This is a genomic window from Microvirga guangxiensis (assembly GCF_900102135.1).
GTDB classification, from domain to species: Bacteria; Pseudomonadota; Alphaproteobacteria; order Rhizobiales; family Beijerinckiaceae; genus Microvirga; species Microvirga guangxiensis.
The window spans coordinates 1-113,739 of sequence record NZ_FMVJ01000012.1 but is presented as its reverse complement, the minus strand read 5'-3'; the positions used below and the strand labels follow the sequence as shown (position 1 = coordinate 113,739).

The following is a 113,739-nucleotide window of genomic DNA, read 5'->3' as shown; positions in this document are numbered from 1 at the left end:
GCTCATCGAACTTCACGGCTTCGTTTATTCCGAAGAAGAGGCCGACGAGTTCAAGCAGAGCCGTCCCGGCTACGCGGAGCAGCACGTGGAAGCCGAGCGCAGCGAGACCGAAAAGACCAAGGTCGAAGTTACGGCTGACGGCAATGTAGAGGATGATCTGAAGCAGAAGATCAAGAAGGCGAAAACCATCAACGCCGTAACCGATCTCATGCTCCATGCCGATACGCAAAAGGTTCTCGCTGCGTTGCCTGAGGGCATCCGTGACGAGATACGCGACTTCGCCAAGGCCCGCCTCGTGGAGCTCGGCTGGCCCACCAAGAAGGCGGCGGCAGCCTAAAATCTCTCCCTCCAGCGAGGCGGTTCCGGCCGCCTCGTTTTTTATGCCGACTTGGCTTATGATGCGCTGCCTGCCCAGACCTAAGCGGAGCCACGATGAGCATCGGTACAGAACAATCCATCGGCGAGAGACGTACCGGGTTGATCCTCGTCGGCGCCGCCGTTCTATGCCTCGTAGGCGCCGGGGGGCTGCTCTGGTGGCATCAGGGCGGTGCTATCTTTAATGATTTGGTTTTGACCACATTGGCATGGTGCTTCTGAAGCATTCCTAAGCGGGATGTGCGCGCCAAGCCGTGGCTGGTCTTGTTCCAGCGATGAGCGTCATTGACAAGCTCCCACAAGCCGCGCCAGGCGGCGAGGCTCACGAGTCCATAATAAAGAGGAAGCAAAGCTGTCCAGGGCAGGAGCTTCCATAGCCGTCGGCGATGCAGACCGATCCAGGCTGGAATAAAGAGTGACCCCACACCAAAAGCAAACAGGCTCAGGCTCTGCGCATACCAGAGCGCATACAAGGGCTTGTCCGGCCATGATGCTCCAGTAAACCACAGGATGATGACGAGGCCTGTGCAGAACGGATAGATGAGGGCGCTCAACACCGTACCAGCCATCAGGGCCGCGGCCGCATAGAATCGCCAGAAGCCCAACTGCGCCAAAGTGGAGGTCGGTTTGTGGGCATGAGCGATGCTGGTCTGCATGAAACCTTTCATCCATCGCGTCCGCTGACCCATCCATGCCTTGAACGTACTGGGGGCCTCCTCAAAGGTTGACGAGGCAAGATCCGCCACATCGTATCCGAAGCGTGCGAGACGAATACCGAGATCCGCATCCTCAGTGACGTTCCAGGCATCCCAGCCATGAATCTTCTTGAGGATTGCGGTGCGGAAATGATTGGACGTTCCGCCGAGGGGAACGGGACTGCCGATTGTAGCAAGCCCCGGATTGAACACGTCGAACAGCGCCGCGTACTCAATGGTGAAAAGGCGTGTGATCCACGAGTCGTTTGTGTTGTCGATGGTGAGACGCGCCTGCAGGCAGGCCACATTCCGGTGCGCTTGCATGAAGGCGGCGTGCGCTAGGCGCAGCTGCGACGGTTCCGGCATGTCCTCGGCATCGTAAACCACTGTGTACCGCCCACGTGCAAGCGGCAGGGCGACGTTCAGAGCGCGCGGCTTCGTGCGGGGTTCGCCTGTTGGAGCAATGATAATCTCCATGTTGCCTGGCAGGTGCAGAGACCTGAGCGCTGCCATGGTCTCTTCATCGTCCAGTTCCAGCACGAGCTTGATGTCGAGTTTGACGGCGGGGTAGTCGAGCCGCTTGAGGGCGGCGATCAGTCGTGAGGCGATGCGGCGTTCATGATAGAGCGGCACGATGATCGTATAGGTCGGTAAGGCTGCGTCGGGGATGCGGGGAGGGGGCTCGACAGGCTGCACAGGATTGCTCAGGACGGAGGAGGCCAGTCGCAGCACGATGATGCCCAGAAACAGCAGGCCTATGAACACCGAGATCACGGTGATCCCTATGTGCGGAGCTGCGACGGTGCAGATGGACGAGCCCAGCGCGAGGATAATGGATCCCAAAATCTGGGTAATGCTGGCGCCATCGCAACTGGACAAAGCGGGAATCGCTTGATGCAGGTCGTAAGCAGCCCGATGTGCGATCATGCGGCCTTCAATGCGAAAGACCGCGTTTCTCAAAGAGGAAGGCGTGGTGATGGCAAGGGGAGTTGTGTAAGGCGGCCCTTGGAGGAGGCGGGCGAGTGTCCCGCCTCTGGGAGCCACGACAAAGCCGCCATGTCGGCCTGCAAGGGGCGCAAGACCGGCCAGAATGCTCTCAGGATGGCAGGCCGTACGCGACAGCTGAGGGTTAGAGACAAAGGGAAGGTTCAGCTCGGCGGCAAGGGCCCGGTAGAAGTCAGCTTCTTTAATCCACCCCTGTTTGAGCAGAACAGCATCCCCCGAGACGCCAGTCAGTTCAGCAATCATCGACGCATCGTGTAGCATCCTGGGCGGGTAGCCGTGACGGGCAAGAAAGCCGATCTCAACCGGAAGCACGGTTGACTGTGAGGCTTGCTCCGCTAGACCCTGCCTCATGCGCGATCGCCGTTCTTGAGGCATGGGCGTGGTTGATGCAGAGCAGCAAGCAAGAGAGTATCGTCTTCAAGATGGGTTACATCATATCATTGGTTGCCTGCTTTGCGCGCAAGATCAAGATTTCCCAAAGGGCATGGGGAGTTTTCGCCTTATTAGCGATGAGCGGGGCCGTTCAGGCCCAAACGGTTATGGTCCCCAATTTTTGGGACCCAAAGGCGCAGCTTGAGCGCCCCGAAATTCCGGCTACCCGCTCAATCCGCTTCCTCGTCGACGACGATTTTCCGCCTCTGCATTTCCCGGGTCTTGATGGCACACCCACTGGGCTGTCGGTCGAACTCGCGCGGGCGGCCTGCGAAAGGCTGGGCCTGACCTGCACTGTACAGGTCCGCCGGTTCGATACCCTTCTCGACGCCTTGGCTGAAAAGCAGGGCGATGTGATTGCTGCCGCCATTCCGGTGAACGCGGATCTGCGCCGGCGCTTTGCCGTGACAGCCCCTTATTTCAAGATCCCGGCACGGCTCGCCACAAAGCTCGACCAGACGAACAAGGACATTCCGGCTTTTTCGCCCAAAGCTCTCCAGAGTAAGACCATCGGTGTCGTCGAAGGGTCCGCCCATGAAGCTTTTGCCAAAGCCTTCATGCAGTCCTCGACCCTCAAGCCGTATCCGGATCTGGCGGCCGCCGAGGCGGAGCTCAAGGCTGGTGGGGTCGACTATGTCTTCGCCGATGGGCTCAGCCTTGCGCTGTGGATCGGCGGAGAGGATGCGAATGGGTGCTGCGCCTTTGCGGGCGGCCCCTATCTTGAGAGCCGGTTTTTCGGAGAGGGGATCGGCTTCGTGCTGCGCCGTGAGGACGAGGCCCTGCGCCGCGCCCTGGATTATGCGCTGCAACAGCTCTGGAAAGAGGGCAAATACGCCGAGCTTTATCTGCGCTTCTTCCCTGTCAGCCCCTTCTGAAGGACCAAACGCGTCAAGCCGCATTGACCCTTCCGGGTCTCATCCCTAGTGTGCCGCGCTTCAGGAAGCATTTTCCCTCAAAGCAAGGCCCATGTCCCGACCCATTTCCCTCGATCCCGCTCTTGTTGAAGCCGCTCAGACCGCGAATGCCTGGCCTTTCGAAGAGGCCCGCAAGCTCGTGGAGCGCCTCAAACGGACCGGCAAGAAGGAAGCATTGTTCGAGACCGGCTATGGCCCCTCGGGTCTGCCGCATATCGGCACCTTCGGCGAGGTAGCCCGCACCAGCATGGTGCGCCATGCCTTCCGCGTGCTGACGGGCGATGCCATTCCAACCCGCCTCGTTGCCTTCTCGGACGACATGGACGGCCTCCGCAAGGTGCCGGACAACATCCCGAACAAGGAAGTGGTGGCTTCAGCCCTTGGAAAGCCTCTGACCCAGGTGCCGGACCCGTTCGGCACCCATGAGAGCTTCGCACACCACAACAATGCCCGGCTGCGCGAGTTCCTCGACGCGTTCGGCTTCGATTACGAGTTCAAGTCCGCGACGGAATGCTACAAGGCGGGCCTCTTCGACAAGACGTTGCTGACGGTGTTGGAGCGCTACGATGCGGTGATGGCGATCATGCTGCCCTCGCTTCGCGAGGAGCGTCAGCAATCCTATTCACCCTTCCTTCCGATCCATCCGAAGACAGGCATCGTGATGCAGGTGGCCATCGACGAGCGCAAGCTCGATGCCGGCACCATTGTCTGGCGCGATCCGGATACCGGCGAGCGCTTCGAGACGCCGGTGACGGGCGGCCATGCCAAGCTGCAATGGAAACCTGACTGGGCCATGCGCTGGGTGGCGCTCGGCGTCGATTATGAAATGGCGGGCAAGGACCTCATCGACAGCGTGAAGCTCTCGGGCGAGATCGCCAAGGCTCTGGGCGGCCTGCCGCCGGAGGGTTTCAACTACGAGCTCTTCCTCGACGAAAAGGGTCAGAAGATTTCGAAGTCGAAGGGCAATGGGCTCACTATCGACGAGTGGCTGACCTATGGCACTCCGGACAGCCTCGCGCTCTTCATGTTCAACAAGCCACGCGAGGCGAAGAAGCTCTACTTCGATGTGATTCCGCGTCAGGTGGACGATTACCTGACCTTCCTGGAGAAGTATTCGGCGCAGGATGCGAAGGCGCGCCTGATGAACCCGGTCTGGCATCTCCATGCAGGCGAGCCTCCGGCGCCGGAGCTGGTTTCGTCCGCGGGCTCAAGCCAGCCCGGTACCACGATCTCCTTCTCCATGCTGCTCAACCTCGTGGCCGTGGCGAACTCGGAAGATCCGGCGGTTCTCTGGGGCTTCATCCGCCGCTATGCGCCGGGCGTTTCGCCCGAAACGCATCCGCGTCTCGACAGCCTCGTGAAGCATGCCGTGCGCTACTTCGAGGATTTCGTGAAGCCGCAGAAGACCTATCGTCTGGCAGACGAAGTGGAGGCTGCTTCCCTGCAACGCCTGAGCGATGTCCTGGCGTCGTTCGAGTCAGGTGATCGCCCTGCGACCGCCGAGGCGATTCAAGATGAGATCTACAATGTCGGCCGCGCCGAGCCACGGTACCAGGACTTCAAGGCCAAGGGCGCTACGCCCGAGCGTCCGGGTGTATCCATCGAGTGGTTCAACACGATCTATCAGGTGCTGCTCGGTGAGCCGCGCGGTCCGCGCTTCGGCTCCTTCACCGCGCTCTATGGTGTCAAGGAAACGCGTGCCCTCATCGCGAAAGCTCTCGCCGGAGATCTGGTGCGCGAGCATGAGGCGTTTCTGAAGTCGCGAGCTGCCTAAAAGAAAAGATCCCAGAAGTGAGGCTCACTTCTGGGATCCCCTTTGCTGCATCTGTCAAATGGTCTTCACTGCCGTGCCCACATGATGCGAGCGATCCAGGCCACCTCTTCTGCAGGGACCACACGGTCTTCGCTGTCCTTCGTGAGGGAGGACAGCTCCAGGGTTTTGGCAGAGCGGCGCTTGAGCTCCTGTGCGAAGATCTCGCCTGCCGTGGTGCATACGACCACGCGATCGCCCTTGCGCGGGCTTGCAGTCGGCGAAACGATGAGAACGTCGCCGTCACGATAGAGAGGCGCCATGGCATCGCCAGTCACCTCGAGCGCAAACACCTTCTCCTGCCCGAAATCAGGAAACTCGATCTCGTCCCAGCCTGGGCCGCCGACAGGCAATCCTTCATCCGTGAGGATCTTGCCGGCACCGGCTTGCGTCATGCCGATCATCGGGATCATGGAGCGCCGCAGCGAGCCCGAGGGCTCGACGAGGCGGAGAAAATCCTCCAACGTCGCGCCTGTGGCACGCAGGATTTTGGAGATGGATTCCGTCGAGGGCCAACGCTCCCGACCTTCAGGGCTGATGCGCTTCGATTTATTAAAACTGGTAGCATCGAGGCCGGCTTTGCGCGCCAGCCCGGATGCGGTCATACCGTGGCGGGCAGCGAGTGCATCGATGGCAGCCCAAACGCGCTCGTGGGATAACATTGTATGAACCTTCGGGCAGAAGCGAAATATAATTGAAAGCGAACTTATGCCTAGGAATTAAGGTTGTTCTATGGCTCGCGCAACAGGCAAGAAGTTGTTGAGACAAAATGTCTAATCAGGGTTGCTCCGGAAGCAGCGTTGTGCAGGGATAATTCATGCGCATCATCTACAAAATATGCCCACAAAGCCTTTGGAAAGAGGCCGAAAAGACCAATTTCTTTACGGGAGCGCCCATCGATATACAGGATGGATACCTCCATTTTTCCACAGCAGAACAAGTGAAGGAAACTGCGAGTAAGCACTTTGCAGGGCAAAGCGATCTTCTGCTGATTGCCATCGATGCTGACAAACTCGGCCCAGCCTTGCGCTACGAATCTTCTCGCGGAGGCGATCTCTTTCCGCATCTCTACGCGCCGCTTGCCTTGTCCGCGGTCCTGTGGGTAAAGCCGCTGCCACTCGGCTCTGACGGCCTCCACGTTTTTCCGGATCTCGACTCATGATTGGCGCGCTCTTCTCCCTCGCAAAGCCCGCATTGCACGCGCTCGATGCGGAAACGGCGCATCAGTTGACGATCCGCAGCCTGTCACTGATGCCGATCAAGCCTCCCCCGGAGGATGACACCAGGTTATCCGTCAACATCTTCGGCCGGCACTTTCCCAATCCCGTTGGGCTTGCTGCAGGCTTCGACAAGCAATGCGAGGTGCCCGACCAGCTCCTGTCTCTCGGTTTCGGTTTTGTGGAGCTTGGTGGCGTGGTGCCCAAGCCGCAGACCGGCAATCCGCGGCCACGCGTATTCCGGCTCGCACAGGATGAGGCCGTTATCAATCGCTTCGGGCTCAACAGCGATGGATTGGAAGTCGCGCGTCAGCGCCTCTCCGGTCGTCTCGGGCGCCCTGGGGTGGTAGGCGTGAATATCGGCGCGAACAAGGATTCCGCGGATCGCATCGCTGATTACGTCTCCTGCGTTCAGGCACTCTGCGGGCTCGTGGATTTTCTCACTATCAACGTGTCCTCGCCCAATACGCCGGGGCTTCGCGATCTGCAGGGTGAGGCATTCCTCGACGATCTCCTCGCTCGATCCATCGAGGTGCGCAATAAGACCGATGAAGGGCGCAAGAAAACCACCATCCTGCTGAAGATCGCGCCAGACATCTCACTGGAAACGCTCGATGGCATCGTGGCAACGGCGCTCAAGCGCGGCATCGACGGGCTTACTGTTTCCAACACGACCGTCGCACGCCCCGAGTCTTTGAGAGAGAAGGCGCTTGCGGCCGAGACCGGTGGCCTTTCGGGCAAGCCTCTCTTCGTACCCTCAACCAGGATTCTCGCAGAAACCTATCTTCGGCTAGAGAACAGGATTCCCCTCATCGGTGTGGGAGGCGTGGATTCGGCTGAGGCTGCCTGGGCCAAGATCCGCGCAGGTGCGAGCCTTGTGCAACTCTATTCGGCAATGGTCTACAAAGGCCCAGGCCTGATCGGCGATATCAAGCGTGGGCTTCTGCGGAAGATCGAGCAGGAGAAAACCTCGCTTGCGCAGGCGATAGGGCGAGATGCCGCTGCGATTGCGCGAGGGCAGTTCTGATCAAAGCTTGGCGAAGGTCTTCTTCGCCAGCCTTGGATAGAGCAGCACCTGACCGATGCCACGGGCGCTCAGGAAGATGAGCAGTGCAATCCAGAGGGTCGTGTTGCCGAAGCTGCTGGCTGTCAGCAGAATGGCTCCATAGATGGCAAAGGCGATGACCATCAGATTGCGCATGGACTTTGTCCATGTAGCACCGGTGTAGATGCCGTCGAAGGCAAAGGCCATCGCACCGACGAAGGGCGTCAGAGCTGCAAAGACCAGATACTCGCGAGCATAGGCGCGCACTTCGGGATTTGTTGATACGAAGTCGATGAACATCCCGCCGCCAATGAGAAAGATCATGGATACGGCGAGGCCAAATCCTAAGCTCCAGCCGAGGCTCAGATGAATGGCGCGGCGAAAGCCGCGCTCGTCTCGGGCACCAAGGCTTTGACCGCAAAGAGTCTCCGCAGCGGTGGCGAAGCCGTCGAGGAAATAGCCGCCGATCAGGAACATGTTGTAGAGCACCGCATTCGCCGCGAGCGTCACGTCGCCGGAGCGAGCCCCGAGCGCGCTGAAGATCCAGAATGCAAGGATTAGCGCGACGTTGCGGATCATGATGTCCCGGTTCATGGCCAGCGTCTGCACGATCGCGGTGCGGTCCAGGACCTCGGCCCAGGTGACGGCGAGCGGGTTCGATCCGAGACGTCGCAGCACGAAGATGCCAAGTGCTGCGCCGAAAATCTCCGCGATGGCTGTTCCGATAGCCGCCCCTGCGATGCCTAGCTCGAAGATTAGCACCAGACCAGCGGTCAGAATGATGTTGGCGATGTTGATCGCCACCTGCAGCAGCAGGCCCAGATCCGTGCGGCCGCGCCCCAGGGTCGATCCGAGAATGACATAATTCGCCAGCGTGAACGGAGCAGCCCAAATGCGGATGAAGAAATAGGTGGAAAGAGCTTCGGTCACGGCCTCGCTTGCGCCAGCCGCACGAAACGAGAGGGTTCCGATCGGCCATTGCAGCAGGATCAACAGAAGGCCCGTGATACCGGCCACCAGGAAGGCGCGGGCGAGTGTGAGATCCACCTCATGCCTGTTGCCGGCGCCTGTCGCCTGCGCGGTCAGTCCGGCGGTCGCCATGCGCAGGGAGCCGAAGCTCCAGAACACGAAGTCAAAGATGACGGCACCCAGCGCCACGGCACCGAGCAGATGCGCCTCGCCAAGTCGCCCGATGACCGTCGCATCGACGAGGCCCAGGAGAGGCGTCGTCACATGCGACAGGGTCATCGGCAGGGCAAGGGCCAGCATCCGCCGGTGAGAAACCTCCGGGCGATAGGAGCTGAGTGTGCCGTCCATGGATGCGTTACCCGATCAGCGTTGGCCGAAAACTCGGGACAGGAGCCAGAGCGGCACCACGATCACAGCGCCATAGACGATCCAGAGGCCCACCTCCTTCACGGTGTCCAGGCTGAGGTCCAGAACGGAGCTGATCCAGTTGAACAGGCCCTCGATCAGCCCCAGGGGCGTGATGTCGAGGAAGGCCATGAAGGCGCCGACGAGGAGCGACAGGAAGATGAGCTTGGCAAGCACCGAGCCGGGGGAGCCGCCAAGAAACCGGGAGAGGCTGGACATATCGTCAATCTCGTCAGAAAGCGTAACTGGACGTGTGTAGCTGCGTGTGCTTCATCGCAAGGGCTGATGATGAACGCAACCCACTTGAGCCTCCGATGATCGATCCCGCTCTCTTCGCCTCTTCCGCAATCAGTGAAGAGATACGCGCCCAGAACGCGGATATCGTGGCCAAGCTCGCAGCCCTTCCCGATCCCATGTCGGTGCCGCCGTCTCTTGTCCGCGAGCGCCGCCGCCAGGGTCTCGGCCCGTTCCCCTTGATGCCTCTGAGCCCGAAGGCAGAGATCATCGAGATCGACGGGCCTGCGTGGCCGATTCCATTACGAATCATCGCGCCCGAGAAGCCTCGCGGGGTCTATTTCCACATCCATGGCGGCGGCTGGACCTGGGGCACCTCGGACGAGCAAGACCCATGGCTCGATCGCCTGGCGGATCGCTGCGGCCTTGCCGTAGTATCCGTGGAATATCGGCTCGCCCCCGAAAACCCCTATCCGGCGGCCCCGGACGATTGCGAGGCAGCGGCTTTGTGGCTTCTCCGGGAGACAGAGAGCCGCTTCGGCACCTCCCGCCTGTTCATTGGTGGCGAATCGGCAGGCGCGCATCTCTCGGCCGTGACTATCCTGCGCCTGCGCGACAAACATGGACTGCAGCCCTTCCGGGGCGCAAACCTGTTCGCCGGCTGCTATGACCTGAACCTCACACCGAGCGTCCGGCAATGGGGGCCTGAGCGGCTCATCCTCAACACCAACGATGTGCGGGTCTTCGCCGATAACTTCGTCGGCCACATGGACGACCGGACCAATCCGGACATCTCGCCCCTTTATGCTGATCTCAAGGGGCTGCCACCGGCTCTGTTCTCGGTGGGCACACAAGACATTCTCCTCGACGATACCCTCTTCATGGCTTCCCGCTATGTTGCTGCTGGCAACAACACCGATCTAGCCGTCTGGCCGGGCGGCTGCCATGTCTTCATCCGCTTCGACAGCGCCATGAGCGAGCGCGCGCTCTCGCGGATCGATGCCTTCGTCGAGGCTCTCTGAAGTTTCCTTAAAAGAAAAACCCTCGCCCTGAGCATCAGGGCGAGGGTTTTGAATGAGGGGCGAGGGTTATCTCAGTCCGCGCCGGCCGGAGAGGGGCGCTGGGTCACGCCGATCTTGGAGGCCGCAATGACGGCCTGGGTGCGGCTGTCGACGCCGAGCTTATCGAGAATGGCGGAAACGTGGGCTTTTACGGTGGCCTCCGACACGCCGAGCTCATAGGCGATCTGCTTGTTGAGCAGGCCCTCCGAGAGCATGGTCAGCACGCGGACCTGCTGAGGGGTAAGGGTGCCCAGACGCCGGACGAGATCAGCAGTTTCCACATCTTCGGCGGCGGAGAGGTCCACATCCGGCGGGGTCCAGGTGTCGCCCGCCAGCACCGCCTGGATGGCACCGCCGATACTGTCAATATTGATCGATTTCGGGATGAAGCCCGAAGCGCCGAAATCCATGGCCCGGCGGATCACATTGGGCTCTTCGGTCGCGGAGACGATCACGACCGGCAGCTCCGGATATTGGGCCCTGAGGGACATAAGACCTGAAAAGCCCTGCACGCCCGGCATTGTCAGGTCGAGGAGGATCAGGTCGACGTCCCGTTCCTGAGTGAGCGACGCATTGAGATCGTCCATGCCACTCGCCTCGATGACTCGGGCCTGGGGCATGATGGAAGCCACCGACTGCCGCAAGGCGCCGCGAAACAGCGGATGGTCATCGGCGATGATGATCGTGGTGTTTTGACCCTGCACTACTGCCTTCTCCCACGAGAGCTTTTGTGAGCCTTAGCCGCTTCTCCCATGAAATAGCAAGGCGGCAATCAAAGACTACATCTATTCTAGGGTATAGTTGGCCGGATGGTATATGGTAACGCAGATCGGTGTGGATTATGCCCCGATCAGATGAAGGATGAGGTCCCGGCTGTGCGGCTGGTCGCGATGCTCCGCCAAGTACAGCCCCTGCCAAGTACCAAGGGCCATCTGCCCCTCCAGTACGGGAATGCTCAAGGAAACACCCGAAAGGACGGTGCGGATATGGGCTGGCATGTCGTCCGGACCTTCCACGGAGTGGATATAGGCCACATCTCGCGGGGCCAATCGGTCGAAGGCCGCCATCAGGTCGAGGCGAACGTCCGGATCAGCATTTTCCTGGATGAGCAGGGAGGCGGAGGTATGACGGCAAAAGACCGTCAGCAGGCCATGAAGGATGCCGGTGCCGAACACCCAGCGGGATACGGCATCCGTAATTTCCACCAGCCCCTGGCCCTGAGTATCGACCAGAAGCCTTCCGTTGACCTGTTGGGTCACGCTGCCCTCGGAGAGAGTTTCCACATTCAGCATCGTCAGGCCTCCTGGCTTTTGAGAGGGTGAATTTCCTTTTCGCCCCGCTCCAGGATCTTTTCCAGTGTCTCGATGCGGTCCGCCTCGGCCGCGGGCTTGTCCCAGCGGATGCGGTTGATGCGGGGAAAGCGCATCGCAACCCCCGATTTGTGGCGCGTGGAACGTTGCAGGCCCTCGAAAGCGACCTCCAGCACGAGGCCGCGATCCTTGCCATACTCCACTTCCCGCACCGGGCCGAAGCGATTGACGGTGTGATTGCGGACATAACGATCGAGCTTCACCAACTCCTCGTCGGTGAACCCGTGATAGGCCTTGCCGACCGGCACAAGCTCCTCGCCATTCTCGCCATCGCGCCAGACGCCGAAGGTGTAGTCGGAATAGAAGGACGAGCGCTTTCCGTGTCCGCGCTGGCCGTACATCATCACCGCATCGACGAGATAAGGATCACGCTTCCACTTGTACCAATAGCCTTTGGGGCGGCCCGGCAGATAGGGACTGTTCGCCCGCTTCAACATGCAGCCTTCAATCGCATCCGCATCCGGACCTGCGCCGACGGATGCCGGGTTAGCGCGGGCGGCTGCCAGATCCTCCCAGGTTCCGAACGGAACCATGGGCGAGAGATCGATGCGTGGATCGTCGATGCGTGCAACGAGTGCCTCGAGACGCTTGCGCCTCTCGCTAAACGGAAGATCGCGGAGGTCTTCATCGCCTTCGGTGAGAATGTCGTAGACGCGCAGATGGGCGGGAAACTCCGCGATGAGTTTCGGCGTCACGGCTTTTCGGTTGAGGCGCTGCTGCAGAATGTTGAAGCTCTGCACCAACTCCTCGCGCACGATGAGCAGCTCGCCGTCGATGGACCCTTGGAAATTTAGAGCTTCGACGAGATCGGGGAATGCGCGGGAGACATCCTCACCTGTGCGGGAATAAATCCGCCGCACGGAGCGCCCATGACTATCATGGCCTGCGACAGCCTGCAGACGGATGCCATCCCATTTCCATTCCGCGAGGAAATCCGATGCATCGAGCTTCTCGAAATCCTCATCCTCGAGGGGATGCGAGAGCATGGGAGGACGAAATGGCGCAGGATTGCTGGATTCAGGCTTGGGGCCGCGGCCTTCGACCCACGCAAAGAGTTCTTCATAAGGCGCATCCAGCCCATGCCAGATGAGTTCGACTTCATCCGCCTCGAAGCCGCCGAGCTGCGCTACAGCCGTTTTAGCCAATCGCGCGGAAACACCCACACGCAGCTCACGTGTAATCAGCTTCAGCAAAGCCCAACGCCCGGTCTCGTCGAGCGCGTCGAGCCAACCTGCCACCTTCGCGGGCAGATCGCTCTTGCTCGTGGTGGCAAGCGTCTCGACCACCTCCGTCAGGGTCGGCACATGAGGCGGCGGGTTGTTGTGTCCGATGCTGGGCGTGTCGTCTGAAACCGGTGCAACGCTCTCATGTCCGGGTGCAGGCCAGATCAATGCCACCGTTTCCGCGAGATCGCCCACATAATGGTAGGACATCCGGAACAACTCCGGATCCGTGCGCTCCTCTACGAGTCCGCGGATCAGGCCGGGCTTCGCCTCCTTGAACATGAGCGCATTCGTCATCGCGGCCAGCGCATAGCCGCGCTCGGGATCAGGCGTATGCTGGAAGTAATCCATGAGGAGTCGCAGTTTCGCGTTGCGGCGCGGCTCGTATGAGAGGCGGTCCAGGAGTGCTGCGAAACGGTTCATGCCTCGCCTCCAGCCTGCGGTGCTTCCTCTACCTCACCTTCATCACCGTATCCCAGCATGTGCAGCGGCCGCGCCTTGATGCCGTGCGTGGTGCACCAATGAACGAGAGCGTCTTCCTGACCGTGTGTCACCCAGACTTCGCCCGCGCCGGTATCACCAATCGTGCGGCAAAGATCATCCCAATCTGAATGGTCGGAAATCACGAGCGGCAATTCCACGCCCTTTTGCCGTGCTCTCGCCCGCACACGCATCCAGCCGGAGGCAAAGCATGTGACAGGATCGGGAAAGCGGCGAGACCAGAGATCCTGAATGGAGGGGGGCGGGCAGATGACGATTGCCCCTCCCAGTTTCGAGCGTTCGGAGGCGACAACCTTCGGCGTCTCGCCCAATGGGATGCCTTCGGATTTGTAGAATTCCGTCAGTCGTTCCATGGCGCCATGCAGGTAGATCGGCTTGTCGTATCCCTCTTCCCGCAGAAGGGCCATGACGCGTTGAGCCTTGCCAAGGGCATAAGCGCCAACGATGTGGGTTCTCTCGGGAAATAGTGCGGCGGAATCGAGGAGCTTGCGCACCTCGTCGCGCGTATCGGGATGACGAAAGACAGGAAGACCGAAGGTGGCTTCCGTGATGAAGACATCGCAGGGCACCACTTCATAAGGGAGGCAGGTGGGGTCCTCGGCACGCTTGTAATCGCCCGAAACCACGACCCGGGTTCCCCCTGCTTCGATGGTAATTTGCGCCGATCCCAGAACATGACCCGCCGGCGTGAAGCACACTGTCACATCGCCGAGCGTCATGCTCTCGCCGAGAGAGGCCTCCTGGGTACTTTCCGCAAAGTCTTCGCCGTAACGGACGGCCATGATGCGCAGAGTCTCCCGAGTGGCGAGTACCGCCCTATGCCCGGAGCGGGCATGATCGGAATGGCCATGGGTAATGAGCGCCCGTTTGACGGGTCGGACCGGATCGATGTGGAAGTCGCCCAAGGGGCAATAGAGCCCTTGCGGGGTCTGGGTGAGAATATCGGTGGAGCGCAACGCCATGGATGGGGATATAGGGTGTGCTTCGGCGATGTCAGCGTAGGGGGAAGCTCCGAAAGTCCGGCGGCTTAAGCCGAGCTTCTCTTGATGGAAGCCCTTCATGCGCCCACATGGCAGGCTGTATTCAAGGGAATGACAGCATGCGCGCGATGGTAATCACACGGTTTGGCGGCCCCGATGTCTTTGAGCTTCAGGAGCGGGAGCGTCCCAAGCCGGGGCCCGGCGAGGTGCTCGTGCGGGTTGTCGCTTCTGGAACCAATCCTGTCGACGCCAAGATCCGGCAAGCAGGAACCTGGGCACAGATCCCTTTTCCGGCCGTGCTGGGCTATGACGTTTCAGGTGTCATCGAGGAGGTCGGTCCAGGTGTGACCGGTTTCAACGCTGGCGACGAGGTGTTCTACACACCGGAGATCTTCGGCAATCCACTTGGCAGCTATGCGGAATACACCATTGCCTCTGCCGACATCGTGGCGCTCAAGCCTGCAAACCTGAGCCATGTGGAGGCGGCAGGCATCCCGCTTGCGGGCGGCACGGCCTGGGAGGCTATCGTGCGGCGCCTGAATGTCAGGCCTGGCGAGACAGTGCTCATTCATGGCGGCGCCGGTGGCGTCGGTTCCTTTGCCATCCAGTTTGCCAAGGCCGCTGGCGCCCGCGTGATTGCAACGGCCAGCAAAGCCAACCATGAAGCCCTGCGCGAACTGGGGGTCGACGCTTTCATCGATTATCGCGATGCCGACGCGGCCGATCAGATCCTGAAGGAGACAGGCGGTCATGGGGTCGATGCTTCCTTCGACACGGCAGGCGGCAACGTTCCTATGAGCACTCTTGTCACTCGGCCCTTCGGACGGATCGCCACCATCCTCCCGCCCGATGGCGACCTGAGCGCGCTCTATACCAAGAACCAGACCCTGTTCGGTACCTTCCTGACCCGTGAGGGCAAGCGGCTGCGCGAGATAACGCCGCTCTTCGAACGAGGTCAGGCCAAGGTCGTCGTCGATACTGTGCTTCCGCTCGAAGAGGTGGGCAAGGCCCATGAACGGCTCGACACTGGCCATGGGCGCGGCAAGATCATCCTCCAGGTCGGGTGATGGGTTTGGAAAAGAGGACTCCTGAAGCGTAGGCGTTGACAGCTTCTGGTCTCTGCCTCATGGCAAAGCCATGCTGTTGACTTTTTCCTTCCGATCCTCCGGCGATGTCCTCGCCGACCGCCGCTATGAATATGCCAGCGCTGCCTTCGAGGAGAACGATTTCGAGACTGCCGCCGATCTCGCGCGACAGGTGCTGGAACTCGCGCCCCGCTTCGCCCCGGCCCACGCTCTTCTGGGGCGCTCGGCGGCTGAACTCGGCATGCGGAACGAGGCCGTGGGAGCGCTGCGCCGGGCTTTGGAACTCGAACCTGAAGACGCGCTAGGCGTACGCCTCGATCTCGCCCGTCTGGGCGCGTTGCCGACCGAGAAAGCCATGACTGGCACTTATGTGCGCGCGCTGTTCGACGGGTACGCGCCCAAGTTCGATAAGCACCTCACCAAGAGCTTGGCGTATCGCGGGCCCGAACTCATTGCCGATGCCCTACGCCGCGCCTGCGTGAAGCAGGCGCGAGATTACAGGTTTGGCCTTACTCTCGATCTCGGCTGCGGCACGGGACTCATGGGGCTGGCGCTTGAAGGCCTGTGCACACCCCTTGTTGGCGTCGATCTCTCCCCACGCATGCTGGACAAGGCTGCGAAGACGCAGCTCTACGACCATCTTCATGAAGGAGAACTCGCTTCCTTCCTCACAGCACGCGGAGAGGCGGAGGCCGATCTCGTCCTCGCCGCCGATGTGTTCGTTTACATGGCGGCACTGGATGAAGTCTTTCGCGAGGTGAAGCGCGTGTTGAAGCGCCAGGGGCTCTTCGCCTTCACGGTGCAGGCACATGAAGGTGAAGGCTTCGTTCTCGGAAACGATGCGCGCTATGCGCACAGCGAGAGTTATCTGCGAAAACTCACGGAAGAAAACGGTTTTACAGCGGTCATCTTCGAGAGAGTATCGGCGCGGGAAGATCGGGGTGTGCCGGTCGCCGGATTTCTCATGGTGGTGCAGGGCTGATCCTGCACCACCATGAGGGCAGGATCAGCCCTGTACCTCAGGATGAAGCGGGGTTTGCTGGAACTCTCACTCGGCAGGCATGGATGGGTGCGGCGCGCTTTCGTAGCATCCGACAACCGACTGATCGAAGTCGATGATAGAGCCGGTCATCATGCCGGACTCGGAGCTGGTCAGGAATGCAACCGCGCGGGCAACTTCCGCTGGATCGAGCAGGCGGCCGAAGGGTTGCTCCTTCTCAGCCTTTTCAAGCCATCCATCCTGCGCACCATGGTAGAGCCGCACGATCTTGTCCTCGCCCGGAGTGTTCATCCAGCCGATGTTCAGACCGTTTACGCGAATGCGCCAAGGCATCAGGCTGAAGGCTGCATTCTTGGTAAGTGTCGCGAGCGCGCCTTTCGACCCGCAATAGGCTGAGATAAAAGGCTGCCCGCCATGAGCCGACATGGAGAGGATGTTGACCATCGCGCCTTCGATCTTTTCGCGGCGCATGATCTTGGCTGCATCCTGCATGAGGAAGAACGGCGCACGGACGTTCACCGCAAACATGCGGTCGAAAAGTTCCGGGCTCGTATCGAAGATCGTGCCGCGATCCGTGATGCCGGCGGCGTTCACGAGCACATCCACACGTCCGAACGTGCTGTCTGCCCTGGCGGCGACCTGGCGTGTGTCGTCCATGCTGACGAGATCGGCTCGGACGAACTCCGTACGGCATCCCTGGGCTGTGATGTCCCGCGCAACGGCCTCGCCTTTCTCCGCGTTTCGGCCGCAGATGACGAGACCGGCAGCGCCCCGTTTCGCAAGCGTGCGGGCAATGGTTTCCCCGAGGCCCTGGGTTCCACCGGTCACGACGGCAATGGCGTTCCTGAACTGGGTCGACTGGGGCATGGCGCTTCCTTTTATGATTGTTCAGATGGCGCAAGCTGAAGGCATCCCGGGAAGAATGGCAAGCCGGCAAAGAATTGAGTTCACACCAGAAATCCGCCTGTGGTGGTGAAACTCTTCTTCGCCTCCTATCTTAGGATAGCATGTCCAAAGCGTCCGCATCCCTTCTCCCCAAAGCCTTCCGGGACTGGTTCAAAAGCCGAGGCTGGAAACCTCGCGAGCATCAGCTGGAGCTTCTCGCCAAAGCAAAAGCCGGGCGCTCCGTCCTGCTCGTGGCTCCCACAGGAGCGGGCAAGACGCTTGCGGGTTTTCTGCCAAGTCTGGTGGAGCTGGCCGAACGGGGGCCAGGTCGGGGTACGACCAAGGACAAGCGCGGGATTCATACCCTTTACATTTCTCCGTTGAAGGCGCTGGCGACGGACATCGCGAGAAACCTCGAGGCCCCGGTTCAGGAGATGGGCCTGCCGATCCGTATCGAGACGCGCACGGGTGACACGCCGTCGCACAAGCGCGCCCGGCAGATCGAGCGGCCCCCGGATATTCTGCTGACCACGCCTGAGCAACTGGCGCTGCTGCTTGCCCATCGCGAGGCGCGGGAGTTCTTTAAGGACCTGCGCCGCGTCGTTCTGGACGAGCTGCATTCGCTGGTGACGTCGAAGCGTGGAGATTTGTTGTCGCTCGGGCTTTCACGTCTGATGAGCCTTGCTCCACAGGCGACGGCCGTTGGGTTGTCGGCGACCGTGCGCAAGCCGGATGATCTGCAGCGGTATCTCGTTCCGCAGCGCCCATCCTCGCCTAGAGGGGTAGGGTCGGAGCGTGTGAGCGCTCCAGAGCGGGGCGGCGGTATTGATGAGGTCGCGGATCTCGTCCCCTCCCGCGCCCCCAGCACGGCTTCTTCTTTCAAGGAGGAGGTAACGCACGCTGCGCTCGCCGATCTCGTCGTGGTGAAAGGCGGCGCTCAACCCGACATCCGCATGCTCGAACTCGACGAGCGTCTTCCTCTCGCCGGTCACACGGCATCGCTCTCGATGCCGACGATCTATGAATTGATCAAAGATCACAAGACGACGCTTGTTTTTGTCAATACCCGGCTACAGGCGGAATACACCTTCCAGGAATTGTGGAAGCTCAACGACGATGGTCTCGCCATCGCGCTCCACCACGGCTCCCTCGACGTCACGCAGAGGCGACGTGTGGAAGAGGCCATGGCAGCGGGAAAGCTGAAAGCTGTGGTGTGTACCGCGACCCTCGACCTTGGCATCGATTGGGGGGACGTGGACCTTGTGGTGAACGTTGGCGCGCCGAAGGGCGCTTCCCGTATCATGCAGCGTATCGGCCGGTCGAACCATCGCATGGACGAGCCGTCTCAGGCTTATCTCGTCCCCGCCAACCGCTTCGAGATTTTGGAATGTCGTGCGGCTCTCGATGCCGTTCACGAAGCGGCGCAGGATACACCCGATGCCCGCATCGGTGCGCTCGACGTGCTCTGCCAGCATATCCTCGGCATGGCCTGCGCCGATCCATTCAAGCTCGAAGACCTGTATGAAGAGATACGCTCGGCTGCGCCTTATGCATCGCTTACCTGGGAGGAGTATGAGGCCTGCGTGGCTTTCGTGGCCACCGGTGGTTACGCTCTTCGTGCCTACGAACGCTTCGCCAAGATCGTGAAGGGCAACGATGGCCTTTGGCGCGTGCGGGACGGTAAGGTGGCGCAGCAATATCGTCTCAATGTCGGCACCATTGTTGAATCCACCATGATCAAGGTGCGCCTCGGCAAGTCATCGCGCTCACGCCCCGGATCGGTACTGCCGCGTGGGCGCTTGCTCGGCGAGATCGAGGAATACTTTGCCGAGACGCTCACACCCGGAGACACCTTTCTATTTGCGGGCGAGGTGCTCAGGTTCGAGGGCATTGCGGAGGACGAAGTGCTGGTCACGCGCGCGGCCTCCGGCACGGATCCCATGATTCCGTCCTACGAGGGCGGCAAGTTTCCGCTGTCTACCTTTCTCGCCGCTCGCGTGCGCGAGATCCTCGCCGATCCCTTCGAGTGGGATCGCCTCCCTCTTCAGATGACCGAGTGGCTGGTCCAGCAGCGCCGTCGTTCGATTGTGCCTGGGCCCCGCGATCTTCTCGTTGAGACATTCCCCCGCGCCAATCGGTTCTACATGACGTGCTTTCCCTTCGAGGGGCGGCTCGCACACCAGACGCTCGGCATGCTGCTCACGCGCCGCTTGGAGCGTGCGAGGTTGAAACCACTGGGCTTCGTCGCCAATGATTACGGGATCGCCGTCTATGCCTCGGGCGATATCGCTGCACGGGCGGCGCGCGAGCCCAGCTTCATGTATGAGCTTTTCTCGGAGGACATGCTGGGCGATGACCTGGAGGACTGGCTTGCCGAATCCGCTCTCATGAAGCGCACCTTCCGCCAATGCGCGGTCATCGCGGGGCTCATCGAGCGTAAGTTTCCGGGAGAGAAGAAGACGGGGCGGCAGGTCACGATCTCCACCGATCTCGTCTATGACGTGCTGCGTAAGCACGAACCGGACCATGTTCTCCTGCGCGCCGCGCGGGCGGATGCGGCAACTGGACTCCTGGACGTGAAGCGCCTCGGCGTGATGCTACAGCGCATCCGGGGGCGAATCATTCACAAGCCGCTCGACCGGGTTTCTCCCTTAAGCGTGTCCGTCATGCTGGAGATCGGCCGTGAGCGCGTCTATAGCGACAATGCGGACGAGATTCTGGCCGAGGCGGAAGCGGCGCTTCTCGACGAGGCTTTGGCGTGACGGCATTGCGAAAGAACAAAGAGACAACGCATGAAATCGAGCTGGCTGGGCAGCTCGCCCTCCTGGATCTCTCCGGAGGGTTGTATCTGCCGGCGCACGATGCTCTGCTTGTAGCCGACCTGCATTTCGAGAAGGGCTCCTCCTTCGCGCGCCGGGGCATGATGCTGCCGCCCTATGACACACGCGAGACCCTGAGTGCGTTATCCGATGTAGTGTCGCGTTTCGACCCTCGTGTCGTTATCGCACTCGGCGACAGCTTTCACGATATCGGTGGGCCGGATCGCCTTGGCGATGAGGAACGCGCCACCTTGTCCGGCATCCAGGCAGGGCGTGAATGGATCTGGGTAACGGGCAATCACGACCGCATCCTGCCGGACAGCATCGGCGGTCAGGTCGTTGAGGAGATGAATCTCGGCTCGCTTACCCTGCGCCACGAGCCGGAGGCGGGAGAGCAGGCGGAAATTGCAGGTCATCTGCATCCGGTCGGCAAGGTGGTGATGCGGGGCCGCGCCACGCGCCGCCGCTGCTTCCTGACAGATGGCAAGCGTTGCGTGATGCCTGCGCTAGGCGCCTATGCCGGCGGTCTGAATGCCTGCGACGCAGCCTTTAAACCACTTTTCCCGAAGGGCTTCACGGCGCATCTCATCGGAACGGAACGGATCTTCGCCATCGCGAAGTCCATGCTCTGCCGGGATTGATCCTTCAGTCCCTTCGGAAAATCATGTTGGCGAGCCAGCCGAAGAAGATCGCGATCAGGGCGGTGGCGAGGCCGTAGAGCAGGGACCAGTCGCGCGCCACCGCGCCGACCTGTTCCTCGAAACCGGTTTTGACCAGCTCGAAATGGGTGATCGTGCTCGCCAGGATCACCGTATCGGCGAAGAGGGTCACTTCCACATTGTATTCGCCGGGTGGAGCTGTAGCGGGGAGGGGGATGCTGGCGCGGAAAATGTCTGGCGTCAGGAAGGTCACCCCGCGCTCGTCCTCGAGATAAAGCCCCTCCTGCGCCTTCAGGCGATAGAGCGCCTCGCGAAAATCCCGATCGGCGCCTGCGCCGCGCTCATTGGTGAAGACGGGGGAGTTAATGATCGCCCTCAGGCCGATCTGTTGGCGCTGGCGCAGCTGAACGCTCGTGATCTCGTCGATGGACCGTGAGGTCAGAACGCTCAGATAGGCAGGCGCTTGCGGAAATTTCTGCTGTTCCTGATTGATCCAGACCGGGCCGAGACGCTCCCGCTCGCGTACGACCAGGAATTGGCGCGGGCCGCGAACGGTGACGACCACGTCGTAGCCCGTAGCGCGGGCGACGGTCTGCGCGTCGCGCTCGATGGCCCCGAACACGGCAATCGATGTACCGGTATAGTTCGAGTTGATGAGAACCCGGTGGTTCGACAGGGACGTGATCAGGGTTTCCGCTGGGGCGGAGCTGATGGATGCCAATGTGATCAGCAGAAGCCACAGCGTTCTCACTCGCGCAGCTCCTGCACAGTGATCGAGAACGGCTCCTGCGGCTCGATGACGAGCTCAAGAGCAAAGCGCAGGCCGACCGCTAGCAGCAGGATCGCCAGGAGGAAGCGGAACAGCTCCGCTCTCAGGTTCCGGCCCATGCGTGCGCCGAACTGTGCGCCGAACACGCCCCCGATGATGAGCAGGATGGCCAGCACCATGTCTACTGCCTGGTTCGTAACGGCGTGAAGAACAAGGGCGACGAGGGTAGTGCAGACGATCTGAAACTGCGAGGTTCCGACCACCACGGTGGTTGGAACCCGGAAGATATAGAGCAGCGCCGGCACCACGATGAAGCCGCCGCCGATGCCGAGGAGGGCGCCGGCAAAGCCGATGAACAGAGAGAGCAGCAGGATCGGGATCACGCTCACATAGAGCTTGGAACGGTAGAACCGCATCCGCAGCGGCCAGCCGAGGTAGGACGCATGCTCGCCTGCCTGTCGCCGCAGGCGCACGGTGCCGCCTTTCCGCTTTGTCCAGAACTCCCGGATGCTCTCCTTGAGCATCAGGCTTCCAACCACCGTGAATAGCGTGACGTAGGAGACGACGATCACGAGGTCGAGCTGGCCTGCCCTTCGGGCTGCGGCGAAGAACCAGACGCCGAGCGCCGAGCCGACAAAGCCTCCTGCCACGAGAATTGCGCCGAGCTTGTGATCGAGCGCATCGCGCCGGATCGCGCCGAGAACGCTGGTGGTGGAGGAGGCGACGATCTGGGCGGACTGGGTCGCGACCGCCACGGCTGGCGGGATGCCCAGAAAAATCAGGAGCGGGGTCATCAGGAAGCCGCCGCCGATGCCGAACAGACCCGAGATGAAACCGACCGCCGCACCCATCCCGAGGATGAGCAGAACGCTCACAGGCATTTCAGCGATCGGCAGGTAAATTTGCAATCCGGGTCCCCCTGGCCGGTGCAGCCACGGTTGGGTTACAGAGATGTGCGGAGCGATGTAAAGGACAAGCGATGAACGTAAGCTGACCGCTTTGGTTCAATCGTCAGCTTCTGCTCCCCTGTGCTTGCTCCAAGGTTGCCGTCTGACCGCCCGCGGGTGTGGGAACCTCGTTGGCGATGGAATCGACGGGGCGGGGCCGCCATTGCTCAAGGGCAGCCTGCACCGTCTTCAGATCGGCCGCGCTGAGGCGGCCGGCAAGCTCGTCGCGTTTCTTGGAAGCGTCCGCGTCACCCTGCGCGGCGGCGAGGGCGAACCACTTATAAGCCTTCGGCAGGTCGGCTTTGGTCCCGATGCCCCGGGTGAGCAGGACGCCCATGTTGAACTGGCTGTCCTTGAGTCCCGCCTCGGCGGCCTCGCTGTACCAGCGCAAGGCTGCCACGTAGTCGGGCTTGCCGTTCCAGCCCGAAGCCAGCAGCGTGGCGAGGTTGTGCATGGCGCGGATATTGCCGCCCTGCGCCGCCCTCTCGTACCACATGCTCGCCTGCTTCGGATCGCGCGGCGTGCCGATGCCCTTCTCCATGATCATGGCGAGCCGCTCCTGTGCCGGGGGCAATCCGGCCTGGGCGGCGCGCTCATAGAGATGAATGGCCAGGATCATATCCTGCGGAATCCCGCGCCCTTCGGCGGCCCGGGAGGCGATGTCGTAGAGTGCTGTCGCATCGCCGGCTTGAGCGGCCTGACGGAGCGCGGCCGGAACCAGGGCCGGAATATCGCCCACCGTTGCCGGATCGATGAGGAATTTCGGGGCGACGCTCGTCACGGGCGCAGCGGGTGCGGAAGAGACGGGAGCTGCGGTTGTCGTCAGGCTCGAAGGCTGGAAGAGATCCGTCTTGTCGGAAGATGCGGGGATGCTTCCTGTCTGCGCCGCTTCGTCATGGGGCGTAGCCTTGACGAGGGGAACCGGGTTTGCCTCCGATATCTTACCGGCGTCGAACAGCGCCAGCGGAGAAGGGACCATGCCGCTGGAAATCACCTGCGCCGTTCCCGCTGCCAGAATGACGAAGCCGAGGCCGATCAGCAGCGACCGGCGATGGGCATCAAGCCTTTGGCGGATCCGCTCCATGAGAGAGGCCGAAGCCTCGGTCGAAACGCCGTCCGCATCGATTGCCTCAACGGGGTCGACCGCTTCTTCTTCTGCGCTTTGAGATGGGACGACGGCATGGTCTGCCTGTGCCGCACGGCGTGCGGCTGCGATGAAGCCGGCCCGCACATTGCCGAGTTCCGCTTCATCGATGGCGGGCGTGTTCACGACGATTTCGGATGACGTTGCCGCATCCTCCGGGCGTGTCGTGGAAACTTCCTCGATCTGCGAGAGAGTCACCGCATGCAGGCGGCGGACGGCGGCCTCGAGCCTGTCTTCCGGCGGCATCTGCTCGGGCGATGCGCTGGCCATGGCGTGGGAGATCGGGCCCGCGTGCTGCGGCGCCGCGCCTTGCTCGGGGAAGCGGGAGACGAGGGTTTCGAGGGCGCTGTGAACCGCGCGCAGGGTTTCCTGCGTTTTCTTGTCGGCGCGGCTTTGCAGAGCTTTGAGCTCGACGAAGCCTTGCTTCAAGGCGTCGAGATCGCCCGCGTCTGGCAGGCTCGGCTGCAGGTCCTTCAGCGCCGCCTTCGCCGCGCGCTCCGCGATGCCGGCTGCGTCGTTCTGAAGATTGCGGAGATGGCTCGTGGTTTCTTCGAGCACTTTCTGCAAAGGCTCGTCGGATTTCTGTGCCAGCCGTTCCGCGAGCGATGCGATCTGCTGTTCGAGCGCGTCGAGGCTCAGGGGCTTGAGCGGAACGCGATCGAGCTTCTCGTCGATATTGCGCAGCATGTGCTCCATCGACGAGGTGTCCGCATGCTGGCCGAGTTGCTCGCCGACTTGGCGCAGCTCTTCGTCGATCCTGTCGAAACGCTTCATCAGCGGCTCCTGCGAGGGAGCCTCCTTGTCGGCGACGGCCTGGACCTGTGCGGAGAGACGCTCGATCATGACGTTGAGCGCGTCGTTCTGCTGAAAGCGGCTTTCCGATAGGGTTGCCATGCGCTCGGTCAGAAGCGCCAGCTGGTCGGTGATCGGATCGAGGTTCACGGATTCCGGCGCGGGGCGGCTGGTCAAGGCCGCGAGATCCCGGCTCATGCTGTCGAGCTGCGCCGGCACGTCGCTTGCTTCCTGCGCCGCGACGGATTTGTTCAAGGCTGCGCAGACGGTCTCGAGCGAGGTTTTGAGCGCGGAGAGGTCGTTGCGCCCGACCTGATGGATGCGCAGATCTGCGATCTGGCGGCCGAGAGTCGTCACTTCCTCCGTCAGCCGCTCGATCTGGCGCGGCTCCGCGCGATTGGACAGATCATGGCGCATGTCCACGATCTGACTGCTCAGAAAATCGATCACCGTGCGGTCGACGCCGGATTCAGCCATCCGCTCGATCCGGGTCTTCAGCCGGTCGATCTCGCCGCCGATGCGCCCATGCAGCCCTTCGTTCAGGTCTTCCGACAGGGTCTGGATCTGGCGGTAAACCGCTGCCGTGGACTGGGCGAGGATCAGAAGGTCCTTGCTGGCCGCGCCTTGGCCCATGTCCTTGGCAATGTCCTTGAGGGCATTGTCGAGAGAGGAGATCTCTTCGTGCGTTGCGAGATTAGCCATGCCCGCGCGAAGCTGCTCGATCTCGGCGCTGATCGCATTGATGGCCGGCATCCAGGTCTGGTCGGGCTGGCGCTCGGCCGCGGCCAGATTCTCCACGGAGTCGAGGCGGCCTTTCAGGGTGGTCAGAGCCTGGGAGAGGGCGGTCGCCATGCGGTCCTGATGATCGGCCGAAACGCGCGCCGTCTCGTTCAGGCGCTCCTCGGTCTGCTCGATCCAGCTCGCCATGGATTCCAGGGCAATCGCGGTACGGGAGGCGTGGTCCTGCGTCTGCCGCTCCGTCTCGGCCGAAACCGCTGCCATGAGAGCCTCGAAGGTCCGCTCAAGCTCGGAGCGGGACGCCTTGGAAGGGCTTGGCATGGGAGAGCCCGGATGGTGGTTCTCAGGCCTGCGCTCTTGGGAAGTCATGCGGGGAAGGGGGGCCCGCTTCTCGTCCTTCGCGGCCAGGACGGCGGCGGCCCATTCCTCGAGGCTCATTCCGGCCTGACGGGCGGCGGCTTTCGCCATCTCCCGGACGTCGAGGTCAAGCTCGTCGAGGTTCGAAGGGACAGGTCGTCTCATGGCCGCGCTCACGGGGGATACACCGAACTCCCGGCCAGCCGAAGGCCCCCTGCCTTGCCCGCCGTGGCAGCCATGGAACCCAGGATTGAGGCGAATCACTTGGCCTCTAGGTCACCCAGCCGACGGCGCAGCTTTCGGCGAGCGTGGTAAAAAACCCGTTAAGCGAGGGGAACTTAGCAGGGGTGGCCCTCTCCGAATGGGCAGTTTTCCTTTAGGCAAAGCGCAAGAAAAAGCCCTCATGTTGCTCAACTGGACCTCACTGCTTTCAAACACTTGCAACCAACATGTCGTATGTTCTATCATAACATTACGGTTAATGATGCTGATGCATCTCAGCAAAACGGAAAACAGACGGGGCATACGATGGACCACAACGCAGTTGGTTCCGATTCCAGCGATATGGGAGAGGGCACGAAGTTCTATACGATCGGAGATCTGGCTCGGGAGTTCGGCGTAACTCTACGTACGCTCCGGTTCTACGAGGATCGTGGGCTTCTGTCTCCCCGCCGCGATGGCACCGCCCGCATCTACGATGCCCGCGACCGTGAGCGCCTGTCGGTGATCCTGAAGGGGAAGCAGCTCGGCTTCACCCTGACCGAGATCCGCGCCATGCTGGCCGAGGAGCGCTCGCCGAATGGCGCGGCCATGAACCTCAAGCTGTCTCTCGACCAGGTCGAAGACCAGATCCGCCACCTCGAGCAGCAGAAGATCGAGATCGAAGAGGCGCTTCAGGAACTGAAGTCCCGCCGCTCCAGCCTTGCCGCTGCAGCCTAAATCCATCTGACGAATTCTACGGAGCGCCTGAGCGGCTTAGGGAAATTCCCGACGCAACTCAGGCGCTTTCTCTTTTCAGGATGCGGCCTTTTGAGGCCCGCGGCTTGCGAGTTCGCGATGCTCAGTCTCGGAGAGCTGCCAGCACTTCCGGCTCCATCGCGAAGAAGGCCGGGCGTGTTGGAGAAGAATTCGCCCCGGATAGGGCAGGGCGGCAAAGAGTTATTCGAGCGCGCAGCCGTGAACGGCAGGTTGCGCACGCAGTTGATGATATCAAAGAGCAAGCGGGAATGGCCTCGCGAGCTTGTTGCTCCGAGGTTTGGGGTCGAGGGAGGGCGCGAGGAGGCGTCCGGCTCGTGTGTCTAGTGTGTGAAGAACCTGACGGCTCCTCGCGCACGGTTTGTTTAGGCGGACACCGCATCTTGCAGCGATGGGCCTCCCGTCACAGGATTGCGAGGCCTGCGCAGGACCGTTCCGGCTCCCATCATTCACGACGCCTCGCGAGCGCGCCCCTCCTGGAGCCGGATGCCCATAGCTATAGCCCAGGTTAGGACAACAGTCAAGAACAAAGCAAGAACATATCATCCGCTGCCGTGCTTGGATGAGGCGCGTGTTCCCTCCCCCTTGCGGGGAGGGGCAGGGGTGGGGGTCGATCGACCGGGTGAGACCTCAAACCAGTGAGACACTGGAAGACCTCTCCCGATTGGGAGAGGTCGGAGCGCAGCTCCGGGTGAGGGACTGCCTGATCCGGACAGGGCACTCCCTCACCCCTGCCCCTCTCCCACCCGGGAGAGGGGACGTGCTGTAGAGTTGTCGTGTTCACTGGAGCAGATGCTGCGCTCCGACTTTACGACCCCAGCCTTGATCCCCTCACACTCGCCCTCATCCTGAGGAGGCCTGAAGGGCCGTCTCGAAGGAGGATCCAGAGTGCACGGGAGGCCTCCTTCGAGACGCAGCTGCGCTGCTCCTCAGGATGAGGGCAGAACGAAAGAGTTCGGGATGGCCGGGGCAAGCCCGGCTATGACAAGGTAGGGCTGCCGTGCGTTCTGGATGATGCGTAGCGCTCTGACTGTCCGACCCCCACCCCTAGCCCTCCCCACAAGGGGGAGGGAGGCGCCCCATCCTCGTCTTCCCCTTCTGCCGACCACTCCGGTTCTGATCTCGACTTTCGTCCCTGACGCCGGAGATTTTGCGCCCTACCTCTTCCCAAAAGGAATAGATAGTTTATATGTGAACTATCTATTGTGCTGGCGGCTCCGGGAGTCGGCTGGCTGCTGATTGGAGAGGATGCGCGAATGCCGGTTTACAAGGCCCCTGTCGAAGACGTCATGTTCCTTCTGAACGATGTCTTCCCCATCGAGCGTCACAACAATCTGCCGGGCTTCGCCGATGCGACGCCCGATGTGGTCGAGGCCATTCTCGCCGAGGGCGCAAAGCTCTGCGAGGAGGTGTTCACGCCCCTCAACCTCTCCGGCGACCAGGAGGGCTGCACCCGCAACGCCGATGGTTCGGTGACCACGCCGAAGGGCTTCAAGGACGCGTATGAGGCCTATGCCTCCGGCGGCTGGATGGGGCTGTCCGTGCCGGAGGAATTCGGCGGGCAGGGGCTGCCGTCCGTGCTCAACACCATCATGCAGGAATTCCTCTCCTCGTCGAACCTGGCGCTTGCCATGTATCCGGGCCTGACCCAGGGCGCGATCGCGGCGCTGCTGGTGCACGGCACGGAAGAGCAGAAGCGCACCTATCTGCCGAAGATGGTCGAGGGGGCCTGGACCGGCACCATGAACCTCACCGAGCCTCATTGCGGCACGGATCTCGGCCTGCTCAAGACGAAAGCCGTTCCCAACGGCGACGGCTCCTATGCCATTTCCGGCACCAAGATCTTCATCTCCGCCGGCGAGCACGACATGGCGGAGAACATCGTTCATCTCGTTCTCGCGCGCATCGAAGGCGCGCCTCAGGGCACCAAGGGCATCTCGCTTTTCGTGGTGCCGAAATTCATCGTGAACGACGATGGCTCGCTGGGCGATCAGAACGGCGTGTCCTGCGGCTCGATCGAGCACAAGATGGGCATTCACGGCAACGCCACCTGCGTCATGAACTATGACGGCGCGAAGGGCTGGCTCGTGGGGCAGGAAAATCGCGGGCTCAACGCCATGTTCGTGATGATGAACGAGGCGCGTCTCGCGGTCGGCGTTCAGGGCCTCGCGCAATCCGAGGTCGCCTATCAGAACGCGGTCGCTTACGCGAAGGACCGGTTGCAGGGCCGCTCGCTCACCGGCCCGAAGTTCCCGGACAAAGTCGCCGATCCGATCATCGTCCATCCGGATGTGCGCCGCACGCTGCTGTCCATCAAGTCCTTCAACGAGGCGGCGCGCGCGCTCGTCGTGTGGACCGGCCTCAACAGCGACATCGCGCATCGCTCGTCGGATGACGCGCAGCGCCAGACCGCCGAAGATTACATGGGCCTCATGACGCCGGTGGTGAAAGGCGTTCTCACCGATCTGGGCTTCGACAATGCGGTGAAGGCACAGCAGATGTTCGGCGGCCACGGCTATATCGAGGAATGGGGCATGTCGCAGTTCGTGCGCGATGCCCGCATCGCCATGATCTACGAGGGCGCCAACGGCATTCAGGCCATGGACCTCGTCGGCCGCAAGCTCGGCAAGGATGGTGGCCGCGCCATCATGACCTTCTTCAACGAGGTCGGCGCCTTCTGTCAGGAGAATGCGGACGACGAGAACCTGAAGGGCTTCGTCGCACCGCTCCAGCAGGGCCTCGGTCATCTGCAGCAGGCCACCATGTGGTTCATGCAGAACGCCATGGCAAAGCCCGACAATGCGGGCGCGGGCGCCACGGACTACATGCACCTCTTCGGCACGGTCGCTCTGGGCTACATGTGGGCCAAGATCGCGAAAGCCGCCCATGCGAAGAAATCGCAAGGCAACGGCGTCGCCGAGAAGATGGACGCGAAGTTGCTGACGGGCCGCTTCTTCATGGAGCGCATGATGCCGGAAACGAGCGTGCGCCTGGCGCGCATCTCGTCCGGTGCGGACGTGACGATGGCAATGCCGATGGAAGCCTTTTGATCGACAAGCGTCATCCCGGCCGAAACGCCGGGATCGCGCGACGAGTGAAGTGCAGGTTCTGATAACGATCCCGGGTCGCGCTCCGCTGGCCCGGGATGACGCCAAATAAATCTGGGAGGCCCTGATGGCCGATGCATTCATCTACGACGCCGTTCGCACCCCGCGCGGGCGCGGCAAGCCGGACGGCTCGCTTCACGAGGTGCCCACGGTCGATCTCGCCGTGACCGCGCTCGATGCGATCCGCCGCCGCAACGACCTCGACCCGATGCTGGTGGAGGACGTGGTGCTCGGTTGCGTCGATCCTGTCGGCGAGGCAGGCGGAGACATCGCGCGCGCCGCGGCGTTGAAGGCAGGCTTCGGCAAGGAAGTGCCGGGCGTGCAGATCAACCGCTTCTGCGCCTCGGGCCTCGATGCGGTGAACCTCGCGGCAGCGCAGGTGATGTCCGGCATGAAGGATGTCGCCATCGGCGGCGGCGTCGAGTCCATGAGCCGCGTGGGCATGGGCGCATCCGGCGGCGCATGGCCCGTCGATCCTGGCATCGCCATTCCCGGCTATTTCCTGCCCCAGGGCATCTCGGCGGATCTGATCGCCACCAAGTACGGCTTCACCCGCGATGATGTGGATGCCTATGCGGTGGAGTCGCAGAAGCGCGCGGCGAAAGCCTGGGAGGAGGGACGTTTCGCGAAGTCCGTCGTGCCGGTGAAGGATGTGAACGGCCTCACCATCCTCGGGCATGACGAGCACATGCGTCCGCAGACCGACATGCAGTCGCTCGGCCAGCTGAAGGCCGCTTTCGTCCAGATGGGCGAGATGGGCGGCTTCGACGCGGTGGCGATCGCCGCGCATCCGGATGTGGAATTCATCGACCACGTGCATCACGCAGGCAACTCGTCCGGCATCGTGGACGGGGCTGCTGCGGTTCTCATCGGCTCGCAGGAAGGCGGCGCGAAGATGGGGCTGAAGCCGCGCGCCCGCCTGAAGGGTTTCGCCTCCATCGGCTCCGATCTCGCCCTCATGCTCACCGGCCCCATCGACGTATCGGAGCTCGCTCTGAAGAAGGCCGGCATGACGAAGGACGACATCGATCTCTTCGAGATCAACGAGGCCTTCTCGTCCGTGGTGCTGCGCTACATGCAGGCGCTCGATCTCGATCCCGCGAAGGTGAACGTGAACGGCGGCGCGATTGCTATGGGCCATCCGCTCGGCGCGACCGGCGCGATGATCCTCGGCACGGTGCTCGACGAGTTGGAGCGCACCAACAAGCAGACGGCGCTGATCACGCTCTGCGTCGCTGCCGGCATGGGCACGGCAGCGATCATCGAGCGCGTTTGACGTTGAGCGGAACAGGAGAGAATCCATGACGAACTTCACCAATTTCCGCTTCGAGGCCGATAGCGACGGCATCGCGCTCGCCACCTGGGACATGCCGGATCGTTCCATGAACGTCATCACTCCGCAGGTGATGGACGAGCTGTCCCAGCTCATCGAGAAGGTCGCCGCCGACGAGGCCATCAAGGGCTGCGTGATCACCTCGGGCAAGGAATCCTTCTCCGGCGGCGCCGACCTCACCATGCTGCAATCCTCCAACGCAGAATTCATGCGCGTGGCGAAGGAGAAGGGCGAGGAAGCGGCCAACACGTTCCTCTTCGAAGAGTCGCGAAAGCTCTCGCTGCTCTATCGTCGTCTCGAGACCTGCGGCAAGCCGTTCGCGGTTGCCATTCATGGCGTGTGCCTCGGCGGCGCGTTCGAGCTGGCGCTCGCCTGTCACTTCCGTGTGCTGTCGGATGTGGATTCCACCCGCGTCGGCCTGCCCGAGGTGAAGGTGGGGCTCTTTCCGGGTGCGGGCGGCACGCAGCGCGTGGCGCGTCTCATGCAGACGGGCGACGCCTTGCAGATGCTGTTCAAGGGCGAGCAGCTTCGTCCGCTCATGGCGCGCAACATGGGTCTGGCGCACGCGGTCGCGCCGCGCGATCAGATCGTGCAGACGGCCAAGGATTGGATCAAGAACGGCGGCTCCGCCGTCGCGCCGTGGGACCAGAAGGGCTATAAGCTGCCTTCCAACAAGGTCTATTCCGCCGCCGGCATGCAGATCTGGCCTCCGGCCAACGCCATTTACCGCCGCGAGACGCAGGACAATTACCCGGCGATCCGCGCGATACTGGAGACGGTCTATCAGGGACTGCAACTGCCGATGGACCTGGCGCTGAAGGTGGAGTCCCGCTGGTTCGCCAAGATTCTGCGCTCGAAGGAAGCGGCGGCGATGATCCGCACCCTGTTCCTTTCCATGCAGGATCTGAACAAGGGCGCACGCCGCCCGAAGGATGTGCCGCCGACGAGCATCAAGAAAGTGGGTGTGGTCGGCGCGGGCTTCATGGGCGCGAGCGTCGCTTACGTCACCGCCAATGCCGGCCTTCAGGTCGTGCTGATCGACCGCGACGTGGAGGCTGCGGAGAAGGGCAAGGCGCATTCACACAAGCTCATGTCCGACCAGATCATGAAGGGCCGCGCCAAGACGGCGGATCGCGATGCGCTTCTCGAGCGCATCACGGCATCCGCCGATTACAGCGACCTTACCGATTGCGATCTCGTGATCGAGGCCGTCTTCGAGGATCCCAAGGTGAAGGCCGAGGTGATCCAGAAGGTCGAGGCCGCGATCCGTCCGGATTGCATTTTCGCCTCGAACACCTCGACCCTGCCGATCTCGGGCCTTGCCAAGAACGCGAAGAATGCTGGCCAGTTCATCGGCATCCACTTCTTCTCACCGGTCGAGAAGATGATGCTGGTGGAGATCATCTTGGGAAAAGAGACGGGCGACAAGGCGCTCGCCACCGCCCTCGATTACGTGCGCCTCATCAAGAAGACGCCGATCGTCGTCAACGATTCCCGCGGCTTCTTCGCGAACCGCTGCGTGCTCGGCTACATCCTCGAAGGCCACCTGATGCTGATCGAAGGCGTGCCTGCGGCGATGATCGAGCAGGCGGGCAAGCAGGCGGGCATGCCCGTCGGGCCGCTGTCGCTGAACGACGAGGTGGGCGTGGACCTCGGCCTCAAGATCCTTCGCGCCACGAAGGCGCAGCTGGGCGATGCTGCCATCGTGCCGGAACAGGAAGAACTGCTGACGGCGCTCGTGGAGAAAGAAGGCCGCTTCGGACGCAAGAACCGCAAGGGCTTCTACGATTATCCGGAGGGCGGCCAGAAGCGCCTGTGGCCGGGCCTCAAGGAACTGCAGGTGAACCCGGTCGAGGCCGAGCTCATCGACATGCAGGAGTTGAAGCAGCGTCTTCTCGTGGCGCAGGCGCTGGAAGCGGCGCGCACTTTCGAAGAAGGTGTGATCACCGATCCGCGCGAGGCGGATGTGGGCTCCATCCTCGGCTTCGGCTTCGCGCCCTATACGGGCGGCGCCTTGTCCTACATCGACTTCATGGGTGCGAAGACCTTCGTGGAATTGTGCCAGAAGCTCCAGGCCAGGCACGGCGAGCGCTTCGCTCCGCCGAAGCTGCTCCTCGACATGGCGGCAAGCGGTGAGACCTTCTATGGCCGCGCCGCGGCGAAGAAGGCGGCTTAGGCTGCTCCTCGTCATCCCCGGACTCGTTCCGGGGATGCGCCCTGTGCGCATCTCACGGAAAAACGCCCTTACAAATCCCTGGTTATGCGGAGATGATCCTGAGCTGGACTGGTGACGTGATCCTGGATCTCCGCTACGCACCGTCTGAAATCATGATATGGTGTTGCTGATGAGAAACGGGAGCGACAGGGGAAGCCCTCCATGAAGCAGCACTTCGTCATGATGGCGGCTTACAATGCGTGGTGCAACGAGCGCATCTATGGAGTTGCCGCGCAATTGTCCGAAGCGGAGTACAACGCGGATCGCGGTGCTTTCTTCAAATCGGTTAACGGCACCCTCAACCATGTTCTCGTTGCCGATCGCATCTGGTTGAAACGGTTCACGGGGGAGGGCGAGGCCCCCAACCGGCTCGATGCAGTCCTCTTCGGCAACCTTCCTGAACTCAAACAGGCCCGCCGGAAAGAGGACGCAAGGATCATCGATTATATCGAGGGCCTCTCCGATGCCGACATCATGGGCTCGATCCGGTATCGCACGATCACGAATCCTGCGGATATCGAGCAGCCGCTTGCTCCCATGCTGGCGCACTTCTTCAATCATCAGACGCATCATCGCGGTCAGGTACACGGCCTTCTCACGGGCTTTGGCCTTGACGCTCCCACACTCGATCTTCTTGCGTTCCAACGCCAGACCGGAATAGGCATGTCATGAATCTCTGGCTGCGCGTCCTTCATCTCATCATCGCGTCGTTCCTCAGGCCTAGGATCAACCCGGTCGCCGATGTCTCGCGCTTGCGGTTCCGCGTATGGCCGCACGATCTCGACGTGTCGCTCCACATGAACAACGGACGTTACTGGGCGCTCATGGATCTTGGCCGCGCCGACATCATGATACGGTCCGGGCTGTGGCGACCCATCCTCAAACATGGCTGGGTGCCGGTGGTGAGCGCAGGCCAGATCCGGTTTCGGCGTGAGATGCGGCTGTTCCAGTCCTTCGTCCTCGAAACGCGCATTCTGACATGGTCCGAAAGCCATGTAGTGATGGAGCAGCGCCTGGTCTCGCAGGCCAAGGATGGACGACTGATCCTCAATGCCATCGCCCTGGTCAGGGCTGGCCTCTATGATCGGAACGTCAAGGGATTCATGTCCGTGGCCCATCTGCTGAGCGAGATCGGCGTGAAAGCGGATCCGCCGGACGTGGCTCCCGAGGTCCAGGCTTTCCTGGATGCGGAAGAGACGTTGAAGAAGGCGGCGTGATGGTTCAAGGTTAGGCCCCTTTTCCTGCAGCCTTAACCGTGAGGCTTGAACTCCATGCCCCGTGTCATCGACTATTACTTCTCGCTTGTGAGTCCCTGGGCCTATATCGGCCATGCTCCTTTCATGGAGATCGCGCGACGGCATGGGATCGAGGTGAACTTCAAGCCGGTATTCCTCGGCAGGGTGTTCTCCGAAACCGGCGGCGTGCCGCTCCAGCAGCGCCACCCCGCGCGCCAGCGTTACCGCATGGTCGAATTGCAGCGCTGGCGCGAGAAGCGCGGCCTGTCCTTCAATCTCAATCCGAAGCACTGGCCTTTCGACGTGAACCTCGCAGACCGCACGGTGATCGCGATCACGACAACAGGAAAGAGCCCGGATGCATTCCTGCGCCGCGCGTTCTCGGCAGTTTGGGAGGAGGAGCGCAATCTCGGAGATCCGCTTGTGCTGGCCGAACTGGCCGAGCAATCGGGCCTCGATTCATCGTCTCTCATGGACATCGCAACGGGCAGCACGACGGAAGCGATCTATGCGCTGAATCTCGAAAACGCGGTGGCGGCGGACGTATTCGGCTCTCCGGCTTATGTGCTCGATGGCGAGGTCTTCTGGGGGCAGGACAGGCTCGAGCTTCTCGACGATGCCTTGAGCAGCGCACGCAGCCCCTACAAGCCGGTTGTCTGAGGCTCCCGTGACGCAGAAGACCATCGGGCTCATTGGCGGAATGAGCTGGGAGAGTTCCGCCGAGTATTACCGCATCATCAATCAGGAAACGCTGAAACGGCTCGGCGGCGTGCATTCGGCGCGCAGCCTCATGCTCTCCGTCGATTTCGACGAGATCGAACAGCTCCAGCATGCGGGCGAGTGGGACAGGCTTGCCGACCTGATGAGGGATGCGGCCCTGCACCTGGAGCGGGGAGGGGCGGACTTCATCGTTCTCTGCACCAACACGATGCATCGGCTGGCGGATGCGATCACCTCGTCGGTCCGCATTCCCTTGCTGCACATCGCGGATCCAACAGCGGAGGGGATCAAGACGGCTGGTTTCACGCGCGTGGGCCTGCTCGGCACGGCCTTCACCATGGAGCAGGATTTCTACAAGGGGCGCCTGCAATCCCGCCACGGCCTGGAGGTGATCGTGCCGGAGGCCGATGATCGGAAGATCGTGCATGAGGTGATCTACAGGGAGCTTATCCTCGGCAGGATCGACCCGGCGTCACGGCAGGCTTATCGCACCATCATCGCGCGCCTGATCGATCAGGGTGCGCAGGCTGTCATTCTCGGCTGCACGGAAATCATGCTGCTGGTGTCCCAGGAAGACAGCGCCGTGCCGCTCTTCGACACCACGACGATCCATGCGATTGCTGCGGTCGATCACGCGCTGATGCCCGATTGATGTACGCGCATGCTCCCATCCTCTTCAGAGACTAGCTCGCTGAAGAATATGGCGCATGTTTCCCTCCCCCTTGCGGGGAGGGGCAGGGGTGGGGGGCGATCGACCGGGTGAGACCTCACACCAGTGAGACGCTGGAAAACCTCTCCCGAGTGGGAGAGGTCGGAGCGCAGCTCCGGGTGAGGGACTGCCTGATCCGGAGAGGCCACACCCCTCACCCCTGCCCCTCTCCCATCCGGGAGAGGGGATGTTGTAGGGCTGTCGTGTGTTCTGGATGCCTGCTGCGCTTCGACATTCCGCCCCCACCCTTCATTCCTCCCCGCAAGGGGGAGGGAACATGCGCCAGATCTTTCTGAGACAGCCTCACTGCGCGAGGGCAGAAAGCGTTGAATGAGCATCGCGGGCGCCAAGGCCGGCAATGCGTCGCGCTGGTGGCTATTCCGCAGCGACGCGCGTCGCGCGCCACTGGGTCAGCAATGCGCGCAGCGCCGCGGGCTTCAACGGCTTGTTGAGCACATGCACGTGCATGGCGGCGGCAGCGTCACGCACGGCGGGCGTGCGGTCAGCGGTGACGAGAACGGCAGGCGTGTTGGCCTGGGTTTTCCAGCGCAGGGCCTTGATGAGCTCGAGGCCGTCCGTGTCGTCCAGATGGTAATCGGCGATGATCACCTCCGGCAGGGTCTTGTGCGCCCGCAAGACCGTGTGGGCGGTGTCCAGATCGGATGCGGTCCACACATCGCAGCCCCAGCCGGTGAGGAGAAGGCGCATGCCTTCCAGAATGGCAGGCTCGTTGTCGATGACGAGCACGCGCAGGCCGGAGAGGACGGTCGTCGGCGCCTTCGGCGGCTCGGGCGCCGCAGCACTCTCAGGCAAGGCTGCAACGACCGGAACCTCGACGCGGAACACCGAGCCACGCCCGACCTCCGACTTCAAGCTGATCGGATGTTTGAGCACCCGCCCGATGCGCTCCACGATGGAGAGCCCGAGGCCGAGGCCCCGCGCCGCCTTCGCGCCTTGATCGAGCCGCTGGAACTCGCGGAACACGATGCGCTGCTTGGAGGGCGGAATGCCGAGGCCCGTGTCCCACACCTCCAGAACGAGGTGGGTGCCATGCCGGCGCGCGCCGATGAGCACGCGGCCTGTGGGCGTGTATTTGATCGCGTTGGAGATGAGGTTCTGCAGCAGACGGCGCAGCAGGCGGCGGTCGGAACGCACGGTGAGGGAAGGGGGCATGAACGTGAGATCCAGGCCCTTCGCCTTTGCGATGGGATCGAACTCGCGCTGCAACTGGCGGAACAGCTCGTCCATGCGGAAGCTCGACCATTGCGGCTTCATGGCGCCCGTATCGAGGCGCGAGATGTCGAGAATGGCGGTGAGAATCTCCTCGACCGCGTCGAGAGAGGCGTCGATGTTCTCGGCGAGCGTCGCGTCGCCGGCATCCCGGTCGCGCTCCACGAGTGAGGTGGCGTAGAGACGCGCCGCGTTGAGCGGTTGCAGAATGTCGTGCGAGGCGGCGGCGAGGAAGCGTGTCTTGGAGATGTTCGCCTCATCCGCTTCCGCCTTGGCGCTGCGCAAGGCTTCGTTGAGGCGGGTCAGTTCTTCCGTACGTTCGCGTACGCGCTGCTCGAGCGTCTCGTTGGCGCGGCGGCTCTCCTCTTCCGTCAGAACGGCATCGGTGACATCCGTATAGGTGGTGACGTGACCGCCATCGGGAAGCGGGTTCGAGCGGATCTCGATGACCTTGCCGGATGGATAGAGCTTGAGGCGCACCGGCTCCACATCGTGCTGGAACGAGTGCAGGCGGGCTGCAACCTGCTCGTCGATCTTGCCCGGTCCATAGGACCCGCGCGCCGCGTTGTAGCGAACGATGCGCTCCATGCCGATGCCCACCTGCACGAAGTTGGGCGGCATGTCGTAGAGATCGATGAAAGCCTGGTTCCAGGCCAGCAGGCGTAGATCGCGGTCGATCACCGTGATGCCCTGCTTGGCATAGTTGAGCGCATGCTGGAGAAGATCGCGGCTGTGCTGAATCGCGGCGGACGCATCGTCGAGCAGCTTGAGGGCCGCTTCCGTCGAGACGGTGCGGCGGCGCAGAAGCAGCGAGAGCGCCAGGCGCGAGGATGCCGTGCCGATAGCGGAGGCGAGCAGGTGCTCCGCGTAACGAAGAAGATGGATGTCGGCTTCCGCGCGAGGTTCGAGAATCTGGCCCCGGCTGTGGCTGAAGCCTTCGAAAGAGCGCGTCGTGCGCTCCTCGCCGAGATAGCGCGAGACGGTGGCGCGCAGCTCGTCCACGGTCACGCTGGCGCGGAACAGGCGGAAGCTCGGGGCGACGGATGTGTGAGGCTCGCCGACGAAGACATTCGCCTGGATCTGCTCCATCGCCGTCACCGGACGCCACAGCGAGAAGCCTACATAGCAGATAATGTTGAGCGAGAGGCTCCAGACGACGCCGTGGGTAAGCTGTGGCAGGTCCACGCCGAAGAGAGCGGTGGGCTTGAAGATCTCGATGCCGAAGGGGCCGGAGACCACCACGTCGGACCAGAACACGCCGTCCCACACGAGGCTCGGCAGGAGAAGCGTGTAGAGCCAGGTGATGAAGCCGACGATGAGACCCACCGTGGCGCCGAGCGCCGTGCCGCGCGACCAGATGAGGCCGCCGATGAAAGCCGGGGCCACCTGCGCGACGGCGGCGAAGGACAGAAGGCCGATGGCCGCAAGCGCCGCCTGGCCGGATGCCCGGTAATAGGCATAGCCCAGCATGATCACGAGGACGATGGAGATGCGCCGGACCGCGATGACGAAGTTCCCGGGATCCACGCCGGCGAAAGCGCGTCGGCGCAGCACGATGGGCATGACGAGGTGGTTGGAGATCATCACCGCCACCGCCACAGAATCGACGATCACCATGGCCGTCGCCGCGGAGAACCCGCCGAGGAAGGTCAGGACCGCAATCGTGCCGGCCTGGTTGGCAAGCGGCAGCGCGAGCACGGTCATGTCCCGGTCGATCCCGTTGCTGGGGAACGTCGCCATGCCCGCAAGCGCGATGGGAATGACGAACAGGTTGATCAGGATGAGATAGAGCGGGAACATCCAGGATGCCCGCTTCAGGTCCCGGATGGAATGGTTTTCCACCACGGTCACATGAAACTGGCGCGGCAGTAGCAGGGTGGCGCAGCTCGACAGCAGGATGAGGGTGATAAAGCTGCCGAAGCCCGAGGTCCGCTCAAGCAGGCTGTTGGTGATGCCTTGGTTGTTGAGGCGCTCGACGATGTCGTCATAGCCGCCGAACATCACGAAGGTCACATAGCCGCCCACCACGAGGAAGGCGACGAGCTTCACGATGGATTCGACCGAGATCGCCATGATGAGGCCATCCTGATGCTCGGTGGCATCTGGATGCCGCGTGCCGAAGGCGACGGCGAACCCCGCCAGCACCAGGGCGACGATCAGCGCGAGATCGCCGATGAAAGGCATGGTCGCCGGCGGCACCCCGTTGGCCTTGGTGATGAACACGTCGAGGGATGACGAAACCGCCTTGAGCTGAAGGGCGATGTAGGGAACGGAGCCGATGAGCGCGATCAGGCTGACGATCGCGGCGACGCGTTCGCTCTTGCCGTAACGGGCCGCCACGAAATCGGCGATGGAGGAGATGTTCTGTGTCTTGGCAACGCGGATCACGCGCGCGACAAGGGCGTGGCCCAGGGTGATGACGAGGATGGGGCCGATATAGATGGCCAGGAAGTCGAGGCCCGACCGGCTGGCGAGTCCAACGGAGCCGAAGAAGGTCCACGAGGTGCAATAGACGGCCAGGGCCAGCGCGGCGATGGTGGAGCGCCAGGGGCCCTGAACGAAACGCCTGCCTGCATTGTCGCCCCAATAGGCAACCGTGAAGAGAAAGCAGAGATAGACCAGCGCCGATAAGACAACCGCCCAGGTGGCGACCATTTCTTCAAGACCCTTAACGAAAAGCTGGAACCAGCTTTACTCTCTGACAGAGCTTAGCGCCACTGGCAGGTCAGCGCAGGGAGGAAGGATTTCTCTCCAAGGGCGTGAATTGGCCCGCTATCCTGGAGGATTGCTGCTTCCTGAGGTGAGGCGAGTGTTGGGCGCGAACTTCGGAAATCGCTTGGAAACGCAGGATTTCCTCCCTTCCAGAAAGGCTTGACGGCGTCTCTCCGAGGAGCACCTTTAACTTGGCGGCAAGCTCAAGGAGGGTCCGGCCATGTGGAATGAGTTCAAGCAATTCGCCTTAAGGGGCAACGTGGTGGATCTTGCCATCGGCATCATCATCGGTGCCGCCTTTGGCCGGATCGTGGACTCCCTCGTCGGGGACGTCTTCATGCCGATCATCGGGGCGATCACGGGCGGCCTCGATTTCTCGAACTATTTCACGGCTCTTTCAGGCAATGTCACCGCAGGGTCCCTGGAAGAGGCGAAGAAGCAGGGCGCGGTTCTCGGCTGGGGCAACTTCATTACGGTCGCCATCAACTTCATCATCATCGCGTGGATCCTGTTCCTTCTCGTCAAGGGGATGAACCGTCTCCGCAGGGCGGAGGATGCCAAGACGGGCACTGCCGACAAGCCGGCGGAAATTCCCGCAGACGTGAAGCTTCTCACCGAGATCCGCGATCTTCTGAAAACCGGCCGGACCACCTGATCCATCACCGGTTTCGATCGGACTCTTCGCTTCTTGTCATGAGTGCTGCTCAAAGGCTTGCCTTCGGCGGGTGGACAGGTCATCCCTGTTCGCCTGCTTCCAAAGGACTTGGCCCCAGATGAACGCATCCGTCTCGATTCCCTCGACATTCTCCTTGCGCCCGGAAGCGGAGCAGGCGCCCACCAGCGGCATCGTGGATGTGTTCTCCTATGGCAGGGATAAGCCCGGCATTATTCCGCTCTGGGTCGGCGAGGGCGATCTGCCGACGCCGGCTTTCATCAGCGATGCGGCAGCGCGCTCGCTGAAGGACGGCGAGACCTTCTACACCTATCAGCGCGGCATTCCGGAGCTGCGCCAGGCCATCGCGCGCTATCACGAGAACGTCTATCGCAAGCCCTTCGATTCCGAGCGCTTCTTCGTCACGTCGGGCGGCATGCCCGCGATGCAGCTCGCATTCCGCATGCTGTGCGGCAATGGCGATGAGGTGCTGATCCCGACACCCGCATGGCCGAACTTCGCCGGGGCCATCACTATCTCCGGTGCGCGACCCGTCGCCGTCCCCATGAATATCGACAAGAGAGGCTGGCATCTCGATTTCGAACGCCTCGAAAAATCCATCACGCCGCGCACCCGCGTCGTCGTCCTGAACTCGCCCTCCAATCCCACTGGCTGGACTGCGAGCCACGACGATCTTCGCGCCGTTCTCGACATGGCCCGCAGGCACGGCCTCTGGATCGTGGCAGACGAGATCTACAGCCGCTTCGTTCACGATCCGGCGCTTACCGATGAAGGCCGCGCGCCCTCGTTCCGCGATGTGATGGAGCCGGAGGACCGCATCCTCTTCATCCAGACATTCTCGAAGAACTGGGCGATGACCGGCTGGCGTCTCGGCTGGCTCGAGGCGCCGACCGAGCTGGGGCAGGTCATCGAAAACCTCGTTCAGTATCAGACCTCCGGCACGCCCACGTTCATCCAGCGCGCGGGCGTTGCGGCGCTGGAGCAGGGCGAGGAGTTCCTCGCGACGCAGATCGCCAAGGCCAAGCGCGGCCGCGAGATCGTCGGGCAGCTTGCGGAAACCGGCCTCGTGGAACTGCCGCCGCCGAGCGGAGCATTCTACGCCTTCCTGAAGATCAAGGGCGCGACGAGTTCCAAGGACATCGCCTTCCGCCTCATCGACGAGGCGAATGTGGGGCTTGCTCCCGGCAATGCCTTCGGCGACGCAGGCGAGGGGTATCTGCGGCTCTGCTACCTGCGCAAGGAACAGGATCTGGAAGAAGCGGTGCAGCGCATCGGCGCGGCATTGCCGAAGCTCGTGGCGTGATGCTGGCCCGGATGCAGCGTCCTTCCCGCTGCATACCCTCCCGGCAATTCCGTCGGTTGACCGTCATCCCCACGGCGTCCATTGAGTGAGCAGGGCCCATGAAGGGCTCTGTTTCATATCCCACGATGCATCTTGTTGTTGCCAACCTCGCCCAGATCCTGATTGCCGCTCTCGGAGGCCTGCTGTTCTACTGGCTGGGCGTTCCGGCCGCCTGGCTGTCCGGTTCCGCCATCGCAGCCACCGTGTGGGGGCTGTCGGGGCATGCCGTTCACATGCCGCGCGCCCTCTCCGACGCTGCGATGCTGATCTCCGGCGCAGCCATGGGCGCGGCCATGACGCCTGCGGCCATCGCGGCCATCGCCCGGTATCCCGGAAGCCTCATGCTGCTGGTGATCGGCGTCATTGTCATCTCGCTGGCGTCGACGCTCTGGCTCACGCGTATTTCAGGCTGGCGCAAAGCCGATGCGGTGCTGGCCTCCGTTCCCGGTGCGCTCTCCACGGTGCTCGCGGTTGCCGCCGACCGCAAGGCGGACGTGCCTTCTGTCGCCATCGTGCAGAATCTGCGCCTCTTCGTGCTCATCGCGCTGCTGCCGAGCATCGTTGTCGCAACCGGCGGAGGCGAGGGCGATCCGAATGCGCTGATCGGCCAGGGGATGCCGATCGAGAGCCCCGGCAGCATGGCCTTGGTCCTCTTCGGCGGTCTCGCGCTGGGTCTCGTGTTCAAGCGGCTGAGGGTGGCCGCGCCCATTCTGCTCGGTGCAACCATCGTCAGCGCCGTCAGCCACGGCACCGAACTCGTCACCGGCGTCATCCCGCCTGTGATCGCCACCGGAGGCCTCGTGCTGATCGGCCTTTTCATCGCCGAGCGCTTCCGCGACATTCAGCGTTCCACCTTGCGGCGCGCGCTCGTGGCCGCCCTCGGTTCCTTCACCATCGGCATGGGAATTGCGGTCATCTTCGCAATTCTTGCGGCATGGGTCGCCGATGTGAGCTTCGCCAACAGCCTCGTCGCCTTCGCGCCCGGAGGCCTGGAGGCCATGACCGTGCTCGCGCTCGTTCTCGGTCTCGACCCGCTCTATGTCGGCATCCACCACCTCGTGCGTTTCCTGGGGATCGGACTCGTGCTGCCGTTCCTGATCGGCTGGCTGCAGAGATCGCGGGCGTGATCCGTGGCTTCCTTGATTGACCCGTTCCTGATCGGCCTTGCGGTCAAAATGCTCGCGACTGCGGCTGTCGTCGTGACGGCCTCTCTCATCGTCGAACGCATGGGGCCTTTTATCGGGGCGATGGTTGCCACGCTGCCCATCTCCGCAGGGCCGGCCTACATTTTCCTGGCGATGGAGCACGGCTCCGACTTCATCGAAAAAGCCAGCATCGTCAGCCTCGCGATGAATGCCGCGCTCGCCGTTTTCATTCTGGTTTATGCCTTGGTGGCGCAAAAGCAGGGCGTTCTTCTCAGTCTTGCCTGCGCTTTGCTGATCTGGTTCTCCATTGCTTGGCTACTGACCAATCTTCAATGGGGACTGCGCGAAGCCGTTGCCCTGAATGTGGTGAGCTATTCCGCATGCATTGTCATCGCGCGCAAATTCCTGATGCAGCAGGGTCTCAAGGGAAAAGTTTTTACCGTGCGATGGTGGGACATTCCCTTGAGAGCGATTGGCGTCATGAGCCTGGTCGGAATCGTCGTTCTTCTCGGGCGCACCCTCGGGCCGACAGCAGCGGGCATCAGTGCTACGGCTCCAGTCGTCATGACGAGCCTCGCTCTCATTCTGCATCCGCGCATCGGCGGACCGGCGGCGGCTCTGGTGCTTGCAAATGGTCTGATCGGATTGGTAGGGATGGGATTCGCCTTGCTCGCCCTCTATGCCGCCGTTCCCACTTTGGGCACTGCGCTCGCACTCCTCTTGGCGCTTGTGATCTGCGTGCTGTGGAACGCAAGCCTTGTTCTGCTACGCCATAGAGCAGGCTGATCGTCACGGCTTCTCGTTGCGCAGCCGCTCCACCGCCTCCATGCGCGGCTTTGCGGTTTCCCACAGACGCTTCGTCACGGCGGCGACGAGGGATTCGGTGATGAGCAGGAGGCCGGTGGAGGAATCCCAGTTCGACGGCGCCACGATATGCGCGGGCAGCACGTGGCGGGCAACGCGGGCGATCGGCGACAGCCAGGGATCGGTGAGCAGAACGATGGTCGCGCCCTGTTTCGCGGCCGTTTCGCACAGCGCCGTCACATCCTGCTGATAACGGCGGATGTCGAAGGCGACGATCACGTCCTTCTTGCCGATCTCGATCATCCGGTCGCGCCAGAGAGCAGGCTGGCCTTCGATGAAATCCACCCCGCTGCGCACGATGCGGAAATGGCTCTCCGCATAGCGCGCCAGCGCGCCCGTGAAGCGTCCGCCGGTGAAATGGATGTTGCGGCGCGGATCGCTCAGCAGCGCCACCACCGCATCGAATTCGGCGGGCGCGATGTTCTCCACCGTCGCCCTCAAATTTCCGATCACGGCTTCCGCGAAGGAGGCGAGAGCCGGGGCGCCCTGGCCCTTGTCCATTGGGCTGGCCTTGGCGAGAGGAGGGAGGAGCTGCGCCTCCAGCTCCCCGCGCAGGTGTCTCTGGAAATCCGGAAAGCCGCTGAAGCCCAGACGGGTCACGAAGCGCAGGACCGAGGGGGCGGAAATCCCCGCGCGGGATGCGAATTCCGCCACCGTATCGAGCCCCGCAAACGGATAATGGCTCAGGAGCAGGTGGGCGGCCCGCTTCTCGCTGGGGGTGAAGGAATCCATCTCCAGGCGGATTCTCTCGGCCAAGCTCGGCGGATCGACAGGGGGAACGGCCTTCGTCTTTTTCATGATGGAATGTTTCATCCCCCCTCCTTGACGACGTCACCAAGGTGTACCAAAAATTTCACATAAGAAAAATCTGTAAGAAACGTACCAACCGTTCAAAACCGAGGGCGACAGTCTGCAGCCGCAGGCGAACGGAGGACCGCATGGTGCATGCGAGTCGGATGGCGACCGGTCAGAACCCTGCTGCGCAGGCGGCAGAGCCGGTTGCTCTCGTGGAAAATCCCCAGGGGCGCTCGCCCATCCTTCTCATTTGCGAACATGCCTCCCGCTACCTGCCGGACCGTTACGGCACGCTCGGCCTCAACCCTGAGCAGCTCGAAAGCCATATCGCATGGGACCCCGGAGCGCTCGGCGTCGCCAAGGAGCTTTCGCGGCTCCTCGACGCGCCGCTGGTACATGCGACGGTTTCGCGTCTCGTTCTCGATCTCAACCGAGACCCTTCCGCGCCCGATTCCATCTGGACCCTGAGCGAGCGCACCAGCATTCCCGGCAATCTCAACCTCGATCGGGACGAGCGCGCCCATCGCGTGCGCGAGGTCTACGAGGCGTTTCATGGCGCCGTCGACGCCCTCATCGAGCCTCGCGTGCGAGCAGGGCAGACGCGCAGTGTCGTCTCCATTCATTCGTTCACGCCGGTTTACCGGGATGAGGCCCGTCCCTGGCATATCGGCCTCATCCATGACCAGGACGCGCGCTTCGCGCTGAGCGTCGAAGCGGGATTGCGCAAGGACCCGGAACTCGTCGTGGGCATGAACGAACCCTATTCGCCAGCGGACCGGGTGTTCCACACCCTCGAGCGCCACGCCGTACAGCGGGGACTTGCGCCGCTGATGATCGAAATCCGCAATGACTTGATCCGCACACAAGACGGACAGGCATCGTGGGCACAACGTCTCGCGCCGCTTTTGAGGGAGGGGGCGCAGGGGTTGTAACGAATGCCATGACGCATGACGCGCCGTGGTTCGCGTATCGTACGGAAAAGTGGCTACGGTTTTCCGATCCGAACGATGCGCTTCTGATGGATGAGCATCGGATCATTCCTGAAAGTGGTGTCCACTTTTGGGGCCGATGCTTGAGGACAGACTATTCGTGGAGGAAGAGTCGATGTCAGTCGGACAAGGAAATCCCGGGGTTCATGCCCCGCCGGCCGAGGTGCAGGGTCACTCCGGCGTCACCTACACCACCGTGGATGAAAGCTATTTCGAAGCCCGTCGCCTCAAGCGCCATGCGCGCGTGTGGTCGCTCTGGGCGCTCGGCGTAGGCGCGGTGATCTCGGGCCATTACTCGGGCTGGAACTTAGGGCTGGCCAACGGCTTCGGCTCCATGTTCTTCGCCGCGATCATCATCGCCGTGATGTATCTGGGCCTCACCTTCTCCATCGCGGAGATGTCGCCGGCCCTGCCGCATACGGGCGGCGCCTATTCCTTCGCGCGCACCTCCATGGGGCCGTGGGCGGGATACATCACCGGCATCGCGGAGAACATCGAGTTCGTTCTCACTCCAGCGGTGATCGTGTTCTTCATCAGCTCCTATCTGTCGGCGATCTTCGGCACCGCGCCGGAATTCCAGCCGGTCTATTGGGTGCTCTGTTACGCATTGTTCGTGGGGCTCAACATCGTCGGCGTGGAACTCTCGTTCAAGGTCACCGTCACCGTGACGGTGCTGGCGCTGGCCTGCCTCGCGGTATTCTACGTCTCGGTTCTGCTCTCAGGCCAGTTCGACTTCAATCGCTGGGCGCTGAATATCGGGCCTGACGGCGCGGAATTGCCGAATGGCGGCGGTCCGTTCCTGCCCATGGGCATTTCAGGCATCTTCGCCACCATGCCCTTCGCCGTGTGGCTCTTCCTCGCCATCGAGCAATTGCCCCTGGCCGCCGAGGAAACGCACGATCCCCAGCAGGACATGCCGAAGGGCATCATCGCCGGCATTCTCACCCTGATCGTCTCGGCCTTCTGCGTGGTGTTCCTGAATTCAGGCATCGCGCCGGGCGCGTTCGGCATCGCGAAATCCGGTGAACCGCTTCTCGACGGGTTCCGCACCCTTTTCGGTTCGGACATCGCGAAGATCCTCGCCGCGGTCGCCGTGATCGGCCTCATCGCTTCGTTCCACACGATCATCTTCGCGTTCGGACGGCAGATCTACTCGCTCTCGCGAGCAGGCTACTTCCCGTCCTTCCTGTCGGTGACGCATGGCACGCGCAAGTCGCCGCACATCGCGCTCATCACCGGCGCGCTGATCGGCCTCACCGTCATGCTGATCATCTGGTTCGTTCGCGGATCGGAGGCGGGCGCCACCGTCATCGGCGGCACGCTGCTCAACATGGCGGTTGCAGGCGCGATGCTGGCCTACTTCATGCAGGGCATGTCCTACATCATGCTCAAGAAGAAGTTCCCGCATCTGGCGCGGCCCTACAAGAGCCCCTTCGGCAGCGCGGGCGCGGCGATCTGCATGATCATCGCAGCGATCACCCTGTACTTCCAGTTCACGGATCCCGTGTTCCGGACGGCGGTGTTCGGCGTGGCGATCTACTATGCCGTCATGATGGCCTACTTCCTGCTCATCGGCCGCCACAAGCTGATCCTCTCGCCGGAGGAGGAGTTCGCCGTGTCGAAGGGCGAGTCCGAATACAAGTCCTACTGACGATCATCGGGGAGCGCGCATCCGGCGCGCTCCCTTTCCATTCCTCGTTGGGGTTTCGAGCATGACCGCTCCCACAATCAAGAACGCTGCCGACGCTATCGAATATGTACGCAGCCGCGACCTGCCTTTCGTGAAGATCGGCCTGACCGATGTCGACGGCATCATGCGCGGCAAGTACATGGCCCGCGACAAGTTCGAGTCCGCTCTCGAGAAGGGCTTCGGCTTCTGCGACGTGGTGCTGGGCTGGGATTCCAACGATCAGCTTTACGACAACACCACGCTCACCGGCTGGCACACGGCTTATCCCGATGCGACGGCGCGCGTGATTCCCGAGAGCATGCGTCTCGTTCCCTTTGAGAACGACTTGCCCTTCTTCCTTGCCGAATTCGAGGGCTATGCGGAAGCCGCCTGTCCGCGCGGCGTGCTGCGGCGTGTGCTGAAGAAGGCGGAGGACATGGGCTTTGCCGTGTCTGCTGCGGCAGAGTTCGAGTTCTTCGTCTTCGAGGAGACGCCGCATTCCGTGCGCGAGAAGGATTACAAGAACCTCAAGAACCTCACGCCGGGTTTCTTCGGCTATTCGGTGCTGCGCTCCGGCGTGCATGCGGATTTCTATCACGAGCTGCTCGACCTCGCGAACAAGATGGATTTCGAGATCGAGGGCCTTCATACGGAAACCGGCCCCGGCGTTCTGGAAGCCGCGATCCGTGTGGACGATGCGTTGAGGGCCGCCGACAAGGCCGCTCTCTTCAAGACCTACACCAAGATCCTCGCGCAGAAGCGCGGCTGGATGGCGACCTTCATGGCCAAATGGTCTCAGGACTGGCCGGGCCAGTCCGGCCACCTGCATACATCGCTGCGCCATCTCAACACCGGTCAGGGCGCCTTCTACGACGCACAGGCCAAGCACACCATGTCGGACATCATGCGGTGGTTCGTGGGCGGCCAGCAGCAGCTGATGCCCGAGATCCTCGCCATGGTGGCCTGCACGGTGAACAGCTACACGCGCCTCATCCCGGGCTTCTGGGCGCCTACCGATTCCGCGTGGGGTGTCGAGAACCGCACCACGGCGCTTCGCGTCATTCCGGGTTCGGAGAGGTCGCAGCGCGTGGAATATCGCGTGGCCGCCGCCGACATCAATCCGTATATCGCGCTCGCCGCCGCCATCGGCTCCGGCCTCTGGGGCATCGAGAACCGGATCGATCCGGGCGAGCCCATTCAGGGCAATGCCTATGCGGTGGAGCACCCGAAGGAACGCGCCCTGCCGCGCTCATTGGGTGAAGCCGCCGAGCGGCTCAAAGGGTCCAAGGCGGCGCGCCAGCTCTTCGGCGACACCTTCATCGAGCATTACGCGGCAACCCGCGAATGGGAGGAGCGGGAGGCCCGCAAGGCCATCACCGACTGGCAGCTCGCCCGCTACTTCGAAATCATCTAAAAGATTCGTAGGACCTGAAGGTTACAGCGCTCTCTTCCCTCCCCCTTGCGGGGAGGGATTGAGGGTGGGGGTCGTAAAGTCAGAGCGCTTCGTTTCGTGATGAATGCACGAGACTTTTACAGCACTTTGCTCGTTTGACCTCTCACCCAGCTGCACCACCCCCACCCCTAACCCCTCCCCGCAAGGGGGAGGGGACATTGCTGAAGGAGACGGCCTTATGGCCGATACCGATATCGTCCTTATTTCCCCCATCGACGGGCGCGAGCTCGTTCGTCGTCCCATCATGTCCGAGACCGCCATCGACGCGGCGGTGAAGGCGGCGCGCGAGGCGCAAGTTGCATGGCGCAACGTGCCGATTCAGGAGCGTGCCGCGAAGGTCTCGGCCTTCCTCGATGCCCTGCTCGCCATGAACCAGGAAGTGGTGCCCGAGATCGCCCAGATGATGGGCCGCCCCGTGCGCTATGGCGGCGAGTTCCGCGGCGTGGAGGAACGCGCGCGCTACATGATCGGCATTGCCGAAAAGAGCCTGCAGAACATTCCCGCCGACGACGAGAAGCCGGGCTTCCGCCGCATGATCAAGCGCGAGCCGGTGGGGCTCGTTCTCGTCATCGCGCCATGGAATTATCCCTATCTCACGGCGATCAACACCATCGTGCCCGCGCTTATGGCAGGCAATGCGGTGCTGCTGAAGCACGCTTCGCAGACGCTGCTCGCGGGCGAACGTTTTCAGATGGCGATGGATCGCGCGGGCATGCCGAAGGGCCTGTTCCAGAACATGCATCTCTCGCACGATCAGACGAGCCGCATCCTCGGCGCGGGTCTCGTCGATCACTGCAACTTCACCGGCTCCGTCGGCGGAGGCCGCGCCATCGAGCGCGCTGCTGCCGGCTCCTTCACCTCGCTCGGCCTCGAACTCGGCGGCAAGGATCCGGCCTATGTGCGGGAAGACGCCAATATCGACCACGCCATCGAGAACCTGGTGGACGGCGCGTTCTTCAACTCGGGCCAGTGCTGCTGCGGCATCGAGCGCATTTATGTGCACGAGAAGCACTATGACCGTTTCGTGGAAGGCGCGGCCGATCTCGTGAACCAATATGTGCTCGGAAACCCGCTCGAAGAGATGACCACCCTCGGGCCCATGGCGCATAAGCGTTTCGCCGATCTCGTCCGCCAGCAGAATGCGGAAGCTGTCGCGAAGGGCGCGAAGGCGCATATCGACGCGAAGAACTTCGCGGCGGACGTGGGCAACACCGCCTATCTCGCGCCGCAGGTGCTCACCAACGTGGATCACTCCATGAGCGTGATGCGCGAGGAGAGCTTCGGCCCCACCGTCGGCATCATGAAGGTGAAGGGCGACGAGGAAGCAATCCGCCTCATGAACGACTCGCCCTACGGCCTATCTGCCGCCATCTGGACCTCCGATATCGACGCGGCGGAAGCCATCGGAGAAAAACTGGAAACAGGCACCGTCTTCATGAACCGGTGCGATTATCTCGATCCCGCGCTCGCCTGGACCGGCGTGAAGGATACGGGCCGCGGCGCGAGCCTGTCGCGTCTCGCCTACGAGTCGCTCACCCGTCCGAAATCCTACCACCTCCGTCAGATCTGATAGAAACCATCATGACCACGTCTCCCCGCTCCAACTGGAACTATCCTACCGCCGTGCGCTTCGGTGCTGGTCGCATCTCCGAACTCGCCGAGGCCTGCAAGTCCGTTGGCATGCAGGCTCCGCTCATCGTGACGGATCCGTTCCTTGCGACTCAAGCCATGACGAAGGCGGCGCTCGACCAGCTGATCTCCGCTGGGTTGAAGGCTGCGATCTTCTCCGACATCAAGCCGAACCCGGTCGAGACGAACGTCTACAAGGGCCTCGAAGTCTTACGCGCCGGAAAGCACGACGGCGTCGTCGCCTTCGGCGGCGGTTCTGCCCTCGATGCGGGCAAGGTCATCGCCTTCATGGCGGGCCAGACGCGCCCCATGTGGGATTTCGAGGATATCGGCGATTGGTGGACCCGCGCGGATCCCAAGGGCATCCAGCCGATCGTCGCTGTGCCGACCACGGCGGGAACGGGCTCCGAAGTGGGGCGCGCAGGCGTCATCACGCAGGAAGCCACGCACACCAAGAAGGTGATCTTCCACCCGCTCATGATGCCGAAGATCGTGATCTGCGATCCGGAGCTGACGGTGGGCATGCCGCCGCACATCACGGCGGGAACGGGCCTCGATGCGCTCGCTCACTGCATCGAAGCCTATTGCGCGCCGGGCTATCACCCGATGGCCGACGGCATCGCGGTGGAAGGCATCCGCCTCGTGAAGGAATACCTGCCGCGCGCTTATAAGGACGGCAAGGACATCGAAGCGCGCGCGCAGCTGATGTCGGCCGCCGCCATGGGCGCCACCGCGTTCCAGAAAGGTCTTGGTGCGATCCACGCGCTCTCGCATCCGACCGGCGCACTCTACGACACCCATCATGGTCTGACCAATGCGGTCTTCATGCCGTATGTGCTGGTCTATAACCGCAAGGCCATCGAGCAGCGGATCGAGCGGCTCGCCGCCTATATCGGCCTCGAGCCGTCTTTCCAGGCTTTCCTCGATTGGGTGCTGCAGCTCCGCAAGGATCTCGGCGTGCCGCATACGCTGGAAGGTCTGAAGGTGGATGCCGCCCGCTTCGACGAGATGTCCGAGATGGCGCCGAACGATCCTACTGCCGGCGGCAATCCGGTTCCGATCACCAAGGAGAGCGCCCGCAAGCTCTTCGAGGATGCGCTGGCCGGGCGGCTTTGATATATTTCCCAGGCATGTGCCTGAGGATTTCGGAATGGCGGCGCATCAGCACATGATGCGCCGTTTTCCATGGGCCTGCATGGAGAAAACACGATGGCGGCAGATTCAAGGAGCGATATTCAGGTAGCGCTCGCTCAGGCGGCAGCGCGCCTTTCCGCTGACAATCCGTTCAATGTAGTCTTCGATCGTGGAGATGAAATCTCGATTGAACTCTATGCGCCCGTTGGAACAGACAAGCAGCAGCCGCACGAGCGCGACGAGCTCTACATCATCGCCTCCGGCCATGGCACGTTCAGCCGCGGCAAGGAGCTTGTGACCTTCGAGGCCGGCGATCTTCTCTATGTTCCGGCCTATGTCCCGCATCGCTTCGAAACCTTCTCGGAAGACTTCAAGACGTGGGTGATTTTTTACGGGCCTAAGCGGGAGCGGATTGCCACATAAAGCAAAAGGCATCGCCGCTCGTCGCAGCGATGCCTTTTGAATGGAATGTGTCCAGGTCTTAAGCAGCCTCGGCCTTGCGCTCCAGCGAGGCCTTGTGCTTGGCGCGGGTGCTCTTCAGCGCCTCGGCCCACACGTGCAGCTCGTCCAGCATGGCCGCGGCAGAGGTCTTGTAGATGTCGGGAGCATTGAGCTTTCCGTTCTCCAGGTGCTGGAACACCATCGGCATCGGCACGCCTTCCGTAATCGGCATGACTTTGAAGGTGGTGAGGATCTGCTTCGTCACCTGTACGGCCCGCAAGCCGCCCGAGACGCCGCCATAGCTCACGAAGCCGGCAGGCGTATATTGCCACTCGGACACAAGATAGTTGAGCGCATTCAGCAGGGACGGGGGCGGACCGAAATTGTATTCGGGCGTCACGAACACGAAGGCATCGGCCTCGGCGACGCTCTCGCTCCAAGCCTTGGTGTGAGCATGATGGTAGTTGCGCAGGCGCGGATGCTCAGGCTCATTGAAGATAGGCAGGTTGAAATCGGCCAGGTCCACAAGGACGGGGTCGAACTTGCCATGCTTGGCGGCAAAGTCGTTGAACCAGTGCGCGATGCCGGGGCCGATGCGGCCCGGGCGGGTGCTGGCAACGATCGTGTGAAGCTTGAGCGTCATGAAGACTCCTGAATTTGCAAAGCAAGGGAGCTATCCTTAAGTTCCCTTTTGTAACCGAGGCTCATTAAGTAACTTCTCGAGGATCGCGCAAGGAGGCACTTTCATGTCACCCAGTCACATTCATGTGCCTACCAATTGTCACACGGTTACGGAAATCCTTTCCCGCGTCGGTGACAAGTGGAGTGTGCAAGTCGTCGTGCGGCTTGGCGAAGGTCCCAAGAGATTCAACGAGTTGCGCCGCACGGTCGAGGGCGTTTCGCAGCGCATGCTGACCCTGACCCTGCGCGGTTTGGAGCGTGACGGCCTCGTTACGCGCACCGTCTATCCCACTATTCCGCCAAGGGTGGAGTACCAGCTCACAGAGCTGGGTTGCAGCCTGCTCAAGACTGTCAGGGCCCTGGGCGCCTGGGCCATCGAGAATCGGGATGAGATCCTGGAAGCGCGGCGGCGCTTCGACAATGCGGCTGAAACTGCCGATTCCCTTCAGAGCCGATCCGACGCGGCTTAAGGATCTGCGTTGCGCTCCATCCAACCGACGGCAAAGGCGCATATGGAGGCGGCATCGACCAGTACCGAAGGAGCCGAGCCCACGAGATCCTGACTTCCCTGACCGCTTGTGAGGAATTCGCCGACGATGACGGCGAAATAGTCATCCGCGAAACCCGACACCACCGGATCGGAGGTGTTGAATTCCTCTACCATCCGCCAATGCACACCACCGGGCGCTGCAAAGGGCACTTCGTAGCGGCGAATGCGCTTGTTCGGGATCCGGGTGAGATGTTCGGCATGGTGAAGCAGCGTCATCGTATCGAGCGGCGCACCGACCATCAGTACCTTGCCACCGGCCTTGACCAGCTTGGCAAAAGGCGAGCCTTCGCCATAGCCGTAATCGAGCGGATGGTTCGCGGTCAGCCAATCCGCCTGCGCACCGATCGCTGCGACTGAAGCACCCGGATTGCCGCTGCGCCGGGCGCCGGGGGTGGTGCGAATGAATTCGGCGAGGATGCCATGGTCACGAATGGCGCGGGATGAAGCCGCGTCGAAGGGCGGAATGTGATCGCGCCATTCCGGAGGAACACGCCCCTCCTCATCGAGCAACTCATCATAGCGAGCGTCCCAATCCACATAGGCCATCAGGGTCCCGTTCGGACCGACGGCATCCAGAAGCGCGCCAATCAGGGCATCGGGGCCGTTGAGCAGAGGGCCGACACGACGCATGGCCGCATGCACCATCACCATGTCGCCGGGCCGGACGCCAAGGCGCTTCAGGTCATCGTACAGGGATGCCCGCGAGTGGAACGGGCGTTCGGTCGCCTTCATTCCGTCAGGGTCGTCGGTGTAAGCCGGAGTGTCAACGATCCGCCGGTTCGGGTCCGGCGGATCGAAGCCGCGTCAGGCGGCGCTTTTCTGCTTCAGCAGGTTCCACAGGCCGCTATCGCGGAAGTCGGCGAGCGTGGCATCGGCGCCTACGGCCAGCATTTCCTCGGCTTTGAGGCCTGTCAGCACGCCGAAGGAGTAAATCCCCGCACCCTTGGCCGCCTTCATGCCGGAAGGAGAATCCTCGAAGGCGATGGCTTCCTCTGCCCGCACGCCGAGGCGCTCCAGGGCCGTGAGATAGGGCAGGGGATCCGGCTTGCCGCGGGCTACCTGATCAATGGTGATCTGCACCGGAAAACGCTCCGTGATGCCCAGCACATCCAGCATATGCTCTGCATTGAGACGGGGCGCATTGGTGACGAGCGCGATCTTGATGCCCTGTGCTTCCGCCCAATCGAGCAGGTCGATCAGGCCGTCCAGAGGATTCAGGTCGAGCGCCAGACGGCGGAAAGCAGCCTCCTTCTCGTCGGCAAAAGCCACATGCTCGTCCACGCTGCGATGGGGCAGGAGGCTGGCGAAGATGGTCTCGTTGGTGCGGCCGATGATCGTGGACCGATAGACCTCATCGTCGATCGTCACCCCTTCAGGGCTCAGCACTTCGATGAAGGCCTTCATGTGGACGGGGTCGCTGTGCACCAGGGTGCCGTCCATGTCGAAAATCAAAGCCTTGAGCATTCGTCCGTCTCTTCAAGTATAGGGCTGCCATGGGGTAAGCGATTTTTGGGCAAAAAGCACCCTGTTGGAATTGCAGGGCTGCCTTCTAGATATTGGAGGGGATCCTACTTCAGAAAGCACCGCTTTACTCATGCTAGACGCCTCTTCCCGCCAAGCTGGGGGCTTCTCCCGCTGGCCCATGGTCGAGAAGCTCCGGTTTCTCTATGAGAGCGATGCTCCCGAGGCCCATCGTTTCCGTTACGGCCTTCTTCTTTTCGATATCGCCACGATCCTCTTCATCGTGGTTACGTCGTTCCTGCCGCGCTACGGGGCTCTTGAATGGGTCGACGTGGTGATCGGCCTCGCGGTTCTGGCGGATTTTCTGGCCCGCATCGCCATCAGCCGGAACCGGTTGCGGGACCTCGCGCATCCGGTCACGTTCGCCGATATCGCCGCCATCGTGTCGTTTCTCGCGCCCGTGGTCGGCGAGGGTATCGGCTTCCTGCGCATCCTGCGCACGGTGCGGCTCCTGCGAACCTATCAGCTCCTGGCGCGGCTGCGGGCAGACAGCGTGTTCTTCCGTCGCAACGAAGAGCTGATCATCGCGACCGTCAATCTCGGCGTCTTCATCTTCATCATGACCGGCTTCGTTTATGAGACGCAGCGTTGGACCAATGAGAAAATCGGCAATTACGTGGACGCGCTCTACTTCACGATTGCGGCGCTCACTACGACAGGGTTTGGCGACATCACGCTCACAGGCACCTTGGGGCACCTGATTTCCGTCATCATCATGATTTTCGGCGTGACCCTCTTCTTGCGCCTCGTGCAGGTTCTGCTGCGGCCCAACAAGGTGCGTTATCCCTGTCCTGTCTGCGGGTTGCAGAGGCATGACAGGGACGCAATCCATTGCAAGGCATGCGGAACGATCCTCAACATTCCAGATGAGGGCGCAGTCTAGGGATCAAGCTCCCGGAATGATCGCGATGCCGCGCTGGGTGGCGAAAGAAACCGAGATCGGCGTGCCCGGAGCAATCGGATCCTTACGGCCATATTGGACCACGAACAGCTCCCCGATAGGGCTCTCGACCTCGTACTCCACTTGTGTGCCTAGGTAGGACGCCTTCTTCACCGTGCCCATGAGCTTGCCAGAGGCCGCCGAGCCCTCATCCAGCGCAATCGCATCGGGCCTCACAGCGAGCTTCACGGGGCCTCGGCCCACGCCGCGACGGGGAAGTTGAATGTCTACGCCCCCGATACGAACATTCGCCACCGCTCCCCCTTCATCCAGCACTTCGCCGGAGATGATGTTGGCATCGCCGATGAAGTCGGCGACGAACAGGTCCGCCGGTTCCTCATAAAGCTCGCGCGGGGTTCCGGTCTGGGCGATGCGCGCGTTGGACATCACGATGATGTGGTCGGAAACGGCGAGCGCCTCCTCCTGATCGTGCGTCACGTAGGCCACGGTGAGATTGAGGCTCTGCTGCAGCTCGCGGATGTCCTCGCGCACGCGGCGGCGCAGCTTGGCGTCGAGGTTGGAGAGGGGCTCGTCGAATAGCAGCACCTGCGGTTCCAGAACGAGTGCGCGGGCCACGGCAACGCGTTGCTGCTGGCCGCCGGAAAGCTCGGACGGGGAGCGCTTCTCGAGACCCTTGAGGCCGATGATCTCGAGCTTCTCCATCGCCATCTCGTTGGCGTCCTTCTTCGAGATGCCCTGCACGGTCGGCCCGTATGCCACGTTCTCCAGAACCGACATGTGCGGGAACAGCGCGTAGGACTGGAAGACCATGCTCACATCGCGGTCGGCGGCGGAGAGGTTGGTCACGTCGCGGCCGCCGATCAGGATCTGGCCTTCGCTTGCCATTTCGAGGCCGGCGATCATGCGAAGCGTCGTGGTCTTGCCGCAGCCCGAGGGGCCCAGCAGCGTCACGAGCTGGCCGGGCTCGATGGTGAAGGACACGCTGTCCACGGCCGTGACGTTGCCGTACCGCTTCGTCACGTTGCGAAATTCGACCGATGCCGCCTGCTTCTTGGACACCGGGGAGCGGGACAGGGAGCTGAGTGAAGTCATCTGGTTCATGGAATGGCTGGAGCGGCAACGGGGTTGGCTGAAGTGCTGGCGGAGCGGCGCCCGAGGCGCCGCTCGCCGACGGCAAGCTGGATCGCGAGGATCGCAATCAGCATGACGACGATGAGCACGGTGGAATAGGCGATCGCGAGGCCGAACTCGCCGGCTTCGACGCGGCCGACGATGTAGGTCGTCGCCATGTTGTATTCGGCAGTGACCAGGAAGATCACGGCGCTGACGGCGGTCATGGCACGCACGAAGGAATAGACGAGCGAGGCGACGATGGCCGGGCGCAGCAGGGGGAGCACCACGCGGCGCATGGTGGTGGCCGAGCGGGCGCCGAGGGTGAGCGAGGCTTCGTCGAGGCTCTTGTCGATCTGGCTCAGGGTTGCGATGCCGGAGCGCACGCCCACGGGCATGTTGCGGAACACGAAGCACATCACGAGCACGAAGCCCGTGCCGGTGATTTCGATCGGCGGCACGTTGAAGGCGAGGATGTAGGACACGCCCACGACGGTTCCGGGGATCGCGAAGCTCAGAAGCGTGCCGAACTCGAACGAGCGCTGGCCGGAGAACCGCTGGCGGGTGAGAAGATAGGCCGTCAGCAGGCCGATGGCCGCGGTCAGCGGTGCGGAAATGCCCGCGACTTTGATCGTCGCGAAGAAGGAGTCCCATGCCGAACCGGAGAAGAAGAAACCGCGCTCGGTCGCTTCGACGCGGAAGGCGGTGAGGAAGTGTTCCAGCGTCGGCGTGTAGTCACGGCCCATGGAGCGCACGAAGGCGCCGACCAGAATGATCGCGTAAACGCCAACCGTGAACAATGCCCACGGAATGGCGGTGAAATACGAGGCCAGCGCCACACGGCGGGGCAGGGGCAGCGGAATGCCCGCATCGCCCTTGCCCGTCACCGTCGTGTACACCTTCTTGCCGAGCCACGCATGCTGCAGCCAGAACGCACCAAGCGTGAAGGCGAGCAGGATGATCGAGAGTACCGCCGCTCGTCCCTGATCCTGCTGCGCCCCGACGACGGCGAAGAAGATCTTGGTGGAGAGCACCTCGAAATTGCCGCCGAGAACGAGCGGGTTGCCGAAATCCGCGAGGCTCTCGACGAAGCCGAGGAGGAAGGCGTTCGCGAGACCCGGACGCATCAGCGGCAGTGTCACGGTGAGAAAGGTCGTCCAGCTCTTGGCGCGGAGGGTTTGGGAGGCTTCCTCCAGCGTCGGGCTGATGCCCTGCACCACACCGATGAGCACGAGGAAGGCGATGGGCGTGAAGGCGAGAAGCTGCGCGATGAAGATGCCGGGCAGGCCATAGATCCAGCGCGAACGCGGAATGCCGAACCACTCCCACAACACTGAGGAGAGGGCGCCGGAGCGACCGAAGATCAGGATCAGTGCCAGGCCGATCACGAACGGAGGCGTGATGATGGGCAGAACGCTCATCACGCGAAGCAGCTTTTTGTAACGGAACGCCGTGCGGGTTGCGATGAGCGCGAAGGCGAGGCCGAGCGCGGTCGTGCCGAAGGCGACGAGCACGCCGAGGAACAGGGTGTTCCAGGCCACGCCGCAACGCAGGTCGCTCGTCAGGCAGTCGAGGCCCCAGATCGACCGGTCCATGAACTTGGTCACGAACTCGAGGGGAGCGAAATCGCCGTTGTTGTCGGCGAAGGCGCTCGCGAGGATAGTCGAAACGGGGAAGAAGACGAAAACGATGATGAGGGCGACGACGATGCCGATCGAGGATGTCACGAAGGCATCGCCTCGGCACCAGCCGCGCGCGGCCAGCCCATGGCACAGGACGATGAGGAAGGCGATGGAGGTCAGTGCCGCGCCATAACCCATGCCGCCCTGGCTTGGCCCATTGTCGCCGCTGATCACCTTCAGAATATCGAGGTTCCAGCCGTTCAACCCGATGGTGAAGCCCTGGAGGACGATGAGCGCAAGTCCCGTAAGGCCGGAGGCGATCAGCCAAGTGCTGTTGTCCGGGCGCGACGGAAGGGCCGCAGGCCGCAGGCTCATCAGGAGAGGCACGAGAACGGGCAGAAGCCACCAGGCGCCTTTCAGGCCATGAACGAGAGCCGATCCGCCGATGATGTAGTCGGTGAGGGTCGGAACGGCTGTGCGGTCGAAACCGTACCAGGGCAGGAGGGCAAAGCCGACCCAGCCCAGAACGATCCAGCCAAGGGTTGCCCGTGACATGTCTGTTCTCGCGTAAACGTCGATGCGGGACGCCAGAAGATCCCGCTTTCAAACCAGATTTTCAGAAAAATACAGACCGGCGGAAGCCGCAGCCTCCGCCGGTCCGGTTCAGTCAAACCTATTTCGGCAGGTTCTTGACCTCGTTGTCCCACTTGGACAGGAGGCGCTTGCGCTCTTCCGACGAGCCGTACTTGGCGAAATCGAAGTTGATCAGCTTGATGTCCGTCATCTTCGGAGCCTGTGGCGGGATCGGCGTGCTCTTGTTGGACGGCACCTGATAGGACTTGGCCTCGGCGCCGAGTTTCTGGGCATCGGCCGACAGAGCCCAATCATAGAACTTCTGCGCGCTTTCCATGTTCTTCGCGCCCTTGATAATCGACATGGAACCGATCTCGTAGCCCGTGCCTTCGCAAGGCGCGACAACCTTCACAGGCGCCTTGTCCACGACCATCGTGACGATGTCGTGCATGAAGGCGATGCCGGCGGTGGTCTCACCCTGGGCCATGGCCTTGGCGGGAGCAGCGCCCGACTTGGTGTACTGGTTGACGTTCTTGTGGAGCGCCTTGAGATATTCGAAGCCCTTGTCCTCGCCCATGATCTGGACGATGGAGGCGAGCAGCGTATAGGCCGTGCCGGAAGAGTTCGGATCGGCGACCTGCACTTCGTCCTTCAACTCGGGCTTGAGCAGGTCGGCCCAGCACTTCAGCTCGCCGGCATTGTTCGATTTGGCGAGCTCCGTGTTGTAGCCGAAGCCGAGCGCGCCGGAATAGATGCCGACGGTGCGCTTCTTGGACTGCTCCCACTGGCGCACGGCCCAATCCTGCAATTCGCTCATCCTCGGCGAGGTGTATTCCACCGTCAGGCCTTCTTCGGCGGCCTGCATGTGGGGGTCGCCCGTGCCGCCCCACCAGATGTCGGCGCGCGGATTGGCCGCCTCGGCCTTCACCTGGGCAAAGACTTCGCCCGCGCTCTTGCGGGTCATGGATACCTTGATGCCCGTCTCACGTTCGAAGGCCGTGACCATGGCGCGGCACCATTCTTCCTGCACGCCGCAATACATCACGAGCGCGCCCTGCGCCTGTGCCGCTCCGGCGGACAGGAAGGACAGCGCGGTCATGGAGCCCGCCAGCATCGTGGCAGCAACGAGATTCTTCTTCAGCTTCACAGTTTTCCTCCCATAGAGTTGTCATATTGTTTTTGTTGGTCGGCTAAGCTCCCCTCAATGACGCGCCTGGTCAAGAGCCCTGCCGACAATGTGAAAATGAATCTTTAGAATAATACCCTCACGTCAGGGTTCCTTCGCGATTCCGGTGGCCGCCATGAGGTTAGGGGCCAATTCCGGCGTGCAGGCGAGAACGGGATTCCCGTTGCGCAAGCCGTCCTTGGCGAGGAAGTTGTTGGTCCAGCCGCCAGCCTCCTCGATGATGAGAAGCCCCGCCAGGACATCCCAGGAATTGATGTGAAGCTCGCAATAGGCGTCGATCCGCCCATCGGCCACATAGGCGAGGCCCAATGTGCCGGAGCCTGCCCGGCGCACGTTCGCGCCGCTCGTCTTCAGTTGCTCCACGGCCTTGATGTAGGGCTCCGGCGGCAGGCGCGAGGACCAGCCGGCCTCGACTGTCGCCTGACGCATGTCGGACAGCCCGCTCACCTTGATCGGCTCGCCGTTGAGGGTGGCGCCGCGCCCGCGCTGCGCACTGTAGAGCTCGGCCTGCATCACATTATAGACGACGCCGATTTCGGTTCTGCCGTCGCGCACGAAAGCGATCGAGATGGCGAAATGCGGGATGCCGCGGGCGAAGTTCGCGGTCCCGTCGATGGGATCCACCACCCAGACGTCGCGCTCGAAGGAGCCTCCGCCTTCCTCACCGAAGAACGAGTCCTCGGGGAAGAGCTCGCCAAGACGACGGCGGATCAGTTCTTCCACCTCGGCATCGGTCGCGGTGAGGAAATCCTGAGGGCCTTTGAAGTCCGGGCGCTGGGAGCGGGGACGCTCCAGAAAGCGCTTGCGCGCCAGCACTCCTGCCTCGCGCGCGATGGCGCAGGCGGCGGCAAATCTCATGTCCAGGCTATGGGTCGTCATGGCGTTCGGGCGTTCCTCAGGATCAAACAGGCTGCTGGCTTGTTGTCAGGCATTCATGAAGGATCGGCAGAATACGGGTTGGCGCGCTCCACGAAAGGAGATGTCCCCAAGTCCCGTAAAATTGATCCTTTATTAGCCGGCTCAGATCACCTACGTTACAAGTTAACCGCGTTAAATCATACTCTCGTCGAATGCCCCGGACGCCAAAAGAAGAACTCAGCCAAGTCGCAGCGCTCCCTTTCCGCATCAAGAACGGCAAGCTCGAGGTGCTCCTCGTCACATCCCGCGAAACCAGGCGCTGGCTGATCCCGAAGGGCTGGCCGATGAAAGGCAAGAAGCCGCACAAGGCTGCAGCCCAGGAGGCGGAGGAAGAAGCCGGTGTGAAGGGCGAGATCAAGCAGGAGCCTCTGGGCCACTACGATTATTGGAAGCGCCGCGCCGCGCATTTCGATCTCTGCCGGGTCAACGTGTATCCCCTGGAAGTGTCCAAGCAGCTCAAGTCCTGGCGGGAGAAGGGGCAGCGCGAGGCGCAGTGGTTCGAAGTCGAGGAGGCGGCTCACCAGGTGCTCGAGCCTGCCCTTGCAGAGCTTATCCGCAGCCTGCCGCAGCACGTGTGACGCGTCCTTTCTTTTGAGGTAGCGCCCGGAAAATTGCGCGCCTCAGGGAACACAAAAGCTCCCCCGGAAGTCTTTTCCCATATCGGAGCGGCCATGCAGTGCAGCTTGGCCGTTTTCATGCATGTTGGAAGGAGATTTCGATGAAGGCGCTTGTTTGGCACGGCACCACGGATATTCGCTGCGACTCCGTTCCCGATCCGCAGATCGAGCACCCCCGCGATGCGATCATCAAGGTGACGAGCTGTGCTATCTGCGGCTCCGATCTCCATCTCTACGATCACTTCATGCCCGGCATGAAGAGCGGCGACATCATGGGCCACGAGACCATGGGCGAAGTGGTCGAGGTCGGCTCTGAAACCAAGGGCAAGCTGAAGGTCGGCGACCGCGTCGTCATCCCCTTCACCATCATCTGCGGCGAGTGCGACCAGTGCAAGCGCGGCAACTTCTCCGTCTGCGAGCGCACCAACCGCAACGGCCATATCGCGGCAAAAGCCTTCGGTCATGCGACGGCTGGCCTCTTCGGCTACACGCACCTCACCGGCGGCTATGCGGGCGGGCAGGCGGAATACCTGCGTGTTCCCTTCGCCGATGCCACGCATATCAAGGTGCCGGATGGCATTCCGGACGAGAAGCTGCTGTTCCTGAGCGACATTTTCCCGACGGGCTGGCAGGCCGCCGTGCAATGCGACATCCAGCCGGATGATACGGTTGCGATCTGGGGCGCGGGACCTGTGGGCCAGATGGCGATCCGCAGCGCCATTCTTCTCGGCGCCAAGCAGGTGGTCGCCATCGATCGCATTCCGGAGCGCCTCGCCATGGCGGAAGCCGGCGGCGCGATCACCATCAACTTCGATGAAGAGAGCGTCATCGAGCGCCTGAACGAGCTGACCAACGGCAAGGGCCCGGAGAAGTGCATCGACTCCGTCGGCATGGAGGCGCATGCGGCCGGCACGGTCGACGCCATGTATGACCGCGTGAAGCAGGCGACGATGATGGAAACGGATCGTCCGCACGTGCTGCGCGAGATGGCCTATGTCTGCCGTCCGGCGGGAACGCTTTCCGTTCCAGGCGTCTATGGCGGCTTGCTCGACAAGATTCCGTTCGGCGCGATCATGAACAAGGGCCTCACGATCCGCACCGGTCAGACGCACGTGAACCGCTGGACCGACGATCTCCTGCGCCGCATCGAGGAAGGGCAAATCGATCCGTCCTTCGTGATCACGCATACGGTCGGCCTCGAGGAAGGGCCGGAGATGTACAAGATTTTCCGCGACAAGCAGGACGGCTGCGTCAAGGTCGTTCTCAAACCCTGAAGGTGAGATGTTATGCGCTACGAAACCGAAAGAACGCGACGTCGGGGTCATGCCGACACCGCGACGGATACTCTCGCCCGCGGCCTCGGCATCTTCTCGATCGCGCTCGGGATCATGGAAGTTGCCGCTCCCCGCACTCTTGCGCGTGCCCTCGGCATGAAAGGGCAGGAGGGGCTGATTGCAGGCTACGGCCTGCGTGAGATCGCAACGGGCATCGGCATTCTCGCATCAAAAGATCCCACGCCCTGGATCTGGGGACGCGTGGCGGGCGATGCGCTCGATCTCGCGACCCTTGCCACGGCTCTCGAAGGCAAGAACCCGAAAAAGGAGAATGTCGGTATCGCCATGGCGGCGGTTGCGGGCGTAACGGCGCTCGATGTCTATTGTGCGCAGACGCTGAGCCGCGAGAGCCCGCATCCGCTGCCGCCGATGCAGGATTACTCGGATCGCACGGGCTTCCCCCGCGGCGTCGAGCAGTCACGCGGCGCGGCGAGCGATTTCGAAGTTCCGCGGGACTTCCGCGCGCCGGAGGCCATGAGGCCCTATACGCAGCCCGACTTGCCGCAGCGCCCGATGCCTTCCATGTAGGATTGCATGGCAAAGCCGCAGGTTTTTACGATTGGCTACGAGGGAGCGGACGTCGACCGCTTCCTCACCACCTTGAAGGACGCGGGCGTTGAGGCGCTCGCGGATGTGCGCGCGGTCGCGCTCTCCCGCAAGCGCGGCTTCTCCAAATCTGCCCTTCGCGATGCTCTCGCCCACCAGGGCATCGGCTACGAGCATTTCATCAAGCTCGGGACCCCGAAGGAGGGCCGCCAGGCCGCGCGGGCCGGCGACGGCGAATTGATGCGCCGGATCTACTGCGATGAGGTTCTGGCCACGGAAGAGGCGCAGGAGGCGTTCCGAAACCTGGAAGCGCTGGCCTCCTCGAAGCCGATCTGCCTCCTCTGCTTCGAGCGCGACCCCGCCAATTGCCACCGGCGCGTGCTGGCGCAACGGCTTGAGGGGATGGGGTTCGAGGCAGTGGATTTGATGGTTCTCTGAAATCCTCAGCCTTGCAGCCTATCCTTCCGATGATAGTAGAGACTGATAAAAACTTTGCAATTATGCACATATAAGGCAGCCTGAGCTGAGCTCAACCATTCTTTTATATGCCTTATTTCGATTCTATTTATGCATGGATGCACGAAATTCATTATTAGCAGCGACTTGAACGACGGAAAGTCTTGCCCCTGGGAACAAGACAATTCACGATAAAGATACGTTATAATATGCGATCAATCGCATTAGTGAATTGAGGGGTCTTATCCATGTCAAATCTCGTTCTTTGGGGTCCTGAGCGCATTCTGAATAAGCCTAATGGCTATTTCTATGGAGAGGAGCGCATCCAGGTTCAGAGTTACAGCGATGGAAGCTTTGTCGCAGTCTGGCAGTCAAATGGCTCAGACCGGGATGGGGCCGGCAACAGCAGTGCGATCATCGGGCGCGTGTTCAATGCTGACGGGACGCCAAGATCGGAAGAATTTATCGTCAATTCTACAGTTGCAGGACAGCAGAGCCGCCCTGTGTTGACCATCCTGAAGGATGGGCGGTTTGCCGTTGCGTGGGAAGACCAAAGCCGAACGGATGGAGAAACCGACCGGGGAATTCGTGCTCGCATCTTCAACAAGGATGGCACGCCTCATGACAAGGATGGCGATGGAGTCGGAGACCCTGATTTTCTCGTCAATACGGTCAAGACGAATGAACAAATCAACCCCAGCATCACTGCTCTGTCTGATGGCGGATTTGTCATTGCCTATGAATCTAATTTCGGCGGCACAAATGTTGTCCAGCTTCAGGCTTATGATGCTTTTGGTGAGAAGGTAGGCGGCGAGATCCTGGCCAACGCATCGTCATCAATCCCTTACAGGGTGCCCGTTGTGCAGGGCCTGAGCGGAAATCGTTTCGTCGTTCTTTCGACCGGTCCGGGTGTTGGCGATGATATAGGTTCTATGGGAACCATCCGAGGCCGTATCATGACGCCGGGTAGCGCGGACGGTGGAAGCGAGTTTATCGTTCCAAGCTCTCGTGGAACTAAGATGGACGTTGCCGTTACAGAATTGTCGGACGGAAAGTTCATCGTGGCTTGGACACATTATCCAGGAGACGGTGGCAATGGTGCATCGGATGGATCTGGAACAAGTGTCAAGGCTCAGATCTTCAATGCCGACGGCACCATGTATCGCGGCGAGTTTATCGTCAACGATCCCGTATCTAACGATCAGAAGCTGCCGTCTATCACAGCCCTTCCCGGAGGGGGATTTGCCATTGCTTACATCGATGTCAGCACCGGGGGAAACCTCATCCGCGTGGCGATATTCGATAAGGAAGGAGGGCGCTCCCAGGAAGAGATCGTCGTTGGGCCACCTCCCGGAGTTACGGTTAGCACAAAAGCTGTTCTGACCACCCTGGCCGATGGCCGCATTCTCGTCGCTTGGGATGATATCGGCACTACACGAGTGGACGATCAGAGATCTGTTCGCGGTCAGATCATCGACCCGCGCTCCGCTGCGGTCAATCTTGCTGGGACCGCCGGTAGCGATGAATTCTACGGTACTGTCTACAACGACATGCTGGGCGGCGGCGAGGGAGCCGACAATCTGACGGGCGATCTCGGCAGCGATACCTTGATGGGCGGCAAGGGAGCCGATGTGCTCAATGGCGGCCGCTCAGGTGTCGCGGCGGGAGCGGACGGAGTTGATTTTGCTTCCTACGCCAATGCTGAGACGGGCGTCACTGCAAGCCTGCTCGCGAACGGCAGCAATACGGGCGATGCCGCCGGCGACATCTACATCTCTATCGAGGGTCTGATCGGCTCAGCGCATGCCGATCGCTTGTCGGGCGACAACAATGCCAACACGCTCATGGGCGGCGGTGGCAACGACGTCATGTTCGGCAATGACGGCGCTGACCTGCTGGAAGGCGGCGAGGGTGACGACGAGCTCGACGGCGGAGCAGGCGCCGATATCCTCAAGGGCGGGGCGGGGAACGACACTTACCATGTCGACAACGCTTCCGACAAAGTCGAGGAAGCCTCCGGAGAGGGCGAGGATACGGTCATCGCATCCGTCAGCTACGCGCTGAATGCGGAAGCCGAGATCGAAGTGCTGCGCGCCCAGGCTGGCACAGCCAATATCAATCTGACCGGTAGCGGCATCGGCAACAAGATTTATGGAAATGATGGCGCCAACGAGCTGAATGGCGGCGCAGGTGCCGACACGCTCGAAGGCGGCCTCGGCGACGATGTTTACGTCCTGGATAATGCCGGGGATATCGTGACCGAGGGTTCCGGCGAACTCTCCGGGTATGACACGGTGGTGATCGCGAGCAATTTCGCGGGCGGAACGTATCGTGTGGCCGATTATGCCAATATCGAGGCTCTCAGGGCTCTCGACGGCGCCGGGAAGGTCGACCTCATCGGCAGCGATATCGCCAACAAGCTCACCGGCAATGCCTTCGACAATGTGCTGGAAGGCCGTGGTGGCAACGATGAGATCGACGGCGGAGGCGGCGTGAACACAGCCGTGTTCACCGGCGCCAAAGCCGACTACACAATCACCAGAAATACCGGCAACGGCACCTATACCGTTACCGTTGCCGATAATGTCCAAGGCCGGGACGGGACGGATCTCCTCAAGAACATCAGGTTCCTTCAGTTCAGCGACGGGATCCTCGATCTTGAACAGGCAGTACCTGCTTTGTCGATCTCACCGACGGATGCGGCCAAGTCGGAAGGACACGAGGGAACCACGGATTACGTTTTCACCGTCACACGCGACACCACCAGCGGCAGGTCAACGGTCGACTGGACCCTGAGCGGGCTTGGCGGATTGGGTGCGGCGTCTCTCGACGATTTCGACGGTCCGACCAGCGGCAGCTTGACGTTTGAGGATGGTCAGAGAGAAAAAACCATCATCGTGAAGGTCAAAGGCGACAAGATTGTCGAGGGGGAGGAGACCTTCAACGTCAACCTGTCCAACGGCGGGAATGCCACGATTACCACAGGCACCGCGAAGGGCGTCATCATCAACGACGACGCAGTTCCGATGCTGTCGATCTCCGCCACCGATGCCGCCAAAGTCGAGGGAGATACGGGCTACACGGAGTTTACCTTCACGATTTCACGCAGCAGCGGCGAGGCTGCCTCCAGCGTGAGGTGGACGGTCGTCGGCACGGGCGACAATCCGGCCTCGCTCGCTGAATTCGATGTGCTGACGGATGTCGTCTCCTTTGCGAAGGACGAGACGACCAAGACGATCAGGATCCGCGTGAAGGCTGACAAGGAAATCGAGGGCGACGAGACGTTCTCCGTCGTCCTGTCCGATCCAACCGACGCAACCATCGGCGTCGGCGTCGGCAGCGCAACCGGCACCATTATCGATGACGATGTGCTCAATCTTGCTCCGACCAATATTCGCTTGGCTACGGGTGAGGCGACCGCTTCCGAAAGCATGAACCCGGGGCAAGTCGTTGCCCGTGTGATGGCTGACGATGACGGGCTCGACGCCGATCTTCGCTACTCCATTGCCGAAAACCCTTATTTCGTCATCGACGAGAAGTCAGGCGATATTACAGTCAAGAGTGGAATGCGCCTCAATTATGAGAATGGGAATGACGGCGCTTATACCGTGACTGTAACGGTCCGTGACCTCAAGGGCGCAGGCTTGGCTGCGACCCGCAGCATCGTCATCAATATCGACGACGTGGACGAGGCAGCGACCGGCATCAATTTCACGGGCGCGCAGGTCGTAAAGGCGAACGCGACTTTGAAGGGCGCAAATGTTGTACTGGCGACGGCCGATGATCCAGATACGAAACAGGAGTATAGGGATAATTTGTACCGGTTTGCCAACGGCTCAACCACAGACGGCATCTTCACCATCGACGCCGTCACCGGACAGATCACGACGAACCGCGCAGTCACATCGGCGGATGTGGGTGATCATCTGATCACGGTCGTGACTTACGATGGTCTGGGCCGTAATAAGGCAACCTCCCACACGGTCACCGTCGTGGCTGCGGACAACCAGGTTCCGACGATCACCGAAGTGGTGGCCGCGGGCAAGGGCGAGGCTGACGCAGGCGCCTTCGTGATCTACGAAAACGAGGGTGCAGGCGCTGTGGCCGACGTGAACGCCTCCGACAACGACGGCGACACGCTGACCTACCAGTTGATCAACATGGCGGGCCTTCCGGCCGGCGTGTTCTCGATCGACGCCAACACCGGCGTTATCTCGATGACCGATCCGGCCGCGCTCAACCTGAACGCCGACACGGACTACGTGCTCACCGTGCAGGTGTCGGACAACAAGGGCGGTGTGGTCACTCAGGACGTCACCATCCGCGTCAAGAACGCGGTTGCTCCGCCCAACGCGGCGCCGACGGGTCTGTCGCTGAGCAACGCCTTCGTGCTGGAGTATACGGCTCCGGGTACGGAGATCGGCACGCTCTCGGCCGTGGACGGCAACGGTGACCCGCTCACCTACACCCTCCTCGACAATGCCGGCGGCCGCTTCGCCATCGTGGGCAACAAGCTCATGCTGGCGGGATCGGGCGTCAACTTCGAGGAAGCCAAGTCGCACCAGATCAAGGTCCAGGTCAGCGATGGCAAGGGCGGTGTTCTCGAGCAGGTCTTCACGGTCAATGTCGGCGACGAGACCAGCCTGAGGCTGAACGGCACGAGCAAGAACAACAAGCTCAACGGCGGCGCGCAGGACGACGTCCTGAACGGCAAGAAGGGCAACGACACGGTCAAGGGCTTGGCTGGCGACGACCTGCTCTACGGCGATGCCGGCAACGACAAGCTCTATGGCGGGCTCGGCCTTGACACGCTCTCGGGCGGCAAGGGCAACGACAAGCTGTACGGCGAGGACGGCAACGACGTGCTCAACGGCAACGAGGGCCACGATCAGCTGTGGGGCGGGGCCGGGGCCGACGTGTTCGTGTTCGACAAGAAGACGAGCAAGGCCAGCAACTTCGACCAGATCAAGGACTTCCGGTCCGGCGAGGACAAGATTTACCTCGACAACAAGATCTTCAAGAAGCTTGGCACGACGGGCACGTTCGACGCGCCGGTTCAGCTGGATGCGTCGATGTTCAAGACCGGCAAGGCCCGGGACAAGAACGACTTCCTGGTCTACAAGAAGGGCATCCTGTACTACGACGCCAACGGCTCGAAGGCCGGCGGCGAGGTGGAGATCGTGAAGGTCAAGGGCCTCAAAGCAACCGACATCTTCATCATCTAAGACCGGCTTCCGATGCGTGAAAGGGGCTCCCATCCGGGAGCCCCTTTTGCTTGGCGCACGGAACCGGACACGATCCTTGAGCCTTGGGCTGGACAAGCAGCGATACGGCTCATAAGTCAGCCCCATGTTCGAAGCTCAGACCATCCCGACTTCCGCCAACAAGCGCGATCTCTATGACGCGCTTGCCCAGCAGCTTGCCGCCCTCCTGGAGGGCGAGCCTGATGCGATTGCCAATGCGGCCAACATGTCCGCCTTGATCTATCAGCTCCTGCCGGATCTGAACTGGGCCGGATTTTATTTCATGCGTGGGCCCGAGCTGGTTCTGGGGCCGTTTCAGGGCAAGGTCGCCTGCGTGCGCATCCCGGTGGGGCGTGGCGTCTGCGGAACAGCCGTCGAGCGCAAGACCTCCGTAGTCGTACCGGATGTCCATGCTTTCCCGGGGCACATCGCCTGCGACAGCGCATCCCGCTCCGAACTGGTCGTGCCGCTCATCAAGGACGGACGCGTGCTGGGCGTACTCGATCTCGACAGCCCGCACCCGAACCGGTTCGATGAGGAGGACCGGGAGGGATGCGAGCGCCTTGTCGAGATCTATCTCAAAGCATCCGAACTGAACGGATAGCCGCTTCAGAGATAGAAGTCGCTTTTGGAAAGCATGGTCAGGCGAGCCACATTCACCTGCATGTCAGCGATCGCGTCGCCATTCACATCGGCCGACAGCAGGCCGTCGGAGAACCTCAGCTCTCCTGCCGCTCCCTTGAAGGCAGCCCTGCCGATGAAGGTGAACGCCTGATTGCCAGCGACATTCGTATTCGCGTCGATGCTGCGTAGATCGATAATATCGACGCCGCGCTCGAAGTCCTTGATCGTATCTCGTGCCGAACTGAGCGAATCGCTGACGGCGCGGAAGCGGAAAATGTCGGCTCCGCTGCCGCCGTAGAGCCTGTCGGCGCCAGAGTCGCCATAGAGCGTATCATTGCCCGAACCACCGACCAGCACGTCGTCGCCGCTGCGGCCGACGAGCCTGTCGTTGCCCGCGTTCCCCCTGAGCGTATTCGCTCCCTGGTTGCCGGTGATCGTGTCGTTGCCGGAGCCGCCCAGCGCCTTCTCGATCAGGGAACGAGTGTCGTTCTCATAAAGGAACGCGTTGGCGATATTGCCCGCGGCGAGCTTCTTCCCGCCCGCATCGAGCTTGGCGAGCTGGGAGCGCGATGTGAGTGTCCACGATCCGGGGTTCAAATTGATCTTGAGATCGGTGGTGTATTGCCGGAAATCATAGGTGTCGATCCCGCCGCCGTCCCAGAGCGTCTGGAAGATCCGGTTGTCTCCGGCAACACTCACCGCAGACCCGTTGACATAGGCACGGCCCGTCGGCGTCCAGGCATAGACCGTGTTGCCGCTGTTGGTGCCATAATTCGCGCCATAGAGGTGTTGCAGCGCCGCGATGTCGTACATCATCAGCGATTGCGAATAGCCCCATGTCTCGTTCGTGTAGCCCGATGACATCGATGCTCCCACATGGGAGCGGTAGCTCATGATCGTGTATTCCATGGAGTCGCGATTGCGGGGCATCGCGGTTCCTTCGTGCGGGTGCTCGAGGCCGAGCGCATGACCGATCTCGTGAGCGATCGTCAGGTAAGCGTAGTTGCCTTTGCGCGGAGCGTCGTAGGTTCGACTCGTATTGTTCACCCAGACATCGCCACCCGTATCATTGTCGTTCGGATAATAGGCCCATGCCGTCCACGGAGAGTTCGAGCGCGCAAACCGGATGTCCGCGTGCTGAGATGCCGTCTCGGTGATTTCGTGGAACGTCAGGTTGGCAACGGAGGCGTAGAGCTTGAGCGCCGTCCGCGCCGCGCCCTGTTGGGCACTCAGGAATGTGCCGAACGCGTTCGACGGCTCTGAGGAGCCATAAGACACGCCGTAATGAGCGGATGAGGTTGGAAAGCTGTAGGTCAGGCTGCTTGTGGCCCATTTCGTGCCGGCGAGCAGAGAACTGACATAGATGTTGCTGGGTCTAAGAGCGGGGAGGGTGGAGGACATGATGACATCAATGAAAAGTGCGCCCGCGGGTTGAGCGCGGCGCAGGAAACGGAAATGTTAGAAAACTCGCTTCAACCGGCTGAAAAGCGCGCCGGTCGAAAGTGCATAGGCCCAACGTGAGCCATGTCTTCGCGTATTAGGAAAGCGATGAGAAAAACATTATGCCTGCCCCATTTTGAAACACGCCCGACTTGCTTTGCTTTTTGTTCGGGCGTGAGAACTTTAACCTAGTTTCAGGAGACGCAACAGCGATCCGGCCCTGGTCTTGAGCTTGAAGGACAACATGACGCAGGGAAGAGGGGCAAGTGCGAACGGCGTCTCCCTCCCCCGAGGGGGCAGGGCTATCCGTTTTCAATGTCAGAATGAGATCTTCGTTGAGAAGGTCGATGGTGCTGCCAGAGAGGATCGAACTCTCGACCTCTCCCTTACCAAGGGAGTGCTCTACCACTGAGCTACGGCAGCCCGCCAACGAAGAGGGCCGCTTACTGCCACAGCGCGGCCCACTGCGCAAGATTGAAATCGATCTTTTATGCAACAGCCTGTGCGTTTGCCTCCAAGGGCAGGCCCAGAGCGGTCCAAACTTCCACAAGAGCGGCACCCAAAGCATTGATATGGGCATCGGTATGGAGGGGACCGGGAGTGATGCGCAGGCGCTCCGTGCCGCGGGGCACGGTGGGGTAGTTGATCGGCTGGATATAGATTCCGTGCTTCTCCAGCAGGCGGTCGGAGGCAGCCTTGCAGGCTTCCGCATCGCACACCATGACCGGCACGATATGGGTCGCCGTGTCCATGACAGGCAGGCCGAGGCCGGTCAGAACCTGCTTGGTGCGGGCCACTTGGCGTTGCTGCATCTCACGCTCCTTGGAAGAGCCTTTGAGATGACGAATCGAGGCCGTGGCAGCCGCCGCCACCGCCGGGGGGAGGGCAGTGGTGAAAATGAAGCCCGGGGCGAAGCTGCGGATCGCGTCCATCACGGCCTTGGTGCCGGTGAGATAGCCGCCCATGACGCCGAAGGCCTTGGCGAGCGTGCCCTCGATGATGTCGAGCCGATGCATGGCGGCGTCACGCTCGGCGATGCCGGCGCCGCGGGGGCCGTACATGCCCACCGCATGGACCTCGTCGATATAGGTCATGGCGTTGTAGCGCTCGGCCAGGTCGCAGATGGCATGGATCGGCGAGACGTCCCCGTCCATGGAATAGACGCTCTCGAACACGATGAGCTTGGGCCGGTCTCCGGCAGCCTGGAGCAGCTCTTCCAGATGCTCCAGGTCGTTGTGGCGGAAGATCGCCTTGTCGCAGCCCGACTGGCGTACGCCCTCGATCATGGAATTGTGGTTGAGGGCATCCGACAGGATCAGGCAGTTGGGAATGAGCTTCGCCAGGGTCGAGATGCCGGTCTGATTCGACACGTAGCCCGAGGTGAAGACGAGGGCCGCTTCCTTGCCGTGCAAGTCGGCGAGCTCGGCCTCCAGCTCCACGATAGGGTGGCTGGTGCCGGAGATGTTGCGGGTTCCGCCGGCGCCGGTGCCGAGCCGCCAGGCGGTTTCGACCATGGCGCGGGTCACGTCCCGGCTCTGGCCCATGCCGAGATAATCGTTCGAGCACCAGACCGTGATGGGCCTTGGGCCCTCGGGGCTATGCCAGATGGCCTGGGGAAACTGACCTGCCTTGCGTTCGATATCCGCAAAAACACGGTAACGGCGTTCCGCCTGGAGACGGTCGAGGGCTGACGTAAAGAAACTCTGATAATCCATCATCTCACCGGGTGGGCAATGCTATGCCCGGGGATTATTCTGACATTATGCCAGATGGCATTGATCCCGGTCAAAGCCGGGATACGGATATTGCGGTTGAGGCCCGCTTGCGAAGCCTTTATTGGAAAAGGCGACGATGGGTCGCGTGAACCATGACTGACGTAAAATCGCAAGACCAAGCCGAGCGGCTTAAGGCGGCTTTAAAGGAAAACCTGAGAAAACGTAAGGCTCAGGCACGTGGGCGACAGCAGGCCGCCAAGGCTTCTGGAAACCAAGCGGACAGCTTGGGCGTTTCGGCTGAGCGCGACAAGCCGTCCGACTAGCTTATAATGGTCACGGCGCGCATAGCTTAGAGCTCGCACAAGATTAGGGGAATAGAGTTACATGGATCGCATTCGCATCCGGGGCGGCGCGCCTCTCAATGGGTTGATCCCGATTTCCGGCGCCAAGAATGCGGCCCTCCCTCTGATGATCGCGAGCCTCCTCACGGAGGAAACGCTCGAACTCGGCAATGTGCCGCGGCTTGCAGACATTTCCTCGCTCCTGCGGATCATGAGCAATTTCGGCGTGGACCATTCCATCGCCGGCCGGCGGCCGGGCCAGTCCTCAGAGACGGGACAGACGATCCGCCTCTCGGCCAAGAACATCATCGACACCTGCGCGCCCTATGAGCTGGTCTCCACCATGCGCGCCAGCTTCTGGGTCATCGCTCCCTTGGTGGCCCGCTTCGGCCACGCCAAGGTCTCCATGCCTGGCGGCTGCGCCATCGGCACGCGTCCGGTGGACCTGCTCATCATGGCGCTCGCCAAGCTGGGCGCTGCCATCGAGATCGAGGGCGGGTATGTGGTCGCCACCGCCCCCAAGGGGCTGCAAGGCGCTGAGATCGACTTCGGGAAGGTGACTGTCGGCGGCACCCATGTGGCGCTCATGGCGGCGACGCTCGCCAAGGGCACCACGGTGATCCGCAATGCCGCCCGCGAGCCCGAGGTGGTGGATCTGGCCGAATGCCTCATCAAGATGGGCGCCAAGATCACCGGCCACGGCACCTCGGAGATCGTGGTGGAGGGCGTCTCCAGCCTCAACGGCGCTTCCCATGACGTGATGCCCGACCGGATCGAAACCGGCACCTATGCCATGGCGGTCGCCATGGCGGGCGGCGATCTGGTGCTGGAGAACACCCGTCCCGATTATCTCCAGGCGGCCCTCGACGTGCTGGGCCAGGCTGGAGCCGAAGTCTCCTCGACCCATAGCGGCATCCGCATCCGCCGCAACGGCAACGGGATCCAGCCCGTAGACATCACGACCGATCCGTTCCCTGGCTTCCCGACCGATTTGCAGGCCCAGTTCATGGCCCTCATGACCCGCGCCAACGGCACGTCCCGCATCCGCGAGACGATCTTCGAGAACCGCTTCATGCACGTTCAGGAGCTGGCCCGCCTCGGCGCCCAGATCCGCCTCGACGGCGACAGCGCCTTTGTGGACGGCGTCCCGACCCTCAAGGGCGCGCCCGTCATGGCCACCGACCTTCGCGCTTCGGTCTCGCTGGTGATCGCCGGTCTCGTGGCCGAGGGCGAAACCACTATCAACCGCGTCTATCATCTGGATCGAGGCTTCGAGGCGCTGGAAGCCAAGCTCGCCCGCTGCGGAGCGGAGATCGAGCGCCTGCGGGGATAACAACCAAAACAAAAGCGGAGGCCTGGGCCTCCGCTTTTTGTATCATCGCTGGATATTGCCGCGTTTGGGGCCAAATCCCGGAATGTCGCAACTGCACCGGGTTCCCGGCCGGAGGGACTGCGGATATTCGCAGCTGCCCCGCGACGTCACGCAGACGCTGCCGAAGCGTTCAGCCTGACGATACCCCCCACGCCGCGGCTGGGCATAATACCGGTCCTCGCGCCACCCGTTGTCGCGCCGGGAACGATAGTTGTAGCTCGGGCGCTCCTCGTAATAGTCATAGCGCGGGGTCCGCTGTATCCGCTCCTCCCAGGCGTCACCCTGTCCGCGGGTGTCGTCATAATAATATTGAGCCGAGGCTGGCGCTGCGAGGGTCATGGCCGCCAGGGCCGCGAGCAGAAGATGTTTCATTCGGCGTCTCCTTGGTGATGATTTCGACCATAGTGATAGCTGAAAGCTGAACCCGTGCTGACCGGAAAGGTTGCGGGACGAAGCGGGGCTCTCTACCTAACCAATACAATTCAACATAGGTTGAGAGCCATGGACCTCCTGAGACTTGTTGCGTTCGACCCGGAAGATCTGGCCGTCATCTCGGCTCACCTGCAGGATTCGCTGCTCCAGGTGGGCGACATCGCCTATCTGCCCAAGGAGCGACGCTTCGCGATCCAGATACGCCGGTACGATTGGGAAGCGGCAACCCCTCAGCGCCGGCTGACCTGCATGCATTTCGAGCATGTGAAGGCGGTGCGCGTGCGCGGTATCGACCAGTCCAACAAGGATGCCGTTCTTAACCTTCTCGCCATTGCGTTCGACGAGAAGGATGCGCCTTCCGGCACTGCCACCTTGATCTTTGCCGATGGTGGAGCCATCCAGGTGGACCTGGAGTGCATCGAAATGCAGATGAAAGACATCGGCCCCGTCTGGGCCGCGGAAAGCCGCCCGCAGCACGAAGACCTTTCCCGGGCGGAGCGCCTGTGATGGCGCAAAGGCTCGACGCGCGGGAAGCCTCGTTCCCTTCCGCCTTCGCGGCTTTGCTCTCGGCCAAGCGCGAGGTCTCGGAGGACGTGGACCAGGCGGTGCGCGCCATCATCGAAGACGTGGTGGCGCAAGGCGATGAGGCTCTGATCGATTACACCTACCGCTTCGATGGGCTGGCGCTTCAACCCGAAACGCTGCGCATCTCGGACAAGGAGATCGATGCGGCCGAAGCCCAGTGTCCGAAAGAGGCGCTGGAAGCTCTCGCCCTCGCCAAGGAGCGCATCGAAACCTATCACCGCGCGCAGCGGCCTGAAGATTCCCTCACCACCGATGCCCTTGGCGTCACCCTCGGCTGGCGCTGGACGGCGATTGAATCCGTCGGCCTCTACGTTCCGGGCGGACGCGCGAGCTACCCGTCTTCCGTGCTCATGAATGCCGTTCCGGCGAAGGTCGCGGGCGTTCCGCGCATCGCCATGGTTGTGCCGACCCCACGCGGCGAGACCAATCCGCTCGTGCTGGCGGCGGCGCGGCTTGCTGGCGTCGACGAAGTGTTCCGCATCGGCGGCGCCCAGGCCGTTGCCGCTTTGGCCTATGGCACGCATAGCGTGAACCCCGTCGCCAAGATCGTCGGCCCTGGCAATGCCTATGTGGCCGCCGCCAAGCGCCGGGTGTTCGGGCAGGTTGGCATCGACATGATCGCCGGCCCTTCCGAGGTGCTCATCCTCGCCGATTCCCATGCCAATCCGGACTGGATCGCAGCCGATCTTCTCGCCCAGGCCGAGCACGACCCCGCCGCGCAGTCGATCCTGATCACGGACAGCGCCGCCTTGGCCGACGCCGTCGAGAAAGCAGTGGAGCGTCAGCTTCAGACCTTGCCGAAGGCTGAAATCGCAGGCGCGAGCTGGCGCGACTATGGCGCGATCATCCTCATCGACAGTCTCGAAAACGCCATTCCGCTCGTCGACCGCCTCGCGCCCGAGCATCTCGAAATCGAAGCCGAGAATGCCGAGGAGCTGGCGGGACGCGTGCGTAACGCAGGCGCCATCTTCCTGGGGAGCCACACGCCCGAGGCCATCGGCGATTATGTGGGCGGCCCCAACCATGTTCTCCCCACGGCGCGTTCGGCCCGTTTCTCTTCAGGTCTGGGGGTGCTTGACTTCATGAAGCGAACCTCGATCCTGAAATGCGATCCGGGAGCCTTGCGGGCTCTCGGTCCCGCAGCCATCGCCCTTGGGCGGTCTGAGGGATTGGAAGGGCATGCACGGTCCGTGGCGATCCGCCTGAACCTGTGAGGCTTTGCGGAGGGGGGATGTCGAGCACAGCAAAGGAGGGTCACCGTCTCGTGGCGGTCACCCTCGACGAGGCATCCATCGGCCGCGGCAATCCCGATCAGGAACATGAGCGGGCCATCGCCATCTACGACATTCTCGAGGAGAACTCCTTCTCGCTGCCGAACTACGACGGCGGCCCTTATGCCTTGCGCATCACGCTTATCGAGAAGAAGCTCTGCTTCGAGGTGTCGTCGCAGAACGGCGCGCACCTCGTTTCGCATCATCTGTCGCTGACGCCGTTTCGGAGAGTCATCCGCGATTACGAGATGATCTGCGGCAGCTATTATGAAGCCATCCGCTCCGCATCGCCCGCGCAGATCGAGGCCATCGACATGGGACGCAGAGGCCTGCACAACGAGGCCGCCGAATTGCTGCGGGAGCGTCTCGACGGAAAACTCATCGTCGATTTCGACACGGCGCGCCGCCTGTTCACGCTGATCTTCGCGCTTCATTGGAAAGGCTGACGCGTGGAGGAAACGCGCCCGAAGCGGATCCACTCGGTTCTGTTCGTCTGCGCGATGAACGCTGTTCGCTCGCCCATGGCCGAAGCGATTGCGCGTCATTACTTCGGCAAGTCGACCTATGTGCAATCGGCAGGCGTGCGCAAAAGCGATCCGGACGGGTTCATGGTGTCTACGCTCGCGGAAATCGGCATCGACGCCTCCAAGCACAAGCCGCGCACGCTGCAGGAGCTGGAGGAGTGGGAGGGGCTGAACTTCGATCTCATCATCACCCTCTCGCCGGAAGCGCACCATGCCGCCCTCGAACTGACGCGTACCATAGCGGCGGATGTGGAATATTGGCCGACGCCCGATCCAACGATCACCCAGGGCTCGCGCGAGCATGTTCTGGACGCCTACCGCAACATTCGCGACGGCCTGATGTACCGCATTCGCATGCGGCTCAGGGGCTCACAGAAAAGCCCGGATGACGGAGAGGGTGCCTAATCCTGCGGCAAGGCCGAGGAGGTCGATGCGCGTTACGGTCATCACCGCGATGGCGGCGCCGAGCGCGACGAGGGCGGGCCAGCCATTGTCGATGGCAACCGGCAGGATCGTCGCCAGAATGATTGAGCCGGGAAGCGCACGAAGCCCGCGTTCGACCCGCGGCGTTATCCGCACATGACTCATGAGAACCACGCCGGCGATGCGGCACAGGAACGTGACGAGCATCATGCCCGCAATAGCGATGGCCGCACCCCAAGGGCTCGCGATGAACTCGCTCATTCGATCAGCATTCCTGCAATGACGCCTGCGAGCGCGCCAGCGACGATGTAGCCATAACCCGGCAGCAGGGCATGCGTGATGAACGACACGAGGCCCGCCACCAGCCAGGGCAGGGCAGGGCGCGCTCCTTTCCAGAGCGGCACCAGCATGATGCTGAAGAAGATCGGCATCACGAGATCGAGGCCGAAGGTCTTGGGTTCGGGCACGAGTGCGCCCGCGAAGAAGCCGACGATCGTCGCGATCTGCCAGACGATCCAGAGAATGACGCCCGCTCCGAGAAGCACCCCGACATCGCGTCCGCCTTCGTTGTAATAGCGCGTGCCGATGAGCCAGCCCGCTTCCGTAATGAGGAAGAGATTGAGCGCATTACGGGCAATGGGTTCATTGCGCAGCCACGGCTGAAGCGTCGCGCCGAGCAGGATCATGCGGGAATTCACGACGGCGGTGACGGTGACGATGGTGAAGATGGTCGTGGGCGTCCAGACCTTCTGCCAGATTTCGAGCCCCACCATCTGGGAGGCGCCGGCATAGAGGAAGGCGCTCAGCCCGATCACTTCAGCAAGCGAGAGCCCTTTCTGGGCCGCGGCCGTGCCGAAGGCGACGGCGAACATGATGAAGCCGGGAAAAGCAGGCGCCGCGGCGCGCGCGCCGTAGCGAAAGCCTGCCATGGAAAAGAAAGGGCGGGGAGAGGAGGACATGAGCGACATGCTCTCTGCCCTCCCGCATCCCCGCCGTCAATGGTGATGAAGGTCGAGGCCCGGAGTGTTTCAGCCGGCTGCGCCGTTCAGGTATGGGTAGATCTCGTGGAAGCCCTCGTAGATCATCTTGAGCGCCACATAGAGAATGATCGCCAGGCCCAGATAGGCGATCCAGCGGTAGCGCTGGAGCAAGCGGGCGATATAGGAGGCCGCAATGCCCATGAGGGCGATGGACAGAAGCAGGCCGAAGGCGAGGATGTAAGGATGCTCGCGCGCGGCGCCCGCAACGGCGAGCACGTTGTCGAGGGACATCGATACGTCGGCGATGACGATCTGCCAGGCGGCCTGCGAGAAGGTCTTGCGCGGAGCGCCGGCAGCGATGGCGCCGTCCGCATTCAGGTCCTTGCCTTCGAGCGCCTCTTCCGCGGCCTCTTCCTCCTCGTGCGAGGTGCGCAGCTCGCGCCACATTTTCCAGCAGACCCACAGCAGCAGAATGCCGCCGGCGAGCAGCAGGCCCACAATCGCCAGAAGCTGCGTCGTGATCAGAGCGAAGATGATACGCAGAACCGTGGCTGCAAGAACGCCGAGAAGGATCGCCTTGTTGCGCTGCTCCTTGGGCAGTCCTGCGGCGGCGAGGCCGATAACGATGGCGTTGTCGCCAGCCAGCGCCAGATCGATGCCGATCACCATCAGGAAAGCGACGACTTCAGGCGGGAAGAATTGGGAGAGTTCAAACATGCGGTGCCTCGGTGTCGATTGAAGAGCAGCACATGCGATACGCTCAAGGAGACGCTTGTCCCGCATCGGCGTGGCCGGTGAACCGGCTCATGCTTGTGATGCGGGCTCATCCACCTTCTTGAATGAATCCAGGCAGCCCTGGTTCATCCAGTCCGACATCGCCGCCCAAAGTATGAGCGACCAGAGGGGCCCGGCCTGGCTATAAGGGCGATCATCTAGACAACATGGGTCGGTCGATCAAGTCATGCCGCCCATGCTTCCAATGGTACACCTGTGCCATATAAGGATTTTTGTCAGGCTTCGTTCCACAGGCGAATGCCGATGAAATCCGGGCATCTGTTGCGAAGCCTTCGGGTTTCGAAGACAAAAGCTTGATCCGCGTCCAGGCCTTGGGCACATATCGAGCAGAACAACGAGGGCGCATTAGGCGTCCGTCGGGAGGTTAATCATGCCAACTCCTCACGAAGGCTCCGGCATTTCCGGGCGCCATGGCCCGGTTCGCGCGCCGCAGGGAATTGCCGGCGGCATCCTGCTGATCGCGCTCGCAGCCCTCGCGCTTTGGCTGACGCGGGATCTCGATCAGGGCACCCTGAATTCCATGGGGCCTGCCATGCTGCCGCGCTGGCTCGCCATCGGCGTTGGTCTGTCGGGTCTTGCTTTGATTGCCTTTGCCTTCACCCGCGAAGGGGAGCCCCTGGAGCGCTGGAGCCTGCGCGGTCCCTTCTTCATCATTCTGGCGATCCTTGCCTTCGCCGTGACGATCCGGCCTTTCTCTTTCGGTGGCATCACCATCCCGGGGCTCGGCCTTCTTGTCGCCGGGCCGCTCGCCATCATCGTCGGCGGCTACGCGTCGCCTGAGGCGCGCTTCCGGGATCTTCTCATCCTGGCACTCAGCCTGACGCCTTTCTGCATGCTGCTTTTCGGCGATCTGCTGAATTTGCCGATCCCCGTCTTCCCGCAGGCACTGGCAGAACTCTTTCCCGCCGATTGGTCGCAGAAGGCGGTCATGCGCGTCACGGCGGCCGTTCTGGTCGCGGGGGCATTCGTGGTCTTCTTCACGACGAGGGGATCGCGCAAGACGACAATCGACGTGGCCGACCATAGCGGGAGAATCTGATGGGTGATCTTCTGTCCAACCTGAGCCTCGGCTTCGGCGTTGCTCTCAGCCTGCAGAATCTGTTCCTCGCTTTTCTCGGCTGCCTCGTCGGCACCCTGATCGGCGTTCTGCCAGGGGTCGGTCCGATCGCGACCATTGCGATGCTGCTGCCGATCACCTTCGGGTTTGATCCGACCGGCGCGCTCATCATGCTCGCCGGCATCTATTACGGCGCGCAGTACGGCGGCTCGACCACCGCGATCCTCGTGAACATCCCGGGCGAGGCGACCTCCGTGGTGACTGCCCTCGACGGCCATGAAATGGCACGCCAAGGCCGGGCCGGCGTGGCGCTCGGCATCGCGGCGATCGGCTCCTTCTTCGCGGGAACGGTCGCGACGCTCGTCATCGCGGCGCTCGGTGCGCCGCTCACGAAGCTCGCTTTGATCTTCGGGCCGACCGAATACTTCTCGCTGATGGTCATGGGCCTCGTCTTCGCCGTGGTCCTGGCGCGAGGCTCCATCCTCAAAGCCATCGCGATGATCCTTGTCGGCGTTCTGCTGTCCACCGTGGGGCTCGATCTGGAAACCGGCGAGGAGCGGATGACCTTCGGCCTCCCGTTCCTGTCCGACGGCATCGATTTCGCGGTTCTGGCCATGGGGATTTTCGGCATTGCCGAAATCATGCGCAATCTCGATCACACAGAGCATCGCGATGTGGTTCGCCAAGCCATCGGCCGCCTGCTGCCGAACAAGGAGGACTTCAAGCAATCGTACAAGCCGGTTATGCGCGGCACCCTTATCGGCGCCATCCTCGGCATCCTGCCCGGAAACGGCGCGGTGCTCGGACCCTTCGCCTCCTATACGCTGGAGAAGAAGATCGCGAAGGACCCGCGCCGCTTCGGCCGTGGTGCCATCGAAGGCGTAGCCGGACCTGAATCGGCCAACAATGCCGGTGCGCAGACCTCGTTCATTCCGCTGCTCACCCTCGGTATCCCGCCGAATGCGGTGATGGCTCTCATGGTTGGCGCCATGACCATCCACGGCATCATTCCCGGCCCTCAGGTCATGACCAAGAACCCGACCCTGTTCTGGGGCATGATCGCCTCCATGTGGGTGGGCAACCTGATGCTGCTCGTCATCAACCTGCCGATGATCGGGTTGTGGGTGCGCCTGCTCAAGGTGCCCTACCGCCTGCTGTTCCCGGCGATCCTCATGTTCTGCTGCATCGGCATCTACTCCATCAACTCGCTGCCGACGGACGTCATGTTCATCGCCCTGTTCGGTCTCGTGGGCTACACGCTGATCAAGTTCGGCTTCGAGCCCGCGCCCATGCTGCTCGGCTTCGTCCTGGGCAAGCTGATGGAGGAGAACCTTCGCCGCGCGCTCATTCTCTCGCGCGGGTCTCTGGAGACATTCATCGAGCGTCCGGTCAGTGCGGGTCTGCTGGCCGTTGCAGCCCTTCTGCTCATCGTCGCGCTCCTGCCCTCCATACGAAAGGGGAGGGACGAGGTGTTCACGGAGTAGCTTGCCTTCCGTGGCATGCTGCCCACAATGTAAGCCCATAACTTTCCTAGGGAGGAACTTGATGAAGAAAATCGCACTGGCTCTGGCCGCCGTCGCCGGCCTGGCCGCAACGGGCGCACAGGCTCAGAACTACCCGTCCCGTCCGATCACCATGATCGTGCCCTTCGCAGCCGGCGGACCGACGGACGTCGTGGCCCGCATCGTGAGCGACCACATGTCCCGGACGCTCGGTCAACAGATCGTGATCGAGAACGTGGCAGGCGCCGGCGGCACCACGGGCATCACCCGCGCCGCCCAGTCCCAGCCCGACGGCTACACCATCATGATGGGCCATATGGGCACGCACGGTGCCGCTCCGGCCCTCTATCCGAACCTGAAGTATGATCCGACCAAGGATTTCGCGCCTATCGGTCTCGCCGCCGGCACGCCGATCGTGATCGTAGCCAAGAAGGACTTCCCGGCCACCGACCTGAAGGGCTTCCTCGAGTACCTGAAAACCAACGGCGAGAAGGTGAACATGGCCCATGCGGGCGTGGGCTCGGTCTCGCATTCGACCGGCATCTTCTTCAACTCGGTCGTCAAGGCGAAGCCCACCATGGTGGCCTATCGCGGTACGGGCCCGGCGCTGAACGACCTGATGGCCAACACGGTCGACTTCATGACCGACCAGATCGTCAACGTGGCGCCACAGATCCAGGGCGGCAACATCAAGGCGTTCGCCATTGCGACGCCTGAGCGGTCCCCGGTTCTGCCGAACGTGCCGACGACCAAGGAAGCCGGCCTCGAAGGCTATGAGGTCAGCGCCTGGAACGCTGTCTTCGCGCCCAAGGGCACGCCCGCCGATGTGGTCAAGAAGCTCAACGACGCGCTTGTGAAGTCCCTCGACGACGAGAACACCAGAAAGCGCCTGTCGGACCTCGGCGGTGTGATCCCGACCGCTGCTGAGCGGACGCCGGAATCCCTCCAGAAGCTCGTGGAGAGCGAAGTGGCCCGCTGGACCCCGGTCTTGAAGGCCGCCGGAGCCACCGCGGAGTAAGGAACTTCGCGCTTAACCCTTTGAAACGGCGGGCTGTTTGGCCCGCCGTTGTCATTTGTGGTCTTGCGACCGCAAAGAAGTCTTGAAATTGATCGCAGGCGCGATTACACCCTGCCTCATGTGCAGCCGTAGCTCAGTTGGTTAGAGCACCAGATTGTGGATCTGGGGGTCCCCCGTTCGAGCCGGGGCGGCTGTACCACTCTCATAGGAGAGACCGATCAAGGTCAGTGGCACCATGCCCTGGCCTTTTTGTTGTCCGGGCACTCTGGACTACGACTGAGTTGCTGCTTAACGAGCCGCCGTCATGCCTGCGGCTTCCGGAACGGGGCTCTTGGTAAGCGTGATCTTGTTTCCGCGGCTGCAGGAAACCGTGACGAAGCCGTCAGAGGCATTGATGCGGACCGTGGTTTCTTCGTCATTGTTGATGAGCTGGACCGGAGCCTCGCCCATCTCCTGCGCCGTCTCGGATATGATCGATAGGCACTCAGAGTACGGCATGTCGGCGACACGCGTATTGGAGTCTTCAGCCCAGGCTCCTGCATGGGGTGAAAAGATTCCAAGGGGGCCGAGCAGGGATGCCATCACCAAGGCTCGCATCGATCTGTCCTCCAAACACTCGGAAGATCACCACGCCCGAGGTCTTGCTGCTGTGTCCTATCACACATGATGGCAACGTGCCCGATGCGAGGCCCGTTCCTGTTGTTGATGTCGCAGGAGAAACGGCAAAGGACTGTGGAGAAAGCTCAGCCGCTCGATTCCTTGAGACTGGCGGATATCTCGCGACCGCGCCGCTCAGCTTGCTCCAGCGCTGCGGCCAGCAGGCGGCGGGTCTCCTGGCTTGCGGAATGGTCATGCGTGCTGAGCGTTGCGAGAATCTTTTCCGCTTCTACTTCGTAGTGCCTGTCGGGCATCAACTGAACTCCTTGAGCGTGTCCTTATGGATGTCAAACCGTCAAGGATGAGCCGGGTTCCTGTCATTGCCGGCAGGTGAAAAGCTTGGCCATGCGACATGATGAGGTCTTGAATTCCAGCATGGAATGTTAGACAGTTCCATTCAAGAACAAGAGGTCCTAACTTAACCAGGGCTCCATCGTGGGCAGTTTTCCATCGATGTCGAAGCGTTCCATTTTATTGCCTGCCATTGCCAATCGGGGCGTCTGCCCCGGTTCGCGAAGCCGTCACTGTTAAACCCGCCGCCATTGCTATAACGGACCCCAGGTCCCTTTGAAATTTCGCGTTCAGCCATGATTCATCCTCGAACAGTCAGGGGTGGTCCCATGAAAACTTGCGGACCCAATCCCTTGCAAGACGCACTTGAACTCAACGCGCATGTCAGAGGCCTCAAGGCGCTTCTCGAATTTCAGCGCTGGCAGATCGAGGTACTTAACGACAGGCTCTATGCCTCGGAATCGGGTGGTACGGCAGCTCGCCGCTTGCTCGCGCTCAAACAGAGCGAGGCGGAGTCATCGCGCCGGCAAAGATCGTCGCGTTCTTGACGCTGCTAACGACGTCTCTTCCTGTCTTTCGGGAAGAGAGTGTCGAGTTCAGGCATGTCGACCCGGCGCGGATTCCAGGACGCCACCAACTCTGGAATGAGTTTGCTCGGGCTTGCCATGCCGAAGAGAAAACCCTGACCGACGTCGCATCCCTGGCTTCTCAGGAAGACCGCCTGCACGGCGGTTTCGACACCTTCGGCAACCGTGGTGATCCCGAGGCTCTTGCCAAGTCCCACGACGGCTTGGAGGATGGCCGGATCGTCAGGATTGCTGGCGAGATCGTTGACGAATGAACGGTCGATCTTGATGATGTCGACCGGGAATTGCTTGAGATGTGAGAGCGAGGCATAGCCCGTTCCGAAATCGTCGAGAGCGATCTTCACGCCCTCGGCGCTCAATGTGCGCAGAGCTTTCTCGATGTATTCCGCGCCTCGGCCGAGAAACACCGTCTCCGTCACTTCGATCTCAAGACAACGGTTCGGGATGTCCGCCGCCCGCAGACGTTCCAGAATGCGATCGGCAAAGTCCATCTCCCTGAACTCTGCGGCCGATGCATTAATGGCAACATGGCCGAAGTCGACGCCCTCATGCAGCCAGCGGCGCATGTCGTTGAAAACCATGTCGTGCATCTGAGTGCTCAAGGCGACCGCCAGATGCGGGTCGTCGAAGGCGGCCTGGATGCTTCCGGGAAGTTCGATGCCCGCGCGGGGATTGCGCCATCTCAGAAGCGCCTCGAAGCCTGCCAGCTCCCCGGAGGTCAGATGGACCTTGGGCTGGTAGAACGGTTCGATGCTGCGTGCGTCGATCGCTCCCCGCGCATTGCTGCGCATCTCCGCCTTCCGCTGAGCTTCCGTTCGCATGGAAGGCTCGAAGACCACGACCTTGTCCCTGCCGGTGGCCTTGGCGGTGTGGAGTGCAACATTCGCCTGCTTGAGAAGGTCGGACGCCTCGCTTGCATGATCGGGCCATATGCTGGCGCCGATGCTGGCACGGCATTCAAGCATGCGTCCGGCATAGGGCAGGGGCTTTTTCAGCACTTCGAGGATCGGCGTCATGATGGCTTTGACTTCCTGACCGCCGTCGATCTCGGGAAGGATGATGGCGAACTCGTCGCCTCCGTTTCGGGCGACGGTGTCGATGGGGCGCACAGCGGCGCTCAGCCGGTTTGCAATCGCCTGCAAAGCCGCATCTCCCGCATCATGCCCCAATGTATCGTTGATCTCTTTCAGGTGATCGACATCGAGAATGACCAGACCGAGCTTGCGCCCCTTCTCCATTGCCTGCTCAAGGGCTTTGCCCAGGCGAAGCTGGAGGAGGGTCCGGTTGGGAAGCCGTGTGAAATGATCGTGGTGAGCCGCCCATAGAATCTGCTCTTCGGCTTCTTTCTGCGCGGTGACGTCACTGATGATGCCCTCCAGGAAGAGCGGCTCGCCGGCCGCGTCGTGAATGCATTGACCTCGGTCGGACACCCAGCGGGTTTCACCCGCGCGGGTCGTGATGCGGTAGGTGACGTCGAAGACCTGTTTCTTCGAGACGCAACTGAGGATCGTCTCCTCGGTTGCGTGGACGTCGTCCGGATGAATGAGCTCTCCCCAGGTGAGCTTGCCATCCATGAATTCGCCGGAGCTGTAACCGCTCACCGCTTCCGCGCCTTCGCTGATGAAGGTGAAGGGCCACGGAGCAGCGATATCGCACTGGTAAACGAGGCCCGGCAGGTTATCGATCAAAGTGGCGAGTTGGCGCTTGCTCTCGATCAGTTCCGCCTCGGCCTCCAATCGCTCCGTCAGATCGCGCGAGATGCCGACCACGCCGGCAATCTCCCCGTTGCGCCGCCAGGGAACCTTGACGGTTTGAAAGTGCCGGGGTGTTCCCTTCACTGGAATGACCTCATCGATCGTGATCGGTTCGCCTGTCGCGAGCACTTGCCGATCAGATTGAGGATGAATGTCGGTTCGGTCGCTTGAGAAGAACTCCCGGTCGACCGTGCCCTCGATCGGACCGTAGATCTCGCTTAAGCTGCGGTTCGAGAAGACGAAGCGGCCCTCCCGGTCCTTCACGAAGATCAGGTCCTGGATGCTGTCGATCACAACTTGGAACAGGTTTCTGCTCTCGTACGCCCTTTCCTCTGCCGTCTTGCGTGCATGGATGTCTTCGGCAACCGTGATCGTGGAGATGGGCTTCCCCGCCTCATCGCACACGAAGCTCACGTTGACCGCACACCACGTGACCGTGCCGTCCGGGCGCACATATCGTTTTTCGATCTGGAACGGCTCGGCCTTCTCAAGGTGCCTTCGGAACATCGCCGTGTTCCAGTCAACATCCTCTTCATAGGTGAAGGCCTGCATCGGCAGCCCGTCGAGCTCCTTGCTGCTGCGCCCCACGATGTCGCAGTAGCGCTGATTGACCATCAATACCCGACCGTTGAGATCCCGGTGCAGGATGCCTACCATGGTTTGCCCGAAGACGGTGGCGAGCTGCTGTTCTCTGATCCGCAGAGCCTCGGCTGCCACTCGCCGTTCGGTGATGTTGCGGAAGATGACCATGAGGTCGCTGCCAACGGGCGTCGCATGCACCTCGTACCAAGCGGACAAAGGTTCGAAATACGCTTCGAATATCTGCTGAGTGCCTTCAGCTACGGCGCGGCGGTAATTTTCCTCGAAGATGGTTCCGATTGTCTTGGGAAAACGCTCCCAGATGCAGCTTCCGATAATGTCGGGGCTGGCATGCAGTTCCGTTACGGCGCGCGAATTGAAGAATGTGAAGCGCCAATCGCGGTCGAGAAAGAACACGCAGTCGGACGTACTCTCGACGAAGGCGCGGGCGTAATCCCAAAGCCCGGAAGAGGGGACAGCGCCGTTCTGCGGGCGTGTTTGCGCACGCGTGCCGGACGAACGTTGGCGCAGCCATGAAGGACCCCAAAGACGCATAATAGCTGCACTCTTAAAAGCTGTTCGTCGCACATGGGCTGCGAGGAATTATTGTTGCCCATGATCCGTCGTGCACCATGCAGAGCGGATAGGGGCTATTTGTCAATGCAGTAAATTATGACCGTGCCATCCGATAGGATGCAACCCTCAAAAAGCATAATGGAAATCGTTCATGCGAGGCCACTAATCGTAACTTTATTCAGGGTGCCGTGGTGCGAGTCTCGTATATCGCTGAAAAGAAAAGGCCCGGCGTAGTCACACCGGGCCTTGTCATTGCTGAATGTACGATCGCTTAGTTGAACTTGTAGTTTACACCGGCGCGAACCACACCGAACTCCGTGTCGCGACGGATGTTCACGCGGTCGGCGAGAGCGTAGTTATCCTTCGTGTCGAGGTTCACGTAGAGACCTTCGACCTTAGCGGTGAACTGGTTGGTGATGGCGTACTCGACGCCGCCGCCCACAGTCCAGCCCCAGTTGTTGCTGTTCTCGCGGTGGAAGCCGAGCTCGGTGTCGAGAGCCTTGTTGCCGCCGATGTCGCCGTAAGCGAAGCCTGCGGTGCCGAACACGAGAGCGCGATCGAAGGCAACACCGGCGCGGGCGCGGATCGTGCCGAAGTAGCCGTCCGAATTGCCCGGATAATACGTGCTGCCGTAGGACGAGCCCTTGTTGCCGACAGCTGCGTACTGGATGTCCGTCTCGGCGCCGAGAACGAACATGCCCATCTGGTAGTTGTAGCCGGCCTGAGCGCCGCCGACGAAGCCGCCCTTACCGCGACCGGGCACGCCGAAGGCGGGATCGTAGTAGCGGCTGGTGCCGGTGCTCCAGCCGTAGCCGGCGTTCACGCCTGCATAGAAGCCGCTCCAGGTGAAGGTCGGAAGAGCATTGTAGGCGGGCGCCGGGGAATAGCGGGAAGGAAGGTCTGCTGCCTGTGCGGTCGAAGCGGCAATGGCAATGGCTGCGCCGGCAGCGAGAAGAGCGAGAGAGGAGTTACGCATTACATTTATTCCGTTCTTGAACATCGAAGCACGCTAGGCAGTTCTTGCCTGTCCCGGCTTAATAAGCTCCAAAGGGGTACCTCTGCAATATGATTGCCTGTATTTGCTGGCGTCATGCTTGACGATTTATGAACGTTTACTGTTCATAAACCATAAGCCGTTCGCGTGATTGCTGCGGCAGATCTTTCGCTTAGAGATGGGCTGGTAAGTTAGACCTCACCAAGTCAAAGTTTAGAGACATAAAAACTTGAAGCCCTGCCATATGGCGGGGCTTTTTTCTTGTTTGATGCCAGCCGTTTAGGGAATGCTGGAGAGACGGTTCATGGCCTCCGCCCGCCGCGCGATCTCGTCGACATTCGCGCTCATGGGAAGGCTTGCCGGATCGAGATCGTGGATCGGAAACCAGCATGCCTCGAGCGCATCGTCGCCCGCTTGCGGAAGGCCGGAGAGCCAGCGGCAGCGCACGGCGATCAGGATATAATGCTGCCGGATGGTGCCATCGTCCGACGGCACGAGGATGTCGAGCGTTGTGATGACATCCTGCGCTTCACCTTTGACGCCCGTTTCTTCCAGAAGCTCTCGCGCGGCGGCATCTGCAACCGTCTCGCCAAACTCGATCTTCCCGCCTGGAAAGCCCCAAAGCCCCGCATCCGGGGGATTGGCTCTACGCACGAGGAGCGCACGCCCCTCGTGAATGACGACGGCAATTACGGCAGGAACCGGGAAGGGGGCATGAAAAAAGGCTTGGTCAGTCATGACCAAGCCTTATCGCATGGGGCCTGCTTTCGGTAGCAGACGATCAGCGCGTTTGCCGCAGCAGAGCCGATTGAAGGGGCTCCACGCTCTTCGTCATCCAACGGGCCGTGGTCTCGGCGACGTCCTTCCATTGAGCGGAAACCGTCTCGAAAGCCTGCCGCGCAGCGCCCGACTGGACATTGAAGGCGCCGGGTTGGCGAGAGCTGTCGATGGTCGCACGCCACAGGTCGAGAGCCGCATGCCCCTGATCGTTCAGAGCCTGAATGATCTTGTCGTTCACCTCGAGAGCACCTTGAGCGGAGGTGACCACCGTCTCACGCACGGCTTGGCGGATCGTTTCCCCCTGATCGCGAAGGGAGAATGCAAAAGGCTCACTCTTCTCTATCTTTAACGTGGTAGAGACAGTGGGCTCCAGAACAGGCGCGGCTTCTGCAGCCTGCTCGACCGTCGTCACGTCAGCGACAGGCTCTGCCGCCAGCGCGATAAGATCAGCCTTCGGGGCGCTCTTGGGCTTGCGGGTTCTTGTCGTCTTGGTTTCCGTCATCGTGCTTCCTCGCGAAGGTTCGGGGCAGAAGGCGATTACTTCTTCGAGCCAGGCTGCTTCATGGCGTTCTGGGCGAGCGATCCGAATTCCTTCATCTGGGTCTGCATCGACTCGAACTGGGTGCGGACGAACTCGGCCTGGATCTGCATGGCTTCCTGCATGTCCTTGGCGCGAACCATGCGCTGGGCGAGGTCGAACGCTGCGCTCAGGTTCTGTTCGGCATAGGAGAAAGTCTTGCGGGTGGCATCCGTGGCGCTGGCCTGCACCGTGTTCGCAGAGCCCTCGAAGGTATCGACGGTCTTCTGGGCGGCGCTCATGAAGCCGTCGATGGCCTTACGGGCCTGCTCGACGCTCTTCTCAGCAAAATCGCGCATTTCAGCCGGGATTTCGTAATTCTGATTCTGGTTCGGGTTGGTCGCCATGTGTCGCTCCTCTGAGGTCATTGTGCAGTGCAATATCACATTGTGCGGTGCAAAATCAACTGCTTTGAGACCTGACCCATTAAGGTTACCACAAAGTAAAAGGATTCAAGGTCTCAAGCCTGCTGTCTCCTTGCCAACATTGGTCTAAAACCTTTGAATAAGGTCAACCCTATAGGTGCAAGATCGAGGCCGCCATGAACGGGGCTCCCAACCAGTACGAAGCGCTGATCGCGCGGCTCGCCGCAGAGCCAGATCTGGCCTTGATGGCCAGGGCCGAAGCGCCTGTGCTCGTCTGGGATGCCGATATTCAACAGCTGCTCTGGGCCTCCCCGGCTGCGGAAGGGTTGGGAGAGGCTTTCACGGATAGGGCGGGTGGCCTCAGCCCCGACCTTCGCGCCCGCGACCGCCTGAAGGCTTTGGCTGCCGGAGGCGCTCCATGGGAAGGGGCTCGCCTGGAGCGGCTGCGTCTCAACCCCCTCCGCCCCTGGCAGCCTGTCCCCTGCGCCTGTCGTCTGGCTGTGCTGGAGAACGGGGACAAGGTTCTCGTGACAGCGCTTCTCGGACCTGTCCCGGCAGGTTTTGAGCGGCCAAGCGCGTCAGTTCCTGCGCCCGACCACCAAACGCTTTCCGAGGCGGGGGCGCCGGCCAAGGAACCTGAAGAGACACCCGATCCGCAGGAAAAGCCGCGCGGTTCCCTGCGCTTCGTCTGGCACGCGGACCCGGAGACACGGTTCACCCAAGTGTCGCCCGTTCTGGCGCAAGCTGTCGGCGAGCGGGCAGGGGACATCGTCGGGCGATCCTGGGATGAGCTGACACGCACCTTCGTCTCCGATCCGGAAGGGGTGATTGCCGCTCTCTTCGCACGCGGTGAAACCTGGAGCGGCCGCACGATCTATTGGGCGATGGACGACGAGCCCATGGAAGTGCCAGTCGATTGGGGCGGCATGCCTGTTTTCGGCCCGAGACGTGAGCTCATCGGCTTCCGCGGCTTCGGATTGCTGCGCATGGACGAGAGGCGCAGGCGCGAGCTGCCGAACGATCCTCCCGCCGATTCCAATGTTGAGGCCTTCCTGACGGATGCAGCCCTTCCTTTCGCTCCGCCGGAGAGAATCCAGGACGACGAACAGGATGAAACCGAGGCTGCCCCAGCCGAGGATGAAAACTGGTTCACTCATCTGCGCGACCGGGTTGCGGAGGCGCTTGGAAGCGCCAAGCCTCCAGAGAATCCGGTCGAACCTGAGATAACTTCTCAAGCGCCCAAGGCCGATGCCAAGGAAAATCCCGCGCCTGCATCGAGCCTGTCATCTGCCGAGCGCAACGCCTTCCGCGAGATCGCCCGCGCATTGGGGGCGCGGCTGGAGGAAAAGAACTCCAACAGCACCCCGCCTGCGGATGAACCGGCCGTGCAGGAGGAAGCCGTTCATGAAGCCGCTGCACCCGACGGGATGGAGCCTGCATCTGCCGTCCCTGCGCGGCCCGACAATGCCGACCGCATTCTCGACCGATTGCCAGTAGGCATTCTCGTCCATCGCGACGAGGCCATTCTCTTCGCCAATCGTTTCCTTCTGGATCTGACGGCCTACGAGACGAGTGAACAGATCATGAGCGAAGGCGGTCTCACGCCGCTGTTCCGCGGCTCGCCGACCTTGGATTCAACGGGCGAAGACGATTCCGGCCTTGCGCTGGTGACCCGCCATGGCCAGAGCATCCCCGTCGCCGTCCGCTCTTCGACGGCCGAATGGAACGGCGAGCCCGCGCAGCTCATGCTCGTTCGCAGGTCCTTCCGGCAGAATAATGCGCAGGTGCCGCAGGACGACCGCGTGCACGAGCTTGAGGCGATCCTCGACACGGCGACCGATGGCGTGATCCTGCTCGACGAGGCTGGCCGCATTCTCTCCCTCAACCGTTCCGCCGAGGCGCTGTTCGGTTATCATCAGCGGGAGGTGTCGGGCAGCCCCATCACGGTTCTGCTGGCCCCTGAGAGTCACAGGGACGTGCTGGATTATCTCGAGAGCTTGCGCTCACCGGGCGTCGCGAGTCTGCTCAACGATGGCCGCGAGGTGCTGGGCCGGGAGCGACAGGGCGGCGCCATTCCCCTCTTCATGACCATGGGCCATGTGGGCGAGGGCGAGAACCGCAAGTTCTGCGCCGTGCTGCGCGACATGACCACCTTCAAGAAAGCGGAGGGCGAACTCGTGGGCGCCAAGCGCGCGGCAGAGGAGGCGAGCGCGCAGAAATCCGATCTTCTCGCCAAGATCAGCCATGAGATCCGCACGCCGCTCAATGCCATCATCGGTTTCGCCGAGGTGATGCTGGAGGAGCGCTTCGGCTCCATCGGCAATGAGCGTTACAAGGAATATCTGCGCGACGTTCACGCCTCTGGCTCCCATGTCATCAGCCTTGTGAACGATCTGCTCGATCTGGCAAAGGTCGAAGCAGGTCGCCTCGAATTGTCGTTCACGGGCGTCAATCTCAACGGCCTCGTCTCGTCCTGCGTCACGCTGCTCCAGCCTCAGGCCATGCGCGACCGCATCGTCATGCGCACGAGCTTCGCTTCCAAGCTGCCGCCGGTCGTGGCGGATGAGCGCTCCATGCGGCAGATCGTGCTCAACCTCGTGTCCAATGCCATCAAGTTCACGGATGCGGGGGGACAGGTCATCGTCTCCACGGCAATGACGGATCGGGGCGAGGTCGCCTTCCGGGTGCGGGATACCGGCATCGGCATGACGGCGGAGGAGGTCGAGGCTGCTCTCGAGCCGTTCCGCCAGATCGCAACCTCCCGCAAGCCCGGCGGAACCGGCCTTGGCCTTCCGCTTACCAAGGCTCTCGTGGAGGCCAACCGCGGCGCCCTGCAGATCTCGAGCAACCCGAATGAGGGCACGCTCGTGGAAGTGATTTTTCCCCCGACAAGGGTCCTGGCGGAATAAACATTATATAGTTTAATATATTCTCCTGAAATGCTATTCGAGGCCTTTGATCAAAGAGGCCTGCCATGTTGAAGTTTGTGATCGTTGCCGCTCTCCTCGGTCATGGAGCGGTCATTGGAGTAGCGCACGCTCAAGCCTACGATCCCGCAAAGATTGGAGCGTCCTTCCCGCAGGCGGCGCAGACTTCAGTCAAATTTATGAAATGCGAAGGCAGGGCCTGTGGCTTCCAATCCGAAACTCCTCTGGCCGCAGTATTCTTCTTGGTGGACGATGCAGGGCAAAGTGTCAGAATGCTCAGCGTTACCTTTCATGCGAGCAAAGCGCCGATTGCGGTCGAGCTTATGCGAGATGCTCTTAGGTTCGCTCAATACCCCGAGGTTGGCGATATTGACCCGCTGTCTCTGATGAAGATTGCTACCTCTGCCGGGCGGGATGTAGAGATCCAAAAAGGGTTGGGAGCAAGATTGGTCAATCTCACCAACATTGACAAAAATTTATTCAGCTTCCGTTTTTATCGGATCAAAGATTAAGGCCTTTCAGGCTCTCGAATTATGCTGAAATCCAGTAAAGCCAAATGATAATAACACTGCAGATTTTCTTATAGGCTAAGATTATGAGTGGCTGGCCTATAAGGCTTTGATCTAGGACATTTGACCCCTCCGCTTTAGGCATTAGCTTTGGGGAACCGCTCCAAGTCCTCTCCGAGACGAAGGATCCCTTATGTCTACCTATCGGCTCGATACGCTATTTGCGCCTCGCTCCATTGCCGTCGTCGGAGCCAGTCCACGGCCCGGCTCACTCGGGCTCACGTTCCTCAAGAACCTGATTCAAGGCGGCTTTGCGGGCGCGCTTTACCCTGTCAATCCGCACCACAGGGAGATCGAGGGCAGGGTCTGCTTTCCCTCCATCGCCAAGCTTCCCGAGACGCCCGACCTCGTCGTTGTTGCCGTGCCGCCGCGCAACGTGTTGAGCGTGATCGAGGAGGCAGGCAGGGGAGGCGTGGCCGCCGCCATCATCGCGACCGCCGGCCTCGGCTATGGCCCTGATTCCCTGTCCAACAAGGTGAGACTCGCGGCAAGGCGCTATGGCCTGCGCATCGTGGGTCCGAACTGCATCGGCGTTCTGTCGCCGCGGGCGCGCATGAATGCGAGCTTCGCGGCCCATGATGCCAAGCCGGGGGATCTGGCGCTCATCTCCCAGTCGGGAGCAGTCGCGGTGGGACTCGTGGAATGGGCGGCGCAGCGTCAGGTTGGCTTTTCCGCCATCGTCTCGCTGGGCGACAAGATCGATGTGGATTTCAGCGATTGCCTCGACTTCTTCTCTGCCGACGCGGGCACGCGCGCGATCCTTCTCTATATCGAGTCCATCGACAACGCGAAGAAGTTCATGTCGGCGGCGCGCGCTGCGGCGCGCATCAAGCCCGTGGTGGTGATCAAGGCCGGACGCCATGCGCAGGGAGCGAGAGCCGCTGCAACGCATACGGGCGCCCTGGCAGGCTCCGATGCCGTTTATGATGCTGCGTTCCGCCGCGCAGGCCTGCTGCGCGTGCTGGATCTCGATCAGCTGTTTTCCGCCGCCGAGACCCTCGGGCGGCAAAAGCCGTTTCCCGGCAATCGCCTTGCGCTTCTCACCAATGGCGGCGGCGTGGGCGTTCTCGCAACGGATCGTCTCATCGACATGGGTGGAACGCTCTCCAGCCTTTCGCCGGCAACGCTCGAAAAGCTGAATGCCATTCTTCCATCGACCTGGTCGCAGGCCAATCCGATCGACATCATCGGTGACGCAGATCCGGCTCGTTACGCGGGCGCGCTCGAGGCGCTGCTCGACGATCCTGAGAACGATGCCGTCCTTATCCTGAACGTCCCGACTGCGGTTGCGGGTGCGGCCGATGTGGCGCGAGCCGTCACCGAGGTCATCAAGCGTCACCGCGCCAAGGGATACCGGCAGAAGCCGGTCTTTGCCGCATGGATCGGAGAGGATCCGGATTCGGCGCGAGTGTTCGAGGCAGCGCGCATTCCGCATTATGCGACGGAAGCCGATGCCGTCCGCGGTTTCCTTCAGCTCGTGCGGTACCGCGAAGCGCAGACGCAGTTGATGGAAACGCCCGACAACCTGCCGCACGATTTCTCACCCGATCCGGAGGCCGCTCGCTCCATCGTCGCGGGAGTGCTGTCGCAGAACCGCCGCTGGCTCGATCCTCTCGAGGTCGATGCGCTGCTCAGGGCCTATGACATCCCCACCGCGCCCGTATTTCTGGCCAAGACAGCCGACGAGGCGGTGAAAGCTGCGCAGCCCTTCCTGAAAGAAGGGGGGCGCGTGGCGGTGAAGGTGCTCTCGCCGGACATCGTGCACAAGTCGGACATCGGGGGCGTGCAACTCGATCTGTCCACGGAAGAAGCGGTGCGAAAGGCGGCTGCCGACATTTTCGAGCGCGCCGCGCGTCTTCGGCCCGATGCATCGATTACCGGTGTGACTGTTCAGCCAATGGTGCGCCGCCCGAAGGGGCGCGAGCTCATCGCCGGCCTTGCGGACGATCCATCCTTTGGCCCGGTCGTGGTCTTCGGGCGCGGCGGCACAGCGGTGGAGGTCATCAACGACAGGGCGCTCGCCCTGCCGCCCCTCGACCTGAAGCTCGCCGACGATCTTATCGCACGCACCCGCGTGTCGCGCCGTCTCAAGGCTTATCGCGATGTGCCGGCGGCCGACGAGAGGGCGATTGCGCTGACACTCGTGAAGCTCGCGCAACTCGCCGCGGATGTGCCGGAGGTGCGCGAGCTCGATATCAATCCGCTTGTCGCCGATCACACCGGCGTCATCGCCGTGGATGCGCGCGTGCTCGTCGCGCCCGAGACCCGTAAGGGCAGCGGACATCCGCGCTTCGCGGTGAGGCCCTATCCTGCGGAGTGGGAGCGCACGGTCCCCTTGCGCAATGGGCGCACGGCTTTCGTCCGGCCCGTCAGGCCTGAGGACGAGGAAGCCTTCAGGGCCTTCTTCGAACAGATCACGCCGGAGGACCTGCGTCTTCGCTTCTTCGCGCCTGTCCGCGACTTCAGCCACACCTTCCTCGCGCGCCTCACCCAGCTCGATTACGCCCGCGCCATTGCCTTCGTGGCATTCGATACGGGCACGGGCGATATGATGGGCGCGGTCCGCGTGCATGCGGATGCAAACCATGAAACGGGAGAGTACGGCATTCTCCTGCGTTCCGATCTCAAAGGCATTGGCCTCGGCTGGACCCTCATGCGCCTCATGATCGAATGGGCGAAGGTGGAGGGCTTGCGCGAAGTGGAGGGGCAGGTGCTGCGGGAGAACACGACCATGCTCGACATGTGCCGGAGCCTCGGGTTCTCGGTACGCATCGATCCGGACGATCCGGAGCTGCGCCTCGTGACGCTGCCCATCGCCTCCATCGCGGAGCCCGAGAAATTGGCGGAACCGTCTTAAAGCAAAACGGCCCGCTTAAGGGCGGGCCGTTGAATTCATGGAGCAGGGCTTGAGCCTCAGTGACCTTCGTCGAGGCCGCCGATATGCTTCTGGGCGTAGAGCTCGACTCCGATCTGCTGGACGAGATTGATCTGGGTTTCCAGAAAATCGATGTGCCCCTCTTCGTCGGCCATCAGCTCTTCGAAGAGGTTCTTGGACACCCGGTCTCCGATGCTGTCGCAATAAGCCGCGGCCTCGCCGTAGAGATTGCGCGCATCGTACTCGGCGGCGAGATCGGACTCGAGAATTTCCTGGATGTTCTGTCCGATGCGCAGAGGATCGAGAACCTGCAGGTTGGCAAAGCCCTCGAGGAAGATGATGCGCTCGATGAAGCGATCCGCGTGATGCATCTCCTCAATGGATTCCTTGCGCCACGTCTTGGCAAGCTCCTTGTAACCCCAGTCGTCGAGGAGGCGGTAGTGCAGCCAGTACTGGTTGACTGCCGTCAGCTCGCTGCGCAGGCCGCGGTTGAGATACTCAATAACCTTTGGATCGCCCTTCATCCTACCCTCGTATAAAACAGCACCCGGTAGCGCCGGGTGGCCTCTGTTTAGAATACTTATGAATTAGGAGGGAAGCCCTAATATTCAAAGGGTTGGTTCGGCGGCGGCTTTTTCCAGCGAAGTCGGGCAGCATCCCCGCTGGCAAGCCGCAATAGGTTCCACGCCCGCATCGCTCAGGGCCTGATCCATGATGGCGCGGATCGTCCTCGCACAACGCCCGCAATTGGGACTGCAGCCGAGACAGCGATAAACCTGCGCAGGGGTGCGCGGACATTCCGGTCCGGGCTTGAGGCAGGCTTTCACATCGCCGTCGGAGAGGATGTTGCAGGAGCAGACAATCATTTGTTTTTCTAGTTTAGAACTATTAAAAACTACTTGTGATTTCAGATACTTAGCTGATATCTTGAGCGCGCGCCAGAGCATGCATGCGCGCCGAGTTGTCACGCCTGTGAGAATCCGTCAGTTCAAGCGCCGGAACAATTCAGGATAATCCCGTACGAAGCCGTCTGCATCGACAGGAAGGTCCGCCGTGAAGCCGCTCGCAATGCTCTCGAAGCGATAGAGCGAGCCGGGTTCGATGGCAGTGTAGCGCTGATCCTGAGCAGAAGCGGTCAAGTCCGGCACGGCGATGTAGCAAAGCCGTATGTCGGTGGTCTGTCCGGACGCCCATTCCAGGCGGCGGATCGGCAGCGTGTTGGTCAATGGCGTGGCCTGAATATCGACATCGATGCAGCCCTGCAGATCCGGGCGGGCCTTGCCGTTCTCGCTCCAGCTGCCTTGCCCGTTGCTCTCCAGATCGAGCATCTGTCCCGATGTCGTTTGAAGATGCACCGCCTTGGTGTGCCAGAGCGAGTCCACCTTCAGGCGGTAATGAAGGCCGAACCTCGATCCATTCTCCTCGCCGATCACTAAGCCGGAGATCGTGTGGCCGCCATCGGACGGGCGAACATCGACATGTTCAAGACCGGTCTCGCAGCCATTCCAGGCCGACCAGCGGATGGTGCGAAAGATCAGAGGGCGTAGCGACATAAGAGCCTCCAAGCTGCGCAGCAGAAAATATGCCGCTGCGCAGACTTTTCGAGGCCAGCTTATTCCCGGACCACAACGACATGCAGCCGCCTGGGTCCGTGTGCGCCGAGGAGCAGGGTCTGCTCGATATCGCCGGAGCGGGACGGGCCCGTGATCCAGTTCACCGTTCGCGGCATGCTGCCTTTGCCGAAGGCGAAGCGCACCCGGCCCCACACGGATTCATAATCGCTCGCGATGTCCTTCGCCGAGACCACGATGATGTGGTTGTCGGGCAGGAAGTTGAGGGTAGAGGGGTTCTCATGGCCCGAGATCATGGCGAGGGTGCCGGTTTCCGCCACGCCGCCGAAGGCGTGGCTGACCGCATTGAGATCGCTGCCCTCGCTCGGGCCATGCGCGATCTCCAGCGTCGTGTCGCCCCACGGCATCGACTTGAGGCGCGGATCGTCGCCCATGCGGAGCGTCGCGGGCAGATTGTGGTCGCGCAGGAACAGGGCGATGGATTGCGGTACATCGGCGGTGGAGGAAACCTCCGTCACCGTCGCGAGAGAGGCCTCGGCCATCGTTTTGAACAGGGCGATGCGCTCCTCACCGGAAACCTGTCCGCGTGCAGGAATGACGCCTTTCGGCGAGCGCTCTAGCCGATCCTGCACGATCTGCTTGCGGATGGTCTCGCTGCCCTTTACGCCGAGGGAGCGGCGGATGTTGGCGAAAATCTCGTCGCGGGCGCTCATGCTGTCCGTCCCTTACGCTCGCGCTGCCAGCGCGCCTGGAATGTCTCCCCCTGTGGCGCCGGGAAATCGCGGTACTTTGTCCAGCCTTTCGAGAAGGGCAGCCATGTGAACCGGCCGCGCTGGCGGCCCGCAAATCCGAGGGTTGCCATCGCGGCTCTCGTGGCGAGGCGGTAAAGGGCAGGACGTCTGGCGAAAAAGCCCCAGAGCCCCAGGCCCGAGCGCACGGAAGCCGGCGTCAGGTGCCGTTCGAATTCCCGCTCGCGCCAATGACGCATCAACTTGGGCAGCGGAATGCGCACCGGGCACACGCTCTCGCATCGTCCACAGAAGGTGGAAGCGTTCGGCAGATGCCCCGCCTTGTCCACGCCGATCAGCGAAGGTGTGAGCACGGCTCCCATGGGGCCGGGATAAACCCAGCCATAGGCGTGTCCGCCAACCGCATGATAGACCGGGCAATGGTTCATGCAGGCGCCGCACCGGATGCAGCGGAGCATCTCCTCGAAGCTCGTGCCGAGCATGGAGGAGCGTCCGTTGTCGATGAGCACCACGTGGTAATTCTCGGGCCCATCCGCATCGCTGGCGCGGCGGGGACCGGTGGAGAAGGTGGTGTAGACCGACATTTCCTGGCCTGTCGCCGAGCGCGCGAGCACACGCAGCAGCTGGCTCACATCATCCAGCGTCGGCACCAGCTTCTCGATGGAGGCGAGCACGATATGCGTCTTCGGCAGGATCTGCGTGAGATCTCCGTTGCCCTCGTTGGTGACGATGATCGACGTGCCGGTTTCCGCTACCAGGAAGTTCGCGCCGGTGATGCCGACATCGGCTGCAAGAAACCGCTCGCGCAGCACGGCGCGCGCCTCGGTCAGCAGTTGGACGGGCTCCGACAAATCGCGCTTCGCATCGAGATGCGTATGCACGCGGCGGAAATCCTGCTCTACCTGCGTAGCGTTGAGGTGCACCGCAGGCGCGATGATGTGGCTCGGCAGCTCGTTGCGGAGCTGGATGATGTATTCGCCGAGATCCGTCTCGACAGGACGAATGCCATTGGCCTCAAGGTAGTGGTTGATCCCGATTTCCTCGGAGATCATCGACTTGCCCTTGGTCACCGTCTTCGCGCCGGAGTCGCGGCAGATGTTCAAGATGATCTCGCGTGCTTCCTCCGCATTGCGGGCGAAATGCACGTGTCCGCCGGACGCCTTCACCTTCTCCTCATAGGCTTCGAGATAGAGGTCGAGATGTTCGAGGGTGTGGTTCTTGATGTCGCGGGCGGAATCCCGCAGCGCTTCGAATTCGGGCAGCTTGTCGGCTGCAGCTTGGCGCTTGTCGATGAAGCCCTGCTTAACATTGTTCAGCGCTTTCTGCAGCTGAACATCATGAAGGGCGCGGGCAGCGTTCTGCTTGAATTGAGGAGACGTGGAGTGAACGTTCATGGCTGACTTGTCTTATTCCGCGTATCCCTGGCGAGGCCGATAGCCGGTTCGTCCGTCATGCCGGCGAGCACTTCGGCGACGTGCCGCACGGTGATCGGCTTGCCGTCGCGGCTGAGCTTTCCTGCCATGTTCATGAGACAGCCGAGATCGCCCGCGAGCAGGGTCGCGGCCTGCGCGGCTTCCACATTCTTGGTCTTGGCATCGACGATGGCGCCGGAGATGTCGCTGTACTTTACGGCAAAGGTTCCGCCGAAGCCGCAGCACACGTCGCTGTCGTTCATTTCGACGAGGGTCAGGCCCTTCACGCTCGCCAGCAGCTTGCGCGGCTGCCTCTTGACGTGGAGCTCGCGAAGGCCGGAGCAGGAATCGTGATAGGTGACGGTGCCGTCGAAGGATGCATCGACCTGCGTGACTCCGAGCACGTCCACCAGAAAGCTCGTCAGCTCATAGGTCCTGGAGGCGAGGGCATCGGCTTTGGCGCGCCAATTCGGATCGTCCTCGAACAGCTCCGGATAGTGCTTCCTGATCGTGCCGGCACAGGAGCCGGAAGGAGCGACCACGTAATCGAAGCCCTGAAAGGTCTCGATCATCCGCATGGCCAGATCCTTGGAGGTCCCGCGGTCGCCGGAATTGTAGGCGGGCTGGCCGCAGCAGGTCTGCACGGGAACCTCCACGATGCAACCCGCATCCTCGAGGAGCTTGACGGCGGCAAAGCCCACGGAAGGGCGCATCAGGTCGACGAGGCAGGTTACGAAGAGGCCGACCCGGGGCTTCCCGGGTCGGGCGGACGTCGGATCGCTCATTGGGTGACCTTCTGGCCCTGAGCGTCGAACTGCTTGAGATAAGCGATGAGATCGTTGATCCGCTGCTCGTCCTTGAGGCCGGCATAGATCATCTTGGTCCCGGGGATCTTGGCTTTCGGATTCTGGATGTATTCCTTGAAGGTCGCCTCATCCCAGGTGATCCCGGAATTCTTATTGGCGGGCGAGTAGTTATATCCTTCGACAGAGCCCGAGTGCCGGCCGATGAGGCCGTTCAGCTCTGGTCCAACGGCGTTTTTCGCATTCGGGCCAACCTGATGGCAGGCCCGGCATTGAGCGAAGACCTTCTCGCCGGCGGCCGCATCCTGGGCCTGAGCATGAGCGAGCCCTGCGAGCAGGACGGCGGCTGAGAGAACCAAGGCACGCATCAAAAACTCCTTTTCTGGACGAATGTCCCACTTTAGAGAGGCTCTACATTATTGGAAATCTCCCCCAAGGCCAGCTACCTTGTGGGAAAGCTGCTATGCCTTGAAAGCAGCCGGATAATGCCCGGGGAGGGTGTCATGACGATCGCATTCCCGAAGCCGGACGAGGCCGTTTTGGCCCGCCGCAAGGACATCATTGCAGGGCTGGGGCGGCTCGTGCCCTCCGAGGCCCTCATCGTTTCCGAGGATGAGCGCCGGGCCTTCGAGACCGACGGGCTCACTGCCTATCGCCAGATGCCCCTCGCCGTCGTGCTCCCATCCACGACGGAAGAGGTTTCGGCCATCATGCGCTTCTGCCATGAGCATGGGGTGAAGGTGGTGCCCCGCGGGGCGGGAACCTCGCTGTGCGGCGGGGCAATCCCCCAGGAGGACGCCATCGTTCTCGGCGTTGCCAAGATGAGCCAGGTGATCGACATCGATTTCGAAGGCCGTACCGCGAGGGTGCAATCGGGCATCACCAATCTCGGCATCAGCCAGGCTGTCGCGCATGAGGGCTTCTTCTACGCGCCTGATCCATCGAGTCAGCTCGCCTGCACCATCGCCGGAAACATCGCCATGAATTCCGGCGGCGCCCACTGCCTGAAATATGGAGTGACCACCAATAACCTGCTCGGCGTCACCATGGTGCTGCTCGACGGCACGGTGGTGGAGATCGGCGGCGAGCATCTCGATGCTCCCGGCTACGATCTGCTTGGGCTTATCTGCGGATCGGAGGGGCAACTCGGCGTCGTCACGGAAGCCGTAGTCCGAATCCTGCGTGCTGCGGAAGGTGCGCGCCCCGCGCTCATGGGCTTTTCCTCGGTGGAGGATGCCGGTGCCTGCGTTGCCGCGATCATCGGTGCGGGCATCATTCCGGTGGCGCTCGAATACATGGACAAGCCCGCGATCCAGATCTGCGAGGCCTTCGCCCATGCAGGCTATCCGCTCGACGTGGAGGCCATGCTGATCGTGGAGGTCGAGGGCTCGGATCAGGAAATCGACGACATGCTTCGACGCATCGTCGCGATTGCGGAGCCATTCAAGCCGAAGACCCTGAAGGTCTCGCAATCGGAAGCCGAGAGCGCCGCAATCTGGAAGGGCCGCAAGTCGGCCTTCGGCGCAACGGGACGGATTGCGGATTACATCTGCATGGACGGCACGATTCCCACGGGTCAGTTGCCATACGTGCTCAACCGCATCGATGAGATCGTGAAATCCTACGGCCTTGGCGTCGCCAACGTGTTTCATGCGGGCGATGGAAACCTGCACCCCCTCGTCATGTTCAACACGAACGTGCCTGGCGAGATGGAAAAGGCTGAGAAAGCAGGCGAGGACATCCTCAGGCTCTGCGTGGAAGTCGGCGGCTGCCTCACCGGTGAGCATGGGGTCGGCATCGAGAAGCGCGATCTCATGACGTGCCAGTTCAACAAGGTCGATCTCGCGCAGCAGATGCGCGTGCGCGGGGTGTTCGATCCGCTCTGGCTTCTCAACCCTGCCAAAGTGTTTCCCCTGGAAGGAAGGCTCGCTGCGTGACCAACCATCTTCCCCGCGACGAGCAGGACGCCTCGGACATCATTCGCGACGCATCAGAGAAAGGCATTCTGCTCAGCCTCTCCGGCCAGGGCACGAAAGCCGAGATGGGACGGCCCAACCAGACAGACGCCTCGATCTCTTCCGCGTCCCTGACGGGAATCACGCTCTACGAGCCAGCGGAAATGGTGATCTCCGCAAAGAGCGGCACTCCTGTGTCGGAGGTGGTTCGCACGCTTGCCGAGAAAGGGCAGCTTCTGCCCTTCGAGCCTATGGATTACCGTCCACTTCTCGGCACGCGGGGAGAGCCGACCATCGGCGCGGTGGCAGCCATGAACATCTCCGGTCCGCGCCGCATCATGGCGGGTGCTGCGCGCGACAGCCTCATCGGCGTGCGCTTCGTCAACGGACGCGGCGAGGTGGTGAAGTCCGGCGGGCGCGTGATGAAGAACGTTACCGGCCTCGATATCGTGAAGCTCATGGCGGGTTCCTGGGGTACGCTCGGCTTTCTGACGGAAGTGACATTCAAGGTTCTCCCCAAACAGGAGCGCATGACGACCCTCGTTCTGCGCGGCCTCAACGATGCGCAAGCGATCGATGCGCTTTCGCAGGCGCTTGGCTCGCCCTTCGATGTGACTGGGGCCGCCCACATTCCGGCGCGTGACCGGCAAGGTGCGAGCACGCTGATCCGTCTCGAAGGTTTTTCCGTCTCGGTCGATTACCGGCTTGGCGAGCTGCGCCGCCTGCTCAAGCGCTTCGGCGGCTCCACGGATATTCTCGAAGGCCGCGGCGCGGAGGCGGTGTGGCAATCGCTGCGGGATGCCACCGTGCTCACCGACGGCGCGGATCGCGCGATCTGGCGCGTCTCGACCGCCCCGACCAAAGGCCCTGAATTCACCAAGCGCGTTGCGCAGGCCCTCGAAGCGCAATGGTACTACGATTGGGGTGGCGGTCTCATCTGGATCTCGACCTCCGGTGACGGCGATGCGGGAGCATCGGTGCTGCGGGAGACGACACAGTCCCTGGGCGGTCACGCGACGCTCGTGCGTGCGCCTGCCGAAATCCGCTCATCCGTCGATGTGTTCGAGCCGCAGAACGAAGCGGTGATGACGCTGACCAAAGGCATCAAGGCCTCTTTCGACCCGTCTGGAATTCTCAATCCGGGCCGGATGTATGCGGGCATCTGAAATGTCAGGTTCCGCTGTCTTGAGCCCTGCAGTCGACAAGAGCGGGACGAGGGCAGCCGTTTATGCTTTTTTTGCTGCCGCTCTCATTGCATTGACCGCCGCGATCCTGCTCGCCATGGGGCGCATCCTGATCTGCAAATGCGGCACTGTGGAGCTCTGGCATGGCGTGGTGCGCGATTCCGGCAACTCGCAGCACCTGACCGACTGGTACACGCCGTCTCACATCATCCATGGCTTCCTGTTCTATCTGGGCACATGGGTCATCGGTTTCGTTCGCGGCAAGGCGCTGCCCTTTGGGGTGGCGCTTCTCATCGCCATCGGCTTGGAGGCCGCCTGGGAGATCGTCGAGAACACCAACATGGTGATCGAGCGCTACCGCGCGACGAACATCGCCCTCGACTATTACGGGGACAGCGTTCTCAATTCCGTATCCGATATTTTCGCCATGATCGTCGGGTTCTTTCTAGCGCGAACCCTTCCAATCTGGGTGACGGTGCTTCTGGCCATATCGATGGAAGCGGTTACCGCGTACTGGATCCACGACAATCTCGCCCTCAATATCATCATGCTGATCCATCCGGTTGATGCCATCAACCAATGGCAATCGGCAATCTGAGATAAAGCGATGCAAACCAACTTCACGCCCGAGCAGCTTGAAAACCCGGCCATGGCCGCTTCGGAGAAGATTCTCCGGACCTGCGTCCATTGCGGCTTCTGCACGGCAACCTGCCCGACCTATCTGCTTCTCGGCGACGAACTCGATTCACCGCGCGGGCGCATCTATCTCATCAAAGACATGCTGGAGAGCGGCAAGCCCGCATCAGCGGAGGTGGTGAAGCATATCGACCGCTGCCTGTCGTGCCTGTCCTGCATGACCACCTGTCCGTCCGGCGTGCATTACATGCATCTCGTCGATCATGCCCGCGCCTATATCGAGGAGACGTACCATCGTCCCTGGCACGATCGGCTCCTGCGCGGCTTGCTCGCGCGCATCCTGCCCTATCCGAAGCGCTTCCGCGTTGCCATGGGTGCCGCGATCCTGGCAAAGCCCTTCAAGGGTCTGATCGGCGCGCTGCCGGTCCTCGGCAACCGGCTGGGGGCAATGGTCGATCTGGCGCCGGCCCGCATGCCCGCCCGCTCGCCGCTGGACCAGCCCGGCACGTTTAAGGCCGAAGGGGAGAGGCGCGGACGGGTCGCGATCCTGTCCGGCTGCGCCCAGCCGGTGCTCAAGCCCGGCTTCAACGAGGCCGCCATCCGCCTGCTCAACCGGCATGGTGTCGATGTGGTGCAGCCGAAAGGCGAGGGGTGCTGCGGCGCGCTCGTTCATCACATGGGCCGCGAGGAGCAGGGCCACACCTTCGCCAAGCGCAACATCGACGCCTGGATCGCCGAAATGGACGGGGAGGGGCTGGATGCCATCATCATCACGGCCTCCGGTTGCGGCACCACGATCAAGGATTACGGCTTCATGTTCCGGGACGATCCGGCCTATGCCGAGAAGGCGGCCCGGGTTTCGGCCATCGCCAAGGACATCACCGAGTATGTCGCCTCCCTTGATCTGATGAACCCGGTACGAGAGACCGACCTCGTCGTGGCTTACCACTCGGCCTGCTCCATGCAGCACGGCCAGGCAATCCGCACCGAGCCCAAGACCCTGCTCAAGAAGGCGGGCTTTGCCGTGAAGGACGTCCCGGAAGGCCATATCTGCTGCGGCTCGGCAGGCACCTACAACCTGCTTCAGCCGGAGATCGCCAATCAACTCCGGGCCCGAAAAGTTGCCAATATCGAGCGGACGAAGCCGGACCTGATTGCCACCGGCAATATTGGCTGCATGACCCAGATCGGCAAGGGAACCGAGATCCCGCTGGTCCATACGGTCGAGCTTCTGGATTGGGCGACCGGCGGCCCCATGCCCGAAACCCTTGAGAAAGCGGGATTCCAGAAGCGGGTCTCCCAGCCGTTAACCATTGCGGCCGAGTAAGTCTGTCACAGGGTTGCGCAACGAAATTTTGTTTTCATCTGGCCTGACTCTGGGTTAAAAGGTGCCGATAGAGTGAAATTTGGGGTGAAGGGCCGGCGCCATGTCTTCGGGTTGGACGTCTTTCAGAAACCGTTTCGGCGGCAAGAAGCCGGGTGAAGAGGTCGTCAGCGTCCTGTCGGCGCAGGGTGACGTTGCGGTATCCTCTGCTGCGACTGCTGCCGCTATGACCGCTCCGCCCGAAAAGGGTGAGCCGATTGTCGTGCGCCCCAATGGGGCTCTCGATTCGGTGGGGCAGAAGAACGAGCTGATCCGCGTCCGCTTCGCCAACATGATCGACCGGCTGGAGGAAATCCGCAGCCTGAAGGAGGACTTCGCCCTCCTGAGCGAGCCGGTGAGCGAGCTCATCCGCAGCTATCCCCAGCTTCAGTCGCGCCTGCTGGAGACGGAGGCCGTGCTCAGGCAGGAGAGTGAGACCACCTCATCGCTCCGCCGCGAACTGCACGATCTCAACACGGTCCATGCCCGCACCATGGACGATCTGGCCGCCACGGTCTCCCAGCTGCGCAAGGCCGAGTCGAAGACCCGCGAACAGGAATCCTACATCGAGGACCTGCGCCTCAATGTGAAGGACAAGGAGGCGATGGTCGCCGACCTGGAGAACCAGCTCTCCATCGAGACCGAGCGCGCCCGCAACATCACGGAAGAGAACCAGGCCCTCCGCCTGGAGGCGCAGGAAGCCGACCAGACCGTCGCCCGCGCTGAGCGCGAACTCATCGAAATCCGCGAGCGCAACGGCCTTCTCGATCACGAGGTGAAGCGCCTGCAGAAGGTGGCGGAAGATCAGAATTACCGTCTCTCCAGCCTCACCAACCGCTATGGCGAGATCGAAACCCAGCTCGAGGCCACCCGCCAGCGCGCCTCCGAGCTTGAGACCAAGCTCATGGCCGAGCAGGTGCTACGCCAGCGTCTGGAAACGCAGCTCGATTCTGAGCGTTCCTCGCATCAGACGGATCTCTCGGCACTCGACATGAAGATCGAAGGCCTCAACTCCCGCCTTGGCGCGACCGACAAGATCCTGTCGCATACCCGCGACCAGCTGCGCGACAAAAACGAGGCGCTGCGTTCCGTCGAGCGCAACCTCAAAGAGACCACCATCGAGAAAAACACCCTCGACCGCCGTCTCGAGGCGACCCAGCAGGAGGTCGAGCGTCAGGTGGCCATGGTCAACGAACTCCAGCGCTCGCGCATCGAACTGCAGGAGCGCGTCGAGATGCTCAACAAGGCCATCGCCGCCAAGGACTTCCAGATCGAGAGCTCCGACAACAAGCTCACGAGCCTCACCGAGCGTATCGACCAGCTCACCAAGCGCTTCGAGCAGGATCGCAACGCATTGGAGGCGGCCAATCGCCGCCTCACGGAAGAGCTGCAGAACGAGAAGGCCGAACGCTCCCTCGTGCAGGGCGCTCTGGAGATCGCGCGCGAAAGCCGCATCAAGATCCAGAAGAAGTACATCGCGCTCCGCAAGAAGACCCGCCTCGACGCGCAGGAGGACGACGCCGGTCTCCTCGACGAGGAAGAGGTCGAAACGAACGTCCATCCGCTGAAATCCACGGATGCCGAGTAAGAAAAAAGCCCCGCTGATGCGGGGCTTTTGCTTTTTTGGCTCATAAGCAGCGCTCGAGCCTCAGATCGCTCTCACGAGAGCATGGCGCTTGCGTCCGACTGTCAGCATGAGAACGTTGTCGCGAAGGTGGGCATTGGTTGCGAGCGCCTCCTCATCGGTGATGGTCTCGCCATTCAGCTTCGCCCCACCGCCTTTGATCAGGCGGCGTCCTTCACTGCGCGAAGTGACGAGGCCCGCTATGTGCAGGAGGGCCGCCACGGACAGGCCTGCATCCAGCTGGGAGGACGCAACGTCGATGCTGGGCAATCCCTCGGGTGCAGCGCCTTCCGAGAAGGTGCGGTGAGCTGTCTCCGAGGCCTCGCGGGCAGCGTCTTCTCCATGCGCGAGGCGTGTTGCTTCATCCGCGAGAATGCGCTTCGCCTCGTTGATCTCCGAACCCCGCAGCTTGCCCAGTCGCTGCACCTCATCGAGCGGCAGTTCCGTAAAGAGGCGCAGGAACCGTGCAACGTCATCGTCTTCCGTGTTGCGCCAGAACTGCCAGAACTCGTAAGGGCTGAGGTTCTCCCTGTTGAGCCAGATCGCGCCGCTTGCCGTCTTGCCCATCTTGGTTCCCGCCGACGTTGTCAGAAGCGGAGTCGTCAAGCCGAAAAGCTGCCGCTGGTCAATGCGCCGTGCCAGTTCGATGCCGTTGACGATGTTGCCCCATTGATCCGATCCGCCCATCTGCAGCACGCAAGCGTGCCGGCGCGACAGCTCCAGAAAGTCGAATGCCTGGAGAACCATGTAGTTGAATTCGAGCAGCGTCAGAGGCTGCTCGCGCTCGAGCCGCAGGCGCACGCTGTCGAAGGAGAGCATGCGGTTGATGGTGAAGTGCGTGCCGAATTCCCGCAGGAACGGAAGGTAGCGCAGGGGATCCAGCCAGTCGGCGTTATCCACCATCACGGCATCCGTCGGCCCGTCGCCGAAGGTCAGGTATTGCGAAAACACTTTTCTGATCCCGGCGCTGTTGTGCGCGATCTGCTCATCGCTGAGCAAGGGACGGCTCGCGTCGCGGAAGCTAGGATCGCCGAGTTGCGTCGTGCCTCCGCCCATCAGAATGATGGGTTTGTGACCGGTCTTCTGCAGCCATCGCAGCACCATGATCTGCACGAGGCTGCCCACATGGAGGCTATCCGCCGTGGCATCGAAGCCGATGTAAGCCGCAATGGGGCCCTTGCAGAGCGTCTCGTCGAGCGCTGCAAGATCGGTGCATTGATGAATGAAGCCGCGCTCGGTGAGCGTCTTCAGAAAAAGTGATTGTGGAATTGTCATTTTCATATCTCCGGGGCTTTTGAAAGCCGCAGTCCGGAGACCGATCCAGAAATGAAAACGCCGCCGGAATGCGGCGGCATGGATCGTGAGGTCGCAACCAAACGCAGCCGCCCTATGGGGACGGCGTATAATAGCTGACGAAAATGGTGCGGCTCGTGATCATGCTTGTGGTTGTAGAGGAACGCGAGGCCATGTCAATCGACATGTTCCTCGATAGCTCAAGTCTGTCTTGAGAGCGCTCCTGAAAACTGCCAGGCTTTGAACCGCTTACCCTTCATCCTGATTTGCTCCGAGCAGGAAATCGTCCATGGCCTTCGATCCGTCAGCGTTTCGAGATCACATTCGTTCCGTGCTCGACCGGCATGCTCATGCCTTTGACCCTGCGCCTGCTCGGAGCGCCTTGCTCCGTGAGCAGATCGAGCGTGGCGACGACATCCATTCCCGCTCCACATTTCCCGGTCACGTCACCACGTCGGCGTTCGTCCTTGATGGGGCAGGGGGGCGGGTTCTGCTCATTCATCACCGCTCGCTTGCCCGATGGCTGCAGCCCGGCGGGCACTATGAGGCCCCGGAGACCCTCGAAGCCTCCGCCTTGCGCGAGGCCTTCGAAGAGACGGGCGTGCAGGGTCTCGTGATCGATCCGTGGCATGGGGCGTCGGGAATTCCCATCGACATCGACAGCCATCTCATTCCTGCCCGCCCTGGGAAGGGTGAGCCGGAGCATTGGCACCACGATATCCGCTATATCGTGAGAGCGGAGGTGGGCGCTGTTCATCCCGATCTCGCGGAGGTGCACGCAGCCTCATGGCGAGATGTGGCAGAGCTGGAAGGCATCGCTCCCGAAGCCTTGTACAATATGCGCAAGCTTGGCCTTGTGCGCCCCTAACATTACGCGAAGCCGCGCTTACATTTCAGATTCATGATCCATGCGCGAAGGAGGCTTACCATGAACGATCAGGAACGTGAGGTGATTGCCGACATCTTCCGGCGTCTCGAACAGGTGGCCAACCAGCCCCGCGATCCGGAAGCCGAGCGCTTCATCGCAGAGAAATTGCGCCAGCAACCCTATGCGCCCTATGCCATGGCGCAGACGGTCTTCGTGCAGGAACAGGCGCTGGCACGGCTGCAGCAAGAAAACGATCAGTTGCGTGCCGAGCTCGATCACGCCAGCCGCCAGCCGCAGCAGAGCGGCGGGTTCCTCTCCAGCATCTTCGGCGGGGGCGCGCGTCCACCGGAGCCGGCTTACAATACACCTCCTGCGCGCCGTGCTTCTCCCTGGGGCGCGCCTCAGGGAACGCCTCAGCAATCCTATGGCGTACCGCCTCGGGCGCAGGCCGGACCATGGGGCGGGGGCATGATGCAGCCGCGCGGCGGCTTTCTGCAGTCGGCGCTCTCGACCGCCGCGGGCGTCGCCGGCGGCATGATGATCGCCAACGCCCTGTCGCATGCGTTCAGCGGCAACGACAATCCCACCGATGCAGCCGCCTCGTCGCTCGCCGATCTCGGCAATGATCAGGGCGGCAATACGGATCTCGCCGGCATCACGGATTCTCTCTATGGGAATCATGACCAGAGCGGCGATGACTTTTCCGACTTTGGCGGCGATGCCGGTGACGACGGCGACTGGGCTTAAAAAGCAGGGGCGCTCACGAAACGCAAAAACGCCCGCCATTTGGCGGGCGTTTTTCATGACGGTGCTGACTCGGATCAGATCACGATCACATTCGTGCCGACCTTCACGCGGTTGTAGAGATCGACCACGTCTTCGTTGAGCATCCGAATGCAACCGGAAGAGACGGCCTGGCCGATGGTGTGCGGCTCGTTGGTGCCATGAATGCGGTAGAGCGAGGAGCCGAGATAGAGAGCGCGTGCGCCGAGGGGATTGTCCGGGCCGCCCTCCATGAAGCGTGGAAGGTCCGGACGGCGCTTCAGCATCTCTGCCGGCGGACGCCAGCTCGGCCACTCGCGTTTCATGGACACTGTCTTGCGGCCCGCCCATTCGAAGCCCGGACGACCGACGCCGATGCCGTAGCGAATGGCGCGTCCGCCCTCCTGCACGAGATAGAGGAACTTCTCGTTCGTATCGACGACGATGGTGCCTGGCCGCTCCTTACCGCGATACGAAACGATCTGGCGCTGGAATTCCGGCGAGATCGCATAGTCGATGCTGTTGTCGTAGCCGGGATCGGAATACGACTGCGGCAGGGTGGCGACATGCGTGCGGGTGCGCACGGAGCCCGTCGCATATGGGTCGGAGCCGCGCGTGGCCGGACGGGTCACCAGGGGATAGCCTCCGTTATAGCCATCCTGCGTGCGGGCGTAGGGATAGTAATCGTATTCCGGGGCAATGTAGGTGTTACCGTAGTAAGACCCACCTCCATACACGGATTGTGCTGATGCCGAAGCCGGCAGAAGGGCGGCAAAAAGCATTGCTGTGCAAGGGATCCAAGCGCGCATAGGAGCATCCTAGTTTGTTGTTTCGAACAATAAACGACAAGCGCGGCTTTTGTTTCCAATGAACGGCCCCGCTCTATGCGCCAGCGCACATCGGCTTTTCTGTCGACAGTCTGAAACGAGGGATGAAGCGATGTTTAAATTGCTGTAAGGGCTTCACTCTTCTGCGAAGGCTTCCATCCTGGAGGCACGCGCCTCACATCGTCGTGATTTGAATGCAATACGGTCCCGCCCTGCGGGCAGCCGCGGGCATCGCGGTTCTGTCTTTCATGGACGCAGTCATCAAAGGGATGTCCGTCTATTATCCGACCTTCCAGGTCGCCTTTCTGCGCTTCGCCTGCGGGACCATCATCGCGACCGGCGTCGTCGCGGTCATGCGGCCGGGCTGGCCGAGCCGCGAGACGGTTCAAGCCAATGTGCTGCGCTCCGTGATCGCCGTCATCACAGCGGTCAGCTTCTTCTATGCGTTGGGTCAATTGCCTCTGGCTGAAACCCTCGTCTTGTCATTCCTCTCGCCCATGTTCATCGCGCTCTTCGGGCTGCTGATGCTCAAGGAGCGGGTGGACCCGAGGATCATCGCCGCCATCGCCATCGGCTTCGGCGGGACGCTCATCGTCGTTCTGGGCCAGACGGAGGAGGCGGGGTCGTCACGGTCCTGGATGGGCGTCGGTGCGGCCCTCCTGTCGGCGGTCACCTATGCCCTGAGCCTCGTGCTGCTGCGCCAGCGGGCCCAGCGGGACAAGTTTCTGCACATCGTCTATTTCCAGAATATCGGTCCGGCCCTTCTCGTTCTTCCCTTCGGCCTCTGGGCCTGGCAGCCCTTGAACCTGATGCACCTCGCCTGGTTCATGCTCATGGGCGTCCTCGGCGTCATCGGTCACGTGCTCATGGCAACGGCTTATGCCAAGGCGGAGGCTGCCCGCCTCGCGCCTCTGGAATACACCGCCCTGATCTGGGCCGTCTTGATCGGCTATGGGGTATTCAGCGAGGTCCCGACCTTGGCGACCCTCGCGGGTGGTCTCCTCATCGTGGCCGCCGCCATGCTGACCAGCCGGCGGTAGAACCTATTCCTCGAAGTCGCGGCTCTTGGCATCCACTTCTTCGACGATGGCTCGGGCATTCTCGATGAGATCCCGGATGTCGAAGGGGGTGTCTCCGTCCTCGAAGCGGTTGGTTAACGCAGAAAGAGGCGCGATGACTGCCATCTTGTGGGGATGAGCTACCACAGGCTCGGACCCGTAATCGTCATCCATGGTTACCCACTTAAACCCAGCGACCCGAACGAGCTCGTCTCCAATAAGAACCCCGATGGCCTCCTGCTCCTCGACAGCATGATCTGCAATGGCTCTGAGATCGAGAAAACGCTGAGCGCTCTCGATGGAGACATGAGCAAGGAGGCCGGCAAGCAGGACCCGCCGCTCGGTCAGGAGGGTTTTATGGTCAGCCCAGAGGGATTGATAAAGCGGCTGGCTGTTCATGCAACTCAGTTACTAGCCAACACATCGAAGCCAATCAAGCTCGTCTGAGAGTCTTGACTCCTTCAAAGCTCCTCCTTATCTCGCCATCGTCGTTAGCACTCGTCGTCCGACAGTGCTAACAAGGCATTCAAGACCAAGGCGTGGCCATCGGGGCCACGTTAAGTCAAAGGGGAAGTTCCATGAAGTTCCGTCCGCTGCACGACCGCGTCGTCGTCCGCCGCATCGAGGCCGAAGAGAAGACGGCCGGCGGCATCATCATCCCGGATACCGCCAAGGAAAAGCCGCAAGAGGGCGAAGTCGTCGCCGTCGGCGCTGGCGCCCGCGATGAGAGCGGCAAGGTCGTTGCTCTCGATGTGAAGGCCGGCGATCGCGTCCTGTTCGGCAAGTGGTCCGGCACCGAGGTGCGTATCGACGGTCAGGATCTCCTGATCATGAAGGAATCCGACATCATGGGCATCGTCGGCTAATCAAGCCTTCGACCCATCACAGATTTCCAATTTAACTGGAGGCTAAGCCTATGGCTGCCAAAGACGTTAAGTTTTCTACCGAAGCCCGCGATAAGATGC

General features: G+C 61.8%; 100 protein-coding genes and 2 tRNA genes (1 of these 102 only partly in view). 57 read left to right on the top strand and 45 right to left on the bottom strand.

The window, feature by feature from the left end:
* Window positions 1-337 carry the 3' portion of a trna delta -isopentenylpyrophosphate transferase gene (locus BLP10_RS18355; RefSeq protein WP_091137906.1) on the top strand. The gene continues 332 nt to the left of window position 1, outside the view, so only the last 337 of its 669 coding nucleotides appear in the window; the start codon falls outside the window, past its left edge; the stop codon is at window positions 335-337.
* Window positions 338-539: 202 nt separating this feature from the next.
* On the opposite strand, the gene BLP10_RS18350 is transcribed toward BLP10_RS18355, so the two are convergent.
* Complete coding sequence (locus BLP10_RS18350) at window positions 540-2,318, bottom strand: glycosyltransferase (protein ID WP_210183639.1); 1,779 nt, start codon at window positions 2,316-2,318, stop codon at window positions 540-542.
* A 266-nt stretch (window positions 2,319-2,584) separates the two neighbouring features.
* On the opposite strand from BLP10_RS18350, the gene BLP10_RS18345 reads away from it, so the two are divergent.
* Together BLP10_RS18345 and BLP10_RS18340 are read left to right on the top strand one after the other, a co-directional pair.
* Complete coding sequence (locus BLP10_RS18345) at window positions 2,585-3,382, top strand: transporter substrate-binding domain-containing protein (protein WP_244510666.1); 798 nt, start codon at window positions 2,585-2,587, stop codon at window positions 3,380-3,382.
* A 91-nt stretch (window positions 3,383-3,473) separates the two neighbouring features.
* Window positions 3,474-5,195, top strand: coding sequence for a lysine--tRNA ligase (locus tag BLP10_RS18340; RefSeq protein ID WP_091137902.1), 1,722 nt, complete (start codon window positions 3,474-3,476; stop codon window positions 5,193-5,195).
* A gap of 65 nt (window positions 5,196-5,260) precedes the next feature.
* Here the strand turns inward: BLP10_RS18340 and BLP10_RS18335 are convergent, their stop codons facing one another.
* Window positions 5,261-5,893, bottom strand: a complete 633-nt coding sequence (locus BLP10_RS18335; RefSeq protein ID WP_091137899.1) for a S24 family peptidase — start codon at window positions 5,891-5,893, stop codon at window positions 5,261-5,263.
* Window positions 5,894-6,048: 155 nt separating this feature from the next.
* Here BLP10_RS18335 and BLP10_RS18330 point away from each other — a divergent pair, with 155 nt between their 5' ends.
* Complete coding sequence (locus tag BLP10_RS18330; protein WP_091137897.1) at window positions 6,049-6,393, top strand: DUF952 domain-containing protein; 345 nt, start codon at window positions 6,049-6,051, stop codon at window positions 6,391-6,393.
* Entirely contained in the window at window positions 6,390-7,475 is a 1,086-nt protein-coding gene (locus BLP10_RS18325) for a quinone-dependent dihydroorotate dehydrogenase (RefSeq protein ID WP_091137895.1), read from the top strand. Before BLP10_RS18330 ends, BLP10_RS18325 begins: the two co-directional genes overlap by 4 nt.
* Here the strand turns inward: BLP10_RS18325 and BLP10_RS18320 are convergent, their stop codons facing one another.
* On the bottom strand, window positions 7,476-8,810 hold the full coding sequence (locus BLP10_RS18320) for an MATE family efflux transporter (RefSeq protein WP_091137892.1): 1,335 nt from the start codon (window positions 8,808-8,810) through the stop codon (window positions 7,476-7,478).
* A gap of 15 nt (window positions 8,811-8,825) precedes the next feature.
* Window positions 8,826-9,086 (bottom strand): DUF6460 domain-containing protein, encoded by a 261-nt coding sequence (locus BLP10_RS18315; RefSeq protein ID WP_091137890.1) that lies wholly within the window; start codon window positions 9,084-9,086, stop codon window positions 8,826-8,828.
* 95 nt (window positions 9,087-9,181) lie between these two features.
* Here BLP10_RS18315 and BLP10_RS18310 point away from each other — a divergent pair, with 95 nt between their 5' ends.
* On the top strand, window positions 9,182-10,123 hold the full coding sequence (locus tag BLP10_RS18310; RefSeq protein ID WP_091137888.1) for an alpha/beta hydrolase: 942 nt from the start codon (window positions 9,182-9,184) through the stop codon (window positions 10,121-10,123).
* 71 nt (window positions 10,124-10,194) lie between these two features.
* On the opposite strand, the gene BLP10_RS18305 is transcribed toward BLP10_RS18310, so the two are convergent.
* The 4 genes from BLP10_RS18305 to BLP10_RS18290 form a co-directional block, all read right to left on the bottom strand.
* Entirely contained in the window at window positions 10,195-10,866 is a 672-nt protein-coding gene (locus BLP10_RS18305) for a response regulator (RefSeq protein WP_091137885.1), read from the bottom strand.
* Window positions 10,867-11,001: 135 nt separating this feature from the next.
* The gene (locus BLP10_RS18300) at window positions 11,002-11,454 is read right to left on the bottom strand and encodes a secondary thiamine-phosphate synthase enzyme YjbQ (RefSeq protein WP_091137882.1); all 453 of its coding nucleotides are present in this window, start codon (window positions 11,452-11,454) and stop codon (window positions 11,002-11,004) included.
* Between the two features lie 2 nt (window positions 11,455-11,456).
* Complete coding sequence (locus BLP10_RS18295; RefSeq protein ID WP_091137879.1) at window positions 11,457-13,178, bottom strand: cisplatin damage response ATP-dependent DNA ligase; 1,722 nt, start codon at window positions 13,176-13,178, stop codon at window positions 11,457-11,459.
* A complete protein-coding gene (locus tag BLP10_RS18290) occupies window positions 13,175-14,218 on the bottom strand; it encodes a ligase-associated DNA damage response exonuclease (protein ID WP_091137877.1) in 1,044 nt (347 codons plus the stop codon). The genes BLP10_RS18295 and BLP10_RS18290 overlap by 4 nt, the downstream gene beginning before the upstream one ends.
* Before the next feature lie 137 nt (window positions 14,219-14,355).
* Between BLP10_RS18290 and BLP10_RS18285 the strand changes: the two genes are divergently transcribed.
* Window positions 14,356-15,303, top strand: coding sequence for a zinc-dependent alcohol dehydrogenase family protein (locus tag BLP10_RS18285; protein WP_091137874.1), 948 nt, complete (start codon window positions 14,356-14,358; stop codon window positions 15,301-15,303).
* A 70-nt stretch (window positions 15,304-15,373) separates the two neighbouring features.
* Complete coding sequence (locus BLP10_RS18280) at window positions 15,374-16,303, top strand: class I SAM-dependent DNA methyltransferase (protein ID WP_091137872.1); 930 nt, start codon at window positions 15,374-15,376, stop codon at window positions 16,301-16,303.
* A 66-nt stretch (window positions 16,304-16,369) separates the two neighbouring features.
* Here the strand turns inward: BLP10_RS18280 and BLP10_RS18275 are convergent, their stop codons facing one another.
* Window positions 16,370-17,188: an SDR family oxidoreductase gene (locus tag BLP10_RS18275; RefSeq protein ID WP_091137869.1), complete on the bottom strand. Its 819-nt coding sequence runs from the start codon at window positions 17,186-17,188 to the stop codon at window positions 16,370-16,372.
* Window positions 17,189-17,328: 140 nt separating this feature from the next.
* Here BLP10_RS18275 and BLP10_RS18270 point away from each other — a divergent pair, with 140 nt between their 5' ends.
* Both BLP10_RS18270 and pdeM read left to right on the top strand, forming a co-directional pair.
* A complete protein-coding gene (locus BLP10_RS18270; RefSeq protein WP_091137866.1) occupies window positions 17,329-19,968 on the top strand; it encodes a ligase-associated DNA damage response DEXH box helicase in 2,640 nt (879 codons plus the stop codon).
* Window positions 19,965-20,666 carry a ligase-associated DNA damage response endonuclease PdeM gene (gene pdeM, locus BLP10_RS18265; protein WP_091137863.1) on the top strand — a complete coding sequence of 234 codons (702 nt, stop codon included), beginning with the start codon at window positions 19,965-19,967 and terminating at the stop codon, window positions 20,664-20,666. The genes BLP10_RS18270 and pdeM overlap by 4 nt, the downstream gene beginning before the upstream one ends.
* Before the next feature lie 4 nt (window positions 20,667-20,670).
* On the opposite strand, the gene BLP10_RS18260 is transcribed toward pdeM, so the two are convergent.
* The 3 genes from BLP10_RS18260 to BLP10_RS18250 all read right to left on the bottom strand — a co-directional run bounded on the left by BLP10_RS18260 (window position 20,671) and on the right by BLP10_RS18250 (window position 25,596).
* Window positions 20,671-21,435, bottom strand: coding sequence for a TIGR02186 family protein (locus BLP10_RS18260; RefSeq protein WP_091137857.1), 765 nt, complete (start codon window positions 21,433-21,435; stop codon window positions 20,671-20,673).
* Complete coding sequence (locus tag BLP10_RS18255) at window positions 21,432-22,361, bottom strand: sulfite exporter TauE/SafE family protein (RefSeq protein WP_091137854.1); 930 nt, start codon at window positions 22,359-22,361, stop codon at window positions 21,432-21,434. The genes BLP10_RS18260 and BLP10_RS18255 overlap by 4 nt, the downstream gene beginning before the upstream one ends.
* A gap of 103 nt (window positions 22,362-22,464) precedes the next feature.
* Window positions 22,465-25,596 (bottom strand): SEL1-like repeat protein, encoded by a 3,132-nt coding sequence (locus tag BLP10_RS18250; protein ID WP_091137852.1) that lies wholly within the window; start codon window positions 25,594-25,596, stop codon window positions 22,465-22,467.
* 363 nt (window positions 25,597-25,959) lie between these two features.
* Between BLP10_RS18250 and BLP10_RS18245 the strand changes: the two genes are divergently transcribed.
* From BLP10_RS18245 to BLP10_RS18205, 8 genes are all read left to right on the top strand, one after another.
* Window positions 25,960-26,370 (top strand): MerR family transcriptional regulator, encoded by a 411-nt coding sequence (locus tag BLP10_RS18245; protein WP_091137849.1) that lies wholly within the window; start codon window positions 25,960-25,962, stop codon window positions 26,368-26,370.
* A 1,292-nt stretch (window positions 26,371-27,662) separates the two neighbouring features.
* Window positions 27,663-29,456, top strand: coding sequence for an acyl-CoA dehydrogenase C-terminal domain-containing protein (locus tag BLP10_RS18235; RefSeq protein ID WP_091137845.1), 1,794 nt, complete (start codon window positions 27,663-27,665; stop codon window positions 29,454-29,456).
* A gap of 124 nt (window positions 29,457-29,580) precedes the next feature.
* Window positions 29,581-30,789 (top strand): acetyl-CoA C-acetyltransferase, encoded by a 1,209-nt coding sequence (locus BLP10_RS18230; RefSeq protein ID WP_091137842.1) that lies wholly within the window; start codon window positions 29,581-29,583, stop codon window positions 30,787-30,789.
* Window positions 30,790-30,814: 25 nt separating this feature from the next.
* Complete coding sequence (locus BLP10_RS18225; protein ID WP_091137839.1) at window positions 30,815-33,022, top strand: FAD-dependent oxidoreductase; 2,208 nt, start codon at window positions 30,815-30,817, stop codon at window positions 33,020-33,022.
* A gap of 201 nt (window positions 33,023-33,223) precedes the next feature.
* A complete protein-coding gene (locus BLP10_RS18220; protein WP_091137836.1) occupies window positions 33,224-33,733 on the top strand; it encodes a DinB family protein in 510 nt (169 codons plus the stop codon).
* Window positions 33,730-34,278 (top strand): acyl-CoA thioesterase, encoded by a 549-nt coding sequence (locus tag BLP10_RS18215; protein WP_091137833.1) that lies wholly within the window; start codon window positions 33,730-33,732, stop codon window positions 34,276-34,278. The genes BLP10_RS18220 and BLP10_RS18215 overlap by 4 nt, the downstream gene beginning before the upstream one ends.
* Before the next feature lie 54 nt (window positions 34,279-34,332).
* Window positions 34,333-34,956, top strand: coding sequence for a 2-hydroxychromene-2-carboxylate isomerase (locus BLP10_RS18210; protein WP_091137830.1), 624 nt, complete (start codon window positions 34,333-34,335; stop codon window positions 34,954-34,956).
* Window positions 34,957-34,963: 7 nt separating this feature from the next.
* Window positions 34,964-35,668: an aspartate/glutamate racemase family protein gene (locus BLP10_RS18205; RefSeq protein ID WP_280141119.1), complete on the top strand. Its 705-nt coding sequence runs from the start codon at window positions 34,964-34,966 to the stop codon at window positions 35,666-35,668.
* A gap of 432 nt (window positions 35,669-36,100) precedes the next feature.
* On the opposite strand, the gene BLP10_RS18200 is transcribed toward BLP10_RS18205, so the two are convergent.
* Window positions 36,101-39,610: a PAS domain-containing hybrid sensor histidine kinase/response regulator gene (locus BLP10_RS18200; RefSeq protein WP_091137827.1), complete on the bottom strand. Its 3,510-nt coding sequence runs from the start codon at window positions 39,608-39,610 to the stop codon at window positions 36,101-36,103.
* A 277-nt stretch (window positions 39,611-39,887) separates the two neighbouring features.
* Between BLP10_RS18200 and mscL the strand changes: the two genes are divergently transcribed.
* From mscL to BLP10_RS18180, 4 genes are all read left to right on the top strand, one after another.
* On the top strand, window positions 39,888-40,322 hold the full coding sequence (mscL, locus tag BLP10_RS18195; RefSeq protein ID WP_091137825.1) for a large conductance mechanosensitive channel protein MscL: 435 nt from the start codon (window positions 39,888-39,890) through the stop codon (window positions 40,320-40,322).
* A 118-nt stretch (window positions 40,323-40,440) separates the two neighbouring features.
* Window positions 40,441-41,643, top strand: coding sequence for a pyridoxal phosphate-dependent aminotransferase (locus BLP10_RS18190; protein WP_091137823.1), 1,203 nt, complete (start codon window positions 40,441-40,443; stop codon window positions 41,641-41,643).
* A gap of 98 nt (window positions 41,644-41,741) precedes the next feature.
* Window positions 41,742-42,809 (top strand): AbrB family transcriptional regulator, encoded by a 1,068-nt coding sequence (locus BLP10_RS18185; protein WP_244510664.1) that lies wholly within the window; start codon window positions 41,742-41,744, stop codon window positions 42,807-42,809.
* Window positions 42,810-42,812: 3 nt separating this feature from the next.
* On the top strand, window positions 42,813-43,613 hold the full coding sequence (locus BLP10_RS18180; protein ID WP_091137820.1) for a hypothetical protein: 801 nt from the start codon (window positions 42,813-42,815) through the stop codon (window positions 43,611-43,613).
* A 3-nt stretch (window positions 43,614-43,616) separates the two neighbouring features.
* Here BLP10_RS18180 and BLP10_RS18175 read toward each other — a convergent pair whose 3' ends face one another.
* Complete coding sequence (locus BLP10_RS18175) at window positions 43,617-44,504, bottom strand: MurR/RpiR family transcriptional regulator (protein ID WP_244510662.1); 888 nt, start codon at window positions 44,502-44,504, stop codon at window positions 43,617-43,619.
* Window positions 44,505-44,629: 125 nt separating this feature from the next.
* Between BLP10_RS18175 and BLP10_RS18170 the strand changes: the two genes are divergently transcribed.
* From BLP10_RS18170 to BLP10_RS18145, 6 genes are all read left to right on the top strand, one after another.
* Window positions 44,630-45,418, top strand: a complete 789-nt coding sequence (locus BLP10_RS18170) for an N-formylglutamate amidohydrolase (RefSeq protein ID WP_091137817.1) — start codon at window positions 44,630-44,632, stop codon at window positions 45,416-45,418.
* A gap of 172 nt (window positions 45,419-45,590) precedes the next feature.
* Window positions 45,591-47,126 (top strand): amino acid permease, encoded by a 1,536-nt coding sequence (locus BLP10_RS18165; RefSeq protein ID WP_091137815.1) that lies wholly within the window; start codon window positions 45,591-45,593, stop codon window positions 47,124-47,126.
* Window positions 47,127-47,187: 61 nt separating this feature from the next.
* Window positions 47,188-48,558, top strand: a complete 1,371-nt coding sequence (locus BLP10_RS18160) for a glutamine synthetase family protein (RefSeq protein WP_091137812.1) — start codon at window positions 47,188-47,190, stop codon at window positions 48,556-48,558.
* A gap of 217 nt (window positions 48,559-48,775) precedes the next feature.
* On the top strand, window positions 48,776-50,167 hold the full coding sequence (locus BLP10_RS18155) for an aldehyde dehydrogenase family protein (RefSeq protein ID WP_091137809.1): 1,392 nt from the start codon (window positions 48,776-48,778) through the stop codon (window positions 50,165-50,167).
* Window positions 50,168-50,178: 11 nt separating this feature from the next.
* A complete protein-coding gene (locus BLP10_RS18150; RefSeq protein ID WP_091137806.1) occupies window positions 50,179-51,342 on the top strand; it encodes an iron-containing alcohol dehydrogenase in 1,164 nt (387 codons plus the stop codon).
* 93 nt (window positions 51,343-51,435) lie between these two features.
* A complete protein-coding gene (locus BLP10_RS18145; RefSeq protein ID WP_091137804.1) occupies window positions 51,436-51,783 on the top strand; it encodes a cupin domain-containing protein in 348 nt (115 codons plus the stop codon).
* A 58-nt stretch (window positions 51,784-51,841) separates the two neighbouring features.
* Here the strand turns inward: BLP10_RS18145 and BLP10_RS18140 are convergent, their stop codons facing one another.
* Complete coding sequence (locus BLP10_RS18140; RefSeq protein WP_091137802.1) at window positions 51,842-52,444, bottom strand: NADPH-dependent FMN reductase; 603 nt, start codon at window positions 52,442-52,444, stop codon at window positions 51,842-51,844.
* Window positions 52,445-52,547: 103 nt separating this feature from the next.
* Here BLP10_RS18140 and BLP10_RS18135 point away from each other — a divergent pair, with 103 nt between their 5' ends.
* A complete protein-coding gene (locus BLP10_RS18135; RefSeq protein ID WP_091137800.1) occupies window positions 52,548-52,952 on the top strand; it encodes a winged helix-turn-helix transcriptional regulator in 405 nt (134 codons plus the stop codon).
* On the opposite strand, the gene aac(3) is transcribed toward BLP10_RS18135, so the two are convergent.
* Window positions 52,949-53,764 (bottom strand): aminoglycoside 3-N-acetyltransferase, encoded by an 816-nt coding sequence (gene aac(3) / locus BLP10_RS18130; protein WP_091137796.1) that lies wholly within the window; start codon window positions 53,762-53,764, stop codon window positions 52,949-52,951. The two genes, BLP10_RS18135 and aac(3), sit on opposite strands and share 4 nt — an antisense overlap.
* Window positions 53,765-53,836: 72 nt before the next feature.
* Window positions 53,837-54,496 carry an HAD family hydrolase gene (locus BLP10_RS18125; RefSeq protein ID WP_091137794.1) on the bottom strand — a complete coding sequence of 220 codons (660 nt, stop codon included), beginning with the start codon at window positions 54,494-54,496 and terminating at the stop codon, window positions 53,837-53,839.
* Window positions 54,497-54,674: 178 nt separating this feature from the next.
* Here BLP10_RS18125 and BLP10_RS18120 point away from each other — a divergent pair, with 178 nt between their 5' ends.
* Entirely contained in the window at window positions 54,675-55,436 is a 762-nt protein-coding gene (locus BLP10_RS18120; RefSeq protein WP_091137960.1) for a potassium channel family protein, read from the top strand.
* A gap of 3 nt (window positions 55,437-55,439) precedes the next feature.
* On the opposite strand, the gene BLP10_RS18115 is transcribed toward BLP10_RS18120, so the two are convergent.
* The 4 genes from BLP10_RS18115 to BLP10_RS18100 form a co-directional block, all read right to left on the bottom strand.
* Complete coding sequence (locus tag BLP10_RS18115; RefSeq protein ID WP_091137957.1) at window positions 55,440-56,546, bottom strand: ABC transporter ATP-binding protein; 1,107 nt, start codon at window positions 56,544-56,546, stop codon at window positions 55,440-55,442.
* Window positions 56,547-56,551: 5 nt separating this feature from the next.
* The gene (locus BLP10_RS18110; protein ID WP_091137791.1) at window positions 56,552-58,741 is read right to left on the bottom strand and encodes an ABC transporter permease; all 2,190 of its coding nucleotides are present in this window, start codon (window positions 58,739-58,741) and stop codon (window positions 56,552-56,554) included.
* A gap of 118 nt (window positions 58,742-58,859) precedes the next feature.
* Entirely contained in the window at window positions 58,860-59,873 is a 1,014-nt protein-coding gene (locus BLP10_RS18105; protein WP_091137955.1) for an ABC transporter substrate-binding protein, read from the bottom strand.
* Between the two features lie 156 nt (window positions 59,874-60,029).
* Complete coding sequence (locus tag BLP10_RS18100) at window positions 60,030-60,824, bottom strand: inositol monophosphatase family protein (protein WP_091137785.1); 795 nt, start codon at window positions 60,822-60,824, stop codon at window positions 60,030-60,032.
* Window positions 60,825-61,015: 191 nt separating this feature from the next.
* Here BLP10_RS18100 and BLP10_RS18095 point away from each other — a divergent pair, with 191 nt between their 5' ends.
* The 6 genes from BLP10_RS18095 to BLP10_RS18070 all read left to right on the top strand — a co-directional run bounded on the left by BLP10_RS18095 (window position 61,016) and on the right by BLP10_RS18070 (window position 69,663).
* A complete protein-coding gene (locus tag BLP10_RS18095) occupies window positions 61,016-61,441 on the top strand; it encodes an NUDIX hydrolase (protein ID WP_091137782.1) in 426 nt (141 codons plus the stop codon).
* Between the two features lie 140 nt (window positions 61,442-61,581).
* Complete coding sequence (locus BLP10_RS18090; protein WP_091137780.1) at window positions 61,582-62,754, top strand: zinc-dependent alcohol dehydrogenase; 1,173 nt, start codon at window positions 61,582-61,584, stop codon at window positions 62,752-62,754.
* A gap of 12 nt (window positions 62,755-62,766) precedes the next feature.
* Entirely contained in the window at window positions 62,767-63,342 is a 576-nt protein-coding gene (locus tag BLP10_RS18085) for a cyclase dehydrase (protein ID WP_091137778.1), read from the top strand.
* Between the two features lie 6 nt (window positions 63,343-63,348).
* Entirely contained in the window at window positions 63,349-63,798 is a 450-nt protein-coding gene (locus tag BLP10_RS18080) for a DUF488 domain-containing protein (RefSeq protein ID WP_091137776.1), read from the top strand.
* A gap of 266 nt (window positions 63,799-64,064) precedes the next feature.
* Complete coding sequence (locus BLP10_RS18075; RefSeq protein ID WP_091137774.1) at window positions 64,065-69,041, top strand: cadherin domain-containing protein; 4,977 nt, start codon at window positions 64,065-64,067, stop codon at window positions 69,039-69,041.
* Between the two features lie 124 nt (window positions 69,042-69,165).
* Window positions 69,166-69,663: a GAF domain-containing protein gene (locus BLP10_RS18070; protein ID WP_091137772.1), complete on the top strand. Its 498-nt coding sequence runs from the start codon at window positions 69,166-69,168 to the stop codon at window positions 69,661-69,663.
* Between the two features lie 5 nt (window positions 69,664-69,668).
* Here the strand turns inward: BLP10_RS18070 and BLP10_RS18065 are convergent, their stop codons facing one another.
* The 3 genes from BLP10_RS18065 to hemA all read right to left on the bottom strand — a co-directional run bounded on the left by BLP10_RS18065 (window position 69,669) and on the right by hemA (window position 72,838).
* Window positions 69,669-71,084 (bottom strand): M10 family metallopeptidase, encoded by a 1,416-nt coding sequence (locus BLP10_RS18065; protein ID WP_091137770.1) that lies wholly within the window; start codon window positions 71,082-71,084, stop codon window positions 69,669-69,671.
* A gap of 387 nt (window positions 71,085-71,471) precedes the next feature.
* Window positions 71,472-71,546: transfer RNA gene (locus BLP10_RS18060), tRNA-Thr, on the bottom strand.
* A 65-nt stretch (window positions 71,547-71,611) separates the two neighbouring features.
* Window positions 71,612-72,838 carry a 5-aminolevulinate synthase gene (hemA, locus tag BLP10_RS18055; protein ID WP_091137953.1) on the bottom strand — a complete coding sequence of 409 codons (1,227 nt, stop codon included), beginning with the start codon at window positions 72,836-72,838 and terminating at the stop codon, window positions 71,612-71,614.
* A gap of 384 nt (window positions 72,839-73,222) precedes the next feature.
* On the opposite strand from hemA, the gene murA reads away from it, so the two are divergent.
* Window positions 73,223-74,512 carry a UDP-N-acetylglucosamine 1-carboxyvinyltransferase gene (murA, locus tag BLP10_RS18050; RefSeq protein ID WP_091137768.1) on the top strand — a complete coding sequence of 430 codons (1,290 nt, stop codon included), beginning with the start codon at window positions 73,223-73,225 and terminating at the stop codon, window positions 74,510-74,512.
* 42 nt (window positions 74,513-74,554) lie between these two features.
* On the opposite strand, the gene BLP10_RS18045 is transcribed toward murA, so the two are convergent.
* Window positions 74,555-74,923, bottom strand: coding sequence for a hypothetical protein (locus tag BLP10_RS18045; protein ID WP_091137765.1), 369 nt, complete (start codon window positions 74,921-74,923; stop codon window positions 74,555-74,557).
* 129 nt (window positions 74,924-75,052) lie between these two features.
* Here BLP10_RS18045 and BLP10_RS18040 point away from each other — a divergent pair, with 129 nt between their 5' ends.
* Genes BLP10_RS18040 through BLP10_RS18025 form a run of 4 tightly spaced genes read left to right on the top strand, consistent with a single transcriptional unit; the run spans window position 75,053 to window position 77,768 of the window.
* The gene (locus tag BLP10_RS18040) at window positions 75,053-75,490 is read left to right on the top strand and encodes a DUF2948 family protein (RefSeq protein WP_091137762.1); all 438 of its coding nucleotides are present in this window, start codon (window positions 75,053-75,055) and stop codon (window positions 75,488-75,490) included.
* Window positions 75,490-76,782, top strand: coding sequence for a histidinol dehydrogenase (gene hisD, locus BLP10_RS18035; RefSeq protein WP_091137759.1), 1,293 nt, complete (start codon window positions 75,490-75,492; stop codon window positions 76,780-76,782). The genes BLP10_RS18040 and hisD overlap by 1 nt, the downstream gene beginning before the upstream one ends.
* 17 nt (window positions 76,783-76,799) lie before the next feature.
* On the top strand, window positions 76,800-77,285 hold the full coding sequence (locus BLP10_RS18030) for a UPF0262 family protein (RefSeq protein WP_091137756.1): 486 nt from the start codon (window positions 76,800-76,802) through the stop codon (window positions 77,283-77,285).
* Between the two features lie 3 nt (window positions 77,286-77,288).
* Window positions 77,289-77,768: an arsenate-mycothiol transferase ArsC gene (locus BLP10_RS18025; protein WP_280141118.1), complete on the top strand. Its 480-nt coding sequence runs from the start codon at window positions 77,289-77,291 to the stop codon at window positions 77,766-77,768.
* Here BLP10_RS18025 and BLP10_RS18020 read toward each other — a convergent pair.
* The 3 genes from BLP10_RS18020 to BLP10_RS18010 are packed head-to-tail and all read right to left on the bottom strand — an operon-like array spanning window position 77,733 to window position 79,483.
* Complete coding sequence (locus BLP10_RS18020) at window positions 77,733-78,047, bottom strand: AzlD family protein (RefSeq protein WP_091137754.1); 315 nt, start codon at window positions 78,045-78,047, stop codon at window positions 77,733-77,735. The two genes, BLP10_RS18025 and BLP10_RS18020, sit on opposite strands and share 36 nt — an antisense overlap.
* Complete coding sequence (locus tag BLP10_RS18015) at window positions 78,044-78,754, bottom strand: AzlC family ABC transporter permease (RefSeq protein WP_244510660.1); 711 nt, start codon at window positions 78,752-78,754, stop codon at window positions 78,044-78,046. Before BLP10_RS18015 ends, BLP10_RS18020 begins: the two co-directional genes overlap by 4 nt.
* 60 nt (window positions 78,755-78,814) lie before the next feature.
* Entirely contained in the window at window positions 78,815-79,483 is a 669-nt protein-coding gene (locus tag BLP10_RS18010) for a TerC family protein (RefSeq protein WP_091137751.1), read from the bottom strand.
* Window positions 79,484-79,931: 448 nt separating this feature from the next.
* Between BLP10_RS18010 and BLP10_RS18005 the strand changes: the two genes are divergently transcribed.
* The 4 genes from BLP10_RS18005 (at window position 79,932) to BLP10_RS17990 (ending at window position 83,337) form a co-directional block, all read left to right on the top strand.
* The gene (locus BLP10_RS18005) at window positions 79,932-80,600 is read left to right on the top strand and encodes a tripartite tricarboxylate transporter TctB family protein (protein ID WP_091137749.1); all 669 of its coding nucleotides are present in this window, start codon (window positions 79,932-79,934) and stop codon (window positions 80,598-80,600) included.
* Window positions 80,600-82,102 carry a tripartite tricarboxylate transporter permease gene (locus BLP10_RS18000; RefSeq protein WP_091137747.1) on the top strand — a complete coding sequence of 501 codons (1,503 nt, stop codon included), beginning with the start codon at window positions 80,600-80,602 and terminating at the stop codon, window positions 82,100-82,102. Before BLP10_RS18005 ends, BLP10_RS18000 begins: the two co-directional genes overlap by 1 nt.
* Window positions 82,103-82,163: 61 nt before the next feature.
* Complete coding sequence (locus BLP10_RS17995) at window positions 82,164-83,138, top strand: tripartite tricarboxylate transporter substrate-binding protein (protein WP_091137744.1); 975 nt, start codon at window positions 82,164-82,166, stop codon at window positions 83,136-83,138.
* Window positions 83,139-83,260: 122 nt separating this feature from the next.
* A tRNA-His gene (locus tag BLP10_RS17990) sits at window positions 83,261-83,337 on the top strand.
* 89 nt (window positions 83,338-83,426) lie between these two features.
* Here the strand turns inward: BLP10_RS17990 and BLP10_RS17985 are convergent.
* The 7 genes from BLP10_RS17985 to BLP10_RS17955 form a co-directional block, all read right to left on the bottom strand.
* Window positions 83,427-83,735: a hypothetical protein gene (locus BLP10_RS17985; protein ID WP_091137740.1), complete on the bottom strand. Its 309-nt coding sequence runs from the start codon at window positions 83,733-83,735 to the stop codon at window positions 83,427-83,429.
* A 146-nt stretch (window positions 83,736-83,881) separates the two neighbouring features.
* Window positions 83,882-84,049, bottom strand: a complete 168-nt coding sequence (locus BLP10_RS23245) for a hypothetical protein (RefSeq protein ID WP_175493962.1) — start codon at window positions 84,047-84,049, stop codon at window positions 83,882-83,884.
* A gap of 590 nt (window positions 84,050-84,639) precedes the next feature.
* Entirely contained in the window at window positions 84,640-87,561 is a 2,922-nt protein-coding gene (locus tag BLP10_RS17975; RefSeq protein WP_091137734.1) for a GGDEF and EAL domain-containing protein, read from the bottom strand.
* 292 nt (window positions 87,562-87,853) lie between these two features.
* Window positions 87,854-88,558 carry an outer membrane protein gene (locus BLP10_RS17970; RefSeq protein WP_091137731.1) on the bottom strand — a complete coding sequence of 235 codons (705 nt, stop codon included), beginning with the start codon at window positions 88,556-88,558 and terminating at the stop codon, window positions 87,854-87,856.
* Between the two features lie 297 nt (window positions 88,559-88,855).
* Window positions 88,856-89,314 (bottom strand): NUDIX hydrolase, encoded by a 459-nt coding sequence (locus tag BLP10_RS17965; protein WP_091137729.1) that lies wholly within the window; start codon window positions 89,312-89,314, stop codon window positions 88,856-88,858.
* A 43-nt stretch (window positions 89,315-89,357) separates the two neighbouring features.
* A complete protein-coding gene (locus tag BLP10_RS17960) occupies window positions 89,358-89,858 on the bottom strand; it encodes a phasin family protein (protein ID WP_091137726.1) in 501 nt (166 codons plus the stop codon).
* A 35-nt stretch (window positions 89,859-89,893) separates the two neighbouring features.
* Entirely contained in the window at window positions 89,894-90,280 is a 387-nt protein-coding gene (locus BLP10_RS17955; protein WP_091137724.1) for a phasin, read from the bottom strand.
* 194 nt (window positions 90,281-90,474) lie between these two features.
* Here BLP10_RS17955 and BLP10_RS17950 point away from each other — a divergent pair, with 194 nt between their 5' ends.
* From BLP10_RS17950 to BLP10_RS17940, 3 genes are all read left to right on the top strand, one after another.
* Entirely contained in the window at window positions 90,475-93,207 is a 2,733-nt protein-coding gene (locus BLP10_RS17950) for a PAS domain-containing sensor histidine kinase (RefSeq protein ID WP_091137721.1), read from the top strand.
* Between the two features lie 65 nt (window positions 93,208-93,272).
* The gene (locus tag BLP10_RS17945; protein WP_091137719.1) at window positions 93,273-93,737 is read left to right on the top strand and encodes a hypothetical protein; all 465 of its coding nucleotides are present in this window, start codon (window positions 93,273-93,275) and stop codon (window positions 93,735-93,737) included.
* A 190-nt stretch (window positions 93,738-93,927) separates the two neighbouring features.
* Window positions 93,928-96,651: a bifunctional acetate--CoA ligase family protein/GNAT family N-acetyltransferase gene (locus BLP10_RS17940; protein WP_091137716.1), complete on the top strand. Its 2,724-nt coding sequence runs from the start codon at window positions 93,928-93,930 to the stop codon at window positions 96,649-96,651.
* A gap of 56 nt (window positions 96,652-96,707) precedes the next feature.
* Here the strand turns inward: BLP10_RS17940 and bfr are convergent, their stop codons facing one another.
* From bfr to BLP10_RS17905, 7 genes are all read right to left on the bottom strand, one after another.
* A complete protein-coding gene (bfr, locus tag BLP10_RS17935; protein WP_091137714.1) occupies window positions 96,708-97,193 on the bottom strand; it encodes a bacterioferritin in 486 nt (161 codons plus the stop codon).
* Window positions 97,194-97,277: 84 nt separating this feature from the next.
* The gene (locus tag BLP10_RS17930; RefSeq protein WP_091137711.1) at window positions 97,278-97,535 is read right to left on the bottom strand and encodes a (2Fe-2S)-binding protein; all 258 of its coding nucleotides are present in this window, start codon (window positions 97,533-97,535) and stop codon (window positions 97,278-97,280) included.
* 117 nt (window positions 97,536-97,652) lie between these two features.
* Window positions 97,653-98,222 carry a putative glycolipid-binding domain-containing protein gene (locus tag BLP10_RS17925; protein WP_091137709.1) on the bottom strand — a complete coding sequence of 190 codons (570 nt, stop codon included), beginning with the start codon at window positions 98,220-98,222 and terminating at the stop codon, window positions 97,653-97,655.
* A 59-nt stretch (window positions 98,223-98,281) separates the two neighbouring features.
* On the bottom strand, window positions 98,282-98,953 hold the full coding sequence (locus BLP10_RS17920) for a LutC/YkgG family protein (RefSeq protein WP_091137705.1): 672 nt from the start codon (window positions 98,951-98,953) through the stop codon (window positions 98,282-98,284).
* On the bottom strand, window positions 98,950-100,383 hold the full coding sequence (locus BLP10_RS17915; protein ID WP_091137703.1) for a LutB/LldF family L-lactate oxidation iron-sulfur protein: 1,434 nt from the start codon (window positions 100,381-100,383) through the stop codon (window positions 98,950-98,952). The genes BLP10_RS17920 and BLP10_RS17915 overlap by 4 nt, the downstream gene beginning before the upstream one ends.
* Window positions 100,380-101,186, bottom strand: coding sequence for a (Fe-S)-binding protein (locus BLP10_RS17910; protein ID WP_091137701.1), 807 nt, complete (start codon window positions 101,184-101,186; stop codon window positions 100,380-100,382). Before BLP10_RS17910 ends, BLP10_RS17915 begins: the two co-directional genes overlap by 4 nt.
* Window positions 101,183-101,572, bottom strand: coding sequence for a c-type cytochrome (locus tag BLP10_RS17905; protein WP_091137699.1), 390 nt, complete (start codon window positions 101,570-101,572; stop codon window positions 101,183-101,185). Before BLP10_RS17905 ends, BLP10_RS17910 begins: the two co-directional genes overlap by 4 nt.
* Window positions 101,573-101,707: 135 nt before the next feature.
* Between BLP10_RS17905 and BLP10_RS17900 the strand changes: the two genes are divergently transcribed.
* From BLP10_RS17900 to BLP10_RS17880, 5 genes are all read left to right on the top strand, one after another.
* Window positions 101,708-103,141, top strand: a complete 1,434-nt coding sequence (locus BLP10_RS17900; RefSeq protein ID WP_091137696.1) for an FAD-linked oxidase C-terminal domain-containing protein — start codon at window positions 101,708-101,710, stop codon at window positions 103,139-103,141.
* Entirely contained in the window at window positions 103,138-104,325 is a 1,188-nt protein-coding gene (locus tag BLP10_RS17895) for an FAD-binding protein (protein WP_091137693.1), read from the top strand. Before BLP10_RS17900 ends, BLP10_RS17895 begins: the two co-directional genes overlap by 4 nt.
* A 1-nt stretch (window position 104,326) precedes the next feature.
* Entirely contained in the window at window positions 104,327-104,941 is a 615-nt protein-coding gene (locus tag BLP10_RS17890) for a DUF2585 family protein (protein WP_091137690.1), read from the top strand.
* 9 nt (window positions 104,942-104,950) lie between these two features.
* Window positions 104,951-106,306, top strand: coding sequence for a glycolate oxidase subunit GlcF (gene glcF, locus BLP10_RS17885; protein WP_091137688.1), 1,356 nt, complete (start codon window positions 104,951-104,953; stop codon window positions 106,304-106,306).
* Between the two features lie 100 nt (window positions 106,307-106,406).
* Window positions 106,407-107,930 carry a hypothetical protein gene (locus tag BLP10_RS17880; RefSeq protein WP_091137686.1) on the top strand — a complete coding sequence of 508 codons (1,524 nt, stop codon included), beginning with the start codon at window positions 106,407-106,409 and terminating at the stop codon, window positions 107,928-107,930.
* Window positions 107,931-107,990: 60 nt separating this feature from the next.
* Here BLP10_RS17880 and tyrS read toward each other — a convergent pair whose 3' ends face one another.
* Window positions 107,991-109,241 carry a tyrosine--tRNA ligase gene (gene tyrS / locus BLP10_RS17875; protein WP_091137946.1) on the bottom strand — a complete coding sequence of 417 codons (1,251 nt, stop codon included), beginning with the start codon at window positions 109,239-109,241 and terminating at the stop codon, window positions 107,991-107,993.
* Between the two features lie 307 nt (window positions 109,242-109,548).
* Here tyrS and BLP10_RS17870 point away from each other — a divergent pair, with 307 nt between their 5' ends.
* Window positions 109,549-110,127, top strand: coding sequence for an NUDIX hydrolase (locus BLP10_RS17870; RefSeq protein WP_091137683.1), 579 nt, complete (start codon window positions 109,549-109,551; stop codon window positions 110,125-110,127).
* Between the two features lie 60 nt (window positions 110,128-110,187).
* Window positions 110,188-110,874, top strand: a complete 687-nt coding sequence (locus BLP10_RS17865) for a DUF2076 domain-containing protein (RefSeq protein ID WP_091137680.1) — start codon at window positions 110,188-110,190, stop codon at window positions 110,872-110,874.
* 74 nt (window positions 110,875-110,948) lie between these two features.
* On the opposite strand, the gene BLP10_RS17860 is transcribed toward BLP10_RS17865, so the two are convergent.
* Window positions 110,949-111,698, bottom strand: coding sequence for a L,D-transpeptidase (locus BLP10_RS17860; RefSeq protein ID WP_244510659.1), 750 nt, complete (start codon window positions 111,696-111,698; stop codon window positions 110,949-110,951).
* Between the two features lie 212 nt (window positions 111,699-111,910).
* Between BLP10_RS17860 and BLP10_RS17855 the strand changes: the two genes are divergently transcribed.
* Window positions 111,911-112,756, top strand: coding sequence for a DMT family transporter (locus BLP10_RS17855; RefSeq protein WP_091137675.1), 846 nt, complete (start codon window positions 111,911-111,913; stop codon window positions 112,754-112,756).
* A 3-nt stretch (window positions 112,757-112,759) separates the two neighbouring features.
* On the opposite strand, the gene BLP10_RS17850 is transcribed toward BLP10_RS17855, so the two are convergent.
* Entirely contained in the window at window positions 112,760-113,173 is a 414-nt protein-coding gene (locus BLP10_RS17850; RefSeq protein ID WP_091137673.1) for a DUF3806 domain-containing protein, read from the bottom strand.
* Window positions 113,174-113,352: 179 nt separating this feature from the next.
* Between BLP10_RS17850 and groES the strand changes: the two genes are divergently transcribed.
* Window positions 113,353-113,640, top strand: coding sequence for a co-chaperone GroES (gene groES, locus BLP10_RS17845; protein WP_091137671.1), 288 nt, complete (start codon window positions 113,353-113,355; stop codon window positions 113,638-113,640).
* The last annotated feature ends 99 nt before the right edge of the window (window positions 113,641-113,739 follow it).

Excerpts from the sequence above, each read along its gene's own strand:
- BLP10_RS18350 (WP_210183639.1), bottom strand. The coding sequence starts at position 2,318 with ATGATTGCTGAACTGACTGGCGTCTCGGGGGATGCTGTTCTGCTCAAA.
- BLP10_RS18345 (WP_244510666.1), top strand. The coding sequence starts at position 2,585 with ATGAGCGGGGCCGTTCAGGCCCAAACGGTTATGGTCCCCAATTTTTGG.
- BLP10_RS18340 (WP_091137902.1), top strand. The coding sequence starts at position 3,474 with ATGTCCCGACCCATTTCCCTCGATCCCGCTCTTGTTGAAGCCGCTCAG.
- BLP10_RS18335 (WP_091137899.1), bottom strand. The coding sequence starts at position 5,893 with ATGTTATCCCACGAGCGCGTTTGGGCTGCCATCGATGCACTCGCTGCC.
- BLP10_RS18330 (WP_091137897.1), top strand. The coding sequence starts at position 6,049 with ATGCGCATCATCTACAAAATATGCCCACAAAGCCTTTGGAAAGAGGCC.
- BLP10_RS18325 (WP_091137895.1), top strand. The coding sequence starts at position 6,390 with ATGATTGGCGCGCTCTTCTCCCTCGCAAAGCCCGCATTGCACGCGCTC.
- BLP10_RS18320 (WP_091137892.1), bottom strand. The coding sequence starts at position 8,810 with ATGGACGGCACACTCAGCTCCTATCGCCCGGAGGTTTCTCACCGGCGG.
- BLP10_RS18315 (WP_091137890.1), bottom strand. The coding sequence starts at position 9,086 with ATGTCCAGCCTCTCCCGGTTTCTTGGCGGCTCCCCCGGCTCGGTGCTT.
- BLP10_RS18310 (WP_091137888.1), top strand. The coding sequence starts at position 9,182 with ATGATCGATCCCGCTCTCTTCGCCTCTTCCGCAATCAGTGAAGAGATA.
- BLP10_RS18300 (WP_091137882.1), bottom strand. The coding sequence starts at position 11,454 with ATGCTGAATGTGGAAACTCTCTCCGAGGGCAGCGTGACCCAACAGGTC.
- BLP10_RS18295 (WP_091137879.1), bottom strand. The coding sequence starts at position 13,178 with ATGAACCGTTTCGCAGCACTCCTGGACCGCCTCTCATACGAGCCGCGC.
- BLP10_RS18290 (WP_091137877.1), bottom strand. The coding sequence starts at position 14,218 with ATGGCGTTGCGCTCCACCGATATTCTCACCCAGACCCCGCAAGGGCTC.
- BLP10_RS18285 (WP_091137874.1), top strand. The coding sequence starts at position 14,356 with ATGCGCGCGATGGTAATCACACGGTTTGGCGGCCCCGATGTCTTTGAG.
- BLP10_RS18280 (WP_091137872.1), top strand. The coding sequence starts at position 15,374 with ATGCTGTTGACTTTTTCCTTCCGATCCTCCGGCGATGTCCTCGCCGAC.
- BLP10_RS18275 (WP_091137869.1), bottom strand. The coding sequence starts at position 17,188 with ATGCCCCAGTCGACCCAGTTCAGGAACGCCATTGCCGTCGTGACCGGT.
- BLP10_RS18270 (WP_091137866.1), top strand. The coding sequence starts at position 17,329 with ATGTCCAAAGCGTCCGCATCCCTTCTCCCCAAAGCCTTCCGGGACTGG.
- BLP10_RS18250 (WP_091137852.1), bottom strand. The coding sequence starts at position 25,596 with ATGAGACGACCTGTCCCTTCGAACCTCGACGAGCTTGACCTCGACGTC.
- BLP10_RS18245 (WP_091137849.1), top strand. The coding sequence starts at position 25,960 with ATGGACCACAACGCAGTTGGTTCCGATTCCAGCGATATGGGAGAGGGC.
- BLP10_RS18235 (WP_091137845.1), top strand. The coding sequence starts at position 27,663 with ATGCCGGTTTACAAGGCCCCTGTCGAAGACGTCATGTTCCTTCTGAAC.
- BLP10_RS18230 (WP_091137842.1), top strand. The coding sequence starts at position 29,581 with ATGGCCGATGCATTCATCTACGACGCCGTTCGCACCCCGCGCGGGCGC.
- BLP10_RS18225 (WP_091137839.1), top strand. The coding sequence starts at position 30,815 with ATGACGAACTTCACCAATTTCCGCTTCGAGGCCGATAGCGACGGCATC.
- BLP10_RS18220 (WP_091137836.1), top strand. The coding sequence starts at position 33,224 with ATGAAGCAGCACTTCGTCATGATGGCGGCTTACAATGCGTGGTGCAAC.
- BLP10_RS18215 (WP_091137833.1), top strand. The coding sequence starts at position 33,730 with ATGAATCTCTGGCTGCGCGTCCTTCATCTCATCATCGCGTCGTTCCTC.
- BLP10_RS18210 (WP_091137830.1), top strand. The coding sequence starts at position 34,333 with ATGCCCCGTGTCATCGACTATTACTTCTCGCTTGTGAGTCCCTGGGCC.
- BLP10_RS18200 (WP_091137827.1), bottom strand. The coding sequence starts at position 39,610 with ATGGTCGCCACCTGGGCGGTTGTCTTATCGGCGCTGGTCTATCTCTGC.
- mscL (WP_091137825.1), top strand. The coding sequence starts at position 39,888 with ATGTGGAATGAGTTCAAGCAATTCGCCTTAAGGGGCAACGTGGTGGAT.
- BLP10_RS18190 (WP_091137823.1), top strand. The coding sequence starts at position 40,441 with ATGAACGCATCCGTCTCGATTCCCTCGACATTCTCCTTGCGCCCGGAA.
- BLP10_RS18185 (WP_244510664.1), top strand. The coding sequence starts at position 41,742 with ATGAAGGGCTCTGTTTCATATCCCACGATGCATCTTGTTGTTGCCAAC.
- BLP10_RS18175 (WP_244510662.1), bottom strand. The coding sequence starts at position 44,504 with ATGAAACATTCCATCATGAAAAAGACGAAGGCCGTTCCCCCTGTCGAT.
- BLP10_RS18170 (WP_091137817.1), top strand. The coding sequence starts at position 44,630 with ATGGTGCATGCGAGTCGGATGGCGACCGGTCAGAACCCTGCTGCGCAG.
- BLP10_RS18165 (WP_091137815.1), top strand. The coding sequence starts at position 45,591 with ATGTCAGTCGGACAAGGAAATCCCGGGGTTCATGCCCCGCCGGCCGAG.
- BLP10_RS18160 (WP_091137812.1), top strand. The coding sequence starts at position 47,188 with ATGACCGCTCCCACAATCAAGAACGCTGCCGACGCTATCGAATATGTA.
- BLP10_RS18155 (WP_091137809.1), top strand. The coding sequence starts at position 48,776 with ATGGCCGATACCGATATCGTCCTTATTTCCCCCATCGACGGGCGCGAG.
- BLP10_RS18150 (WP_091137806.1), top strand. The coding sequence starts at position 50,179 with ATGACCACGTCTCCCCGCTCCAACTGGAACTATCCTACCGCCGTGCGC.
- BLP10_RS18145 (WP_091137804.1), top strand. The coding sequence starts at position 51,436 with ATGGCGGCAGATTCAAGGAGCGATATTCAGGTAGCGCTCGCTCAGGCG.
- BLP10_RS18140 (WP_091137802.1), bottom strand. The coding sequence starts at position 52,444 with ATGACGCTCAAGCTTCACACGATCGTTGCCAGCACCCGCCCGGGCCGC.
- BLP10_RS18135 (WP_091137800.1), top strand. The coding sequence starts at position 52,548 with ATGTCACCCAGTCACATTCATGTGCCTACCAATTGTCACACGGTTACG.
- BLP10_RS18125 (WP_091137794.1), bottom strand. The coding sequence starts at position 54,496 with ATGCTCAAGGCTTTGATTTTCGACATGGACGGCACCCTGGTGCACAGC.
- BLP10_RS18120 (WP_091137960.1), top strand. The coding sequence starts at position 54,675 with ATGGTCGAGAAGCTCCGGTTTCTCTATGAGAGCGATGCTCCCGAGGCC.
- BLP10_RS18115 (WP_091137957.1), bottom strand. The coding sequence starts at position 56,546 with ATGACTTCACTCAGCTCCCTGTCCCGCTCCCCGGTGTCCAAGAAGCAG.
- BLP10_RS18110 (WP_091137791.1), bottom strand. The coding sequence starts at position 58,741 with ATGTCACGGGCAACCCTTGGCTGGATCGTTCTGGGCTGGGTCGGCTTT.
- BLP10_RS18105 (WP_091137955.1), bottom strand. The coding sequence starts at position 59,873 with ATGCTGGCGGGCTCCATGACCGCGCTGTCCTTCCTGTCCGCCGGAGCG.
- BLP10_RS18100 (WP_091137785.1), bottom strand. The coding sequence starts at position 60,824 with ATGACGACCCATAGCCTGGACATGAGATTTGCCGCCGCCTGCGCCATC.
- BLP10_RS18095 (WP_091137782.1), top strand. The coding sequence starts at position 61,016 with ATGCCCCGGACGCCAAAAGAAGAACTCAGCCAAGTCGCAGCGCTCCCT.
- BLP10_RS18090 (WP_091137780.1), top strand. The coding sequence starts at position 61,582 with ATGAAGGCGCTTGTTTGGCACGGCACCACGGATATTCGCTGCGACTCC.
- BLP10_RS18085 (WP_091137778.1), top strand. The coding sequence starts at position 62,767 with ATGCGCTACGAAACCGAAAGAACGCGACGTCGGGGTCATGCCGACACC.
- BLP10_RS18080 (WP_091137776.1), top strand. The coding sequence starts at position 63,349 with ATGGCAAAGCCGCAGGTTTTTACGATTGGCTACGAGGGAGCGGACGTC.
- BLP10_RS18075 (WP_091137774.1), top strand. The coding sequence starts at position 64,065 with ATGTCAAATCTCGTTCTTTGGGGTCCTGAGCGCATTCTGAATAAGCCT.
- BLP10_RS18070 (WP_091137772.1), top strand. The coding sequence starts at position 69,166 with ATGTTCGAAGCTCAGACCATCCCGACTTCCGCCAACAAGCGCGATCTC.
- BLP10_RS18065 (WP_091137770.1), bottom strand. The coding sequence starts at position 71,084 with ATGTCCTCCACCCTCCCCGCTCTTAGACCCAGCAACATCTATGTCAGT.
- hemA (WP_091137953.1), bottom strand. The coding sequence starts at position 72,838 with ATGGATTATCAGAGTTTCTTTACGTCAGCCCTCGACCGTCTCCAGGCG.
- murA (WP_091137768.1), top strand. The coding sequence starts at position 73,223 with ATGGATCGCATTCGCATCCGGGGCGGCGCGCCTCTCAATGGGTTGATC.
- BLP10_RS18045 (WP_091137765.1), bottom strand. The coding sequence starts at position 74,923 with ATGAAACATCTTCTGCTCGCGGCCCTGGCGGCCATGACCCTCGCAGCG.
- BLP10_RS18040 (WP_091137762.1), top strand. The coding sequence starts at position 75,053 with ATGGACCTCCTGAGACTTGTTGCGTTCGACCCGGAAGATCTGGCCGTC.
- hisD (WP_091137759.1), top strand. The coding sequence starts at position 75,490 with ATGGCGCAAAGGCTCGACGCGCGGGAAGCCTCGTTCCCTTCCGCCTTC.
- BLP10_RS18030 (WP_091137756.1), top strand. The coding sequence starts at position 76,800 with ATGTCGAGCACAGCAAAGGAGGGTCACCGTCTCGTGGCGGTCACCCTC.
- BLP10_RS18020 (WP_091137754.1), bottom strand. The coding sequence starts at position 78,047 with ATGAGCGAGTTCATCGCGAGCCCTTGGGGTGCGGCCATCGCTATTGCG.
- BLP10_RS18015 (WP_244510660.1), bottom strand. The coding sequence starts at position 78,754 with ATGTCGCTCATGTCCTCCTCTCCCCGCCCTTTCTTTTCCATGGCAGGC.
- BLP10_RS18010 (WP_091137751.1), bottom strand. The coding sequence starts at position 79,483 with ATGTTTGAACTCTCCCAATTCTTCCCGCCTGAAGTCGTCGCTTTCCTG.
- BLP10_RS18005 (WP_091137749.1), top strand. The coding sequence starts at position 79,932 with ATGCCAACTCCTCACGAAGGCTCCGGCATTTCCGGGCGCCATGGCCCG.
- BLP10_RS18000 (WP_091137747.1), top strand. The coding sequence starts at position 80,600 with ATGGGTGATCTTCTGTCCAACCTGAGCCTCGGCTTCGGCGTTGCTCTC.
- BLP10_RS17995 (WP_091137744.1), top strand. The coding sequence starts at position 82,164 with ATGAAGAAAATCGCACTGGCTCTGGCCGCCGTCGCCGGCCTGGCCGCA.
- BLP10_RS17985 (WP_091137740.1), bottom strand. The coding sequence starts at position 83,735 with ATGCGAGCCTTGGTGATGGCATCCCTGCTCGGCCCCCTTGGAATCTTT.
- BLP10_RS23245 (WP_175493962.1), bottom strand. The coding sequence starts at position 84,049 with ATGCCCGACAGGCACTACGAAGTAGAAGCGGAAAAGATTCTCGCAACG.
- BLP10_RS17975 (WP_091137734.1), bottom strand. The coding sequence starts at position 87,561 with ATGCGTCTTTGGGGTCCTTCATGGCTGCGCCAACGTTCGTCCGGCACG.
- BLP10_RS17970 (WP_091137731.1), bottom strand. The coding sequence starts at position 88,558 with ATGCGTAACTCCTCTCTCGCTCTTCTCGCTGCCGGCGCAGCCATTGCC.
- BLP10_RS17965 (WP_091137729.1), bottom strand. The coding sequence starts at position 89,314 with ATGACTGACCAAGCCTTTTTTCATGCCCCCTTCCCGGTTCCTGCCGTA.
- BLP10_RS17960 (WP_091137726.1), bottom strand. The coding sequence starts at position 89,858 with ATGACGGAAACCAAGACGACAAGAACCCGCAAGCCCAAGAGCGCCCCG.
- BLP10_RS17955 (WP_091137724.1), bottom strand. The coding sequence starts at position 90,280 with ATGGCGACCAACCCGAACCAGAATCAGAATTACGAAATCCCGGCTGAA.
- BLP10_RS17950 (WP_091137721.1), top strand. The coding sequence starts at position 90,475 with ATGAACGGGGCTCCCAACCAGTACGAAGCGCTGATCGCGCGGCTCGCC.
- BLP10_RS17945 (WP_091137719.1), top strand. The coding sequence starts at position 93,273 with ATGTTGAAGTTTGTGATCGTTGCCGCTCTCCTCGGTCATGGAGCGGTC.
- BLP10_RS17940 (WP_091137716.1), top strand. The coding sequence starts at position 93,928 with ATGTCTACCTATCGGCTCGATACGCTATTTGCGCCTCGCTCCATTGCC.
- bfr (WP_091137714.1), bottom strand. The coding sequence starts at position 97,193 with ATGAAGGGCGATCCAAAGGTTATTGAGTATCTCAACCGCGGCCTGCGC.
- BLP10_RS17930 (WP_091137711.1), bottom strand. The coding sequence starts at position 97,535 with ATGATTGTCTGCTCCTGCAACATCCTCTCCGACGGCGATGTGAAAGCC.
- BLP10_RS17925 (WP_091137709.1), bottom strand. The coding sequence starts at position 98,222 with ATGTCGCTACGCCCTCTGATCTTTCGCACCATCCGCTGGTCGGCCTGG.
- BLP10_RS17920 (WP_091137705.1), bottom strand. The coding sequence starts at position 98,953 with ATGAGCGCCCGCGACGAGATTTTCGCCAACATCCGCCGCTCCCTCGGC.
- BLP10_RS17915 (WP_091137703.1), bottom strand. The coding sequence starts at position 100,383 with ATGAACGTTCACTCCACGTCTCCTCAATTCAAGCAGAACGCTGCCCGC.
- BLP10_RS17910 (WP_091137701.1), bottom strand. The coding sequence starts at position 101,186 with ATGAGCGATCCGACGTCCGCCCGACCCGGGAAGCCCCGGGTCGGCCTC.
- BLP10_RS17905 (WP_091137699.1), bottom strand. The coding sequence starts at position 101,572 with ATGCGTGCCTTGGTTCTCTCAGCCGCCGTCCTGCTCGCAGGGCTCGCT.
- BLP10_RS17900 (WP_091137696.1), top strand. The coding sequence starts at position 101,708 with ATGACGATCGCATTCCCGAAGCCGGACGAGGCCGTTTTGGCCCGCCGC.
- BLP10_RS17890 (WP_091137690.1), top strand. The coding sequence starts at position 104,327 with ATGTCAGGTTCCGCTGTCTTGAGCCCTGCAGTCGACAAGAGCGGGACG.
- glcF (WP_091137688.1), top strand. The coding sequence starts at position 104,951 with ATGCAAACCAACTTCACGCCCGAGCAGCTTGAAAACCCGGCCATGGCC.
- BLP10_RS17880 (WP_091137686.1), top strand. The coding sequence starts at position 106,407 with ATGTCTTCGGGTTGGACGTCTTTCAGAAACCGTTTCGGCGGCAAGAAG.
- tyrS (WP_091137946.1), bottom strand. The coding sequence starts at position 109,241 with ATGACAATTCCACAATCACTTTTTCTGAAGACGCTCACCGAGCGCGGC.
- BLP10_RS17870 (WP_091137683.1), top strand. The coding sequence starts at position 109,549 with ATGGCCTTCGATCCGTCAGCGTTTCGAGATCACATTCGTTCCGTGCTC.
- BLP10_RS17865 (WP_091137680.1), top strand. The coding sequence starts at position 110,188 with ATGAACGATCAGGAACGTGAGGTGATTGCCGACATCTTCCGGCGTCTC.
- BLP10_RS17860 (WP_244510659.1), bottom strand. The coding sequence starts at position 111,698 with ATGCGCGCTTGGATCCCTTGCACAGCAATGCTTTTTGCCGCCCTTCTG.
- BLP10_RS17855 (WP_091137675.1), top strand. The coding sequence starts at position 111,911 with ATGCAATACGGTCCCGCCCTGCGGGCAGCCGCGGGCATCGCGGTTCTG.
- BLP10_RS17850 (WP_091137673.1), bottom strand. The coding sequence starts at position 113,173 with ATGAACAGCCAGCCGCTTTATCAATCCCTCTGGGCTGACCATAAAACC.
- groES (WP_091137671.1), top strand. The coding sequence starts at position 113,353 with ATGAAGTTCCGTCCGCTGCACGACCGCGTCGTCGTCCGCCGCATCGAG.